We start from the raw sequence: 115,343 nt of genomic DNA, 5'->3' as shown, positions 1-115,343 counted from the left end.
TCGCGAGAAAATCTTACACCTTTACTTGGAGGGTGCTTGCGCAACAGCGGGATCGTCATCGCCGCCTCCTCTGCGATGCAGCATGAAATCGCCGGTAATTTCCGAAAAAAATGGCGGATTTCTGCGGCGCAGCAACGTATTTGGCTTGTCGGGAAGCGCCAGCGGACCTATGTCGGCGACAAGCGCATAGAGAACGCTTTACAGGACCAACGTTCCGGAAACGGGAGAGTCGATTAATTCCCGGACCGGTCCCACGGCTCCTGATGAAATTTTCAGCGTAAATAAAAATAACGTTATTACAAAACGATAAAGATTGTTTGCAGGAGTAATTGCTATGAAGAACTTGGTTGTCGCACTGTCGGCGGCTTGCCTTCTGGCGCTGCCCGTCGCCGTTTCGGCCGAAGGCCGTCAGCCGGTGTCGTTCAAGACGTCGGTCGAAGGTGTCAATCTGCTCGATCCCGTCGCGGTCGAACAGTTCCGGAACCGCATGACGCGGGAAATCGCCGCCATGTGCGAGCCCGAAGATCGCGTCGGCGGCGATGGTCAGCCCGATTGGCGCTGCCGTCGCGAGATGACTGCCAGCCTCGACGCGGCGCTCCGCTCGGCCGGAGAGAACAACTCGGTCCGCGTCGCAGCGAACTGAGATTGCCGTTCGAGAACGGACGGGCTCGAGCCTAAGGAAGGACCTCCGATACGCGCGTATCGGAGGTCCTTCTTCATATGGGGGTTCCCCTCCCGCAAGGCCAACGCTCGATCCGGCGCGCATCGGTGATCCTAGGCCGCCAGGGCCCGCTGGTGCAGTCGGGTGATGGCGTCGATCGAGGACAGCAGCGCTCCCTCCTGCCAGCAGCCATAATAGGAGGCATGTTCGCCAGCGAGGATGATGCGTCCGTCGAGCGACACCAGATTCTGATAATGCTCCTTGCGCGTCGCCTCGGTCCAGGTCGCGCAACAGCCAAGGATCCAGGGCTGGCGCGCCCAGGCGAAGGAAGCGCCATTCATAAATTCCTTGCGGAACTCCGGGTGGAACAGCGAGCCCTGCTCGAGCGCCGCCTCCATGCGCTGTTCGTGGGTCATGCCCGCGATCATGAAGCCGCCCGGGCCACCCGACAGCGACGTCAGCATGCCCGGCGCGTCACGGAAGAAGTCGAAATTGGGATAGGACAGCGTACCGATCGACGGATGGTCGGAGAAGCTGTGGCCGCCATATATGGAGTAATCCTCCTCCCAGAAGCGGCGGCGCATCTCGAGCCCCATCTTGGCCGAGCTCGAATAAGGCAGCGCCTTGATCGCCGCCTTCTTCGGATCGCTCACCTGGATGTCGATCTGGTTGAGGATGCTCGTCGGCAGCGTGCACACGCACCAGTCGGCCTTGGCCTCGCCTTTCTGCCCGGTCTTCGCATCTTCCCAGCCGACGCTGACGCCCTTCGGTCCCTGCGCGATCTTCACGACCTTGCTGTTGTAGCGGATCATCTCGCCCAGCTGCTTGGCGAAGGCCTTGCCGATCATGTCCATGCCGCCCTTCGGCTGGAACATCGTCGTCTGCATCACATAGTTGAAATAGAAGCCCATCTGCGACCAGACCTTCGAGGACAGCACGTCCCCCAGGCTGTTGATCTTCGACGGGGTCGGCGCACCACCGACGCCACCGCCCGGCGCGCGGTCATAGCCGCGCTGGGCCGATACCGCGATGCTGCTGTCATAGGCGAGGTCGGCATTGAGCACCCCCCATTCGCGCATCGCGACGAGGAGTTTTTCCTTGTCCTCCTTGCCCAATGTCGTGTCGAGAGCGCCCGCGTTGAGCGACTTCGACAACAGCTCGGACACATGGCCCTTGAAGTCGACCGCGAGTTCCCGATAGCGCTGCGGCTTGCCGCCGAACGCGTCCTTCCGGTGGACGAACACATTGTGGTTCATCTGGATGAACGGCTCGAGTTCCACCCCGAACGCCTTGCAATAATGGAGGATCGTCCGGTGATGGTGCGGGATGCGCCAAGGCCCCGGGTTCAGATAATTGCCGGGCGCGAAATTGACCGACTGGGTCGCGCCACCCACCTCGACGATCTTGTCACCCCCGCGCACCGTATAGTTCCGACCACCCGGACGGTCCTGATATTCGAGCAGCTGGACCTTGTAACCGGCCTTGGACAGCTCATAGGCCGCCACCAGTCCGGCGAGCCCCGCCCCCAGCACCAGCACGGACGCACCCGGCCGCGCGCCGCTCAGCTTGGGCGGCCCGGTGAACTGGGTTTCGGCCGCATGCCCCAGCGCCGTCATGGCCTGATACATCGCCATGCCGCCACCGACGCGGCCGATCATGGTCAGCCATTCGCGGCGCGTCTGCGGCGCCAGTTCGCTCAACATTGGCCGATCCCCCTCGATATTTCCACGGTCAATTGCAGGTCGTGCAGTCGGGAACCGCCCCAGCATTGCCCGCGCCGACGCGCTTGACGTCCTCGACCGTCACCGGGTCGGGGTAATTGTTGAAATGGCTGCGGACATAGGTCGCCACCGCCGCCATCTGCTCTGGTGTCAGCATGTCGGTGAACCAGGGCATGCCGCCCCGCCCCTTGAGCAGCAGGGTGATCGGATAGTCCTTGTCCTTGAGCTTGGGGTTGTTCGCGAGAGCCGGGATTGCCGCCCCCGCGCCGCCGCCGCCCTTGGCATCGGCCATGTGGCAGGCCTGACAGATCTGCTCATAGACCAGCTTGCCCTCGTTCGCGACCTGCACCGCGCTGACCCCGCCGGCAGAATCCTGCGCAGACGCGGATGCGGTCGCGATCAGTGCGACAACCGAGCTAGCCGCAATTGCGAGGAACGACCGTTCCAGACTCATGCAGCGAGGGCCTTCTGGTGGAGCCGCTCGATCGCATCGAGCGCGGAGAGCAGCGAGCCCTCCATCCAGCCGCCATAATAGGTCGCATGTTCGCCGGCGAGGACGATGCGTCCATCGAGCGCGACCAGATTCTGGTAGTGCGCTGCGCGACTTTCCTCGGTCCAGCGCGAGGTGCAGCCGAGGATCCAGGGCTGGCGGCTCCAGGCGAAGGAGACGCCGCTCGCATATTCCTTGCGATATTCTGCCGGGTGGAAGACCGAGCCCTGCGCCAGCGCCGCCTCGATCCGCTGTTCGGGCGTCATGCCGGTCAGCTGCAACGCCCCGGCATTGCTGGCGAAGGCACCGACCAGCACGGCCGGGCCATCCTGGAAGAAATTGTTGTTCGGATAGGACACCAGCCCGATCGCCTGATCGGTGAAGCTGTGCCCGCCATAGATCGAATAATCTTCTTCCCAGAAGCGCCGGCGCATCTCGAGGCCGATCTTGAGCTGGCCGTTATACGGCACGGCGCGGATCGCGGCCTTCATCTTGGGGCCGACCTGAACGTCGAGCTGGCTGAGGACCGGCAGCGGGATCGTGCAGACGCACCAGTCGGCCTTGGTCTCGCTCACCTGCCCGGTCTTCAGATCCTCCCAGCTGACGGTGACGCCCTTTGCGCCCTGCGCCACCTTGGTCACCTTGGCATTGTAGCGGATCATGGTGCCAAGCTGCTTGGCGAAGCCCTTGCCGATCATGTCCATGCCGCCCTTGGGCTGGAACATCGTCGTCTGCATCACATAGTTGAAGTAGAAGCCCATCTGCGTCCAGACATTGGACGCCAGCACGTCGCTGAGCCCGTTGACCTTGGACGGCGTGGGCGCGCCACCAACGCCACCGCCCGGCGGCTGGTCATAGCCGCGCTGGCCCGACACCTTCAGGCTGCTGGTATAAGCGAGCTTGTCGTCGAGCACGCCCCATTCGCGCATCGCCAGCAGGAGCTTTTCCTTGTCCTCCTTGCTGACCTTGTCGTCGAGCGCACCCGCGTTGAGCGACTTTGACAGCAGCTCCGAGACATGGCCCTTGAAGTCGACCGCAAGTTCCTTGTAGCGCTGCGGCTTGCCGCCGAAAGCGTCCTTACGATGGACAAACACATTGTGGTTCATCTGGACGAAGGGCTCGAGCTCGACCCCGAAGGCCTTGCAATAATGAAGCAGGGTGCGGTGATGGTGCGGGATGCGCCACGGGCCGGGGTTCAGATAATTGCCGGCCGAGAAGGTGCAGGTCTGCTCCGATCCGCCGACCTCGACCACCTTGTCCCCGCCGCGCACCGAATAATTCCGCCCGCCCGGGCGGTCCTGATATTCGAGGACCTGCACCTTGTAGCCGGCCTTTGCCAACTCATAGGCAGCAAGCATTCCGGCAAGCCCCGCGCCCAGCACGACCACCGAGGCCCCCGGCCGCGCGCCACTCAGCTTGGGCGGCCCCTTGAACTGGGTCTCTGCGGCATGGCCGAGCGCGGTCATCGCCTGGTAGAGCGCGACGCCACCGCCCATCCGACCGATCATGGTCAGGAGATCGCGGCGCGAAGGTCCGGAAGAAGTCTCTGTCATCGAACTACCTTTTCGGGCGGAACCGGGAAAGAAGGGATCAGGGTGCCTTGGCGGCAATGGCCTCGATCTCGACGAGGGTGGTCGGCCGGCCGAGCGCGGCGACCTGCACGGTCGAACGGGTCGGCTTGTTCGGCTGTTCGGGGGTGCCGAAGAAGGTCTTGAACACCTCGTTCATCGCCGGGGCGTCCATCCGCCCTTCGCGCTCGGGTACGCCGACGAGAAACACGGTCATCTTGACGATGTCGCCCATGCCGAGCCCGAGCTTTTCGAGCTGCGCTTTCATCTTGGTGAGGATCGACAGGGTCTGCGCCTTGGTGTCCCCGAACTCCTCGGGCTTGGCCGGATCAACGGGCGAGGCGGTGCTGCCCGACAGGAAAAAGAGCTTGGTCCCCGGCGGCACCATCGCGCTGCTTGCGATGACGGCGGTGGGGCTGGCCGACGTCCGTTCGACCTGAGCCTGAGCACCCGATGCCGCGAGGGCAAGAGCGAGGGCAGCGGTCGTGGCGAGCGTGCGGATCATGGCATGTCTCCTGAGGATGTCGTTGAAGGGCGGAGGGGACGCGGGGATTAGGCGCCCCCTCCTAAGCGATCAGAATTTCAGGGTGAGGCGGGCGTAATAGTAACCGCCGTTGGTGCCGTAGGGCCCATGGTTGTAGGGTGCGTTGATCGTCGTCGTGCCGTTGATGTAGGGCGACACGCCGTTGGTCGGCAGGGTCGCGAGCGGCACCAGGCCCGGCGTTTCCGGGATCTTGTTGAACAGATTCTGTGCGCCGATCGCGAAGTTCGCCCATTCGGTGACGTCATAGCCGAGTTCGGCGTCGACCAGCGCCGCCGCCTTCACCACCGCCGGGAACAGGTTGCCCGCAATTGGTGCGGAAGCGACCGTGACAGCCGGGTTCACGAGCACCGTGGTCTTGCCGAAGTAAGTACCACGCAGATTGGCGCTGAACGGACCGCTGGTGAAAAGCGCGTTGGCGACGACCTTATAGTCCGGGTTGGACGTTTCGATGATGGCCGCAGCCTGCGGGCCGAACAGCGTGCCCAGCCGGTTCTTGGTAACCTTGGTGTGGTTGTAATTGGCACCCAGGGTCAGGTCGAGCTTGCCGATCGGCACGTCCATCGAGTAGCGAGCAGAGAGTTCGACACCCTTGGTCTCGGTGTTGATACCGTTGGTGAAGGTCTGGATCGCCAGCTGGCCACCGAACAGCACGGTCGGATCGATTGCCTTGCCGCTGGCGGCGATGGCGCCGCTGACCAGATCGAACGGCGTAATGCCGTTGATCAGCGGGGTGAGCACGGGGACAGCTGCTGCGCCTGCGGTCGTCGACTGACGCTGACCGATGATCGTGCCCGACGACACGATGCGGTCGCGGATCTTGATCATATAGGCGTCGAGGCTGAATATCAGGCGCGGGGCGGGCCGAATGACCGTGCCGACCGAGAAGTTGGTCGACTTCTCCGGGCGCAACGCACCGAATCCGGCAGCCGCCGAACCCGGGGAGCTCGGCGCCAGCTGCACCGTCGCAGAGGTCGGGCCGACATTGGTCGCCGAATAGCCCGATTCCGCCAGCGACGGAGCACGGAATCCGGTGCTGACCGTACCGCGCAGCGCGAAGGCCGGGCTGAAATCATAGCGCGCGGTCAGCTTGCCGATGGTGGTGGTGCCGAAGTCGCTATAATCCTCGAAGCGGCCCGCAAGGTCGACGACGAGATCGGTGACGGGCTTCAGGATGAAGTTGCCGTAGATCGCCTTGACGTTGCGGCGGGTCTTGCCGGCATCGGTGATGCCGAAGCCCGGGAAGGACTGGCCGCCCTCGACATAGCGCGATCCTTCGTCGCCGTAGAAGATCGAGTAGCTTTCCCGCCGGTACTCCGCACCGAAGGCGAAGGTCATCGGCTCCGCCATGCCGACCTCGAACTGCTTGTTCACGTCGAGGGTGGCGATGAACTGGTTGAACTGGAAGCCGCCGTCATAGAAATCGCGCGGCGTAAAGCCACGATCCGTCGTGGAGGCCGACGCCAGCGCTGCGCGGGTCGTGTCGGCCCACAGGCTCGCATTGGCCGAGTTGGTCGTGTAAACGTCGGCCCGGTCCTCCGAATAGGAGCCGCCGAGATCCCAGGCCCAGCCCGAGAAGTCGCCCTTGATGCCGCTGGTGAACTGGAACTCGTTCTGCTTCACTTCGATCAGTGGCACCATGCCAGATGCGACCGTCGGCGCAAAGCAGTTGGCCGGGTCGGTCGGCGATGCCGCAGTGCCGGCAACGCAGATGCGGTTCGGCGGACGATAGCCCTGCAGCGCCTTTCCGTGGCGGTAGGAGACGTCGCCGAACGAGTAGATCTGGACATCGCCAAAGTCGTAACCGGCGTTGTAGAAGGCAACGCTAAGCTGCGAATTGGGCTGGCCGCCGTTGACCTCTGCCGTGCCGTTACGCGCGTTTAGCGCGTTATAGATTGGCTGGAAGCGGACATTGGCGCCGGTCAGCGTGACCGTCGAGCCGTCGATATTGCGAACCGTCGTCTGTCCGTCACCGATCGTGGTATAGTCGTTGCGACGATGGAAGAGAGTCAGGTTGAGGAAACCGGACTCACCGATCGGCATGCCGAAATTGCCGCTGGCGCTATAGGTACGGCCCTCGCCGTCATAAAATTCGCCGGCGGTGCTTTCAAACAGCAGGCCATCGGTGCTGTTCTTCGTGATGATGTTGATGACGCCTGCAATAGCGTCGGTACCATATTGCGCGGCGGCGCCGTCCTGCAGGATTTCGATCCGTGAGACTGACCCCGGCGGGATCAGGTCGATGCTCGGAGCCGCCGAACCGCCGAAAGCGCCATTGATCACCTGAACGATCGCATTGTTGTGGCGGCGCTTGCCATTGACCATGACGAGCGTGTGGTTCGGGCTCAGACCGCGCAGGCGGGCGCTGAGCGAGAAGCTCGCCATGTCGGTGCCCTGCGTCTGCGCCGTGAAGGACGGGACGAGCTGGGTCAGCGCCTGGTTGAGGTTGGGCTGACCGACCCTGGCGATCGCCTCCGAGTTGACCAGCTGGATCGGGGTAGCGCTCTCCGCCACCATGCGGCCGGCGGCGCGAGAGCCGGTGACGACGATCTCGCTGGAAGGCTCCTTGTCGGCCGCACCCTCGGCAGCGGCGAGTTGCGTCTCGACTTCCGCATGGGCGGGAGCGCTCATGATGACAGAAGAGAGAGCTGTCGTCGCAAGAATCGCGACAGAAATTTTCCTGGTAGAACGCATCTTTTCATTCCCCCCTGTGGCGGTGCGTCCCTCTCCGGTGCATGTCATTCACTTCGCCTTGTCCCGGCGATTGGTGCAGCGATTATCCGGCTCCGCCTTTCCCCCTTGGATCGGCGGAGCAGATCGAATCGAAGTTCGTAAGCTCTTGTTAAGGGGATAACAGGGCATCGCCCGGCCCATTGCCCATACGCCGTTTTGCGTACGGCCCCGCTGCCTGCCCCGCATATGATCGCCCCAGCAGCGGTGGAGGGGGCTCTTTCCGCAGCGTTCACGGCAATGGAGGACGAATCTTGACTCGCACATGGACGATTGCGGGCGCCTGCATGGCGGCCTGCCTCGCGACGACCTCTCAGGCGCAGATCACGCGGATAAAGAGCAACCCCAATGCCGTGATCCTCGACGCGGCAAAGGTTTCTGCGGGTGCGGAGACGCTCTACATCTCCGGGCAGCTTCCCTCCCCGATCGATCCCGCCAAGTCTATGGCTGAGATCAAGAGCATCGAGGATCTCGGCGACACCAAGACTCAGACGATCAGCGTGCTCACCAAGATCAAGGCGATCCTGGAGTCGCAGGGCTACAGCATGCAGGATCTGGTCAAGCTGAGCCTGTTCGTGGCCCCCGACCCCAAACTCGGCAAGCTCGACTTCATGGGCGCCAACGAAGGCTTCAAGATGTTCTTCGGCACCGCCGAGAATCCGACGACGGTCGCGCGCTCGACCTTCCAGGTCGGCGCGCTGGTCGGCCCCTATTTCCTGATCGAGATCGAGGCGATCGCCGCGAAGAAGGCGAAGTGACAGCAGGCGATCGCGGCGGACGCTCTACTGATCGAGCAGTCTCGTCGCGATCGCGGCAGCCGCCGAACGCATCTCCACGCCCAGCTTCTCGTAGATGCGCTCGAGATGTTTCTGGACGGTGCGCGGGCTGATGTTCAGCACGTCGCTGATGTCGATGCTGGCCTTGCCATAGCTTACCCACAGCAGCACCTCCGCCTCGCGGTGGGTGAGCTGCAGCTGGTCGCGCAGGCGCAGGACATGCTTCTCAGGGTCGAGCTGGTTGATCCGGATCAGCACCTCGTCGCCCCGGTAGCGGGCGATGATCACCAGCTCGAGATTGCCGGCGAACCCCGGCGGGCCGATCTTGACCGACGATCCCGGACTGCCGCGTTCGACCAGCGCCGCGACTTTCTGCCCTATGGCCGGCGGAAGTTCGGTCCCGCGTCGCCATCCGGGCACCAGCCCGCCTATCGCCTGTTCGGCGCCTGGCGTGCACCACAGCAGATTGCCGCGCGTGTCGGTGGCGATCATCAGCCGGCCGGTCGCATCGAGGCTGGCGACGCTGGCCTGCACCGCCCGGCCCTGCGCCATATGTACGCGGACGCGCGCGACCAGCTCGGACAGTTGCACCGGCTTTTTCACATAATCGACGCCGCCGACCTCGAACGCCTCGACGACATGTTCGCTTTCGGTCAGGCCGGTCATGAAGATGACCGGGACGTGATGGAGCTCGGGCCGTTTCTTGATCTGTGCGGTGACCTCGAACCCATCCATTTCGGGCATGACCGCATCCATCAGGATCAGGTCGGGTACGATGTGCTGCAACCGCTCCAGCGCCGCCTTGCCCGAAGTCGCCACCAGCACGGCGAGATCGGCGGCTTCGAGCGCACGGCTGATCGCACGCAGCGAGTCCGGTTCGTCATCGACGATGAGGACCGTATCGCTGTGACCCGGAATATTCACCCGTCATACTCCTCGACAAGTCGCGCCATGCCTTCGAGATCGAACCGGTCCAGCCGGTCGAACAGTTCCAAACTCAGCCGCTCGGCCTGCGGATGTTGATCGGCGAGTTGGCGGATCGCGTCCTCCAACCCACGAAAGTGACCGATCTTGAGCAATTCGCCGATGCGTTGCAGCCGCTCCTCGAGCTCCGCACTCAAGGGAGCTGCCGATCCCCGCGGATTATCCTTGCGCGGCACCGGTTCGACCGCCTCGAACCGCCAGCTGAGCTTGAGCTGGGCCCCGATCGTCTCGATCAGCGCGGTGAAGCTGACCGGCTTGGTCAGGAAATGATCGTGCACCGGGTTTGGAAAGTCGGGCCGGTGCAACTCGTGGGCGTTGGCCGACAGCATGACGATGCGCAGGGCCGACCCGCCGCGCAGGCGCAATTCCGAGGCCGTCGCCCAGCCGGAAATGCCCGGAAGACTGATGTCGAGCAGCACCAGATCGAACTGTTGGTCGAGCGAAAGCGCGACCCCGGACTCGCCGTCGGGCGCACACCAGACGTCGAACCCCAGTCCGCCGAGAAAACCATCGAGAAACTGGCGCTGGTCGGCGTCGTCGTCGACGATCAGGATCGAGCGGCGCGGCCCGTGATAGCCTTCGATCTGCGGCTTCTTGTCGGCGGTCACCTGCCGCGCGATCACCTCGCTCAGCAGCAGCGTGACGCGCAGGCTGGTGCCGGTCGGCCCGCTCTCGACCAGTTCCAGCTGCCCGCCCAATATCTCGACGATCGCGCGCGAGATGGAGAGCCCCAGCCCCGCCCCCGGCTTCGACAGGACATGCTCGGCTCCGCCCCGCGCGAACGGATCGAAGATGGTGGGCTGGTCCTCGGGGCTGATCCCGCGCCCGGTATCGCGTATCTCGAAGGTCGCCACCTGCGCCGCATAATGGAGGCTGAGCGTGACCGATCCCCTGTCGGTATAGGCGATGGCGTTCGACAGAAGGTTGAGGAAGACCTGACGCAAGCGGTTCGGATCCGTCCGCACATGCTCGGGCAGCCGGCCGCGCTTGACATAATGGAGCTGCAGCCCCTTGGCGGCGGCGGACGGCCGCACCATCGAGATCAGCTGGTCGATGAACTTGTCGAGGCGCACCACTTCCGACCGGACGCGCAGCACGCCATGTTCGATCTGCGCAACGTCGAGCAGCCCTTCGACCAGACTGGTCATATGCTCGGCGCAGCGACGGATCACGCGCACCGCCTCCTTGGCGCCGCTGCCGTCATTGCCCTCGATCAGCTGCGCATAGCCATAGATGGCGTTCAGCGGCGAGCGAATCTCATGGCTGACATTGCTGATATAGCGGCTCTTGGTGACATTGGCGGTTTCGGCCGCCTCCTTGGCTCGCCGCAGCAATTGCATCTGCTCGAACTGTTCGGCGATCCGGCGGGACTGGCGATGAAACATCCGGAAGCACGCCCAGGCGGCAGCGCCGATCAGCAACTGCACCAGCGCCAGCAGACTCCAGTAGAGCCAGTCCGCGCCATCGGTGCCGATTTCCAGGACAAGGATGATGCAGTCGAGAACGCAGGCGGCAAGGATCAGCGCCATGCCCTGCAGATAGCGGCGATCCCCGTTGTCCGCCGCCGGATCGCGCACCGCTTCGGAGGCAGCGGCGTCGAGAGCGGAACGGGGCGCCAGCGTAGTCACTGGACAGCTGTTCCCGATAGCCGAGCAAGCCGCCCCGACCGCACGCTCCTGGCTTTGACGCAATGCCCTTGTGTCACGACCAATTCCCGCCCCCTGGAATCGCCCAACCCTGTTCGATCATGCTGCGCAATCTTCTGTTGCAACGCAACAACAATCCTTTGCAGTCGAAGCAATCCAGTGCTTTTGTCTACGCAGAGCATGGCTCGATGAAGCTAGGGCGTTTCCGAACTCATCTTGCGTCGCACAATTCTCCGCCTTTTCAACGCGCTGCAGTGGTGATGGCGGGCGCTTCGAACGGGATGGAAGAAAGTCCCGCCTGATCCGCCGGGAGCGGCTTGGCGCCCGCAGGCAGCCCGTTGGCCTCCAGCAAGAATGCAATCAGCGCGGCGTTCTCCGCCGGCGAGAGCGAACCGGGTGCCGGCTGCGGCATCGCTCGGGATACATAGTCGAACAACGGCCAGATCGGCCGACCGGCCCAGTGCGCGACGAACTTGCCGGTCAGCGCGGGCACCTCATAGCTGCCTTCCAGGCGCGTGCCGTGGCAGACCGCGCAGCGTATCGCATAGGTGCGGGCCCCCGCCTTCGCCTGCTCTGCCGTGTAGGCGCCCTGCCGGACACTGGGTGCGGGCACGGACGATGGACCGGCGGCAATGGCGAGCGAGGTCCACACGACCGCCGCGAGCGCCAGCGCGATGGCGATGCGACCGTTCATGCCAGCCGCTCCGGCCGGGCGGCGGCAAGAACCGGCGCGATGATCGCCAGCCCCTCCTCGATCGCGCTTCGGTTCGGCAGTTCGTTCGAATCGCCGACGCCCAGCATGTCGCCCATTTCGGGATTGTTGTTCATCACCACGACCCCGTCCGCCTTTGAGAGGAGCGAGATATTCTTATAGCGCACGCCATAGTCGACAGCCGGCTGCGGCATGAGCCAGCCAGTCTGCCCGCGCACCGGAATGATCGTATTGTCGCGCCACAGATCGCGCGCGGCATAGCCGGTCGAATGAATGACGACCTTCTGCGGCAGCGTCGCGAACTCCGCCGGACTGGCGAAATCGCGCATGACGAACTGCCCGCCCCGCTCGAAAAATTCGGACAGCAGGCAGTGGGCATAGCTGGCGAAGTTGAAATACATGTTCGACGAGCGCTGGGCATAGGCCACCGGAAAGGGATTTTCCTCCGGAGTCAGATCGGTCCCCGGCGGCACGATGTCGCGGATGCGATCGATATAGTGGCCGAACTCCACATTCTGCCGGGGCAGCCCGCCCGGCTTCCAGCTTTCGGTAATCGCCGGATCGGCCGGCCAGACGCGCCGCTTGATGGGTTCGTCGGACAGCGCGAAACTGTCGCTGAACGCCACCGGATTGCCCGGCAGGCCGAGAAAGGTGCGGAAGGTCTTCCACGACAGGCGCGCCATCTGCTCCCATAGCGGGCCGAAGGCGGCGCCGGCCGGCTCGGCCAGCGCGACGCGCGCATCCGGCGTGAAGGAGCCGCTGGCGCGGAAGGAGCGCGTCTTCTGGATCAGCTCACGGGCATAGATGGTCACTTTCAGGCCGGCGCGCTGGGCGACGATCGCGGTGGTCAGCCCGACGATCCCGCAACCCACCACAGCGATGTCGCGGGGCAAGGCCGTCATCGCCTTGCCGACGGCGATGTCCGCCGATCCCCAGGACAGCGACCAGCCGCTGCCGCCATGACCGTAATTGTGTACGACCAGCGTGTCGCCGACCATCTCGGTGCCCAGATTGGGGCCCGCCGCGCGCAGCGGACGGAGGCAGCATTTGACGTCGACGATCTCGCGCGGGGTCGCCCGAAAGGGGACCAGCGTCCGGGTGCCGTCGAGCCGGGCCAGCTTCGCTGCGGTGGCCAGCCGCTTCGAGCCCACCGGCGCGCAAGCGCTCAAGCCCGCAACGATCCCCGCCGCCCCCGCCTGACGCAAAAGCGCCCTGCGCCCGACCTTGTCCCTGTTCGCTCCGGCCATTTGCTTCCCCCGCAATTCCGGAAAGTTGCGGGTGCCCCGCCGGGGGGCCAATGGCGCATTTTACGTATTGCGACTCTCCGCCAGCCGGTTGGGGGCATCCGGAGAGCGGATAGAACAGAGCCAAGGCGGCCGCTCGGCTTGGCGACGAACCGGGGAAGAAAGAATTAGGGAGGATCGCGCTGGTGGGCCCGGCAGGACTCGAACCCGCAACCTAGCCGTTATGAGCGGCCAGCTCTAACCGTTGAGCTACAGGCCCCGACCAGCGCCGCCCGGCGATAGCGAAGGGCGGCGGCGGCGGCAAGGGTCGTGCGTGCGTCGCACGCCTCGCAACAGAGGGTGGATCAGCGCGCGCCCTGTTCAGCGCGGCCGCCGCGATCGTCGAGCGGGAGGCTGAGATAGAAGCGCGTCGAATCGATCTCGAGCATGCCGCCGCTCGCGATGGCGAGGTTGCGCACGAGGCGGAGCGCGAAGCCGAGGCCGAGCACCGGTGCGTCGGGCCAGTTGCCGCCGGGATTGTAGCCGGGATCGAGCAGCATCTTCTCGTCTCGCCCGTCGAGCGCGCGCGGGCGCAGGACGGTCAGCAGCAAATGGCTCGCGCGGCGCGGGTCGCGCTGCAGATCGACGCTGATCCGTTCGCCCTCCCCCGCCATGGCGATGGTCGCGGCAAGCAGACGGGAGAGCATGCGCTCCACCGTCGCGGCGTCGACGGCGACCGGCGGCAGGGTCGGATCGATGCGGAAGGCGATCCCGCTCGCCCGCTCGGACGCCACCTCTTCGAAACTGCCGTGGAGGCGCGCGAGGATCGCCGACAGGTCGACGGCATCGGCCGCCAAGCCCTGCTCGACCGGCTTGGCCTGGGCGACGAGATCGAGATCTTCGACCGCGCTGAGCAGCTTCTTGCTCTGCTCCAATATCTCCTGTGCGCGGCTGCGATAGGGTGCAGCGGCCGGTCCCCGCACCTGCCCCTCGATCATCTCGGAAAAACCGATGATCGCGTTGAGCGGCGTGCGCAGCTCGTGGACCAGATGGCGCAGCGAATCCTGCACGGCGGGCTCTTCCGTCGCCGGCCGGGGCGTCGAGAGGCTGGCGGCATTCTCGTCGGCGCGGGGGCGGCGGGCGGTTCCCCGATAGCCGCTGAAACGGCCGTCCTTGGGATCGAAAAAGGGCACCGCCGAGATGCGCCACTCGCCCGAGGCCGGCCCATGCCCGGCTATTGTCAGGCGCGCGTCGCGGAAGGGCGTGCGGCTGCGATAGGCGCCGGCCGCATGGCCATCGACGCCATGGTCGGTCTGATGTGCCGCGACCGCGATCGTCTCGCCGATCACCGGGCCGCGCGGAACGCCTTGCACCCAGCAGATCACGCCATCGACGCCGGTCTCGAACCGGAAATTCTCGGCATGCGGCGGCACGTCGGCGGCGTCCTCCGACGCCTCGGCCGCCGCCTCCCCCGCCACATCCCCCGGACCCGGAGCGGGATAGCGGGTGCGGAAGGTTTCGATACGGGAGAGAAGCTCCCTGATCTGGCTGTCGCCCGGCGCCGAGGGAGGCTCTGGCAGATCGGGGATCGCTGCCGTGACAACGGGTTCCGCATCGCCCTCGACATCATAATGAGCAAGCGGTGGCGATGCCTGGGGAGCGAAGGATGCTGCGAAGGGCATGTCGGCCGGCGTCGATGCGGCGACAGCGGGCGCCACCATTTCGGCCGACGCCTTGAGCGCATCGATCGGCGCGGCAAGCGGCGCCAGGGCGGAGGGAGAGGCTTCGACGGGCCCCTGGATCAGGAAATCGGTGGAGCCGAAGCCTTCGAGCGCCTGCTCGACCGCACGCCCGAGGTCGCGGCGATTGCGCAGCAGGTTGCGCGCGCTGGGCGACAGGCGAGGCAGGAGGTCGAGCCATTGCTGCGACGACAGCAGAACATGGCCCAGCATCGGCGCCGCGATGTGCGGCAGATCCTCGGCGAACAGCAGGACGAGTTCGGGCGGAACGCGACGCCCGGCAAGCCCCCGTCCGGCGGCAAGGCGCAGATCGGCGGGAATTTCCGGCCGGGTGGCGCGCAGGAAATTATAGGCGTCGACCGCGCGCGGGGCATCGACAAGCGGATCGTCGACCCGATGGCCCCGCCCCTGCGCCAGCACGTCCACGACCTGCCGCCACAAAAATATGCGCGCGTCGACCGTGGGCGTCGGCTGTGCCAGCAAGGTGGCCAACATATCGTCAAACCGCAAAGGCCCGCCTCCGATCGGTGCCGAACGAATGAACCGAACCGGTCCCCCTTCGCTTCATAGTAGAACGCAACCGCCCGCCGCGCAAAGGGGCTTTGGTCGGCATCGCAGCCTTCTATTTTTATTGCAGGAGACCGTAACTTTATTCTAAGGAATGGGGTAATCGTTGAAAGGTTACTCCATGTCGGCACCCTCGCTTGATGCTATCGATCGAACCATCCTCCATGAGCTGCAGGAGGACGGCCGGATGACCAATGTCGATCTGGCGCGCAAGGCCGGTCTGACCGCACCGCCCTGCCTCCGCCGCGTCCGTGCGCTCGAGGAAGCGGGCGTCATCGAGAGCTATCATGCCCGGCTCAACGCAGCCGCGCTCGGCTATGGCATCACCGTGTTCGCGCTGGTTTCGCTGCGCAGCCAGGCAGAGGAGGATCTGCGCCAGTTCGAAAGCCATGTCGCCGCCCTGCCGGAGGTGCGCGAATGCCACATGCTGAACGGCGAGATCGACTTCATCCTGAAGATCGTCGCCCACGACCTTCAGGCCTTCCAGCAGTTCCTGACCTCGCAGCTGACGACCGCGCCCAATGTCGCGAGCGTGAAGACCTCACTCACCATCCGCACGTCGAAGGACGTGCCGGGGATTCCCGTCGACGGCGCCTGATACCGCCTTCGAGCGATGAAGCCATGAAAAAGCCCCGGCCGGATCGCTCCGACCGGGGCTTTTCTCATTGGTTTGTCGATCAGGACGCGGCGGGGTGGTCGACCCACACCTTCGCATATTGCGACAGAATGCCGTAATTGCCGGCAGTGCCAGCGGCGTCGAAGGCCGCCTTGGCGCCTTCCTTGTCGCCGGCCTGGGCCAGAGCAAGACCGAGACGGTAGTTCGCCTGCGCGGCGTCCGCGCCCGGCTTGGTCAGCGCGATCTTGTAGATGTCCGCCGCCTTGGCGAAATCCTTGTAGCCGTAGAGCAGATCGGCGGTGGTCATCGCCGACTTGAAGGTCGCCTTCGGGCCGTTCGCAGCAGTGACCGCCGCCGGGATCGAGGCCTTGTCCGGGCCGAGCTTCGGCTGCGACAGGGCGATGATCTCGCGGGTGTTCTGGCTCGTCGCCGGGTTCAGCTTACCTGCCTTGATGCCTTCGTTGAGGACGTCGACGGCTTCGTTCGGGAAGCGCAGATAGACGGCGAGCGCATAGTCGACATAGTTGGACTGCGCCGACAGCGGCAGGGCGTCGACCGCACGGGCCAGGCGCAGCAGGTCGAGATCATTCTCACCCGAGAGGCCCGCCATCTGGCGATAGATGAACAGCGAATCATGCCAGTTCTGCTTGACCGGATAGGCGGTCAGCCAGGAGGTCGTAATCTTCACGAACTCGCCCGGCAGCTTGGCGCGCGAAGCGATGTCGGCGCCACGGCCATACCAGTCGGTCGGGACGGGCTGGCCGGCGGCGGCCTTGGTCTGGATGATCTTCTGCAGCGTAGTGAGCGCCTCGGCGGGCTTGCCGTTGCGGTTCTGAACGTCGGCGAGGACCGCATAAGCGTCGGCCTCGGTCGAACCCGCCGCGATCGCCTTGGTCAGCGCTGCTTCGGCCTTCGCATAATTCTTGGCCTGATAAGCGAACTGGCCCTGGAACCAGTAGAATTTGGCGCGCTGGTCGTCGGGCAGCTTGCCGGCCGCCTCGCCCGTCGTGATCATTTCGTCGAGCGCAGCCGACAACTTGGCCTGATCCCCGCTCGCCTGGGCAGCATTGAGGCCATATTGCGCGACGACGAACTGCTCGTCGGGGGTCTTCGCGGCCTGCCTCGCCTGCGCAAGAGCGGCTTCGGCGGCGGGAATATTCTTCGCCTTGGTCGCGGCGTCGGCTTCCGCCAGCGGCTTGCGGACTGCGTCGCCGATCTTGAGCTGCGGGGTCGCAGCCTCTTCCTTCTTCTTGGCGAAGGCAGGGGCACCCGGCGCAACGGCGGTAAGCGCGAAGCCAAGCGCCGCAACAAGCGCATAGCGGGACGTGGATCTCATTCTTCAGGCCTCCTGATCGACGGCCGAAAGGGACGGCCGACGGTAAAACACGCCGGTTGACTAATCGCTCCCTCGCCCGCGCACAAGCGCGGCCGAAATGAACCGGCTTAACTCGTCGCTCTATGATAACCGTTCGCTGAATGCATATTGAACCGGCGAGGTTGATCCGCGCCCTCTGCACGGTTAGGGCTCGACCATGCTCCTGCTGCTTTCGCCCGCCAAATCCCTCGATTATTCCACCCCGCTGCCGGACGTCGCGCCGACCATGCCGCGCTTCGCGGACGAGGCGCTCGCCACCGCCGAGGCGGCGTCGCGGCTTGGTCCGAAGAAGCTCGCGAAGCTGATGAGCATTTCGGACAAGCTCGCGCAGCTCAACGCCGATCGCTATGCAGACTTCGCCGGACAGGAAGAGCGCCCTGCCCTCTTCGCCTTTTCGGGCGACGTCTATGTCGGGCTGGAAGCGCGAACCCTCGACGCGCCGGCGATCCGCTATGCGCAGGATCATGTGCGCATCCTGTCGGGGTTGTACGGGCTGCTGAAACCGCTCGACCAGATCCGTCCCTATCGGCTGGAAATGGGCACGCGCTGGGCGCCCGGACGGACGCGGAACCTCTATGCGATGTGGGGCAGCAAGGTGTCGGATGCGCTCGCCGCCGATCTGCTGGCCGAAGGGTCGGACACGATCATAAATTGCGCCAGCAAGGAATATTGGCACGTCGTCGAACAGGCCCCACCCAAGGGCGTCAGGATCGTGACGATCGACTTCCGCGAAAATGGTCCGAAGGGGCTCGTCTTCAACAGCTTCGGCGCCAAGCGCGCACGCGGGATGATGGCGCGCTGGATGTGCGAGCATCACATCGGCAAGCCGGAAGATCTGAAGGGTTTCGACAGCGACGGCTATGCCTTCGTCGCGGCGGACTCGGACGAGCATGTCTGGCGGTTCGTCAGACAGCGCTGAGCCTGCGGCCCGCCTCCCGGCAGGAACATCCCCTCTCTCCACCCGTTGATTGCGGGTAGCTAAGTGGAGAGATCATCATGAACACGCATGTGCGCCCCGACGGCAACGATCAGGAAGCCGTGCATCTCAGCACCGAGGAGGCGCGGGCCGGCGCGACCCCACATGTGACCCGCAATGTCCTCGGCTGGGGCCTCGGGCTGGTGATCATCGCCTTAGCGATGGTGCTGGCCGTCTATATGCTGGCGAGCTGATTCCGCCTTGTCATGCCGTCCGCCCGACCATGTAGCGGTGTGGTCCGGGCGCATTGCACTAGCCATGAGGCACATCGTCCGTTAGGAGCATCTGACGCCCCGTTCCGGGGTGTTTTGGCGCTTCAAACAGACGGACCGTAAGACTTGGCCAGCGTACCGCCGCCCATCGAAAACAGCGATATTTCTCCGATCTCGATCGTCGACGAGATGAAGTCGAGCTATCTCGACTATGCGATGTCGGTGATCGTGTCGCGCGCCCTTCCGGATGTGCGCGACGGCTTGAAGCCGGTCCACCGCCGCATCCTGTACGCGTGCCAGGAAGGCGGCTTCGTCGCGGGCCGTCCCTATCGCAAGTCAGCGAAGATCGTCGGCGACGTGATGGGCAATTATCACCCGCACGGCGACTCCTCGATCTATGACGCCCTCGCCCGCCTGGCCCAGGACTGGGCGATGCGCGTCCCGCTGATCGACGGCCAGGGCAATTTCGGCTCGATGGATCCCGATCCGCCCGCGTCGATGCGCTACACCGAGGCGCGGCTTGCCAAGGTGACGATGACCCTGCTCGAGGATCTCGAGAAGGACACGGTCAACTTCACCCCCAATTATGACGGCTCGCGTTCGGAGCCGCAGGTTCTGCCCGCGCGCTTCCCGAACCTGCTCGTCAACGGCGCCGGCGGCATCGCAGTCGGCATGGCGACCAACATCCCGCCCCATAATCTGGGCGAGGTGATCGCCGCCTGCAAAGCCTATGTCGAGAATCCGGCGATCAGCATCGACGAGCTGATGGCGATCGTGCCCGCGCCAGACTTCCCGACCGGTGCGATGATCCTCGGCCAGTCGGGCGCGCGCCAGGCCTATCATACGGGCCGCGGCTCGATCATCATGCGCTCGCGCCATGTCGTCGAGGAAGGCCGCAACGACCGCCGCTCGATCGTGCTGACCGAGATTCCCTATCAGGTCGGCAAGTCCGGTCTGGTCGAGAAGATCGCCGAAGCCGCCAAGGACAAGCGGATCGAGGGCGTCTCCGACATCCGCGACGAATCCAACCGCCACGGCGTCCGCATCGTGCTCGAACTGAAGCGCGATGCGACCCCCGACGTGGTGCTGAACCAGCTGTGGCGCCACACGCCGGCGCAGACCAGCTTCCCGGCCAACATGCTCGCCATCCGTGGCGGACGCCCCGAGACGCTCAACCTTCGCGACATCATCGAATCCTTCGTGAAGTTCCGCGAGGAGGTGATCACCCGACGGTCCAAGTTCGAACTGAACAAGGCCCGCGAGCGCGCCCATATCCTGCTCGGGCTGGTGATCGCTGTCACCAATCTTGACGAGGTCGTGCGGATCATCCGCGGTTCGGCCAGCCCGGCCGAGGCCCGCGCCTCGCTGCTCGCGCGCGAATGGCCGCGCAACGAGATCGAATCCTACATCAAGCTGGTCGAGGCGGTCGACACGATCGGCGACGCGCCCACCTATCAGCTTTCCGAGACGCAGGTCCGCGCGATCCTCGACCTGCGCCTGCACCGCCTGACCGCACTCGGTCGCGACGAGATCGGCGGCGAGCTGGCCGAGCTGGCGGCGTCGATCGCCGAATTGCTCGAAATCCTCGGCAACCGCGTCCGCCTCTATCAGGTGATGGTCGAGGAGTTCGACGCGGTTCTGGTCGAGTTCGCGACGCCGCGCCGTACCTTGATCGCGCCTGCCGGCGACGACATCGACGACGAGGACCTGATCGAGCGCGAGGACATGGTCGTCACCGTGACCCATGGCGGCTATATCAAGCGCACCCCGCTCGAAGCCTTCCGCGCGCAGCGTCGCGGCGGCAAGGGCCGCTCGGGCATGGCGACCAAGGAAGAGGATGCCGTCACCGAGCTGTTCGTGACCAGCACGCACACGCCGGTGCTGTTCTTCTCCAACCACGGCAAGGTCTATCGCAAGAAGGTGTGGCGCCTGCCCGAAGGCGCGCCGCAGGCGCGCGGGCGGCCGATGATCAACCTGCTGCCGCTGGCCGATGGCGAGAAGATCACCACCGTGCTGCCGCTGCCCGAGGATGAGGAAAGCTGGGGCTCGCTTCACGTCGTCTTCGCGACCGCGCATGGCAATGTCCGCCGCAACTCGATGGACGCCTTCGCCAATGTGCCGACCAACGGCAAGTTCGCGATGCGCTTCGACGAGGATGCGACCGATCGCCTGATCGGTGTCGCGCTGCTGACCCAGAGCGACGACGTCCTGCTGGCGACCCGCGCGGGCAAGGCGATCCGCTTCGCCTCCACCGACATCCGCGAGTTCCAGAGCCGCACCTCGACCGGCGTGCGCGGCATCCTGCTCAAGGATGGCGACGAGGTGATCTCGCTGTCGATCCTCAAGGGCTTCGAGGCGTCGACCGAGGAGCGCGAAGCCTATCTGCGCGCCGCCCCCTGGAAGGACAATGGGGCCGAGCCGACCCTGTCCCCCGAGCGCATGGCCGAGTTCGAGGCGGCCGAGGAGTTCATCCTCACCGTGTGCGCCAATGGCTATGGCAAGCGCAGCTCAGCCTATGAATATCGCCGGACCGGCCGTGGCGGCCAGGGCATCGGCAATATCGACAATCTGGAGCGCAACGGCCCGGTGGTCGCCAGCTTCCCGGCGCATAATGGCGAGCAGCTGATGCTCGTCACCGACCAGGCCAAGCTGATCCGCCTGTCGGTCGGCGACACCCGCGTGATCGGCCGCAATTCGGCCGGCGTCCGCCTGTTCAACGTGTCCGACAACGAGCATGTCGTCGGCGCCGCGCGGATCGAGGAAAGCGAAGAGGATGCCGAGGTCGATCTGGGCGACGGCGAGCAGACAATCGCCCCCGACGATGGCGCGGTGATCGGCGAAGATCTCGCCGACGGCGCCGGGGATGGCGACGGCGACGCGTGAGGTTCCGGGGGTGGCATCACGCCGCCCCCGCACCGTCAGCGGGCCAACAGACCCGCGCCATCGCGCTTTCCGTCAGTAGTTGCGGAAGATCTTGCGCACCAGCTGCCCGCGCCAGGGGCGGCCATGATAGTTGAAGAAAAACCAGCCATAGACGGTCGTGAAGAACAGCACGAGCGGCGCCAGCGGGTCGCGGTTCGCCCGCATGTGCCGATAGAGCGCCAGATCGGCCGCGCGCCGGTCGCGCTCGGTCCCCCCGCCATATATGCCATAGGCATTGTCGTGCGCCCGGCACCCCGCGTTGCGATTATGCTTGGTGCCGTCCATGAAAAGGCAATAGTGACGTTCCTGGTCGGCCATGAGGATCGAGTAAGCGGTGGCTATGCCGGGGTTCAAGCGTAAAATATTCTATCTCAGCGGTTTCGATCCCAGGGGTGCCCGCTTCTACCACCAGCTCTATGCCGAGCAGGCGGCTCTCTACGCGCGCACCAGCGGTCACGACATCGCGGTCGGCAAGCGCCGCCGGCTGCCGCCCCATTCGGTCGGCTGGACGGTCGAGGATCGCAGCGACGATGCTGTCACCGAACATGAGTTCCTCGGCTGGGACGATGTGATCCGCGCCCATTGGGTGAAGAACCCGATCGGGCTGCTGCGCCATTCGGTCCGCGCCTATTGGAATTTCACCCGCCTGCTCGACTGGCCGATCGTGCGCAAATTCCCCTGGGGCGTGCGCTTCGCCTTCTATTATCCGGGCGTCTCGACGATCCTCCTGCCCGTGCTGTTCGGGCTGCTGCTCGCACTGCCGGCGGCGATCCTCCTCGGGCCCCTCCGGGGTGGGCTCGCTGCCGCGCTGGTCGGCCTTGCCGTCGCGATGTTCGTGGTGCGCAAGATCCAGGGCTTCTGGCTGCTGCGCTTCATCATCTTCAACGACACGCTCGCGGGCGACCGCCTGCCGGGCGACGTCGACGATCGCATGGCCGCCTTCGCCGACCGCATCCGCGCGAGCCTGTCGGAGGACTGGGACGAGATATTGTTCGTCACCCACAGCAACGGCTCGATCATGGCGGTGCCGATCATGGCGCGCATCCTGGCGGCCGAGGGATGCGCCCTGCCCGACCGGTTCAGCCTCGTCACCCTCGGCTCCTGCATCGCGCTGATCGGCAACCGCAAGGACAGCCACCGCTTTCACGCGCAGCTGGAGGCGGTCGGCCAGGGCGACTTCCACTGGCTCGATATCGGATCGATCACCGACGGCGCCTGCATCGCGGGCATCGATCCCTGCATCAGTTGCCAGCAGCCCCGCCGCGCCCGGCTGTTCCAGACCAGCCCGCGCTGGTTCAAATATTGCGACCCGGCCACCTATAAGGCGCGCCGCCGCAACAAGTACGAGACGCATTTCGACTATCTGCGGACCTTCGACCGACTCTCCCCGCTCGACTATATCGGGATAAGCTCGGGCGCCCGCCCCCTCGCCGCGTCGATCGAGGCGTTCAAGGCCGACAATCATGGCTGATCCCCAGGCCGAGGACTGCGGCTTCATCCCGCCCTACCCCGTGCCGCACCGGGGCAAGGCATCGCTGGTCAAGCGCTTCTTGACCGGTTGGAACAGCTGGATCCACACGCTGTTCGAGCGCAGCTACACGATGCAGATGGGCGAGATCCGCCTGCCCCGCCTCGACTTCTACATCGCCAACGACCTGTCGGTGGTCGACCGGGTGATGGACGACAAGGAAAAGGCGTTCCCCAAGCACCGCTTCCTCAACGACCTGCTCGATCCGCTGATCGGCAACAGCGTCTTCTCCGCCAATGGGCAGGACTGGGAAGAGCAGCGGACGATGGTCAACCCCGCCTTCGCCCACACCAACCTGAAGCGCGTCTTCCCGGCGATGCAGGCGGCGGTCGACGATCTGCTCGCGACGATCGCGGCGATGGACCGCAGCCGCCCGATCGAGGTCGACCCGCTGATGACGCATGTCGCGGCGGACATCATCTATCGCACGATCTTCTCGGTGAAGCTCGACGCCGACAGCGCAGAGCATATCTACCACGCCTTCCACCGCTATCAGAAGAACGTCCAGCCGGCGGCGATGCTCAAGCTCTACGGCCTGCCGCTGCTCGGTTACCGCAAGCGCGCCGAAAAGGCCGCCCAGGCGATCCACGGCGTGTTCGGCCCGATCGTGCGGACCCGCTACGATGCTTGGCACGCGGGCACCGGCGAGGCGCAGGACGACATCCTCCAGTCGCTGCTCGAAGCGCGCCATCCGCGCACCGGCCAGCCCTTCACCTATGTCGAGCTGATGGAGCAGATCTCGACGATCTTCCTGGCGGGACACGAGACCGCCGCCTCGGCGATGAGCTGGGCGCTCTACCTCCTCGCCGAATGCCCCCATGCGCAGGACGCGCTGGTGGCGGAGATCGAGCGCGAGACGGCGGGCGCGCCGATCAGCTTCGAATCGCTGCGCGGCATGACGGCGGTGCGCAACCTGTTCAAGGAAACGCTGCGCCTCTACCCGCCGGTCAGCTTCTTCGTGCGCGAAGTGACCGCAGACCTGACGCTGCGCGACAAATGGCTGAAGAAGGGCGCGATGCTGGTCATCTCGCCCTGGCTGATCCAGCGCAACCGCAACAACTGGAAATGCCCCCACGCCTTCGCGCCCGAACGGTTCGACGACCCCGACCAGGCCGAAGCCAGCCGCCGCGCCTATATGCCCTTCGGCAAAGGCCCCCGCATCTGCATCGGCGCGGGCTTCGCCCAGCAGGAAGGCATGCTGATCATCGCCAGCATCGTCCGCGCGTTCCGGCTACGCTACCCCGAGCACATCGCGCGGCCCGAACCGGTGAGCCGGCTGACGCTGCGGCCGAAAGAAGCGGTGCAGTTGTTTTTTGGGGAGCGTGCGTCGAGGGCGTAAGCGCGGAGACGCGTTTACTGGGGCCTTTCAGAAGCAACCCAGAGGCCAACAATTGCGCGGAGCACTTGTACGTCGGCTTCGCGCCCTAACCCAGGCCATTCCCGCGCAAATTACAGCCTCCCGAAAGCTGCCGTTGATTCGGATGCACAGCAACTCCAGCCGATCCGGTTGCAATCGTCCTCAAACGGGAGATGATGATGGCCGGGGGTCGTGATGGATTTCGTTAGTAATATCGCCCGAGAAGACCGGGCAATTGGTGGTACGCAACAAGACCGTCTGGATCGCGGGCCGTTTGTCACGAGCCTCGCTCGGTCGCTGGTCCATGACATCAAAGATGGTGACGGAAATCTAACCGCACGGCGGGCGACAGGATTTGTGATCGGTCTTACGGGCGTATGGGGGCTCGGTAAGTCGAGCGTTCTGAAGTTGCTCCAGCTTGAACTGAGTTCGATGAGCAATGTTATCGTAACGACGTTCAACCCATGGCTTTTCAATGGACGCGACGAACTCGTTCGCGCCTATTTCAACTTACTTCGCGAAGCGATGGGGCGTAGCAAGGCCGAGAACCGGAAGGAACTGGTCCGATCGCTCGACAGATATTGGTCTGCGATCGACTGGACGGGCAAAGCGGTTGCAGCATATGCGGACGTCCATGGCGGTGCTGGAAAGGTCACAAAAGCTTGGGGGTTTGTGAGCAACGGCATAAGAGTTCTTCTACGCGCCCCGAAAGAGGCGTCGCCGGAAGAAGACCGAAAGGCGCTCGAAGCTAAAATTGCCGCGTCGAACTGTGCGATTGTCGTTCTTATCGACGAACTCGACCGCGTTGAGGATGAAGAGGTTCGGGCGGTTGCCCAACTCATTAAGGCTGTCGGCGAGATCCGCGGCATTTCCTATTTGGTAGCCTACGATCCGGGACGCGTCGCCGATGCGCTTGGCAAGGGGCGGAACCCCGACGAAATTAGAACCACAGGCGAGGCATATCTGGAAAAGATCATCCAGTATGCAATTCCTCTCCGGCCCCTGTTTCCGGGCGATATTGACGCCCTCTTGAATGCGGGCTTCATCGAATACAACCTTGTTTTGCCGGAACCGAACGAGGAGCAACAGCTCCTGCTCACTACGATGAAGCGCTTGATCAGGACGCCCCGTGATGTGAAACGCCTGATGGGCTCCTTCGCGACCCTTCATGCGATCCTGGGGAATGAAATAGCGTTCTACGACGTGCTGTCCTATTCATGGTTGATCGCGAAGGCCCCCACCCTGCGCGATGCGATCGCCAGCGAGCTCGAACAAATGGTCGATGACCCCGGCGATGAAGAAATGGCCTCACGTGTCGTGTCGCGCCTGCAAGCAGCAGGAGGGAGGAACGAACCACCCTCGGTAACAGCCGTTCTGGGTGAACAAGCGGCCCAGCATGAGCCGGTCATTAGAATGCTATTTCCTCGTTTCGCTGAAGAAACTCAGCGTCGTCAAACGCAGAGCGAGCCTGTCGCAGCCGATCGTCTCTCAAAGCGCCGGAACCTGATACGAGCCTTGTACCTCGGCAACCCTCCGGAGATGGTGACGCGCAGCGAGGTCCAAGCGGCATGGCTGGCCAACGATAGCGCCAGTCTCACTGCGTTTATGACCAGCGCTGATCTGGATAGGCAGCTCCGCGATCTGATATCGGGAGTTGAAGAACTTCTGCCGGAATTGCCCCCAAGTGGTGATGTGACGTTCTGGCCGCTCATCGCTGAAACCATCGTCAGGGCCCATGATTGGGTGTGGGGGCCCGAAGAATCTCGGTGGGTCGCTGACGACGCGACGGCGACGCTCCTGCGCTTTGGTGCCGCCAGCAAACCGACCCGCGAGCGTGTGCAACACGCGATCAACGCACTTATTGCTGCTGGCGATCTAATCATCGTGCCCGGCGTTATCCGAAAGAACTTGTTCGCCCTCGGGATGACAAAACACAGCCAAGCCCGAGGAGGAGACGCGACATATGAGGCGGAAGAGCTAGCCCGGCTGCTTGAATCAGAGATTCCGCGCTATCGTGCTGCGGTTCTCGAAGGGACGGCACTTCGCAGATTGCCTAATGTCGAGGCGATCTATGTGTTGGGAAATCTCAACTGCTGGGACGATGAATTGCGATCCTCGTTCACAAGCCAGCTTAATTCGGTAGAAGCCCTCACCACTTACGCTGCGCTCGTGGTGCCGCCCGGCTACAGCGCCGATCGAGATTCGCTGGAGCAGTTTTTCGATGGTGAGACGATTTCCGCTAGGCTAGACGCCATCTTTCGCGGGCCCCCACCTGTATTAGACGATTGGTTAATGGGGTGCCTACGTAGGCTTCGCGCAATATTGCTCGGTCGCGATCCTGACTTTGACCCGGATGTCGGGCAGGTTGAGGCCTAAATTAGCGACGACCTCGATGACGGTGCCAGTGCATTGATTTCCATGTCGGCCCGGCCGGGCCACCCACAATCCGGGGCGTCAGTAAGGACACCGCCGGGCGGCCGCCTATGTCGTCCGCTACAATTCCGAAGCCAGCACCACGATGAGTCCCCGCTTTTGTGCCCAGTCGGATAAGCAGGCTATGCGATCTGCGTCGATGCCCTTCCGAATAAGCACCGCACCGCTCTCCAAGGAGTATCTTGCGGAGGGCGCGTAGCCGCCGCGCTCCGGATAGGTTCGAAGATCGACCCGACAGGCTGCCGCAGCACCTCGGAATTCGTCGATCGTGGGTATCGACGCAGAGACTGTTGCGACGGCAAGCACAGTAGCGTGGGCCAACATAGCAGGACGCTCTCCCTCATCGTGAATGCGGTCAAGCGGCGGAGTGTCGCATAACCGTCTTGGTCGAAGGCGACGAAATGCGATGGCAGTGCGGCAACCGCCCGGTCTTGCGCAGCGGGCACTATGCCCTCCGCCGCATCAGCAACACCGAAAGCTGGTTAGCCGCACTGTCATCGCAGCCACGCTCAGGCCGCTTTTGCCTTGAGCGCTTCCATCACCAGTTCGGCAGTGCGGGTTGCCGAAACGGGGTTCTGGCCGGTGATGAGGTTGCCGTCGCGCAGGGCAAAGGGCTGGAAATCAGGGCCGCCCTCGTGATGCGCGCCGAGTTCCTTCATGCGGGTTTCGAGCAGGAACGGCACGGCCTGATCGAGGCCCACCGCGCGCTCCTCGCTGTCGGTGAAGGCGGCAACGCGCCTGCCTGCCACGAACGGCGTTCCATCGGTTTTCTTCGCCGATACGAGACCGGCAGGCCCATGGCAGACGGCGGCGACGATGCGCCCCTCGCGGTCGAACCGCTCGATCAGGCGGGCCAGCTCTTCGCTGCCCGGATAATCGAACATCGTGCCATGCCCGCCCGGCAGGAACACTGCGTCATAGCCGGTGGTATCGATGCTGGTGAAGGCGGGCGTGTTGGCGACCTCGGCCTGAAACGCGGCATCCTTGAGGTAGCGTTCGACCGAGGCATCGTTCTCGCCATCCGCATTCACGCTGCGCTGGTCGACGGGGATGGCCCCGCCCTTGATCGAGGCGAGCGTCACGTCGGCCCCGGCATTGCGGAAGGCATAATAAGGCGTGGTCAGTTCTTCGAGCCAGACGCCGGTCGGCTCTGTGCCGGGGGTCATGCGATCGGCGGAGGTGGCGATCATCAGGATACGGGCCATCGGAAGGGTTCCTTTGCGTGATGAGAGGACGGAGCGCGCCAAGGCCGCCGTTACCGGCGTCATGGCTGCCGCCGTGACTACGGCGGAGATGCCGGTCAGGATCCCGCGTCTATCGAACATTCCATCGCTCCCTGGTTGCGAAGGAGAGATAGGCACGAGCGGCGATCATGAAATCCAAGAGGAAAGGTACGCAGCCATAATTTTCGTTATGGAACTGTTATAACCGCGATCGGCTGGCCACCATGTCCCTGCTTGGGATGGCGCAGCTCGGAATGACGATGACGTGCAGTCATTGTCATGCGGTGCAGCGGCCAATTCGCGATCTGTCGCGTTGGCGAGGCGCAGCTTCATTTACAGTGCCACACTGAGATAACAGCGCGCGATTGCGGAATCTTCCGTGATGCATTTAGATCGGGCTATGGACGCACTTCCCGAGCCCCCGCCCTCGTACGAGGAGGTCATAACCCGGAAGCTCGTCGGATGCGGCCTTTCCGAGCACGGGCTTAGTGTGTCCTACCACGACGATCTCCAGTCCTATACGATTGTGGTCGGTCCTTCCGCGAAAGGCACAGCAGCAAAGTTTGCATGCATCCGTGATGCTGCAGCAGGCGCGATTGTGATTTTTGCGGACCCAGAGTTGGACAGTCAGTACGACGCTTTCGTTGAGGAATTGCACCGTCCCGAGACGATTGCCGAGGCAGAGGCCGCGTTATCCGCTTTGGGGCTGCTTGAAGGCCTTCCCCGTCGCACTGATTTCGCGAGCGACGCCCCGTTCGCCGAAGCCTTGGAAATGCACTGCGGTTTACAGAAGGGCGAAGCGATCCGACCGTTCGGCGATATGTTCGCCGTTGAACCACCCTCCGGCTCTCGGAAAGCGTCCCCAACGGCTATGGAGCGATATTTTTGCTTGCTTTCGGCAATGCGATTGGCCGGCGCGAGGGGCGAATTGAAATTCGGCTTTGTCGGAAAAGAAGCTGCCACAGTACCGGACTGAACGGTACCGTCAGCCTGCAATCAACCCTGTCAAAATGCCCCCACCAATCTCACGCCCCGAGCAGCAGCGAATCCTCCTTACCGAGCACAAGCACCGAACTCGGACACCAGCCCGCCACACGACGCGCTGGATGTTGTTGCGGATCAGCGTCGAACGCCTCGGTGAGATCATCGCGCTCGGGCAGGCGGGAGAGCATGCCGAGGGTATGCTGGACATCCAGCCCGCCGGAGCGCCGGACATGGTCGTGCTGGCCGAAACGCGAGGTCGGGTCGACGGGGTCGAGGTCCTCGGCGGAATGGCCCTGGCGGATGATCGGGATGCTTACTGCGCACCTCTATTCAAGGGGTTGCCGCGCGTGCCACCCACAACCCCGGATATGTCCACGCGACCCAGAGCCTACGGGAAATGGTGCAGCGGCAACCTAAGCTATCGACACCTGCCGTCCGATGTGTTGATCTCAGACATTGCGATCGCCACCAAGGCGGGGCGCGGAGAGAGTTTATGGGGCAGGCGATCAGTCCGTTGGCGAGACCGGCAATCGACGGTCAAGGCCTGAAGCGGCTCGAAACGCACTTTATCGCTCCGGAATATTATCGCCGCGAAGACGTGGCAGAGCGCCAGGCGAAGCTGGCGCGCATCGTGTCGAACGAGATAGTCCCGCGGCTGCTCAGGCTGCATAGCGAGGCTGTTCCGGCTGCCCCGCCCGTCAAGCTCGTCATCGAAACGCTGGCCCCGACCAGCGCCGATATCACGGGCCTTGCCGACATCGTGCTCGGCAGTGATCTGGAGGCTGCCGCCGCTTATGTGCTGGTTCTCCGCGACCGTGGGCTTTCGATGGACACGCTGTTCCTCGAATTGATCGAGCCTACCGCGCGCCTTCTCGGCGAGATGTGGGACCGCGACGAGTGTGATTTCATCGACGTCACCCTGGGCGTCGCCCGGCTGCAGAAGCTGCTGTCGATCTTCAACGACACCTATACCCTGCTGGCGCTGGACGAACGTCGCCATGTCCTGATGGCGATGACGCCGGGTAACCAGCATTCCTTCGGGATCAAGATCGTGGAACGGTTCCTGCTGGCTGCCGGTTGGAAGGTCCGGACGGAGCTTGAGGGAACGTCCGCTGACATCGCGGAGGTCGCCAAGAACAGCTGGTTTGCGGTCGTCGGGCTTACGGCGGGATCGGAGCGACAACTCGAGAGCATGAGCTCGACGATTGCGCAGATACGCCGGGAATCTCGCAATCAGGCGGTCGGCATCATGGTCGGCGGGCCGATGTTCACCGCCAATCCGTCGCTTGCTCAGGATGTCGGTGCAGACGCCACGGCCCCTAACGCGCCGTCCGCCGTCATTGTCGCGCAGAAACTGTTCGACCTTTCAGCGGCTGCATTCCACGGCGCTGCGCGGGCGTAGGGCGCCCTCCCCCCAATTCTCACGCCCCCCGCAGCAGCAAATCCTCCTTGCCCAGCACCAGCACCGAACTCGGGCACCACAGCCGCCACTCGATGCGCGGGATATTGTTGCGGATCAGGGTCGGCTCGTCGAACGCGTCCGTGAGATCATAATGCTCGGGCAGGCGGAAGATCATGCCGAGGGTCTGCTGGACATCCAGTCCGCCGAAGCGCCGGACATGGTCATCCTGTCCGAAGCGTGCGGTCGCATCGGCGGGTTCGAGCGGGCCCAGGTCCTCGGCCGAATGCGCGTCGGGGATGATCGGGATGCAGCAGAGCTGCTTGCCCTCGGGCTTCAGCGCGCGGTGGAGATGGTAGAGCACCGCCGTCACATTGCCGGGAATATGCTCCATCACATGCGAATGGATGATCAGGTCGTAGCTTTCGGACGGCAGCGCCGCCGCATCGCGGACTAGGTCCATCGCGCGGATGCCGGGGACATGGGGGAAGAGCGACGGATCGAAGTCGACCGGATCATAGCCCTCGCCCCACAGGTCGCGGAAACGCTCCGCGAAGCAGGCTTCCGGCGCGAAGTGGAGGACGCGCAGGCCAGGACGGAGCAGCCCTTCGCGCTCGAGCATCATCCACAGCAGCCGCGCCCGGACGTTCGAGCCGCAGCCGGCGCAGGTGATGTGCGGCCGGGAGCCGACCCCTTCGAAGCGCACCGAGCCGCAGATCGGACAGCGCATCCACTGCTCGTCCTGCCCCAGCCGTTCGAGCGTGGGAATGAGGTCATCAAAATGGTGGATCAGCGCGGTCGCGTCGAGCTGTCCGGGCGGGCGATCGGAGAAGCCGAAGCTGACCGCGACGGTGGGGATATTGGCGTTGCGGCCGGTGTCGGTGTCAGTGATCGAGTCGCCGACATAGGCCGCCCTGCCCCCGCCGCAGCGCGCGATCGCCTCGAACAGCGGCGACGGGTCGGGCTTGCGGACAGGCAGCGTGTCGCCGCCCACCACCGCGTCGAAGCGGTCGGCCCAGCCGAGTTCGTCGATACAGCGGCGGGCCAGATTCTCGGCCTTGTTGGTGCATACCGCCAGCTTCACCCCGCGCGCTGCCAGGGCGTCGAGCGCGTTGTTGAGCCCCGGAAAGATCGTCGTCCCGTCGGCGATATGGTCGAGATAATAGGCGATGAAGATCGGGAAGCCCTGCTCGACCAGCGCTTCGGTCATCTCACCGGTGGCCGCCAGCCCTTTCTGGAGCAGCGCGCGCGCGCCATGGCCGACCATGTGGCGAACGTCCTCGGGCGGCACCGGCGGGCGTCCCAGCGCACCCAGAGCGTGGTTCAGCGCGGCGGTCAGGTCCGGCGCGGTGTCGGCAAGGGTGCCGTCCAGATCGAAAGCGACGACGTCGAAGGGAAAATCAGCAGCCATGGCGCGCTCCATCGCCCGCCCCATATGGAAAAGGCAAGCGCTTCGTGGCAGAGCGTCGCGGATGACGCACCGTCCGTTCGCCGCCCTGATCCTTGCCGCCGGCAAGGGCACCCGCATGAAGTCCGATCTGCACAAGGTCCTGCACCCGGTCGCGGGGCGGCCGATGCTCGGCCATCTGATCGCGGCGGTCGACGAACTGGGGGCCGCGCGCAAGCTGGTCGTCACCGGCGCGGGGCGCGAACAGGTCGAAGCTTTCGTCGCACCGCTGGGCGTCGACGTGGCGACGCAGGAGCCGCAGCTGGGCACGGCGCATGCGGTGCAGCAGGGCGAAGCGGGCCTGTCGGGCTTCGCGGGCGATATCCTGATCCTCTATGGCGACGTGCCGCTCGTGCCCGCCGCGACGATGCGGCGCATGCTCGACCGCCTCGCCCAGGCCGATGCCCCGGTCGCGGTCGTGCTCGGTTTCCGTCCGGCCGATCCGCTCGCTTATGGCCGCATCCTCGCAGCGTCCGACGGCACGATAGAGGACATGGTCGAGTTTAAGGATGCCACCCCCGAACAGCGCGCGGTCGACCTGTGCAATTCGGGGCTGATGGCGGTGCGCGGCGAGCGGCTGTGGGCGCTGCTGGCGCAGGTCGGCAACGACAATGCGGCGGGCGAATATTATCTGCCCGACATCGTCCGCATCGCCCGCGCGCAGGACGAACGATCGGTCGTGATCGAGGCGGAGGCGTGGGAAGTCGCCGGCGTCAACAGCCGGGCCGAGCTGGCCGCGGTCGAACGCGAATGGCAACAGCGCCGCCGCCTGCAGGCGATGGCCGACGGCGCGACGCTGATCGCGCCCGAGACGGTCTGGTTCGCGCATGACACGAAGGTCGGGCGCGACGTGGTGATCGAGCCCAATGTCGTCTTCGGTCCCGGCGTCACGATCGAGGACCGGGTGACGATCCACGCCTTCAGCCATATCGAGGGCGCGCATGTCCGCGCGGAGGCCGAGATCGGCCCCTATGCCCGGCTGCGTCCCGGCGCCGACATCGGCGAACAGGCCAAGATCGGCAATTTCGTCGAGGTCAAGAAGGCGCGTTTCGGCAAGGGCGCCAAGGCCAATCACCTGTCCTATATCGGCGACGCCGAGATCGGCGCAAAGGCGAACATCGGCGCGGGCACGATTACCTGCAATTATGACGGCTTCCTCAAATATCGCACGGTGGTGGGTGAAGGCACCTTCATCGGATCGAACAGCGCGCTGGTGGCGCCGGTGACGATCGGCGACGGCGCGATGGTGGCAGCGGGATCTGTGATCACCCGCGACATCGAGGCCGGCGCGCTGGCGGTCGCGCGCGGTCAGCAGGAAGCCCGCGACGGCTGGGCCACGCGCTTCCGCGAAGCGATGAAGGCAAAGAAGGCGGCCAAGGGCTGATGCAACGTCGCCGGCTTTCGTAAGTCGGCATTCATCGTGGCTCGATCATAGCCACGCGCGGTTGAACTCTGGTGGGGCTTAAGGTCGATGTGCGGCATTATCGGCATTGTGGGCAAGGAAGACGTTTCGGAGCGGCTCGTCGCCGGGCTTCGGCGGCTCGAATATCGCGGCTATGACTCGGCCGGCATCTGCACCATCCATGACGGCCAGCTCGAGCGGCGCCGCGCCGAGGGCAAGCTCGACAATCTCGCCCGCAAGCTGGACGCAGAGCCGCTGCCCGGCCTGATCGGCATTGCCCACACCCGCTGGGCGACGCACGGCGCGCCCACCCAGGACAATGCCCATCCGCACGCCACCGGCGAAGTCGCCCTTGTCCACAACGGCATCATCGAGAATTTCAAGCCGCTGCGCGACGAACTCATCGCCAAGGGACGGACATTCGAAAGCCAGACCGACACCGAGGTCGTGGCCCATCTGATCTCGGCCGATGTCGAAGCCGGCATGGACCCGGTCGAGGCGGTCCGCACCAATCTCAAGCGCCTGCACGGCGCCTTCGCGCTCGCGATCCTGTTCCGCCAGAACCCGGACATGCTGATCGGCGCCCGCCTCGGCTCGCCGCTGGTCGTCGGCTATGGCGACAATGGCGAGACCTATCTGGGCTCGGACGCCCTGGCGCTGGCTCCGCTCACCCAGCGGATCAGCTATCTCGACGAGGGCGACTGGGTCGTCATCACCCGCGAGAAGACCCAGATCTACGACCGCGAAGACCAGCCGGTCGACCGGCCGATCGTCCTGTCGGGCGCGTCCAACCTGACGATCGACAAGGGCAACCACCGCCATTTCATGCTCAAGGAGATTTACGAGCAGCCGATCGTCGTCGCCCAGACGTTGAAATCCTATGTCCGCCGGCTGGAGGATCAAGTCTCCCTGCCCGTCCCCGAATTCGACCTCGGCTCGATCCGCCGCGTGACGATCGTCGCCTGCGGGACCAGCTTCTACGCGGGCATGGTCGCCAAATATTGGTTCGAGCAGTTCGCCCGCGTGCCCGTCGACCTCGATGTGGCCTCCGAGTTCCGCTACCGCGCGCCGGTGATGGAGGATGGCGGCCTCGCCCTGTTCATCAGCCAGTCGGGCGAAACCGCCGACACGCTCGCGGCGCTGCGCCACGCGCGGGCCGAGGGCCAGAAGATCGCGGTGGTGGTCAACGTCCCCACCTCGACCATGGCGCGCGAGGCCGACCTGCTTCTGCCGACTCATGCCGGTCCGGAGATCGGCGTCGCCTCGACCAAGGCCTTCACCTGCCAGCTGGCGGTGCTCGCAGCACTTGCCGCCAATCTCGCCCGCGCCAAGGGACGTCTGTCCGAGCGCGAGGAGAAGGACATCGTGCGGCATTTGTCGGAGGCTCCCGCCGCGATCAACGGCGCGCTCGCTTATGATGCGACGATCGAGGCAATGGCCAGCACGATCGCCACCGCCCGCGACGTGCTCTATCTCGGTCGCGGCACCGACTATCCGATCGCACTGGAAGGCGCGCTGAAGCTCAAGGAAATCAGCTATATCCATGCCGAGGGCTATGCCGCCGGCGAGATGAAGCATGGCCCGATCGCGCTGATCGACGACAAGGTTCCCGTGATCGTCATCGCGCCGTCGGGCCCGCTGTTCGAAAAGACCGTGTCGAACATGCAGGAGGTCCAGGCGCGCGGCGGCAAGGTCGTGCTGATCTCCGACTATGACGGCGTGGCGGCGGCGGGCGAAGGCTGCATGGCGACGATCACCATGCCCAAGGTCCACCCGCTGATCGCGCCAATCGTCTATGCGATCCCGGTGCAGTTGCTGGCCTATCATGTCGCGGTCGCCAAGGGCACCGACGTCGATCAGCCGCGCAACCTCGCCAAATCGGTGACCGTCGAGTAACGGGACGCTCCCGAGCTGAGTTGAAATTGTCACGGCTGCGCCCTTATGCAGCCGGACGACGCGCCTGTTTCCGTGCGCAACGACAAGGATATAACGATGCGATTGGCGATCATCGGCACCGGCTATGTCGGCCTCGTCTCCGGAGCCTGTTTCTCCGAGTTCGGCCATGACGTGACCTGCGTCGACATCAACGAGGCGACCATCGCCAAACTGAAGGCGGGGCAGATCCCGATCTACGAGCCGGGCCTGGAAGACCTCGTCCGCCGCAACAGCCGGTCGGGCCGCCTGAGCTTCACCAGCGACATCACCGAGGGCGTACGCGACGCCGATGCGGTCTTCATCGCGGTCGGCACTCCGTCACGCCGAGGCGACGGCCATGCGGACCTGTCCTATGTGTTCGCCGCAGCGGAACAGGCCGCAAAGGCGCTGACGAAGCCTTGCGTCATGGTGACCAAGTCGACCGTGCCGGTCGGTACCGCGAAGCAGGTGGCGGAAATCGTCGAGAAGGCCCGCCCCGACCTGCGGATCGAGGTGGCCTCCAACCCCGAATTTCTGCGCGAAGGCTCCGCGATCGAGGATTTCATGCGGCCCGACCGCGTCGTCTGCGGCGTGTCCGACGACAATGCCAAGGCCGTGCTGCGCGACATCTATCGTCCGCTGTCGCTGCGCGAGGTGCCGATCCTGTTCGTCGACTGCGCGACGTCCGAGCTGATCAAATATGCCGCCAACGCCTTCCTGGCGGTGAAGATCACCTTCATCAACGAGATCGCCGATCTGTGCGAGAAGGCCGGCGCCAATGTTCAGGCGGTCGCCCAGGGCATCGGCATGGACAAGCGTATCGGTAGCAAGTTCCTGCATGCAGGGCCCGGCTATGGCGGCTCCTGCTTCCCCAAGGACACGACCGCCCTGCTCAAGACTGCCGAGGACCATGAAATCCCGCTGCAGATCGTCAAGGCGACGGTCGACGTGAACAGCCAGCGCAAGCGCTCGATGGGACGGCGCGTGATCGCGGCGGCGGGCGGATCGGTCAAGGACAAGAAGATCGCGCTGCTCGGCCTGACCTTCAAGCCCAACACCGACGACATGCGCGACAGCCCCAGCATAGATATCGTCCGCGTGCTGCAGGACAACGGTGCACAGGTCAGCGCCTATGATCCCGAAGGCCGCCATCAGGCCGAAGCGATGCTCGACGGGGTCGAATTCGCCGACGATGCCTATCAGGCGATGGACGGCGCCGAGGTGCTGGTCCTCGTGACCGAATGGAACGAGTTCCGCGCGCTCGACCTCGACCGGGTCCGCCGCTTGCTGAAGTCGCCGACGATCGTCGATCTGCGCAACATCTACCCCCCCGAGCAGATGCGCGCAGCCGGCTTCGAGTACAGCTCGATCGGCCGGCCCTGATCGCGACGGCCGACCGACGCGAGCCGACCTGATCTTTCCGCCGATGGGCGACCGCCCCGGCTGGCGCTATGCCCGTCGGAAAGAAGCGGCGAGAGGGTTGCAATGGCGGAATCCCGCGCGGTCGAAGCGGCGATCGACTTCGGCAGCTATGATTATGTGATCGCGGGCGCCGGCACCGCCGGCAGCCTGCTCGCCAACCGCCTGTCCGCCGATCCGCGCAACCGGGTGCTGGTGCTCGAGGCGGGCGGGCAGGACGACTGGATCTGGTTCCATATTCCGGTCGGCTATCTGTTCGCGATCGGCCACCGCCGCGCCGACTGGCTGTTCGAGACCGAGGTCGAGGCTGGTCTGGGCGGGCGCAAGCTCGCTTATCCGCGCGGCAAGGTGATCGGCGGATGCTCGTCGATCAACGCAATGGTCTATATGCGCGGTCAGGCTGCCGATTATGACGGATGGCGGCAACTGGGTCTGACCGGCTGGGGCTGGGACGACGTCCTGCCGCATTTTCTGGCGCATGAGGATCATTGCGCCGCCGATGGGCGCTTTCATCGCGCCGGGGGCGAATGGCGCGTCGAACATCCCCGCATCAGCTGGGAGATACTGGACGCGATCCGCTTAGCCGCAGAGGCAGCCGGGATCGCGCCGATCGCCGACTTCAACCGCGGCGACAATGAAGGCTCGTCCTATTTCCAGGTCAACCAGCGCAATGGCCGGCGGGTCAGCGCGGCGGGCGCCTTCCTCAAGCCGGCGCTCTCGCGCCGCAATCTGCGGCTCGAAACCGGTGTCGAGATCGAGCGCGTCACGATCGAGCATGGCCGCGCCACCGGAATCCTTTTTCGCAAAAACGGGCAACTGCATCACGCCGGGGCAAGCCGCGAGACCATCTTGGCAGCGGGCGCGATCGGCAGTCCCAAGCTGCTGCAACTGTCGGGCATCGGCGACCCGGAGCGGCTGACCGACGCCGGAGTCGCCGTTCGCCATGCCCTGCCAGGCGTCGGCGCCAATCTGCAGGACCATCTGCAGATCCGCCCGATCTACAAGGTGTCGGGCGTCCGCACGCTCAACAGCGACTATGCCAATCTGTTCAAGCGCGCGAAGATGGGCTGGGACTATCTGCTGTTCCGCAAGGGGCCGCTCACCATGGCGCCCTCGCAGATGGGGGCTTTCGCGCGTTCCTCCCCCGATCGGGACCGCGCCAATCTCCAATATCATTTTCAGCCGCTGTCACTCGACAAATGGGGCGACGGCCTGCACCGCTTCGGCGCCTTCACCGCCAGCGTCTGCAATTTGCGGCCGACCAGCCGGGGGCGGGTCGACCTCGCCGGCCCCGACCCCGCTCTGCCCCCGCGCATCCGCCCCAATTATCTGTCGACCGACGAGGACCGGCGCGTTGCGGTCGAATCGCTGCGGCTCACGCGGCGGATCGTCTCGCAGCAACCCCTGGCAAAATACCGGCCGGAGGAATATCGCCCCGGTGCCGCGGCCGAAAGCGACGAGGCGCTACTGCAGGCAGCAGCCGATCTCGCAACCACCATCTTCCACCCTGTGGGAACGGTGGCGATGGGGATCGATGGCGATCCGATGGCGGTTCTCGACGAACGGCTGCGCGTGCGCGGCATCGGCGGCCTGCGCGTGATAGACGCCTCGGCGATGCCCCGTATCGTGTCGGGGAATACGAGTTCGCCGACGCTGATGATTGCCGAAAAGGGCGCCGCGATGGCGCTGGAGGACGCCCGGCGAGCCTCTTGAAGCCCCTCCTCCACAAAAGAAAAGGGCCGGCGCGCTATTGCGGGCCGGCCCTTCAACTTTGCTGGGCAATAGCCTCAGGCGGGCTTGGGTTCGCCCCAGTTGCCGCCACCGGAACCGCCCGGGCGGCGGCTCTTCGGGATCGACGATCCACCCGAGTTCATCGCGGCCGGGGTACGTGTGTTGCCCTGGTCGCGGCCGATATCCTCGCCCTTGATGACCCGCTTCGACTCTTCGCCCGACAGCGTCTCATATTCGAGCAGTGCTTCGGCGAGGCGATGCAGTTCATCGATATTGTCGGTCAGCACCTTGCGTGCAGTCTGCTCGGCTTCCTCGATCAGGCGGCGGACCTCCTGGTCGATCATCTGCGCGGTCGCCTCGCTGACGCTCTGGTTGCGCGCGACCGAGTGACCCAGAAAGACCTCGTCCTGATTGTCGCGGTAACGCAGCCAGCCGAGCTTCTCGGACATGCCATATTCCATCACCATCGACCGGGCCATGTCGGTCGCCTGCTGGATGTCGTTGGAGGCACCCGTGTTCAGCTCGTCATTACCATAGATGATCTGCTCGGCGATGCGGCCGCCGAAGCAGAGCGCGAGCCGCGCCTTCATCTGCTTCATCGACATCGAGTAACGGTCGCGCTCGGGCAGGTTCCATGTCACGCCGAGAGCACGACCGCGCGGGATGATCGTCACCTTGTGCAGCGGGTCGCAGCCGGGCACGTGGAGCGAGACGAGAGCGTGGCCAGCCTCATGATAGGCAGTGGACTTCTTCTCGTCCTCGGTCATGACCATCGACTTGCGCTCGGCGCCCATCATGACCTTGTCCTTGGCCTCCTCGAACTCCTTCATCGCGACGAGGCGCTTGCCCTTGCGCGCCCCCAGAAGTGCCGCCTCGTTGACCAGATTGGCGAGGTCGGCGCCGGAGAAGCCCGGAGTGCCGCGCGCGATGGTGCGCGCATTGACGTCGGGGGCCAGCGGCACCTTCTTCATGTGCACGGCCAGGATCTTCTCGCGGCCCTCGATATCGGGGCGCGGCACGACCACCTGACGGTCGAAGCGGCCCGGACGCAGCAGCGCAGGATCGAGCACGTCGGGACGGTTGGTCGCGGCGACGATGATGATGCCTTCATTGGCCTCGAAGCCGTCCATTTCGACCAGAAGCTGGTTCAGCGTCTGCTCGCGCTCGTCATTGCCATTGCCGAGGCCGGCGCCGCGATGGCGACCGACCGCGTCGATTTCGTCGATGAAGACGATGCAAGGCGCGTTCTTCTTCGCCTGCTCGAACATGTCGCGCACGCGGCTCGCGCCCACGCCGACGAACATCTCGACGAAGTCCGAACCCGAGATGGTGAAGAAGGGCACGTTCGCCTCACCCGCGATCGCGCGGGCGAGCAGCGTCTTGCCCGTCCCGGGCGAGCCGACCAGCAGGGCGCCCTTCGGAATCTTGCCGCCGAGACGGGCGAATTTGGTGGGATCCTTCAGGAAGTCGACGATCTCCTGCAGTTCCTCGCGCGCCTCGTCGATGCCGGCGACATCGTCGAAGGTCACCCGCCCATGCTTTTCCGTCAGCATGCGGGCCCGCGACTTGCCGAAACCCATGGCGCCCGAACCGGCATTCTTCTGCATCTGGCGCATCACGAAGAAGGCGATGCCCAGGATCAGCAGGAAGGGCAGCGACTGGTAGAGCATGATCATCCAGAAGCTGGTCTGCTCGGCCGGCTTGGCGCGGAAGGTAACGCCCTTCTCGGACAGGCGCTGGATCAGCATCGGATCGCTGGGCGCATTGGTCGTGAAGGCGGAGCCGTTCGAGAATTTGCCGCTGACGACGCCGTCCCCGATGTCGGCCTCACGCACCGCGCCGTCATCGACGCGGGCGAGGAACTCGGAATAGGCGATCTGCTCCCCAGGCCCCGTGCGCGCCGAACTCTCGAAGATCGAGACGAAGACGACGAGCAGAAGAAGGATACCCATCCATATGGCGAGGCTCTTCATCCACGGATTGGGCTGCTTCGGCTCTTTGTCTTCATTCATCGGTCAGGTCTGCCTTTCAGAGGGCAAGATAGGCATCGGCGGCTTAATAACAATGGAACAGATCGAACAGGCGCCCCTTTCAGCGCCGGGGCGGAGCTTTCTCGATCAGGATGCGGCGGCCGGGCGACAGTTTCAGGCGTCCCACCGTCGCGGTCGACCCTTGCTCCAGCCGCCTCATGGCGCTGTCCAGCGTAGGGCCATCCACGTGCGAATCGGCACCGCCGATCAGCCTGGCGAGTATCCGTCTTGTAATCTCGCGCGGCAACCCCTCCACGTCGGCAAGGATGCGTCCATTAGGACAGGAGGTGACGCGCGACCGCATCGCTTCCTCCACCGTCCAGGCGAGCGCCTCCTCCGCCTCGGCCAGATGGACAGCGGACATGGCCATGCGGTCGATGTCGACTTGCCCGTCCAGGGTCGCGAGCAACCGGCGCACACGGCTGCGGTCGTGGCGCGGATCGCTGTTGCTGGGATCGTCGACGGTCGGAGTATCGGCCACCACCGCGCGCAACGCCTCCCGCCTCCAGCCGAGCAGAGGGCGGATCACCATGACGCGGCCGAGCGGACGACATGCACGAATGCCGACCAATCCCGATAGCCCCGCACCCCGGTCCAGCCGCATCAGCAACGTCTCCGCCTGGTCATCGGCATGGTGGGCCGTGGCGATCGCCATGAGCCCGCCGGCCGCTGCCCAGTCTTCCAGAGCAGCATAGCGCGCCGCCCGTGCGGCGGCCTGGATGCTGGCCCCGCGCTCGACCTCGACCCTCAATATGCTGTGGGACACGCCAAGTCTGGCGCAGGCCTCCGCGACGAGCGCCGCCTCGACCGCGGCTTCGGCGCGAAGGCCATGATCGACCGTCGCGCAGTCTATACGGTCGGGCACAGCCTCGGCCGCCAGCAGCAGCATCGCCATGCTGTCCGGCCCACCGGAAACGGCAAGCCCGATCCGCGCTGACGGATCGGGCAAGAGACGGTCGAGATCGGCCCGAAACCGCTCCACCAGATCCCGCCGTTCACTCATGAGCACCGGGATTGGCGAAGGCAGCGGGCGATCAGCCGCCTATTTGCACTTGGCATCGGCCCGGCCTTTGGCGACCATCTGCGCCAGCGGGCCACTCGCCACCTGTTCGGGATATTTGGCCGACATCACCTCATAGGCCTGGCAGGCCTTGTCGAACAGCGGCGGCTTACGCTTCATCAGCGCCTCGGCCATGAACACATAGCTGTGCGGCGCGCGCTCACCCTCTTCGACCTTGGTATTTTCGAAGAACTCGCGGATCGCCTCATTATACTGGCCATTGTCCAGATAGGCCCGGCCCGCGAGATTGCGGGCATAGCTGGCATATTTGTCCTTGGGATATTTGGCGTACATCGCCTTGAGCGCAGCGATCGCCTCCGGATATTTCTTCGCCATCCAGAGATCATAGCCGACCATATAGGCGTCCTTGCCGGGATTGCCGCTCGGCGGGGTCGCGGCAGGCGCCGGCGTGGTGGCTGCCGGAGCGGTCACCGCAGGGGCGGTGGCAGCACCCGGCTTTGGCGCGGGGGGCACGACATAAGGGAGGCTGGCCCCCGGTGCTGCGGCGCCCGGTGCGGCCGGGGTTTTGCCCTCCAGCGTGTTCAGCCGAAATTCGGCATCGCCCTTCATCTTGGCGAACTGATCCTCGAGCTTGCGCAGATTATAGCTGTTCTGCTCGACCTGGCCCGTGAGCGCGGCCAGAGCCTTTTCCAGCGCGTCGACGCGGCGCGTGAGGTCGATCACCGGCGCGTCGGCAGGCGAGCCCGCCGGAGCCGGAGCCGCCGCCTGCGGCTTGATCTCCGGCTCGAAATAGGTTTGCGCCCCGCCCGGAAACACCTTCCGCTGGACGGCCTTCATTTCCTTCTCGAGCTTGTCGACCCGCTTTTCGACGGGCATCGACTGCTGCGCCGAGAGCGGAGCTGCGGCCGAGACGAGCAGGAGGGCGATCATCGCCTTTTTCATTCTGAACTTCATCCCATGGTCGTTTCGGTAGAACAATGCGGTTTGAGGACGGCCCGGATCAAGGCTGCTCGCGCTGACCCGTCGCAGCGGCGGGATCGGACGCCGGAGCGACCGGCTCGGTCGTCGGAGCGACGCTGCGGAAAGCCGGAGGCAGCGGCGCCGTCCGGCGGCGACGCTCGGGCGCCGCGTCGCCCGCAACCGGTCCGACGACGTCTTCCGGCATCGCAGCATTGGCGGCGGCATCGCCCTCAGCGGCCGCTTCGGGCTTGGCGGTGGCGATCGCCACCAGCGCGTCGCGCTTGAGGCTGTAGGCGCGGACGAGACGATCGGGCTCGCCGATCGGCGGCAGGGCGGTCGTACCAATTGCGACACGCACAGATTGCGGACGCCCCGTGCGAAGAACCGGGTCGATCGCATCTTCGGGCAGCGTGTAGTTCTGCCCTGCCGGCAGGACGTTCATGAAATAGGTCCGCCCAGCGCGCTCGGACACCTTGAGCCACACATCCTCGATCGCGGTGACGGTGATCGGGCCGGTGGGAATCGCCGGTTCGGCAGGCGGCGGTGCGACGACTGGCTTGGGCGGCAACGGCCGATTATCCTCGACCGTATCGGCGGCGAGCCGCGCGAGATCGACATTGTCTTCCTGGAAGCGCAGCAGCAGATAGCCCATACCGAGCAGCAGGGCGACGCCGAGCGCGACCATCGCGAGCAGCCGCGACGGCACGCGCGAGGGATCGACCGGTTCATAGGCTTCCGGTTCGAAATGGCCGCGCCGCTCTTCGCCGAGTTCGTCACGGAAGGCGCGCGACAGAGCCGGACCGTCGAGCCCCAGCATCGTCGCATAGGTCCGCACGAAACCGACCGAATAGGGCGTGGCGGGCAGCCCTTCATGGTTGCCGCTCTCAATCCCTTCGAGATGCCGCAGCGGGATGCGCGTGCGTGCCGCGACGTCGCTCAATTCCATGTTCTGGCGCGTGCGTTCGGCCGACAATTGCTCGCCGACGCTCCGCGGAGCCATCTTCTGCCCTTCACCAGCGCTTTCGCTCATCGCGTACTCCTTCGCGCTCCGTGGCGATCACGCAGGCAGGACGGTCTCAAAACAGGTCTGCCGGCGCCGCACGAAGCGTCGTTCCCCCTGGCCGCCTAGGTCTGCCCCGCAAATCAGGATACCGCAACCCCATTGCGTTCGGCCCAGGCGCCGAGTTCGTCACGGAGGCTGCGCACCGGACGGGACAGAAAGTCCTGCATTTCCGCGCGCAACTTGCCAAGGTCGAGGGTGCGGAGCATCGCCTTGACCGGGCCGACCGAGGCTGGCGTGATCGACAGACGCCCGATCCCCAGGCCCACCAGCGCCATGGCCTCCAGCGGTCGTCCGCCCATCTCGCCACACACGCCGATCGGCACACCCGCGTCCAGCGTCTGACGCGTCACGCGGTTCAGGAAGCGCAGGATCGAGGGGCTCAGCCAGTCATAGCGCTCGGCGAGCTTCGGGTTGGCGCGGTCGGCGGCAAACAGGAACTGGGTCAGATCGTTGGTGCCGATCGACAGGAAGTCCAGGCGGGGCAACAGCATGTCGAGCGTCTCGGCCAGGGCCGGCACTTCGAGCATCGTCCCATAGCGGATCGCGTTGGGCACGCCCCGCCCATGATCGTGGATCCACTTCCGCTGCGCCTCGAACAGCGCCACCGCCTCGTCATATTCCCAGGGCTCGGAGACCATCGGGAACATGACGTTCAGCGTTCGCCCAGCCGCGGCCTCGATCAGCGCGCGCGCCTGCACCTTCATCAGCGCATCGCGCTCCAGCCCGAGGCGGATGGCGCGCCAGCCAAGTGCGGGATTTTCCTCCGCCACCTCGTCATCCGTCTTCAGATAAGGCAGCGCCTTGTCGCCGCCGATATCGACCGTGCGGAAGATCACCGGACGATCTCCTGCCGCTTCCATCACCTCGCGATAGAGACGCTGCTGGCGCTCGCGCTGCGGCAGAGTCGCGGAGACGAGGAACTGGAACTCGGTCCGGAACAGGCCGATGCCGTCGGCGCCGGTCACGTCGAGCGCCGCAATATCGTCGCGCAGACCCGCATTGACCATCAACTCGACACGGACGCCATCGAGCGTTTCCGCCGGCAGGTCGCGCATCGCGGCAAATTCGGCACGCCGCTTCTGGCTGACGACCAGCTTCGCATCGAACGCCTCTTCCATCGACGCGTTCGGGCGGACCACCACCGATCCGGTCGAGCTGTCGAGGAGAAGATAGTCGCCATCGACGATCGTGCGGCGGACATCCTTGACGCGACCGAGCACGGGTATCCCCATCGCCCGGGCCACGATCGTGACGTGCGCAGTCAGCGAGCCTTCTTCGAGGACCACGCCCTTCAGCCGGCGCCGGTCATATTCGAGAAGCTCGGCCGGCCCCAGATTGCGGGCGATCAGGATCGAGTCCTGCCGCAGGCCGAGCTGCGCAGCCGTCCCCAACTGGCCAGAGACGATCCTGAGCAACCGGTTCGACAGGTCTTCCAGATCGTGCATGCGATCCGCGAGCAGCGGATCGCCGATCTCGCGCATCCGCATGCGGGTCCGCTGCTGGACGCGTTCGATCGCGGCCTCGGCGGTCAGGCCGCTCTCGATCGCTTCGTTAATCCGCCGGATCCAGCCTTCGTCATAGGCGAACATCTTGTACATCGCGAGAATGTCCTGATGCTCGCCTGCCGCGCCGAAATCGGCTTCGCGCGTCATCCTGTCGATCTGGTCGCGCATCCGCGCAAAGGCGGAGATCACCCGATGTCGTTCCACCTCGACATCTTCGGCGACGGTATGTTCGATCTCGATCCGGGGCTGGTGATAGACGGCGCGGCCGCCCGCCATCCCCTCGACGAGCTTCAAGCCGAGCAGGCGCACGGCACTCGAGTCGCGCACACCCTTCGAGCCGGCGGCCTTCTCGTCGACCAGGCCCGCGCCCGCGATCAGTTCGGCGAGCACCATCGCGACCGTCTGCAGCGCCTCGACCTCGACCTCGTCGAAGCGGCGCTGGTCGCGGTGCTGGACCGAAAGGACGCCCACCGCCTGCTCGCGCCGGACGATCGGCACACCCGCAAAACTGTGGAACAGCTCTTCGCCCGTCTCGGGCTTGTAGGCGAAGTCCGGGTGGCTGGTCGCTTCGTCGAGGTTCAGCGTCTCGACATTCTTGGCGATCGTCCCGACAAGACCTTCGCCCAGCGCCATCTTGGTGACGTGGACGGCTTCCTGCTTCAGGCCACGCGTCGCGAACAGCTCGAGCACGCCATCGCGCAGCAGGTAGATCGAGCAGACCTCGGTCCCCAACTCCTCGCCGATGATCTGGACGACCTGGTTGAGCTTGGTCTGCGCGGCCGACCGCGACGCCATCACATCATGCAAGCGCGTCAGGATGGTGCGCGCGGCGGAGGTGGCGATCGACGGTGACATCAGGAGCCCGCTAACAGAAAGCGGCACCGGATTCCAACCTCGACGTACCGTTTCCGCAATCTCCCGTACATCCGGGGAGCGCTGGCCGGTGGCCGCGCCGGGGGGATTGCGGTCAGGCGGTACGCAATTCGAGTGCCGCTGCTGCTTCCTCGATCAGCTTTGCGACGATATCGGCAAGCGGTTCTTCGCGAGTCACCATGCCGACCGACTGGCCAGCCATCACCGAACCATGTTCGATATCGCCGTCGACGACCGCCCGGCGCAGCGCACCGGCCCAATAATGCTCGATCTGCAGCTGCGCCTCAGCCATCTCGACCTTGCCGTCGTCGAGCAATTGCGCGACTTCGCGCTGCTTGGCGGTGAACAGCTCGGACGAGGCATTGCGCAGCGCCCGCACCGGGATGACCGGCAGGCGCGGATCGATCTGAACGCTGGCCACTGCATCGCGCGCCGAGGCGCGGATGAAGGCCTTCTTGAAATTGGGGTGAGCGATCGATTCGGTCGCGCAGACGAAACGCGTGCCCAGCTGGACGCCGGCCGCGCCCATTTCGAGATAGGACGCGATCGCCTCGCCGCGGCCGATCCCCCCTGCCACGAACACCGGCAGGTCCTTGCCGACGACCGGCAGTATCTCCTGGGCCAGAACCGAGGTCGAGACCGGGCCGATATGGCCGCCCGCCTCCATGCCCTCGATCACCAGCGCATCGACGCCCGAGCGGATCAGCTTCTTGGCCAACGCCAGCGCCGGCGCGAAGCAGATCAGCTTGGCACCCGAGGCCTTGATCTTCTCGATCGCCCCGCCCGGCGGCAGGCCGCCGGCCAGCACGACATGGCCGACGCCATGCCTGGCGCACACGTCGATCAGCGCTTCGAGCTGCGGGTGCATCGTGATCAGATTGACGCCGAAGGGCTTCGACGTCAGCGCCTTCGTGCCCGCGATCTCGGCATCGAGCAGTTCGGGCGTCATCGCACCGCAGGCGATCACGCCGAAGCAGCCGGCGTTGGACATCGCCGCGACGAGATTGCGCTCGGAGACCCAGCTCATCGCGCCGCCGAGGATCGCATAGTCGCTGCCCAGCAGCTCGACGCCGCGCGCCATCAGCGCCGTGAGGCGGGTCGCGCCGCTCATCAGGCAGCATCCTCCGCATCGAGGCCATAGGCCGTGTGCAGCACGCGCACCGCCAGTTCGGTATAATCCTCGTGGATCAGCACCGAGACCTTGATCTCCGAGGTGGTGATCGCGAGCACATTGATGCCGCGCTGGGCAAGCGCCTCGAACATCTTGGAGGCGACGCCCGCATGGCTGCGCATGCCGACGCCGACGACCGAGATCTTGGCAACATTGGTGTCGTGGACCAGCTTCTCATAGCCGATCTTGCCGCGCTCGCGCTCGAGCACGTCGAGCGAACGGGCGAGTTCGGCCGAGGGGACGGTGAAGGTGACGTCAGTCGATCCGGTGTCGTGCGCGACGTTCTGCACGATCATGTCGACGTTGATATTGGCCTCGGCGAGCGGCGCGAAGATCGATGCGACCGCGCCGGGGCGATCCGGCACCTGCGTCAGCGTGATCTTGGTCTCGTTCTTGTCATAGGCGATGCCGGTGATGAGTTGGCGTTCCATGGCGCTTCCTTCGAGTTCTTCCTCGCTGACGATCATCGTGCCAGGCGTCGGGTTGTCGGTGGGCTGATCGAAGGACGAGAGCACCTGCACCCGCACCTTCTCCTTCATGGCGAGGCCGACCGAGCGGGTCTGCAGAACCTTGGCGCCGACCGATGCCAGTTCCAGCATCTCCTCATAGGTGACCTTGGCAAGTTTGCGCGCCTTGGGCACGATGCGCGGATCGGTCGTATAGACGCCATCGACGTCGGTATAGATGTCGCAGCGATCGGCCTTCATCGCCGCTGCGACAGCGACCGCCGAAGTGTCCGAGCCGCCACGACCGAGCGTCGTGATACGCTGATCGCCGGTGAGCCCCTGGAAGCCGGGGATGACCGCGACCTCGCCCGAGCTCATCGCCTTGCCGATCGCGTCGGAATTGATCTCCTCGATCCGCGCCGAGGCATGGGCGTCGGAAGTCGTGATCGGCAGCTGCCAGCCGAGCCAGCTGCGCGCCTTCACGCCCATCGACTGGAGCACGATCGCCAGCAAGCCGCTCGTCACCTGCTCGCCCGAAGAGACGACGACGTCATATTCGCGCGGGTCGTAGAGCGGCGATGCCTCGCGGCAGAAATTCACCAGACGATCAGTCTCGCCCGACATGGCGGACACCACCACGGCGACCTCGTTGCCGAGTTCGACCTCATGCTTGACGCGGTTCGCCACGTTGCGAATTCGTTCGATCCCCGCCATCGAGGTGCCGCCGAATTTCATTACGATGCGCGCCATAGACCCACATAATCCCCAGAGGCGAAAGCGCCGGAAATGCCCTCTGGACCGAGAGCGCGGCCCTGATAGAGAGGGGGCGTGATGAACGCAAGCGCACAACAGCACGGCTCCATCCTCCCGGAGGAGGCCGCGCATTTCGGAAGCATGGCGGCGGAATGGTGGGATCCCAAGGGGTCGTCGGCCATGCTCCACAAGCTCAACCCCCCTCGCCTGCGCCATGCGCGCGAGACGATCGACCGGCACTGGGGTCTCGACCCGCAAAGCCTGCGCCCGCTCGCCGGGCGCCGTGTCGCCGACATCGGCTGCGGGGCGGGACTGCTCGCCGAACCGCTCGCGCGTCTCGGCGCGGAGATGATCGCGGTCGACGCCGCCGCCGAGAACATCGCCGTCGCCAAGGTCCATGCCCAGCGCCAGCAGCTGACCATCGACTATCGCCACGGCGGGTTCGAGGCCCTGGCCGGCGAAAAGTTCGACCTCGTCACCTCGATGGAGGTGATCGAGCATGTGGCCGAGCCCGCCGCCTTCGTCGCGGGTCTGGCCGATCTGCTGGCGCCCGATGGCATATTGATCCTGTCGACGCCCAATCGGAGCCCGCTGTCCCGGCTGGCGCTGATCGGCATCGCCGAAGGCTTCGGCATGATCCCGAAGGGCACGCACGACTGGAGCCGGTTCCTTACCCCCGACGAGCTGACCGCCCTTGTCGAGGCCGCCGGACTGCGGGTGATCGACCGCAAGGGGCTGTCCTTCTCGATCGCGTCGGGCTTTCAGCTGAGCGACGATATGACGCTCGACTATTTCCTGACGGCGGTCCGGTGAGCGGCTTCAAGGACCATTTCTCGTCCCACGCCTCGGCCTATTCGACCTACCGTCCGGGCTACCCGGACGCCCTCGCAACCTGGCTCGCCGCCGAAGCACCGACAAGATCGCTCGCCGTCGACGTCGGTTGCGGGTCGGGGCAGCTATCGACCCTGCTGGCGGAGCGTTTCGCCCAAGTTGTCGCGCTAGACCCGAGCGCCGAACAGATCGCCAACGCCCAGCCCCATCCGAATGTCGACTATCGCGTCGCGCGGGCCGAGCAGACCGGCATCGCTCCCCGAAGCGCCGATCTGCTCACCGCAGCCCAGGCCGCGCACTGGTTCGATCTGCCGGCCTTCTTTGCGGAAGCGCAGCGCGTCCTCAAGCCGGCCGGCCTGATCGCGCTGGTGACCTATGCCGGGATGACGCCCGGAAGCGACGTCGCGGCGATCGTCGAAACTTTCCGGACCGAGACCCTCGCGCCCTATTGGCCGTCCGAGCGGGCGATGGTCGACAATGATTATCGCGACATCCACCTGCCCTTCGCGCCGGTCGAAGCGCCACCGATGCTGCTGGAGGTGCAATGGTCGCTCGAAGCGCTGATAGGCTATGTCGACACCTGGTCCGCCGTACGCGCGATGGAGCGAGCGATCGGCCGCGCGCCGTTCGAACAGATGGTCGCGCGCCTGCGTGAGGCCTGGGGGCCGGCCGAAGCGACGAAGCTGCTGCAATGGCCGCTCACGGTGATTGCCGGTCGCGCGACATGAGCGATGACCTGCCCGAAGCCAGTTTTGCCGCGACGCTGATCCTGCTGCGCGAGCAGGCCGACGGCCCGCCCGAGATCCCGATGATCGCCCGCAGCGCGCAGATGCGCTTCGCCGCAAGCCGCATGGTCTTCCCCGGCGGGCGGCTCGATCACGGCGATTTCTCGCTGGCGGCGCGGCACGATCTGCTTGTCGACGGCGACACGTTCGATAGGATCGAGATCGCCCATCGCGTCGCCGCGATCCGCGAGACGATCGAGGAGATCGGGCTCGCGCCCTGCGTGGAGGGACTGGGCTCGCCCGACCAGATCGCCACATTGAGACATGCGCTGCACGATGGCACCGCCTTTGCGCAACTTCTGGAAGAGCACGGCCTGCGTCTGCTGCTGGGCGATCTGCACCCCTTTTCCCGCTGGCGTCCCGACCACGCGATGCCGCACCGGTTCGACACCCGCTTCTACATCGCCCGCGCGCCGGATATGGGCGAAGCGGTCGCCGACGGTGGCGAAAGCGTGCATTGCCGCTGGGGAACGGCGGCCGATCATCTCGCGCAGGGCGGGCTGATCTTTCCGACGCAGCGCAATCTCGAGCGGATCGCCATGGCTTCAAACTGGGCAGATGCGACGGATATTGCCGCGCGCTATCCTATGGAGGTGGTGACACCCTGGGTCGAGGAGCGGGACGGCGTGCCATGGCTGCACATCCCGGAACATCTCGGCTATCCGGTCACCGCGCAATTGCTGTCCGAAGTCGACCGCGCGATGGACCCGAGGAGGGTCCCGAGAACATCCGCGCCGGGATAGGCGGCATAGACCGTCGCATCCTGGGACAAGGCTATGACGCTACTGCCTTCGATCAAGATCGCGTCGCCAAGCCCGGTCGCCTGACCATCTATGTTCAGCGCACCAGCGACCGGCAAGAGCCACAGCGGCAGTTCGCCCGGATCGACGCGCTGCTCGCCACCCGCAGTCCAGCGCTCGAGCACGAACTTGCCACCCTCGGCCAATATATCGCGCCCTGCGTCGATCGACCGAGCCGGCGCCTGTCCTGCGAAGGGAACGAAGTCGGCCACGGCCATCGCATCGTCGAGGTGCAACTCGCGATCCGATCCATAGTCGTAGAAGCGATAGGTGAGATCGAGATTTTGCTGAACCTCGACCACGCGCAGGCCCTTGCCGATCGCGTGGACGGTCCCGGCGGGCGAATAGATAAACTGGCCGGCCCGCACCGGCTGCCAGTGCAACATATGCTCGATCGAGCCGTCGAGCGCCGCCGCTCGGACCGTCTCGGCGTCATAATTCTCGCGGAAGCCGAGGGCGATGGTCGAGTCCGGCTCGGCGGACAATATGATCCACGCCTCGTCCTTGCCCCGCGCAAAGCCACGCGCGCGCGCCGCCGCGTCGTCGGGATGGACCTGAACGGAAAGACGCTCGCTGGTAAAGAGATATTTGATCAGCAGATCGTGCGAGCAGCCGCGCGGATCGTCATACCAGATTTCGCCGATGGCGGGGGCGTCGGGGGCTGGATCGTCGAACAGCGGCGCGAGATCGCGGCGGCCCCAGGGTTTTTCGACCGCATGATGGGTCAGGAAAATCGCCGCCATGATACACCTATCGCCACACCCCATCTTCGCGGGCTCACGCCCGAAAACATGGATAGCCTACAGAAATCATCCTACCAAGCGGCGGATGGTCCCAAAGGTTCCGCAGCGAGCCGATCTATCCGCAACTCCGGCAGATCGGCAAGTGCAGGCAGCGAAGATCGGTCTGGCCGATCAGTTCGGAAGGCGAGCTTCGACCTTGTCGACCCACTCGGGGTAGAAAACGGGTTCGCGGTTCGACCAGCCTGCTGCCGTTGCGGCCGCTTCGCTGATCGACTGGAGCAGAACACGCCGCTTTTCCGGGTGGAGATGTGGCAGGGCTGCCGCCGAGCAGAAGGCCGCCGGCAGCCAGGGCCGCACATCGGCGCCGATCAGTCGCTCGTAGAGGAAGCGATAGGCGCCGAAGGTGGCGAGACGATCCTGTCCGAGGTCGAAAGCCGATACGGTGATCAGCGGGGCCATGAACGGCTCGACCGCGTCGAGCCCGCTGTCGTCGGGGACCAGTTCGCGGATATAATCGAGCCGCGAATAGATGCGCGACTGCGCCATGATGCTCGCGGACTCGATCACGTCGCGCGACCAACGCGCAAGCGCGTCCTCGCGACCGAGGCCGATATCGAGCGATCGACGAATATAGCGTTGGGTAGATGCCGGAAAACTGGCGAACTCTTTCATTTCCGCCAAGGTCAGCGCGCCGTCTGCAGGTCTCATATGCGTGCCCATACAATAGCCCCTAAGCTGGAAGCCCTGTCTGGGTTATGCGCCCATCTTGGTTTATGGACGCTTAAGCCCGCGTAAGGCCTCTGTTCATCAACGGACCATGTTTCTTGTTGCAACGCAACAAGCAAACGCTCCAGACCCCCGTGCCGCTCATAATGCTGTGGATAACTGGCGTTCGGATGGCGCGCCGGTCTTTTGACCTGGCGCGCCGAAACCGTCAGCGCCTGCTTTCGCGGCGCTTTTCTTCGTCCTCGTCATGGCCTGACGGTGGGGCGGGATCCTTGCCCTTGCCCGGCTGGGTGTTCGATGGCGCATCGGATGTCGGGAAGCTTTCGTCGAGCGCGACGTCGAGCTTGGCATCCTCGTCCGCCGGATTCTCCTGAAGCTTCGCATCGTCCTGCGCATCATGCGCGGTGCGCACATAGGTCGTGCAGGTCTTTTTCTCGTCCTCGGTCTGACCACTCATGCTAAAGGCTCCTCTTCCAGCACGAGATTCCAACGCCCGCATCGCACCGCTGTTCCGCTTGGCCGAACCGTGCCAGAAAGCTGAACTTTCGATGAACGGCATGGGTGGATCGACGAACATCCGCATAGGGGACGGGCATATTTACAGCGATGAAGATATAGGGGTGGGATGACGTTCAACGCTGAAACGCCGCGCGGTGCCACGGTCAGCCCGCGGGTGGCCCTGATTTCGATCATCTGCTTCTGGATGGTCTATTGCGTGATCGCGACGATCCGCTCCTTCATGATCGATCTGGGACACCAGACCGACATGCTGGCCGCCCGCGCCTTCGTGTCGATCGGGTCGATGGTGGCGACCTATATCGTCTATCTCGCGATGCGCCCTCTCGCGCGGAAGTCGCTGGCGGTGAACGTGACCGCCGTAGCGCTCCTCTCGATCCCGGCGGCCGTCGCCTACAGCTCGATGAACTGGATGGCGTTCCGCGAGATCGATCGTCGGATCGAGGCGGACAAGGCAAGCACAGTATCGAAGAGCGTCGTCGACACCGACAGCGCAGCGCAAGCCAGGGCGCAGGCCAAGGCGGCCGTCGAGGCGGCCCGCGCTGCAATCAAGGAGGCCGCTGAGCAGGCTCGGGAGGCCGCGCAGGAGAAGGCCGAAGCGCAGCGCGAGGCGGCCGAGCATCAGGCCGAAATCCAACGCGAACTGGCCGAGGCACAAAATGAACTGGCCCGCGCCAATGCCGAGCGGCGCAGGCAGGCGGACGAAGGCAAGCGCGAGGCTGAGGCAGCTCTGCGTGAGGCGGCACGTGCCCAACAGGAAGCCTATAAGGAAGCGGTTCGCGACTATCGCGAACAGATGAAGGGCGCGCGCCTTGCGGTGGAGGAGGCGCGACGCAACGGCATCAAGATAGACCTCGATTCCATTCTTTCCGCGGCGCCCCCGCCACCGCCCGCTCCCCCGGCCATGCCCGCCGAAGCGGCCCCGGCAACCGCGCCTGACCTATCCGACACGCAACCATCGTTTCCGAAGATCGAGATACCAAAGCCGGTCGAGATCCCCATGCCGGTCGTCAGCGAGCCTTCGCCCGGCACGGTGATGATCCAGGTCGGCCGTCCTGCCGACATCTACAAGGAGCATGACAAGTCGGTCCTCGCCCAGATCGCCGACCAGGCGCTCAACGGCTATTTCTTCTTTGCCGCCTGGGGGGCGCTGTTCCTTGCGCTCTCCTATGCGGCGGCGGTTCGCGATGCGGAGCGGCAGGCGGCGTCCTATCGTGCCGCCGCGCGCGACGCGGAGCTTCGCGCCTTGCGCTATCAGGTGAACCCGCATTTCCTGTTCAACACGCTCAATTCGCTGTCGACGCTGATTCTGAAGGACAGCCGCGACGAAGCCGAGAAGATGATCCTCAACCTATCCACCTTCTTCCGGACGAGCCTCACCGCCGACCCGACCGAAGATGTCGTGCTGGCCGAGGAAATCCGCCTCCAGCGTCTCTATCTCGACATCGAGGCGATCCGCTTCCCGGACCGGCTGCTGGTCGAAATCCACGTGCCGCCCGCGCTGGAGGATGTGCGCGTCCCCTGTCTGATCCTGCAGCCGCTCGTCGAGAATGCGATCAAATATGGCGTTTCGCGCTCGCGGCGTCCCGTCACGCTGCGCATCACCGCACGCGAGGATTCGCATGGGCTCGTCCTCTCGGTCGAAGATGATGGTGATCCGCTGGCCGAAGGCGAAGCCCCGGCGGGCACGGGCGTGGGCCTGCGCAACGTCTCCGACCGCTTGCGTGCGCGTTTCGGAGAGGAGGCCAGCTGTCGCTTCGGCCCGCTGCCCAATGGCGGTTTTGGCGTCACGCTTTTCATGCCATTGATCAGGAATGACAGCTGAATCACCGATAAGAACCCTGGTCGTCGACGACGAGCCGCTGGCGATCGAGCGGCTACAGATATTGTGTGCGCGGGAGCCGATGATCGACCTCGTCGGCACCGCTTCGGACGGTGAGGCGGCGCTGCGTCTGCTCGATGCACTGGAGCCCGAACTGCTGCTGCTCGACATCGCCATGCCGGGCCTCGACGGGATCGGTGTGGCCCGCGCCATCGAACAGCGCGCGACACGCCCGGCGGTCGTGTTCTGCACCGCCTTCGATCAATATGCGGTCACCGCCTTCGACCTGTCGGCCACCGATTATCTGCTGAAGCCGGTCGCGCAGGACCGCCTCGCCCGCGCAGTCCAGCGCGTGGTCGAGCGGCGCAAGGCCCCATCCGAGCAGGTGACCTCTTCAGAGTACGCCCAGGAATTCTGGGTCCCCCACCGCTCGGAGATGATCCGTATCGCGGCGCAGGACATCGACCGGATCGAGGCCGAGCGCGACTATATGCGGCTGCACGTCGGACAGCGCAGCTTCCTGCTGCACCAGACGATCACCGAGCTGGAGCGCCGGCTCGATCCGACCCGGTTCGTCCGGCTTCATCGCAGCACGATCGTGCGACGCGATCGGATCGCCCGCCTGAGCCATGACGGCATGGGCGTCTGGCACGCAGTCCTGACCGATGAGGAGAAGATCCGGATCGGCCGGACCTATCTCCCCGCCGCTCGCGCCCTCATGGGGCGCTGAGCGGCAGCTCGCTTCAGAGGGCAGCGAGGACGGCGTCGCCCATTTCGCTCGTCGTCATCGAACCGCCGAGATCGGCCGTGCGGGCACCATTTTCCAGCGCCCTGGCTACGGCGGCTTCGATCCGGTCGGCTTCGGCGGCCATGCCGAGCGAATAGCGCAGCATCATCGCCGCCGACAGGATCGTCGCCAGCGGATTGGCCTTGCCCTGCCCGGCGATATCGGGCGCCGAACCGTGGATCGGCTCGTACAGCCCCTTCTGATCGGAATCGAGCGCGGCCGAAGCGAGCATGCCGATCGAACCCGCGCACATCGACGCCTGATCCGAGAGGATGTCGCCAAACAGATTGCCGGTGACGATGACGTCGAACTGGCCCGGATTGCGAACGAGCTGCATCGCGGCATTGTCGACATACATGTGGCTGAGCTCGACGTCCGGATATTCGGCCGAAAGCTCGATAACGACATCGCGCCAAAGCTGCGACGTCTCCAGCACATTGGCCTTGTCGACCGAGCAGAGGCGACGGCCCCGCGCGCGCGCCGTCTCGAAGCCCACGCGAGCGATCCGCGCCACTTCGTCCTCGTCATAGGACATGACGTCATAACCTTGACGGCGGCCCTCGGCCGTCTTGCGCATGCCCTTTTCGCCGAAATAGACGTCGCCGTTGAGCTCGCGGACAATGACCATGTCGATCGCGCCAGCGACTTCCGGCCGCAGCGCCGAGGCATCCGCCAGTTCCTTGAAGAGCTTCGCAGGGCGAAGATTGGCGAACATGCCCAGCGCCTTGCGAAGGCCTAAAATCGCCTGCTCCGGGCGCAGATGGCGCTCGAGCGCGTCGCAGTCCGGGTCGCCGACCGCGCCGAACAGAATTGCGTCGGCTCGCTTCGCGAGGTCGAGCGTCTCCGGGGGAAGCGGATGTCCCACGGCCTTGTAGGCCGCGCCACCCACCAGACCCTTTTCGAAGGTCAGGCGATCGCCAGCCACGACTTCGAGAACGCGCACCGCTTCGGCAACGACTTCCGGACCGATGCCGTCTCCGGGCAACAAGGCAATCAGCATGACTTTCCCCTTATCGATTTCGCCGCCGCCCGATGCCCTGCCCTCGCCGCGCGCGCAATCGCTTTGTCGCCTGCCGACGCTAGAGCAGTCGCCTTATCCGCTCGATCAGCCGTTCGCGCGCGTCTAGCGCATCGCTCCGACGGTCGACCAATATGTCCCGCCGCAGGAAGTGCCCGGTAAGCTTCAGCCCATCGAGGATCTCGCCCCAGTCGGCCCCTTCGCCTCCGCGCGCCAGAAAGGCCGGCAGCGGCAGCAGGCGGTCGGCATAGGGCAGCCCGGCATCGCGTGAGACCGCGGCTCCGCTCTTCGGACTGACATAGGCCAGCTCTTCGACCGGCCCGCCAGCGGCACAGCCCGACAGGTCGAGCGCATAGCCCAGTTCGGCCATGACCAGCATCTCATAACGAACCGCCGATGCCGCCCAGCCCCGCGCGGACGGCGCAAACTCGATCGCAGACAGGGTCGCATCGAGCGCCTCGTAAAGCCGATCATGCGGCTGGCCTTCGGCGAGGCCGACCGCCGTCAATGTCGTCAGCCAGTCAATCGCCGACGCCGCCAGCGGCTCGGACAGCAGCCCGGCTCGGCTATGGCTCAGCTCCACCGTCAACCCCGGCAGCTGCTCGGCCGTGCGCGCCCTGAATTCCGCCTCGACCATGTTGCCGGGCACCAGCACGGGCCGCAGCCGTCGCGATCGCCCGCCCCGCACATAGCCGGCCATCAGCCCGTGGCCGGGGGTCAGCGCCCGCACGATCGCGCCATGTTCGCCATGGGCACGCATCGCGCAGATGATGGCGGGGGTCCGCAGTTGCATAGGATCGGGAGCGCGGCCGCGTCAGCCGCGCTCTTCCACCTTGTTCGACCAGATCTGTTCGAACAGCCGCCCCACCCGGCGAAGTCCGGCGCTCGGCAGAAGCACGGAGGGCTGATCGAGCGGAAGCTGGTCGAGATCGGTGAAATAGGCGGTGGGAAAGCGCCGGCGCTCGCTCGCCAGCCACTCGCACAGCGCCTCGAAGCGCTTGACGTGAATGCGGTTGGGGGCCGTCCCCGCGCGGTTTGCCAGTTCGAAACTGTGGGTGACGATGGTCACGACCGGTGCCTCCGAGATACCGGCATGTTCGATCGCAGCCTTGATCTCGCCCAGCGAGACAGCGCAGATCTGGAGATGGCGCGAGCTCTGCCCCTCGGCGATCAGGGTAACCGGTATCTCGATCATCCCCAGACGCTCGATCGGCGCGATCTGGTCACGGGGCAATCCGATCGCGCTGGGCCAAGGGTGCTGATGCCCGTTATGGCTGCTGTCGAAGCGGAAGCCGAGCATCGACAGCGCGCGGAGCGTGTCGTCATTGGCCGAATAATTGCCCGCGCGAAAGGCGGTTGGTTCGGGTGCGCCGGCTTCGACCAGCATGTCGCGCGCGCGCTGGATCAGGTCGATCTGCGAACCGATGTCATAGCGGGCGAGTTGACGCTCGCTCCGGGTTCGCCCTTCGCGCGCGCCGACCCACAAGGGGTGGAGATGGAGTTGCACCTCCTGTCCGGCCTCGAGGATCGGCTCGAGCATCCGCCGCACCGGATCGAGGCCATAGACGCAGGCCGGCATCGGATCGACGAAGAAACAGGCCTTGAGCGCGTGCTGGGCGAGAACCCGCAGCTGATAGCGGACGCCTACCCCCGCAGCCTCATAAGAACGGTCGAAGGCTTCGCGCCAGTCACCCCAGTTGCCGCCAGGCCGCCAGGTCAGTTCGGTATCGATCGTCAGCAGGACGCGCGGCGGTTCGCCGGGACCGTTTTCGGATCGGGGTGTCACCGGTTCCATCAGCCGGCCGCGTGAAAATGGTCGTGGATCGCCTGTGCCATGGCCCGCGAGACGCCCGGCGCCCGTTCAAGATCGGCAAGCGATGCGGAGCGCACCGCTCGGGCCGTACCGAAATGCATCAGCAGCGCCTTCTTGCGCGCGGGGCCGATGCCCGGAATGTCGTCGAGCGGACTCTTCGTCAGGCTCGCCGCGCGCTTCGCCCGGTGGGCGCCGATCGCGAAGCGGTGCGCCTCGTCGCGCAGGCGCTGCAGATGGAAGAGCAGCGGCGAGTTCATCGGCAGCATCGACTCGCGGCCATCGGGCAGGTGGAAATGCTCGCGGCCGGCATTGCGATCCGGCCCCTTGGAGATGCCCACGACGGGCACGTCCTGCACGCCCATTTCCTCCAGCACCGAGCAGACCGCGCTGACCTGTCCCTTGCCGCCGTCGATCAGCAGCAGGTCGGGCCATTCGCCGCTGCGCCGCTCGGGATCCTCGCGCTCGAGCCGGGCGAAGCGCCGCTCGAGCACCTCGCGCATCATCGCAAAATCGTCGCCCGGATTGGTTTCGGACCGTTTGATGTTGAACTTGCGATAGCTGCCCTTGCGAAAGCCCTCCGGGCCGGCGACGATCATCCCCCCGATCGCATTAGTGCCCATGATGTGGCTGTTGTCATAGACCTCGATCCGGTCGGGCGGCCCTTCCAGTTCGAACAGCTCCGCCATCTCCTGCAGGATGCGGCCCTGGGTCGTCGATTCAGCGAGGCGGCGATCCAGCGCCTCGCGCGCGTTGCGGCGCGCCTGCTCCATCAGCTTGCGCTGTTCACCCCGCTGCGGGACCTTGATCTGCACCTTGCGGCCGGCCCGCTCGGACAGGGCCTCGCACAGCAGCTCGGCTTCCGCCGGCGCATCGCCCACGAGGACCAGACGGGGCGGCGGAACCTCCTCGTAGAACTGCATCAGGAAGCTCGCCAGCACTTCAGGCTCGGGCACGTCCTGGACATGCGCCGGGAAGAAGGCGCGATGTCCCCAATTCTGGCCGCCGCGGATGAAGAAGGCCTGAATGCAGACCGTCCCCGCCTTCGTATCGAGCGCGAACACATCGGCATCCGCCACGCCCTCGGCGTTGATCGCCTGGCTGCCCTGGATGAAGGTCAGCGCGCGGAGGCGGTCCCGGTAGATGGCGGCAAGCTCGAAATCCATCGCTTCGGCGGCCGCGCTCATCGCCTCGCCGAGCTTCTTCTGCACCTGGGTCGACTTACCCGTCAGGAACGACTTGGCGTCGCCGACCAGTTCGGCATAGGCGTCCTCGTCGATCCGGCCGACGCAGGGCGCTGAACAGCGCTTGATCTGGTAGAGCAGGCAGGGCCGGTCGCGGTTGGCGAAGAAGCTGTCGGTGCAGGAGCGCAGGAGAAACAGCTTCTGCAGCGCGTTGAGCGTGCGCGTCACCGATCCGGCGCTGGCGAAGGGACCGAAATATTGCCCCTTGGCGCGCCGCGCGCCGCGATGCTTCTGGATACGTGGAAAGTCGTGATCCTCGCGCAGCAGGATGAACGGAAAGCTTTTGTCGTCGCGCAGCAGCACATTGTAGGGCGGTCGGTAGCGCTTGATCAGCTGCGCCTCCAGCAGCAGCGCCTCCGCCTCGCTGTTGGTGGTGACGATCGTCATCGAACGGGTCTGCGCCACCATCCGGCTCAGCCGCTTCGGCAGGCGGGCGATCTGCGTATAATTGGCGACGCGGTTTCTGAGCGCGCGCGCCTTGCCGACATAGAGGACATCGCCGCGTGCGTCCTGCATGCGGTAGACCCCAGGCCGCACCGGCAGCGTCTTGAGAACGTTGCGAATGGCAGCGACGCCTGCATCGATGTCGGGGGTATCCGAACCCCGCACCGTGAAGACGCTCTTCTCCTCGTTGAAGCGGTCGCTGGATGGAATGTCGGTCACGGCCCTGATTTAGGATGCCGACGCGCGCGCCGCAATCTCGGTCCGCCGCGAACCTTGCCCGAAGGGAATCAAGCCACCGCGATCATCATCAGCATGTCCGGATGCGACACGCCGGCCGACACGAGGAGGAGGATCGCAATGCCTGCCCGCACTAGGGGCGACGGCGCCGCCGCTGCGAACACCCCGTTCTTGCGGTTCCACAACAGCGGGAGGGCAACAATCCCGGACAACAGCATGGCGCAAATGATGTCGGACGGCAGCAAGGCGCTGTTCCACGCCCGCAGCCCCCCCATCAGCATCAGCCATGCCCATATCCAGCCGATCGCACCCATGATCGGTGCAATAGTCCGGGAGCGTGAGGATTTGGTAAATGATGCGGTGCCAACGGGCCGGGCGGCCGCCGGCTGTCGCCCATGAAAAAAGCCCGCCGGACATCCGACGGGCCTTTTTATCCGACGCAGCGACGGATCAGAAGCTGGCCGTACCGAGCGAGTCGATAGCGCCGTCGATCAACACCTTGTCGGTCTTCGCGTCGTTGCGCTGGGCGATGAGAACCGCAGCCGCACCGGCCGCGGCATTTGCCGCCTTGGCACGCACTTCCGCGATAGCACCGCGCTCGGCGGCCGCGATCTTGTCCTCGGCCATCTTGCCGCGACGCTCGATCAGCGCGCCGGCATCCACCTTCGCCTGCTCGACGATGGCCTGGGCCTCGCTGCGGGCATGGGCCAGCATCTCCTCGGCTTCGCGGGCAGCGGCCTGGGCCTTCGCCTCATATTCGGCCTTCAGCTTCTCGGCATCGGCGCGCAGCGCGGCGGCCTCGTCGAGATTGGCGCGGATCGACGCGATCTTCTTGTCGAGCGAAGAGCCGATGATCGCGGGCACCTTCTTCCACAAGAGAAGAAGGATGACGATCACCATCGCCAGCGACACCCACGCCGTGGCAGTCATGCCCAGCGCAGCCGGATCGACATGATGCTCGAGCGTGCCGGCGGCGGCGTGACCGGCGCTGACATTCTCAGGCATGCCTTCGAGCGAAGCCGCCTCGGAGAGATTTTCCGCCACGAGTGCGGAGCCGTTTACAGACATTCGACGTCTCCGTTCAGGCAGCGAGTGCGGACTTCACCGCACTCTCGGCTTCGGCCTTGTCGACCGAGATGCCCGACACCTTGGCGACGATCTCCTGCGCGGCTTCGGCAGCCACGCTCTCGATTTCCGCCAGCGCCCTGGCTTGCGCGGCCTTCAGCGCCGCATCGGCCTCGGCAGCCTTGGCCGCGAGCACGGCATCGGCGGCCTTGACCCGCTGTTCCGCATCGGCGGCGGCACCGGCCTTGGCATCCTGAACCGCCTTCTGGGCGGCCGCACGGGCCTCGTCGATCCGGGCGCGATAGGCCGCCTCGGTCTCGTCGGCCTTGGCACGAGCGGCCTCGGCGGCGGTGAGATCGGAAGCGATCTTCTGGTCGCGTGCCTCGACGGTGGCTTCGATCTTCGGCAGCATCCCCTGCCCGATCACGAAATAGATCAGGCCGAAGATGATCAGCAGCCAGAAGATCTGCGAAGCGTAGGTCGCGGCGATCTGGGCGATCTGAGGCATCGGTAATTCCCGTTAGGGGCCGGTGCGAACCGGCCCCGCAACCTGAATGTTAGGCGACGAAGAGCAGGATCATCGCGACGACGAACGCCAGCAGGCCGAGAAGCTCGGCGGCGGCGAAGCCGATGAAGAGGCGGCCCTGCTGGCCATCGGCAGCCGCCGGATTGCGGAGAGCCGACTCGAGGAACGAACCGAACACGTTGCCCACGCCGAGGGCGGCGAGACCAACGCCGATTGCGGCGAGACCGGCACCGATCAGCTTTGCGGCTTCTGCGTCCATGATAAACTCCTTGCTTAGAATTAGGTTGAAGGTCGTGCAGTGAAACTCAGTGCAGGTTGATCGCGTCGTTGAGGTACAGCGACGTCAGCAGCGCGAACACATAGGCCTGGATGGCGCACACCAGCAGTTCGAGCAGGGTGATGCCGATCATCAGGATGAAGCTGGGGATGGAGACGATCGCCACCGTCACTGCACCCGCATTGATGCCGTTGATCACGAAGCCGGCCAGAACCTTCATCAGGATGTGCCCCGCGGTCATCGCGACGAACAGTCGCAGGCCGAGCGAGAAGGGACGAATGAGGAAGGAGAACAGCTCGATCACGAAGATCAGCGGAACCATGTAGCCCGGCGTACCATGCGGCACGAAGAGCGAGAAGAAGTGGAAACCGTGGCGCCAGAAGCCGACGATCAGCACGATCGCGAAGCTGATGATCGCGAGGACGCCGGTCACCGTCAGGTGGCTCGTCACGGTGAAGGGATGCACCCCGACCACGCCGGTGGGCATCATGCCCATGATGTTGGCGATCAGGATGAACATGAACAGCGAGAAGACGTAGGGAACGAACTTCTTGCCCTCGGGGCCGACATTGGTGGCCATCATGCCCGAGATGAAGCCGGTGAAGCTTTCGACGGCGGCCTGCCAGCGGCCGGGAACGAGCTCGCGCTTCATTCCGCCGACCATGAAGACCAGCATCGCGACCAGTGTCACGACCATCCACATCGCCGAATTGGTGAAAGCGACGTTATGGCCCGCAATCGCCCAATCCTGACCGAACAACGGCTCGATCAGGAACTGGTGCATCGGATCGATCTTGCCCGATTCGGCTGCCACGCTTGCCTTACCCCTGCTTATGCCAAAAGCGTCCGGAAATCACTCCGGGCGCTCCTGAGAAATCCGAATGATATTCCTGAAGGCCACGCCGATCCCGAGGAACAGCATGGCCAATAGGAGCCAGGGCTTGGTCCCGAGCCAGTGATCGAAGCACCAGCCCAGCAGACCTCCGCCGACGATCCCCGCGATCAGCTCGGTCAGCACGCGATTGCCCTGGGAATATCCCTTCTCAGGCTTTTTATGCGTGCTCGCCGTTCTGACCTGTTCGGCATGCTGGATCGCCCGCAACCGCTCATCGAGCGATGTAAGACGCTGATCCCCCACACTTTCCGGGTCTTGTCCGGTCTCGTTCTCCGTCATGGCACACACCCTCCTGTTGCCGGGAAGGTGGCGTCATGGCGACGATCGATCCCGCCAAGGCGAGGCCCCTTTAGGAACGGGGGTTCCCCGAGTCAACCGCGCTGAACGGGGTTCCGGCGCGGCTTCCGGGAGGAATGGGGAAGCCGACGGCGTTCCGATGCGCGCTCTCCAGCGCAAACAGGCCGACGCGCGGGGATTTTCGCCGCAGGAAGGGGCCTTCGACAGGCTGCGTTCAGATTGGCCGCAATGGCTGCGCGCGGATGAGCCGGCGATAGGGCCGATCGTAGAGCGGGTGGTCACTTGCTGCAAGGAATGGCGGAAACGGCGTAAGGGACACCTCAACGGCGTCATTCCCGCGAAGGCGGGAATCCACGGTAACGAGGCGCTGTGGCGTCGAACGTTCCGCCATCCATGGATTCCCGCCTTCGCGGGAATGACGGGCGGGGAAAGGCGAGGGACAATATGTCGCCCTCGATAGCGCCTCAGCCGCGATCTTCCGCCAGCACATGGGCGACGATCGCATTGGCGTGACCATGCCCCAGCCCATGCTGCTCCTTGAGCATGGCGACGAGCGCCATGTGCGGCGCGGGAGAGGCCGCGCGAACCATAGCCTTCCACTCTTCGATCGGGCGGCCATATTTTTTCTCGATCGACGGGAAATAGGAAGCGGGGCCCGTGACTTTCTCGGTCATATGGTCTCTCCTTCTTGTCGACCGCCCTCTCCTCAGCGGCCCCGCCGGAAATCTCCGACCAGTTCGACATGCGTCGACCAGCGGAACTGGCCGACGGGTACGATCCTGTCGAGCACCCAGCCGCCTTCGACCAGAGTCCGGGCGTCGCGCGCGAAGGTCGAGGGGTTGCACGAGACATAGGCGATGCGCGACAGACGCTGCGTCTGGGCGAGCGCCCCCATCATCTCCTTGGCGCCCGCGCGCGGCGGATCGAGAACGACGGCATCGAAGCAATCAAGCTCGGCCGCATTCAGAGGACGGCGGAACAGATCGCGATGGTCGACCGCGATCTTGCGCTGCGTCCTGTCGCCCGCCGCCTTGAGCGCCAGTACGGCGTCGCGCGCGCCTTCGGCGGCATAGACCCGCCGGCTGTCCGACAGCGGCAGCGAGAAGGTGCCGAGCCCGGCGAACAGATCAGCGACAATCGGCGCGTCGCCGACGATCGCCTCGACCGCCGCGACCAGCGCCGCCTCGCCGTCCGCCGTCGCCTGCAGGAACGCTCCCGGCGGGAAAGGCACCGCGACCCCGCCGAGCGTTATCGTCGCGGCATCGGGCTCCCACTGAGCGCGGGCGCCATAGCCGTCGTCGATCGCGAGCCGGGCGAGCTTGTGAGTGCGGGCGAAGTCGTTGACCGCCTCGATCGCTACCAGCCCTTCGACCTCGACCTTTTCCAGCAGCACGTCGACACCCTGGTCGACGAGGGTCATCTGCACGCCTGCCGCGCGGCGGTCGCGCAGCAGCGGGTGCATCAGGCGGCGCAGCGGTGCGATCAGCGCGACCAGCGCGGGATGCATCACCGCGCACATCTTCAGGTCGACGATATGATGGCTCGCCTCCTCGTTGAAGCCGAGCAGCATCCGCTTGCCCTGCCGCTCGGCGCGCAGCGAAACGCGACGGCGGGTTTCGGGTGCCGACAACATCGTGGGCGCGACCGATCCGACCTCCACCTTCTGCTGGCCCAATGCGCCGACGATCCGCTGGACGATATAGTCGGCATAGCTCTCGTCATCGACATGCTGGAGCTGGCAACCGCCGCATTTCGGAAAATGCCGACAGGGCGGCTCGACATGATGCGGACCCCAGGTCAGCGACCCGTCGATGCCGAGCAGATCGCCGGGCGCCGATTGTGGCGAATGCCGTCCGTCTTCCGTGATGCCGTCGCCGCGCGCCGCGATGCGGACGATGGGTGCCTGATCGTTCAACAACATTCTCCAAGAGCGGCCGGCAGATGGGCCACGAGATCGTCGGCGATGAGCCCCGCTCCCGCCAGCTCCCCGGCGCGGCCATGCAGCCACACGCCGGCGCAGGCTGCGGCGAAGGGATCAAGACCGCGCGCCCGATTCGCCGCGATGACGCCCGCCAGTACATCGCCAGTGCCCGCGCTGGCGAGCCATCCCGTGGCGGGTGCCGCAATAGCCGCCCTGCCGTCGGGCGCCGCAACGACCGTGTCGGGCCCCTTGAGCACGACAACGGCGCCCGATCGTCGGGCAGCGGCCCGGGCCCGCTCGACACGGCTGCCGCCCAGATCGCCGAACAGCCGCCTGAACTCGCCTTCATGCGGCGTCAGTATGGCGCCCGCCGGCATGGCGCTTCGCCGCTCGGCGAGCAGGGTCAGCGCATCGGCATCGAGAACGCAGGGGCGCCCGGTGCCGATGGCTTCGTCCAGCCGTGCCGAAGCTTCCGCATCGCGCCCCAGCCCCGGTCCGACGACGACGCAGCCGACCCGGTCGTCGGCCAGGATCAGACCGATCGGATCGGCGCGGCATACCAGCGCGGCGGGCGCCGCCGCGGCAGAAGCCTCAGCCGCAAGCGTGACATAGCCCGCCCCGCCCCGCTGCGCCGCCATCGCCGACAACAGCGCCGCCCCCGGCATCGCTCCGCCGACCGCCACGACATGCCCGCGCGTATATTTATGGTCGGTCGGGCCGGGCGGCGACAGGCGCGGCCGGGCGATCTCCGCCAGATCGGACGTCCCCGCGATACCGATGTCGGCCAGGACCAGCCGCCCCATCAGAGCCGCCGCCGGTTGCAGCCGGTGCGCGGGCTTGAGCACCGCGAGAGCGACCGTCAGGTCATAAGCGATCGCGGGCCCGAGCAGCGCGCCATCGTCGGTCCCGACCCCGCTCGGCAGATCGACTGCGACCCGGAGCGACGCCGCTTTCGCGAGCCGCGCCAAGGGTGTCGCCACTTGGAGGACCAGCGGCCTGACGAGACCGGTACCGAACAGAGCATCGATTAGCAGTGGAGCCGGTTCAGCCTCGGCCAGTTCCTCCACCGGTCCGGCCCAACGCGCGCGGTTCAACTGGCTGGCAGGGGTGCGCGGTTCCGCGCTCGCCGCGACGCGCACGCGCACGCCCCGATCGCGCAGCCAGCGCGCGATCACATAGCCGTCGCCACCATTATTGCCCGGACCGCAGACAACCAATGTCTCACGAGGGCCAGCGAACCGCCAGGCGGCTTCCGCGACCGCGCTCCCTGCCCGCTCCATCGCGTCGTCGACCGAGAGCCCGGCAGCAAAGGCCGTTTCTTCTGCCGAACGCGTTTCGGCAGCCGTCAGGATGGAGCGCCCAGTCATGGCATTATCCGCGCCGGCAGGCGATATTGCATGCCCCCGATGGTTACCTCGATATGCGCAGCGCCGGCTGGCGCCACCGCGACCGGCTCGGCGCCATCAGCAGACACCACTCCACGCCCGTCGCGCACCACCAGCAATCGGCGAAAACCCCCGTCGGGCGAGCGAACGAGCAGTACCGTACCGTCATCACTCTTCATTCGCTCGAGCGTGCAGGCCGCCTCGAAGGGCGCGCCGCCGGCGGGCCTGCACTCCACCCGCGTCGCGCCCGGGGGCAGTTCATCACCGCCACCGTTGCAGCCCGTAATGCCCGGCGCGAGCAGCAGCGCCGCAAAGAGTGGGAAGATGGCCCTCGACATGGCGCCCTTATGCGCGGCTGCGCCTTGTTCGTCCATGTAAGCGAAGCGTTTGCAGAGCGTTCCAGCGGCGCAGGATGAAATTTTTGGGAACCTGCTTGAAACACGGGCGTTTGGGCCGAACGGCGAACTCTACCGGGGGGTGGTTCGCGCGTCCGTCTGCACCGATCCCCGCTGGAAGTTACAGGATGTTTTCTTTCACGAGCGGGAGCAGTCGTTCCTATCTCTATCTCCTCGGTCTTCCACTGATCCTGGCGCTGACCTGTGTCGCGGACATCTCCTTCCCGCTCGGAACCGCCATCTGGGTGATCTACCTTCTGCCGACGGTCATCGCCTTCGCCAGCCCCTATCGTTTGCTCCCGATTGCGGCCGCCGCACTCTCCGTGGTCTGTATGGCGATCGGATTCTACAACGCGCCGACCGGTGTCGATCCCGCGCTCGCGCTTCTCAACCGCTCGCTGGCGACGATCGTGAACATGCTCCTCGCCGGAATCGGCACGATGTTCATCAGCTACCGCCTCGACTCGCGGCGACAGCAGTGGATGCGGGAGGCCGAAGCCGAACTGACCCGCCGCACCGGCGGCGAGCAGACTCCCGAGGAAATCGGGCTCAACACCCTTGGCTTCATCGTCGAGCGCTTCGGCGCTGCCGCCGGGCTCGTCTATGTCCGCGATGGCGAGGAGTATCGCCGGGTCGCATCGACGGGCGTACCCGCATCGACACCCACACCCGACCGCATCGGCCGCAATGACGGCCTCCTCGGCGACGCCATCCGGCGCGGCGGGACGCTGGTCGTCGACGATGTACCCGACGGCTATCTCACCTTCGGCAGCGGCCTGGGTAGCGCCAAGCCTCGCAGCCTGATCGTCGGCACGGGCCGCGTCGACGGGATGGTGAACACGGTCGTCGAGATCGGCTTTCTCGACCAGCCGGGCGCCAAGCCGAAGGACCTGCCCGACTTCCTGGAACTGGTTTCCGGTCACCTCGGCACAGCTATCCGCTCGGCCAAATATCGCGCCCGCCTGCAGAATCTCCTGGCAGAGACGCAGCAGCAGGCCGAGGAACTGCAGGCGCAGAGCGAGGAACTGCGCGCCACCAACGACGAGCTGGAGGAGCAGAGCAAGCAGCTGCTCCGCTCGCAGGCGCAGCTCGAGGACCAGCAGCAGGAGCTCGAGCGCAACAACGCCCTGCTCGAGGAGCAGACCGGTTCGCTCGAGGCCCAGCGCGACGAGCTGACACGGGCGCAGGCCTCCCTCAAGGCCCAGACCGCCGAGCTCGAACAAGCAAGCCGTTATAAGTCGGAATTCCTGGCCAATATGAGCCACGAGCTGCGCACCCCGCTCAACTCGCTGCTCATCATGGCGCGCCTCCTCGCCGAGAACCGCCATGGCAATCTCAGCGACGAGCAGGTACGCTTCGCCGAGACGATCGAGACCTCGGGCAACGACCTGCTCATCCTGATCAACGACATTCTCGACATCTCGAAAATCGAAGCCGGCAAGCTCGAGCTGCAGCCGCGCCCGACCCGGCTCGACGACATGTTCGAGAAGCTGCGCAACAGCTTCCAGCCTGCGGCCGAGGCCAAGGGCCTGTCCTTCCATCTGCGCCAGGACGATGACGTGCCCGCCATGATCGAGACCGACGTCCAGCGTCTCGAACAGATCATGCGCAATTTCCTGTCGAACGCGATCAAGTTCACCGAGCGCGGCGAAGTCGCGTTAGAGGCTAGCCGCAGAGACGATGGGCTGATCAGCCTGTCGGTCCGCGACACCGGTCCCGGCATTCCCGCCGACAAGCATGACATGATCTTCGAAGCCTTCCGCCAGGCCGACGGCAGCATCAGCCGCAAATATGGTGGTACCGGGCTAGGCCTTTCGATCTCGCGCGAACTTGCCCGGCTGCTGGGTGGGGATATCTCGCTGCACAGCATCCTCGGCGAGGGCAGCGCGTTCAGCATCGCCTTGCCGGAAAAATTCCAGGGCGGAGCCAGGAGCACGCCCGCACCGCGCAGCTTCCAGCCGCGGTCGGAACCGGTCGCACCGCTATCGTCCCGGCCCGACCGGGTCGCCCAGCGGACCGAGGATGATCGCTCCATCCTGTCGGGCGACAGCCGCGTCATTCTGGTCGTCGAGGACGATCCCGCCTTCGCGCGCATCCTCTGCGATCTGGCGCACGAAGTCGGTTTCCAATGCCTGATCGCAGGCACCGCCGATGAGGGTGCTCTGCTCGCCCGCCAATATCTGCCGCATGCTGTCATCCTCGATCTCCATCTGCCCGACCATACCGGGCTGTCGGTGCTGGACCGCATCAAGCGCGATGCGCGCACGCGGCACATCCCGGTGCATATCGTGTCGGCCGATGAGGATACGCAGGCTGCGCTCGCCAGCGGTGCGGTCGGCTATCTGCTGAAGCCCGTCAGCCGCGACACGCTGGTCGACATGCTCGAAGGGCTCGAAGCGCGGATGGAGCAGCGGCTGCGGCGCGTGCTGGTCGTCGAGGACGACACCCAGCAGGCTGAAAGCATCCGCCATCTGCTGGCTTCGCGCGACGTCGAGACCGTCAACGCGCACAGTGCGGCCGAATGTCTTGAGAAGCTCGGCCGGGAAACCTTCGACTGCATGGTGCTCGATCTCAACCTGCCGGACATGCCGGGCCTCGACCTGCTCGAACGGCTCAGCAATGACGAGAGCGTCGGCTTCCCGCCGGTCATCGTCTACACCGGCCGCGACCTCGCCAATGACGAGGAAATGCGGCTGCGGCGCTATTCCAAGTCGATCATCGTCAAGGGCGCCAAATCGCCCGAACGCCTGCTCGACGAGGTCACCCTGTTCCTTCATCAGGTGGTGTCCGAACTGCCGAGCGAACAGCAGAAAATGCTCGCCCGCGCCCTTGGCCGCGACGGCACGCTTGAGAACCGCCGTATCCTCATCGTCGAAGACGACATCCGCAACGTCTATGCGCTGACCGGCGTGCTCGAACCCCATGGCGTGGACGTGCGGATCGCCCGCAACGGACGCGAGGCGCTCGAAATCGTTGACGCGACGGAACAAGTTGGCGGCACGCCCATTGATCTCGTGCTGATGGACATCATGATGCCCGAGATGGACGGCCTCACGGCCATGCGCGAGATCCGCAAGCGGCCGCAATTCGCGACCCTGCCGATCATCGCCCTGACCGCCAAGGCGATGGAGCGTGACCAGCAGGAATGCCTCGCCGCCGGCGCCAACGATTATCTCGCCAAGCCGCTCGACATCGATAAGCTGCTGTCGCTGATCCGCGTGTGGATGCCGCGATGAGCTTCACCGCCGAGGATGTCGCCGAGATCGAGACCGACCTGATCGTCGAAGCGGTCTGGCGGCGCTACGGCTATGATTTTCGCGACTATAGCCGCCCGTCGCTGCAGCGGCGCCTCGAACGGGCGCAGAGCCATTTCGACTGCGCGAGCCTGTCGGAGCTCCAGCACCGCCTGCTCCACGATGTCGGCACGCTGCCGGCGCTGCTCGGCTTCATGACGATCCAGGTCAGCGAGTTCTTCCGCGACCCCTATTATTATGCGCGACTGCGCACCGACGTGCTGCCGCACCTCGCGACTTGGCCGTCAATCAAGGTGTGGATCGCCGGCTGCGCCAATGGGGAGGAATTTTATTCGCTGGCGATCCTGTTCCGCGAAGAGGGGCTGGAAAACCGCACGATCTTCTATTGCACCGACATCAATCCGAGCGCGCTCGAAAAGGCCGAGACGGGGATTTACGATCTCGATCGCCTTGCCGGCTTCACCCGCAATTATCAGGCTGCGGGCGGGCGGGCGTCGCTCTCCGACTATTACACAGCCGCCTTCGGGGCCGCGCGGTTCGATCCGACCTTGCGCAAACGGGCGGTGTTCGCTGACCATAATCTTGCAAGCGATTCAGTGTTTTCCGAGGTGCAGTTCGTATCCAGTCGGAACGTGTTGATCTATTTCGAGCGCGCGCTGCAGGACCGCGCTCTCGACATCTTCGCCCGTTCGCTGCCGGTCGGCGGCTTCCTCGGCCTCGGCTCAAAGGAGACGCTCCATTTTTCGCGATGCGCTGGCCTCTTCACCGACTTTGCCACCCACGAAAAAATCTATCGGCGAAACGCCGTCCCGGCGGACGAGGCCCGTGATGTCCGATAGCGTCATCCGCATCCTCGCGGTCGACGACGTGCCCGCAAACCTCGTCGCACTCGAAGCGGCGCTCGATCAGCCCGGCGTCGAACTGGTTACCGCCAGCAGCGGCGAGCAGGCGCTGGAACTGATGCTGCGCAACGACTTCGCGCTGGCGCTGCTCGACGTGCAGATGCCCGGCATGGACGGCTTCGAACTGGCCGAACTGATGCGCGGGACCGAGCGCACGCGCGCCGTCCCGATCATCTTCCTGACCGCCATCGCCACCGACGAAACGCGCCGCTTCCGCGGCTTCGAAGCGGGCGCTGTCGACTATCTGCTCAAGCCCTACGACATCCATGTCCTCAATCAGAAGGTGTCGGTTTTCGTCGAACTGGCCCGCCAGCGGCGCGAACTTGCCCGACAACGCGACGAACTCGCTCTCGCCCTCGGCCGGCTGCGCGCGCATGGCGACAATTCGCCGATGGCGGTGATCGAGATCGATTCAGACCTGCGCATCGTCACCTGGGCGAAGGGTGCCGAGCGGCTGTTCGGCTATAGCGCCGACGATATGCTGGGCGTCTTGCTCCATCAGGCCCCATTCCTGCCCGATGACGATCGCAGCAGCTTCGTCTCGTCGATGCACCGCCTGCTGGAGGGCGAGAATAGCGAGATGCAGGAGCATCGTTTCCTGCGCGCGGACGGCAGCGTTCGGGCGGGCGAATGGTATTGCTCGACGGTCGCGGGCACGCGGAACCGCGCATCGAGCGGCATGCTTCAGGTGCTCGACGTCACCGAACGTCAGCGCGCGATGGAAACGCAGCGGCTGCTGGTCGGTGAACTCAATCACCGGGTGAAGAATTCGCTGGCGACGGTGCAAGCGATCGCCTCGCAGAGCTTCCGTCACGCCGACGATCTGGCCGAATTCCGCGAAGCCTTCACCGGACGGATCAAGTCGCTCGCCGCCGCGCATTCCCTGCTGAGCAGCGCGACCTGGGAACGCGCCAACCTCCGCCGCCTGATCGCCGATCAGTTCGAGATCGGGGCGGTAACCGCCGACCGCTTCCACATGGACGGGCCCCTGCTCGACCTGTCCCCCGAGCTGGCCCTGCGTTTCGCGCTGGTGCTGCACGAGCTTGCGACCAACGCGCATAAATATGGCGCCTTCTCGAACGACAGCGGGCATGTCTCGCTCGCCTGGCGGGTCGAGGACGACACCGTCCTGCTCGACTGGTCCGAGAGCGGCGGGCCGGTGGTGGCGCCCTTCGACAAGCGCGGCTTCGGTAGCACGCTGATCCAGTCGAGCCTCGTTTCCGAAGGCGGCAAGGCCGAGCTGATCTATCGCCCCGAAGGGATCGCCTGGCACCTGTGCCTGCCGCTGCGCAGCGTGGACAGCAACACTGGCCTTCAGGTCGCCGAACTGCCGCCGGGTAGCGCAACACCGTCCGCCGCCGCACCGGCCCCTCCCCCGCCGCAGAACGACCCGGCAAGGCCGCTGAAGATTCTCGTCGTCGAGGATGAGCCCCTGGTCGCGATGGACCTGATGATGGAACTGGAGGATGCGGGCCATCTCGCCTTGGGCCCGGCCACATCCTGCGAGCAGGCGCTGGAGGTTATCGCCAACGATGCACCCGACGCGGTGTTGCTCGATGGCAATCTCAACGGCGAACCGGTCGATCGCGTGGCGGATGAGTTGCTGGAGCGGGGCATCCCCTTCGCCTTCGTGAGCGGCTATGGGCGCGAGCATCTTCCTGCGCGTCATGCCGAACGGCCGATGATCTCCAAGCCCTTTCGCGCCGCCGAAGTCCTGGCGGCGGTTCAGGAACTGGCGTCCACCGCGTCAACGCCGCCTTCGGTAGCGGCCTGAAAGGAAATCTTTCTTCGTTTCGGACGCCGGGGCGATAGGCTGTCGGCGACGGCCCTTGCGAGGCCGGGATCGCTGGAAGGATGACCATGACCGAACGCACGCTGCACCCCGAAACGCTCGCGCTCCACGCCGGGTGGCGCGCCGATCCGGGCACGGGTTCGGTCGCGCCGCCGATCTTCCAGACGACCTCCTATCAGTTCCGCGACGCCGAGCATGCGGCCAATCTGTTCGCGCTCAAGGAATTGGGCAATATCTACACCCGCATCGGCAACCCCACGACCGACATATTGGAGCAGCGCATCGCTGCGATCGAGGGCGGGGCTGCCGCGCTCGCCGTCGCCTCGGGACAGGCGGCCTCCGCCTATGCGATCCAGAATCTCGCCCGTGCCGGCGACAATGTCGTCAGCAGCACCGACCTCTATGGCGGCACCTGGAATCTCTTCGCCAACACGCTGCGCGACCAGGGGATCGAGGTGCGCTTCGTCGATCCGTCCGACCCCCAGGCCTTCGTCCGCGCGACCGACGAGCGCACCCGCGCCTGGTATGCCGAGACGCTGCCCAACCCCAAGCTTGTCGTCTGCCCGATCGCCGAGATCGCAGCGCTCGGCCGGCCGCTCGGCATTCCGCTGATCGTCGACAACACCGCCGCCCCGCTGATCGCCCGGCCGCTCGACCATGGCGCCGCCATCGTCGTCTATTCGGCGACCAAATATATCGGCGGGCATGGTACCTCGATCGGCGGCGTGATCGTCGACGGGGGTAATTTCGACTGGGGCGCTGTGCCCGAGCGCCAGCCGACGCTCAACACCCCCGACCCGAGCTATCATGGCGCCATCTGGAACGAAGCCGCCAAGCCGCTCGGTCCGATCGCCTATATATTGCGCGCGCGGACGATCCTGCTGCGCGACCTCGGCGCAGCGCTGTCGCCGTTCAACGCCTTCCAGATCCTGCAGGGGCTGGAAACGCTGCCGCTGCGCATGCCACGGCATTGCGAGAATGCGACCAAGGTTGCCGCTTTCCTGCAGGGACGCGCTGACGTGACGCGGGTCATCCACCCCTCGCTCCAAACCGGACAGCAAGCGGAGCGCGCGGCACGCTACCTGACCGGCGGGACGGGCGGACTGCTCGGCTTCGAACTGGCCGGCGGACGCGAGGCGGGGCGGCGTTTCATCGACGCGCTCCAGCTCTTCTACCATGTCGCGAACATCGGCGATGCGCGCAGCCTGGCCATTCATCCCGCGACGACGACCCATTCGCAGCTGTCGGCGGAGGAGCAGGCCGCGACCGGCGTGTCCGAAGGCTATGTGCGGCTGTCGATCGGACTCGAGCATATCGACGACATCCTCGCCGACCTCGAACAGGCGCTCGACAAGGCGGGCTGAGCGAAGCCCCCTCGATCAGGCGCCGATATCAGGCGAAGGCGGCGCCGACGCGGGCGATGACGGGCGTGAGCCGGTCGCCCCAATGGGCGACGCCGGCCGGATCGCCGATCAGATCCTGCCGCACTTCGAGGCCGAGATAGGCTATGCCATTGGCCTCGGCGTGCAGGTTCATCGTCGCGTTGAGCAGCTTGCCCGAATAGGGCTCGTTGTCCCCGGCGATGATTCCGGCCTCGCGCAGCGCGTCGAGCCCGACGAGCGCCGCGCGGTCGTCCTCGTTGTAGAGCACACCGACCTGCCACGGCCGCGCTTCCTCGGGACGGCTGGCGAGACGCGGGGTGAAGCTGTGGAGCGAGACGATCAGGTCGGGCCGGTCGGCGGCGATACGGTCGGCGATGGCGCGATGATAAGGCCGCCAGAACCGCTCGACCCGAGCCGCCCGAGCATCGGCATCGAGCGCGGCATTGCCGGCTATCGCATGGCCGTCGCTCTCGACCGGGATCAGGCCCGGCGCATCTTCCTCGCGGTTGAGGTCGATCACGAGGCGCGACACCGGGCCGAAGATGCCGTCCATCGGCAGCCGCTCGCAGAGCAGGCGCCCGAGCGGCCCCACGCCGATGTCGATCGCGACATGCTGATCGAGCAGCGCCGGATCGATGCCCAGATCGACATCGGCCGGCACATGGTTCGACGCATGATCGGCGATCAGCAGCAGCTTGGGCATCAGCGGAAGACCGGCTTGCGACGCTCGCGGAAGGCCATCAGCCCCTCGCGGAAATCGACCCCGCCAAAGGCATCGTCGAACAGCCGGTCGGCCTCTCCATCACCCGCCAGGATGCGCTTGAGCCCGGCGACGCTGTTGCGCGAATTGGCGGCGACCAGCGCGGCCATGTCGGCGGCGGCGGCATCGGCGCTGTCGACGAGCTGCTCGACCAGCCCGATGCGGGCCGCCTCGGCCGCGTCGATCACCATGCCGGTCAGCATCATGCGCGCGGCCTGTCCCGGCCCGACCTGCGCCTTCAGCCGCGCGACGTCGCCCGCCGGATAGACGATGCCGACCTTGGCGGGCGTGATCGCGAACACGGCCTTGCTGCCCGCGATACGGATGTCGCAGGCGAGCGCGAGCGCAACCGCCGCGCCATAGCATCCGCCATCGACCGCCGCGATCGTCGCGATCGGGAGCGAGGCGAGCGTGTCGAAGGCGCGGGCCATCTCGACCCGGAACAGGGTGCGGCGCGCCGGATCGGCGGCGAGCCCGTCGAGATCGCCGAGGTCGGCGCCCGAGGAGAAGATCCCCGCCACGTCCGATCGCACGATCAGCGCCCGCGCGCCGCCCGCGACGATCTCTTCCAGATGGGCCGTCAGTTTCGGCCACTGGTCGATGCCGATCGCATTGCGCGCATCGGCGCGGTCGAGGCTGAGGCGGGCGATATCGCCGTTCGATTCGATCCTGAACATCGGCGGACTGTTGCCGCGCCCTCCCGAAAATGTCACCACCTGTCTGGAATGATGACCAGAACAACGGCTTCCGCCCTTTCGCGCCGCCGCTTCGGCCTCCTCCTCGGAGCCTCGGCCCTCGCCTCTGCCCTGCCGGCCCGCCTGGCTGCCGCCGATCCGGTTCCGGTCCCCCCCAAGCGCCCCGGCCCCTGCCCGATCACGACGCCGCTCGACGCGATCACGCTGAAGCTGCTCCGCCATACGCCCGAGACCGCCGTCTATGGCGGCCTGCCCGGCGCGGCCGAGGGCGGGGTCTTCTCGCACGCGATGGACGATTTCTCTCCGTCAGGCGAAGCGGCATGGCGATCGGCGATCGGCGATGCCGCGCGGGCGATCGACGGGCTGTCCTGCACCGGCGATGCCCTCGGTGCGCTGCGGCTGCGCATAGCGGCGGCGGTGATGGCCAACGGCCTGCGCACCCCCGGCATCGCTTATGGCCGGCCCAACCCCTTCTGGTTCACCGCGCATGAGCCCTATGTGCTCAACCAGATTTCCGGGCCGATCGTGAACACGCCCAATTTCATGATGTCGCAGCAGGCGCTGTCGTCACCGGTCGAGGTCGACGCCTGGATCGGCAAGCTCGATGGCTTCGCCAAAGGCTATGACGGGGTGATCGAGAAGAGCCGCGCAGACGAGGCCGCCGGCTGCATCCCGCCCCGCGCGCTGCTCGACAAGACGTTGCCGGTGGTCGAGAATTTCCTGCGCGGCCCGGCCGACCAGCACCCCCTGATCGTCGCCCTGCGCGAACGCATGGCCAAGGCCGGGCTCGACCCGCGCTTCCGCGCAGCGGCGGAAGAACGCGCGATCACCGCGCTGGAGAAGCGCGCACGCCCCGCCTTCGGCCGCCTGCGCGAACGGGTGCGCGAGATGATGCCGAGCGGCCGCGCCGAAAGCGGCGTCTGGGCGCAACCCGATGGCGAGGCGCTCTACGCCGCGAACATCCGCTCGATCGGCGACAGCCCGCTGAGCGGCGAGGAGATCCACCGCATCGGCCTGGAGCAGGTCGCACTGGTGAAGGGCCAGCTCACCGCACGCCTGCGCCAGCTGGGCTTCACCAAAGGCAGGCTGCGCGACCAGCTCGACGCGCTCGCCGCCGATCCGAAACAGCGCTTCCCCGACAGCGCCGAGGGACGCCGCGAACTGCTCGCCTATGTCCGCTCGCTCGTCACCGCGATGGAGGCGCGGCAGGCCAGTTTCCTGCCCCGCACCATGATCCCGACGCAGAAGCTGGAGATCCGCGCCGTCCCGGAGGCGACGCAGGATTCGGCGCCCGGCGGCTTCTATGACGGCCCCTCGCTCGACGGATCGCGCCCCGGCATCTACTGGATCAACCTGCGCGATATGGCGGGCGTCCAGCGCTACACGCTGCCGACGCTCAGCTATCATGAGGGCGTGCCGGGCCACCACACCCAGGGCGCGACGCTGCTGTCCCTGCCCCAGGCCCCGCTGATCCTGCGCATCGCCAGCTTCAACGCCTATTCCGAAGGCTGGGGCCTTTATGCCGAGCGGCTGGCCGCCGAACTGGGCGTCTATGCCGACGATCCGGCGGGCGATATCGGGCGGCTGGGCGACGACCTGTTCCGCTGCGTGCGGCTGGTGGTCGACACCGGCATGCACCAGCTGCGCTGGAGCCGCGAGAAGGCGATCGCCTATATGACCGAGAATAGCGGGTCGCCCGAGAGCGAGATCGTCGCGGAGATCGAGCGTTACATGGCCTGGCCGGGTCAGGCGCTCGGCTACAAGCTCGGCCAGCTCCGCATCCTGTCGATGCGCGACCGGCTCAAGGCGCGGCTGCGCAAGGATTTCGACCGCCGCCGGTTCCACGCCAAGGTCCTGGGCAATGGCGCGATGCCGATGGACCTGCTCGAAGCGATCGTGCTGCCGCAGCGCCGCGCCTGACCCGCGCCGCGGCGCCCGAAAGGCTCAGTCGAACTCGTAGGCGCGCTCGCCATGGCTCGACAGGTCGAGGCCGTCATGCTCGGCCTCGGCATCGACGCGCATCGGCACGATCAGCGCGACCAGCTTCGCGAGGATCACGGTCGCAACCGCCGACCAGATCGCCGTCACCCCGACACCCAGCGCCTGCGCGCCAAGCTGGTCGACGACCGTCCGGCCCTCCGCGAGGCCGACGCCGCCCAGCGCGGTGGTGGCGAGCGGGGCGAGCAGCAGGGATCCGGTCATGCCGCCCACGCCGTGGACCGCGAAGACGTCGAGCGAGTCGTCCACCTTCCAGCGCTGCTTGACCGCCAGCACCGCGTAGAAGCAGATCGCCGCCCCGACGATGCCGCAGACGACCCCGCCGATCGGCGAGATATAGCCGGCCGCCGGCGTGACCGTCGCCAGCCCGGCGACCGCGCCGGTGACGAGGCCGACCGAGGTCGACTTGCCGATCTTGACCCGCTCGAGCAGCGCCCAGGCAAGCGCGGCGGCCGAGGCCGCCAGATGCGTCGACAGCAAAGCGTTGCCGGCCGCAGCGCCCGCCGCCAGCGCCGATCCGCCGTTGAAGCCGAACCAGCCGACCCACAGCATCCCTGCGCCGATCATCGTCATCGCCGGGCTGTGCGGCGGGATCATCGTCTGCGGAAAGCCGCGCCGCCGCCCGATCATCAGCGCGATGACGAGCGCGGAAATGCCCGCCGTCGTGTGGACGACGATGCCGCCCGCGAAATCGAGCACGCCCAGCCCCGCCATCCAGCCGCCGCCCCAGACCCAATGCGCCGAAGGGATATAGACGAGCAGCAGCCACGCCGCCGAGAAGAGCATGACCCAGCCGAAGCGCACCCGCTCCGGAAAGGCGCCGATGACGAGCGCGGGCGTGATGATCGCGAACATCATCTGGTAGAGCGCGAAGACATTTTCCGGGATGGTCAGCCCGCTCCGCACCCCGTCCATGCCCGCCAGGCCGATGCCCGACAGATCGCCGATCCAAGGCGTGCCCTGCGCGAAGGCGAGGCTGTAGCCGCCGAAAAGCCACAGCAGCGAGACCAGCGCCGCGATCGCGAAGCACTGCATCAGCACCGACAGGAAATTCTTCGACCGGACGAGGCCGCCATAGAAGAGGGCGAGCCCCGGCAGCGTCATGAACAGCACCAGCGCGGAGGCGACGATGATGAAGGCCGTGTCGCCGCTGTCGGGGCGAATGACCGGCTCGATGAACAGCTCGGCCGCCTGCGCGCTCGCCGCCCAGCCCATCGCAACCGCAGCACCAAGGCCGCGCAGCCTGCGTCCCATAACCATCGGCATCCCCCCGCCTGTTCTGATCTGCGCGGCGCTTTGCCGCCTGTGCCGGGGCCGCGCAACCCGATTCCGCAACGCATCGTTTCCAACCCTGCGATGGTGCTGTGCGGCAAAAACGGCTAGCCCTCGCAACGACCGCAGATTTCCGGGAGAAAGCACATGACCGGCCGTAGCACCGAAGCCAAAGTCCATGATCAGTTCGTCAACCGCTGGTCGCCGCGCGCCTTCGACGGCTCGTCGATCGACGCCGCCGATCGCGACGCCCTGTTCGAAGCCGCGCGCTGGGCGCCGTCGGCGTTCAACGCCCAGCCCTGGCGCCTGCTCTATGCCGAGCGCGGCGACGCCAATTGGGATCGCTTCCTGAAGCTGCTGATCCCGTTCAACCAGAGCTGGGCCGAGAAGTCGGGGCTGCTCGTCTTCTTCCTGTCCGCCACCACCTCGCACGGCAAGCCGTCGCACAGCCACAGCTTCGACACCGGCGCCGCGTGGATGTCGCTCGCCCTGCAGGCCGAGCATCTGGGCCTGCGCGCGCATGGCATGACGGGGATCGACTTCGACGCGATCAAGACCGAGCTGGGCGTGCCCGACGATTACCGGATCGAGGCCGCCGCCGCCATCGGCCGGCAGGGCGATCCGGAGGTGCTGCCCGAGCAGCTGCGCGAGCGCGAGGCCCCCAGCGACCGCCTGCCGCTGTCGCAGATCGCCATCGCCGGCAATTTCCCGGCCTGAACTAGCATTTTCAAGTTGACCGTGCGCGGTCAACGGCTCGGAAAATGCGGCACTAAAGGCCCTTTCTGCCCCTCCCGCTCGCGTTTCGGCGTGGCGGGAGGGGCCTCCCCCCGCTATCACCGGCTCCGCGCGACGGAGGGACGGATGAAGGCCGCGGCAGCATCGGATTATCGGCGGATCGCCCAGCGGCGCCTGCCCCATTTCCTGTTCGAATATATCGACGGCGGCGCCTATGCCGAAGTGACGCTGCGCCGCAATATCACCGATCTCGAAGCGATCGCGCTGCGCCAGCGCGTGCTGCGCGACGTGTCCCGGCTCGACCTGTCCACTGAGCTGTTCGGGCAGAAGCTCGCCCTCCCCGTCGCCCTCGCACCGATCGGCCTCGCGGGCCTGACCGCCCGGCGCGGCGAGGTCCAGGCGGCGCGCGCCGCCCAAGCCGCCGGCATTCCCTTCACCCTGTCCACCGTCTCCGCCTGCGCGATCGACGAGGTCGCGCGCGGCACCACCCGGCCCTTCTGGTTCCAGCTCTACATGATCCGCGACCGCGCCTTCATGCGCGACCTGATCGAGAAGGCCCGCGAGGCGCGCTGCTCGGCGCTGGTTTTCACCGTCGACATGCCGGTGCCGGGCACCCGTTACCGCGACTATCGCAGCGGCCTCGCCGGGGCGGCAGGGCCGCTCGGCAAGCTGCGCCGCCTGCTGCAGGGCATGGCGCGGCCCGGCTGGGCCTGGGACGTCGGCCTCCATGGCCGGCCCCACCATCTCGGCAATGTCGCGCCGGTGCTGGCGGGCAAGAGCGGGATCGAGGATTTCCTCGCCTGGGTCGGCGCCAATTTCGATCCCGGCATCAGCTGGGCCGATCTCGACTTCGTCCGCTCACTGTGGAGCGGCCCGATCATCCTCAAGGGCATATTGGACCCGGAGGACGCGCGCGAGGCCGCCCGCAACGGCGTCGACGGCATCATCGTCTCGAACCATGGCGGCCGACAGCTGGACGGCGTCCTCTCCACCGCCCGCGCCCTGCCCCCGATCGCCGACGCGGTGGGCAACGACCTGGTCCTCCTCGCCGACGGCGGCATCCGCTCCGGCCTCGACGTGGTCCGCCTGCTCGCGCTGGGCGCGAAGACGGTGCTGCTGGGGCGAGCGTGGGTCTATGCCCTGGCGGGCGGTGGAGAAGCCGGCGTGACGCATGTGCTGCGCCTGATCGAGGCCGAGATGCGCGTGGCGATGTCGCTGACGGGGGTCACGTCGGTTGCGGGGATCGATGGGTCGATATTGGCGAAAGGGACGGCCGCTCGCAGCGTCGAGACTGAAAGGTGAAATACGGTGTAGTTTGAAATGTCTGCTCGTGATGGATCGCAGGAGCGGACAGTAGGACAAACTGGCGGGTCGACTTCGTACCCCAATCACGATCGTTCGAATAGTCGAAAGCATTTCGAAAAAGCTGCCGGTTGTTGACCTATCGACGATCGAACGGTCAGGCAGTAGGCAGACCGTATACTTTCTATGCCCCGCTCGCACCGGACCACTTGGAAACGCGAGTTGAGGTATTTGACCGGAAGGCACGGCAGGAACAATTCGTGCGGTGCGATGAGGTTGAGGATAGCTTTCTGATAACGCCTCGCGGCGAAAAGATGCGAGTGATAGAGGGCAGTCAAGGTCCCGAAGGGCCGTCAGCAAGCTGCGAACCATCCGGCGGCGCATCCACTCCCCCTTTCGCGCCGGAGGCAAGCCTCTGTGTATTGCCGTTGGCCGCCTTCCGCATTGCGCGGGCACTCAGCCAGAAATCTCCGCCTGGTCGCACGTTCATTGCGAAGCTCGTATATGCCCGGCGCAGGGAGGGAGATGGCGGCACATCGGCCTGTGACGCGAAGATCCGATAATATGGTGCGAAGTGACGCTTGTCCTGTGCCCAATCCCACCTCCAAGTCCAAGGAACCTCCGGTACGGTCGCGCCCCCGTGGCGGACTGTCCGTTCCAAGACCGTAGCGAACAGGAAGTTGTTGAACGTTTTGACGAATGTTCGAAGGGTATCGGCGATGTCCTGCAAGTCGTCTACTGATGGGCGGAACGGGCGTTCCAAAAGCTGTCCGTGTGCGTCCAGTCCTAATTTTATGGCGTTACGGCTCCCCAGGCGCCCGCCTCGATGTACACAACAGTGACGCAGCTCACATATCCGCGAGAAGTCGCCCATGACGGCCTGCACCTCCGAACCTTTAAGCTGAATTCCGAGCACCTCGTCGAGCGCGTCGGCGATATTTTTGGCACTTGAAAACGAGTAACCCTCAAGCAGTGCTTCCGGCAGGCGGTCCTTTGCATGATGATATGCAGCGCCGTAGGGCAGCGTCTGCATCGCCACTCTGCTGCTTGCAATCGGGTCGACTAGGATGGTTCTCCGAATTACCGCCCTCACATATGACTCTACTGCCGAAGCGTAACCCAGCAGCACCAAGCTTCCGAGCGGTGTAGGAAGTTCCTGCGTGATATACTGGAGATATAGTCGATTGATGTCGTCCGTGCTCGCGATGAATAGATCGATTGGGCTGGCTTCCCGACGAAGGGGGGTGCGATCGAACATCGATTCCGTGTGTATGCTCGGTAGCGCCTGCAACGTCGTGACGGCGCGGTAATCGGCGCCGGACGTCAAGAGAGGAACTCGTCGACGAATTCGTTGATCCGCTCCAGTACACGGCTGGAACGGTATGGGCCAACCCCGCGCGCCTTCCGTAGCTCCGAGCCCGGATCTTGCATTGTTACGATGCTGCCTATCGTTTCAATCTTGAGTTCGCGAAGAGAGTCGCGGGTAAATCTCGAGAGATTGGGGATTTCGCTAATCGGTAGTCCCATGCACCGCGTAAACGTAGATCCGTCTAAAAGCTTCTTGCCGCACGCATGGCAGAATCGCTGTGTGTCGTTGAGCCGCGGCGTCTGACAGTGCTGGCATGGCGGAAGGTCGTAGTGCAGAGAATTGAGGCGAGCCGGGTCGATGAGTCGCGAGAGCGCCCGCCGCACAGGATGCTTCGATTTCTTTCCTCCGAGGGTCTCGACGATCGGTCGCGCTCCGCCGCCGCGCCCTCGAAAAATGGCGCGTTCCGCGATGAGAGCACCCACATGTGGCGATACCCGTCGCAACCGCCGGTCAGGTCCGTGGGACACCTCAGCGTCCTCCCGGACCAGACCAGCTTCGATCAGGAGATTTAGCATGCGGTTAGTCATCGGGTCGAAGCCGTCAGCATTGATTCCGACCTGCAGTTGAACGCCATCGGTTGAGCTGTCTGCGTTGGCTTCCTTCAGAGCTTCGACCAGCGAAGCGAAGAATGCAGCGCCGGTTTCTACCATGGTGCCCAGCTTAGGCAATTTCAGCGCCATTGATTTAAACTCGGACAATCGGGCGTCGCGATGACCCCGGATTAGTTGATTCAGAATAGCTTGGTCGGAGTTTTTGTCCGCTCGATCCATCCACGCGCGCATCATGGTCAAGTAGGCCCGCGGCACGCCAAAAGCTGCATACATCAGAGACTGCGACACGATTTCTGAGACGGCTTCGGAGCCGACGAGCCGACGCTGTGCAATGTCGCGCATAACATCGAGGTAGCGTGGTTCCGTGATTGAAAGCCACACTGGCACTGACTGACCCTCGTGATCAGCGTGGAATCGCGGCCCATACTCGGTCGTTCCTGGATAGACAGAAGCCTTGGGCGAGATGTCGTTGGCCTTCAATACCCGAACGATGTCGAAGAACTCGACGAGATACTCTGGGGTGAGAGTCAGCGCAGCATCGTCCAGCAAGACGATCGACCTCGTCCTGTCAGCCAGTTCCGCGGCGTCGCGGATCATGTCCTTCACCGTCTGGATACTGAGGGCAGCAATAACCGTCTGGTCCAGACTGGAGGCGGGAGTGCCACGCTCGACCCGCTCGACGAACTTACCGACCTCATCCTTGCTGACTGGAAAAGTGATCCAAAGCTTATTCGCGAACTTCCCGCTTAACGCCGAGAGAGCATCCGAACAGCCCAGCGCGATCAGCGCTAGAACCCATGCGTGGAAGAGCGGAATGGCATCAGAGCGGGAGCTGAGCAACGGCTCAAGACGAAGATAGCGATTGAAACTGACATAGATGGCGAATGGTGCCGAGCTCTTCTGCCGACAGCTGACCGCAGCGAACCGCATCATGTGTGTTTTCCCGCAACCGCGCGGCCCAACGATCAGCGTCAGCCCCTTGCGTAGTAGCGCACGATTGACCTCGTCGAAATGGTCTTGGACGATCGTATCGGTCCTGATCTGTTCGTCGGTAAGCTGGTCGGCGCGCTCTTCAAAGCCGTCGTCATCCTGCGTCGCTGTTGTCACCCCTGCCTCCCATTCCGGCCTAAACTAGAGCGCTGGCCCGACTAAACAACCCCGATCAGCCTATCCGCAAGTTGAGCAGTTCGTCCTTGGGAAGATGCCTCGCGGACACTCCTCGGACAGCGGCGGCGATGCCCGTACGGCCATCAGGAGACCGGAGCCAACGCCAGACGCGCTCCGTTACGGGCTGTGGGCAGCGAAGCCGGTAGACGCAGTCTGAGATGGGAAGAGTCCCACTGGTGACGAGCGCCACCTTGTTCTCGATGTTCCGATCAACTCGCGCGATCAGAATGTCGCCAGGGCCGGCCTCGACTGCATCAGGATAGGGGTTGCGCCCGCGAAGCTCAATCAAACCATGATCTGCCGCACTGACGAACCCATCGGTGTGAAAAAGCGCGCGACGCTCCGCCCGCGCCGTCGTGGCGCTCGTCACCCCGCGGACGACCTGCACGCCGAGGTCTGTAAGCTTCTCTCCTGCGCTGGAATCTTCCGGCGCCATACGAACGCGCCAGTCTGAGGAAGGCAGATCCGCTAGGTGAAGCCCAGCCTCATTGCCGTCCAAGATAGGCAGACGATACTTTCGTAGGACTACGAGATACGCTTTGGCGTCGGTACGGCGGAAGGTACTCGGCGGAAGTGATTCAACCGCAACCAGTTCGGCTAATTGCTCAAGTCGTTGCCTAAACCATCTTGCGCGAGTGCCCGCGACTAGGGTGTCTGGCATGATGGAAGCGACGATTCCGCCCGACTTCAAGAACCACAATGCCTGACCCAAAGCGGCCATCTCGGCCGTCACCGATCGGTCTCCCCTACCGGTAATCGATCTGTCTACGGACTGGGAGAGGTACTCGCAGCTAGGACGATGACCGAATGGAGGATTGGTAAGCACAAGGTCGAAGGTGCCGCCAGGTCCAAGGCTGCCATCATGCAAACGCAGGGCGTCGGCCACGACGTGCCGATGCACCTTTTCAGCCATGTCATCGAACTCAGGTCGAACCTCGGGGTCGTTGTCGATTGTCACCACATTGGCGGGCCGCCATCGATCGAGCGCGGCGGACGACAAGGCACCCGGCCCGGAGCAGAGGTCCAAAATACTCTCGGGCGGAGTCGGGACAAGCGCGATCAGTCGCTTGGCAACTTTTGCAGGCGTGTAGAACTTGCCGACAAGGCGCGTTGCATTTTTACTCAATGGGGCCTCCCTGAACGCACACCGTAAAGCGTCGGACGGCCGGGTACCAGTGGCATTATGGGGTTCAAGAGCTGGTTCGGCTGACGAGTGGCCGCAGTTGCGGGAGGGAATTGCCACACTTGGCTGGAAGCCTGTCTCAGTGCCAATAGCATCGCCAATGGAGCGTCCGCTCGTCGTCCCAAGCCCCTAAAGCTGTCATTCTTGAGCTGGCATAATGGCTCTTACTCTGCAGTCTCATTATGGTAGAGTCCGCATGACCGCTGCTTGCGACTCCTGCCGTTTGCAAAGTCGCAAGGAAAAAGCGGCTTCCTCTCGACCTCGGACGGTCAGGCCCAACTTATTCAATTATTTTTTAAGGTGTAGCACTTGGCGAAGCGTGGACAGCATTAGAGCCAGTGACCGCTAGGCTCTTTTGGTTTATGGCTAGGATTGGGTGCTCACGTTCAACCCGGCCCCTCCCCCCGCACCCGCCTCCTCGCGCAACCGCGGCACCTCTACCGGCAGGTCTCGCGCCAGAAACCCGATCGCACCATGCCGTTCGGCGGCGCGGCGGCCGGCTTCGCCGTGGAGCCACACGCCCCAGGCGGCGGCTTCGAAGGGGTCGGTGCCCTGCGCGGCCAATCCCGCGATGATGCCGGCCAGCACGTCGCCCGATCCGCCCGTCGCGAGGCCTACGCCGCCGCCGCGATAGAGGAGCGGGGTCCGGTCGGGGGCCACGATCAGCGTCTCCGCCGCCTTGAGCACCACGATCGAGGCGTAGCGCTGCGCGATCTCCTGCGCGCTGCCAAGCGGATTGCTGGCGATGTCCTCGATGTCGAAGCCACTGAGACTGGCCATCTCGCCATGGTGCGGGGTCATGATCACCCGGCCGGCCCGTCGCCCCACCAGCGCGTGCATGTTGCTCGCGCAAGAGATGGCGGCGGCGTCGAGGACGACCGACTGCTCGGGCTCCAACAGGTCGAGCAGACCTTCGATCAAAGCGGCAGCGCTGGGCTTGCTCACCATGCCGGGGCCGATCAGCAGCGTATCGGCATGGCGCGCCGGATTCTCCAGCCGCGCGACCGCCGCCGGGTCGATCTCGCCCTCCTCGTCGGTCGGCAGCGCGATCATCGCCGCTTCGGGAATGCGGACGCCCAGCGCCATCGCGGCGGCATCGACGGTCGCGACCTGGGGCTTGCCCGCGCCACTGCGCAGCACCGCCTCGCCGGTCAGCGCCAGCGCGCCCGGCACGAACAGGCTGCCGCCGATCAGCAGCACCCGGCCGCGCGCATTCTTGTCGGTGCCCGCATGGTGATCGGGCAGCGAGTGCGCCGCCAGCCAGTCCCTGTCTAGGGCCTCGGATGCCGTCATCAGCCCCTCACCCTCGCGCGCCCATGATCGGGTCGGGCTCGCGCGTCACCGGCGCCGCCTCGCGTTCGATCGGCGCGGTGACATTGTAGCGCGCCAGCACGAGCGCGCCGTTGCGGCCGGCGTCGGGGTCGAAGCGATATTCGGTGATCGAGCAATTGGCGACGTCGGCCTCGCGGTCGATCGCCAATATCTCTTCCTCGCTGAGATTCTCGATGATGTAGCGCAGGCAGAGGACGACGACCTGGTGCGCGAAGATCATCACCCGGCGCCCGGCATAGTGGAGCGAGATGGTGTCGAGCACCGAGCGCAGCCGCAGGATGACGTCGCACCAGCTCTCCCCGCCGGGCGGGCGATGGTAGAATTTGCCGAGCAGCCTGCGAAACCCGGCCTGCTCGGGGTGGACGCTGCCGATGCCGCGCGTCGTCAGCCCGTCGAGGATGCCGAACTCCTTTTCGCGCAGCCGCTCGTCCATGCAGATCGCCTCGTCGGGCTCGGCCCCGCCGGCTGCGCGAAAGCGCCGGGCGGTCTGCCGCGCGCGCAGATAGGGCGAGGCGAGCAGCACGTCGGGGCGTTCGTCCGGATGGGCCATGCGGAACCAGTGGCCGAGCGCATCGGCCTGCCGTTCGCCGAGCGGGCTGAGGGGCACGTCGACGTCGCGCCCATGGATCGCAATCCGGTCGAGCTCGGCCTCATGCGCGGCATCGCGCGCGACATTGCCGGCGCTCTGGCCGTGACGGACGAGCCACAGCCGGTCGGGCCAGCGCTGCATCAGCGCAGCGCCCCTTCGAAGGTATCGCAGCGCGCGGGATCGCCGCTGCTCAGGCCGCGCCGGAGCCAGGCCTGACGCTCGGCGGCGCTGCCATGGGTGAAAGCCTCGGGCACGACCTCGCCCTGCGACGCCTTTTGCAGCGTGTCGTCGCCGACCGCCGCCGCCGCGCGCAGCCCGGCCTCGGCATCGCCGGGCTCGAGCAGGTTGCGGTCCTGCGCCGCCCAGACGCCGGCATAGCAATCGGCCTGCAGTTCGACCTTGACCTGCAGCGCATTGGCCTCGCGCTCGCTCAGCTGCCGCTGCGCACGCTGGACCTGGCCGAGCGTGCCCTCCAGCGCCTGAATATGATGGCCGACTTCATGGGCGATGACATAGGCCTGCGCGAAATCGCCCGGTGCGCCGAAGCGGTTGGCGAGTTCGTCGAAAAAGGCGGTGTCGAGATAGATGCGGCTGTCGGCCGGGCAATAGAAAGGCCCCGCCGACGCGTTGGCGAAGCCGCAGCCCGCCTGGGTGCCGCCCGAATAGAAGACCAAGGTCGTCGGGCGATAGGTCGCGCCCTGCGCCTCGAACAGGCGGCCCCAGACGCGCTCGGTCGAGCCGAGGATCTTGAGCGACTGGCTCATCACCGGCGTCTTTTCAGCCGGCGCCGAGCCCGGCACGCTGCGCTCCGTGGTCGGCGCGACCTCGCCCGATCCGCCCAGCAGCGAAAACGGGTTCACGCCCAGCACCATCGAGATGATCAGGATGACGACCAGCGAGCCGCAGCCGAGCCCGCCGCGCCCTAATGGGATGCCGATGGGAAGCCCGAAGCCCCCGCCGCTGCCCGAGCGTATCTCGAAATTGCTGCTTTCGCTTTCGTCGTCGAGCCGCATGCCTGCCTCCGTCGCAGAACAATGCGCCGGAGCCGATATGGTTGCGCGCGGCAATGTCCGGTCCGACGCCTCAGGCGAGGAAGCCCGCCTCCAGAGCATAGCGGTCGCCCGGATAGGTGAGGCGGACCCAGGTGATCCGCGCATCGTTGCGCCAGGTCCAGCGCTCGACCGAAAGACAGGGCGAGCCGAGCGGGACGCCGAGCCGTTCGGCCACCGGCAGCCTGGCGGCGATGGCGGCGATGCGGTGGCGCGCGTCGGTCCAGGGGACATGGCCCAGCAGCCAGCGGCCGGGGCTCTCCGCTGCGAAGTCGACCGCGCGCGCCGCCGGCACCGCGTCGAGGCTGATCAGCCGCTCCTCCAGCGCAAAGGGGCGATCCTCGGCGCGGTGCAGGCAGCGCAGCCACAGCACCGCCCCGCCCGCGACGCCCAGCCGCTCGCGGTCGAGCGCGTCGGCCTCGCGCTCGACCCGCTCGATCAGGCCCAGCCGGTGCACCTGCCCCCGCGCAGCGATCTCGACCGAGACGTCGGGGATCTCCAGCGCGGCGCGGTGCGCGGTGGGGGCTGCGACGAAGCTGCCGGCGCGCTTGCGGCGTTCGATCAGGCCCCGGTCGACCAGGCCGTCGATCGCCTTGTGCACGGTCATCCGCGAGCAGCCATAGGCGGTCATCAGCTCATGTTCGGGCGGCAGCTTGTGGCCCGCCTCCCATGTGCCCGACATGATGCGCTCCTCGATCTCCTGCCGGATGCGATCGTGGATCGAGATACGCGTCATGCGAGCAGGTCCTCCAGCGTGCGGCGGTAGCGGGCGGCAATGCGGTCGCGCGCAACATGGCGACCGCCCCTAACGACCTGCCGCCCGCGCCGCCAGAGCCCGTCGATCGCGCGCGATCCGGCGGCGAAGATCAGCCCGTCGAGGATCGCATCGCCGCGCCGGCCCGCCAGCGAGACATGGTCCATGTCGAGCGTGACGAAATCGGCCGGGCCCTCGGCGATCGCGCTGGCAGCGCCCAGCGCCTGCCCTCCCCCGGCCAGCGCCGCGCGATAGAGCGCGCCGCCGGTCGATCCGCCTGGCGCGGCGAACAGGTTCCGCCGCCGCCGCGCCAGCCGCTGGCCATATTCGAGCAGCCGCAATTCCTCGGTCGCGTCGATCAGGACGTTCGAGTCCGAACCGATGCCGATGGCGCCGCCGAAATGCTCGGCCGGAAATATACCGTCGCCCAGATTGGCCTCGGTGATCGGACACAGCCCCGCGACCACGTCCGCCTCGCACATCCGCCGCGCCTCGTCCGGCGTGACGTGCGTCGCATGGACCAGGCACCAGTCGGGGCCGACGGGCGCATGGTCGAGCAGCCAGTCGACCGGGCGCGCGCCGCTCCAGGCGAGGCAGTCAGCGACCTCCTTCTCCTGTTCGGCGATGTGGATATGGACCGGGCCGGGGCTCAGCGCCGCGACCGCGCGCAGCTGCTCGCCCGTCGTCGCGCGCAGGCTGTGCGGCGCCACGCCCAGCACGGCATCGGGCAGCGCCGCCACGACCGGCCCCAGCGCCTCGACCAGCCGGGCGAAACCGTCGACATCGTGGAGAAAGCGCCGCTGCGCCTCGCCGGGCGGCTGGCCGCCGAACCCGCCTTGGGCATAGAAGACCGGAAGATGGGACAGCGCGATGCCGCTTTCGCGCGCCGCCTCGACGATCGCGCGGCTCATCGTCGCCGGGTCGGCATAGGCGGCGCCATCCCGGTCATGGTGAAGATAGTGGAACTCGCCGGCGCGGGTGAAGCCTGTCTCCAGCATCTCGACATAGGCCATGGCGGCGATCGCGAGCAGCTGGTCGGGCGTCATCCGCCCGACGAAGCGGTACATCAGCTCGCGCCAGGTCCAGAAGCTGTCGGGGCCATGCCCTGCCACCTCGGCGAGCCCCGCCATGCCGCGCTGGAAGGCGTGGCTGTGGAGATTGGGCAGTCCCGGCAGCGCCACCGCCGCCCGCTCGTCGCCGGCCTCGGCGCGCTGGCCCGGCCGGACCTGCTCGATCCAGCCGGTGTCGTTGACGGCGATGCGCACGTCGTCGGCCCAACCACCCGGCAGCAGCGCCTGGCCGAAATGAAAGTGCCTGTCCGCCATCTCCGGCCTCCTTCGATAATGTCTATACATTATTGGAAGGCGGTGCAATGATGATGGCGGAGACTCGAAACATGCGGTGCGACCGTCTTTGGAAACAGGCGCGGCTGGCGACGATGGCCGGCGCAGGGCCGACCGGTGCAGGATTGGGCGTCGTCGAGGACGGCGTCGTCGCCGCACGCGACGGCGAGATTCTCTATGCCGGTCCCGCAAGCGACGCGCCCCGCTTCGACCCGGTCGAGACGACCGACTGCGGCGGCCGCTGGATCACGCCTGGGCTGATCGACTGCCACACCCACATCGTCCACGCCGGTAACCGCGCCCACGAGTTCGAGCTGCGGCTGGAGGGTGCCTCCTACGAAGAAATCGCGCGGGCCGGCGGCGGCATCGTCTCGACCATGGCAGCGACGCGGGCCGCCGATGAAGACCAACTGGTCGAAGGCGCCCTGCCCCGCGTCGACCGGCTGATCGCCGAGGGCGTGACGACGATCGAGATCAAGTCGGGCTATGGCCTGAACCTCGACACCGAGTTGCGCATGCTCCGCGCTGCGCGCCGGATCGGCAGCGCGCGGGCGATCGGCGTGCGGACCACGCTGCTCGGCGCCCATGCGCTTCCCCCGGAATATCGCGACGATCCCGACGGCTATGTCGATCTGGTCTGCACGCAGATGATCCCGGCCGCCGCCCAAGCCGGGCTGGCCGATGCAGTCGATGCCTTTTGCGAGGGGATCGGCTTCACGCCAGACCAGACGCAGCGCGTGTTCGACGCGGCGCGCAAGACGGGCCTGCCGGTCAAGCTCCACGCCGAGCAGCTGTCGAACCTCCACGGCGCGCGGCTGGCGGCCGAGGCCGGCGCGCTGTCGGCCGACCATCTCGAATATCTGGACGACGACGGCGTAGAGGCGATGGCCCGTGCCGGCACCGTCGCCACGCTGCTGCCCGGCGCCTTCTATTTCACCCGCGAGGAGCGCAAGCCGCCGGTCGCGGCGCTGCGCGCGGCGGGCGTGCCGATCGCGCTGGCGACCGACTGCAATCCCGGCACCGCGCCGCTGACCTCGATCCTGCTCGCGATGAACATGGGGGCGACGCTGTTCCGGCTGACGGTCGAGGAATGCCTGCTCGCGGTGACGCGCAATGCCTCCCGCGCGCTCGGCCTGCAGGACCGCGCCGGCACGCTCGAGGCCGGCAAGCAATGCGACCTCGCCATCTGGGATGTCGAGCATCTGGCCGAACTGGTCTATCGGATGGGGGACACCCCCCTCCACGGCCGTGTGTGGAAGGGCTTATGAACACGATCTTCTTGAAGCCCGGCGCGGTGACGCTGGCCGACTGGCGCGCCATCTATCGCGGCGCGGTGCCGACGCTCGATCCGGCATCGATGGGGCCGATCGAGGCGAGCGCCGCTGCCGTGGAGCGGATCATCGCGCGGCATGAACCCGTCTATGGGTTGAACACGGGCTTCGGCAAGCTCGCCAGCGTCAGGATCGGTGACGAGGATCTGGCCACGCTTCAGCGCAATATCGTGCTGAGCCATGCCGCCGGTACGGGCGCCCCCTCCCCGGTGCCCGTCGTTCGGCTCATGATGGCGCTCAAGCTCGCCAGCCTCGCGCAGGGCGCATCGGGCGTCCGGCCCGAGACGATCCGGCTGCTCGAAGCGATGCTGTTCGCAGGGCTCACCCCCGTCATCCCCGCCCAGGGCTCGGTCGGCGCCAGCGGCGACCTCGCTCCGCTCGCGCATATGGCGGCGGCGATGATCGGGGTCGGCCATATCCAGATCGCGGGCAAGACGCTGACCGCCGGCGGCGCGCTGGCGAAGGCCGGGCTCAACCCGCTGACGCTCGGGCCCAAAGAAGGGCTGGCGCTGCTCAACGGCACCCAATTCTCCACCGCCAATGCGCTGGCCGGGCTGTTCGAGACCGAGACCCTGTTCCAGTCGGCGCTCGTCACCGGCGCGCTGGCGACCGAGGCGGCGAAGGGCTCCGACACGCCGTTCGACGACCGCATCCACCAGCTGCGCCGCCAGCCGGGCCAGATCGAGGTCGCCGCGACGCTGCGCGACCTGATGGCCGGATCGGCGATCCGCGCGAGCCATCTCGAAGGCGACGCCCGGGTGCAGGACCCCTATTGCCTGCGCTGCCAGCCGCAGGTGATGGGCGCGGTGCTCGACATGCTGCGCCACGCCGCCGGCACGCTTGAGATCGAGGCCAATGGCGTCACCGACAATCCGCTGATCTTCTCCGACACCGACGAGGCGTTGTCGGGCGGCAATTTCCATGCCGAACCCGTCGCCTTCGCCGCCGATATGATCGCGCTCGCCATCTGCGAGATCGGATCGATCACCGAACGCCGCATCGCGATGCTCGTCGATCCCGCGCTGTCGGGCCTGCCCGCTTTCCTGACGCCCAAGCCGGGGCTCAATTCGGGCTTCATGATCCCGCAGGTGACGGCGGCGGCGCTCGTGTCCGAGAACAAGCAGCGTGCGACACCGGCGAGCGTGGACTCGCTGCCGACCTCGGCCAATCAGGAAGACCATGTCTCGATGGCCGCCCATGGCGCGCGGCGGCTGCTCGACATGGCGGCCAATGCGGGCGCGGTCGTCGGGATCGAGCTGCTCGCCGCCGTGCAGGGCTGCGACTTCCACCAGCCGCTGGCGTCGAGTGACGTGCTGGAGGCGGTGCGGCGCCTGTTGCGGGCGCAGGTGCCGATGCTGCAGGAAGACCGCCACTTTCACCCCGACATGGAGGCCGCCAACGCCCTTATCCGCTCGGGCGCGGTCGTGCGCGCGGCGGCCTGCGACCTGCCGGGGATTGCATGACCGACTGGCTGGAGATCAAGCAGCGAGAGGCGCCGCTTATCGTCGCCTTCCCCCATAGCGGCACCGACATTCCCGCCGACTATGAAGACCGCTTCGCGTCGCTCTGGCTCGCCCGCAAGGATGCCGACTGGTGGATCGACCGGGTCTATGGCTTCGCCGCCGATCTCGGCGCGACCACCGTCCGCACCCGCATCTCGCGCAGCGTGATCGACGTGAACCGCGATCCCTCGGGCGCCTCGCTCTATCCGGGCATGACCACGACCGAACTCTGTCCGACGACGACCTTCGCTGGCGAACCGCTCTACCGCGACCGGACGCCCGACGAGCAGGAGATCGCCGATCGCCGCACCCGCTATTTCGAGCCCTATCATCAGGCGTTGACGGCGGAGATCGAGCGGCTGCGTGCCCGCCACGGCCAGGTCGTACTCTACGACGCCCATTCGATCCTCAGCCACATGCCCCGCCTGTTCGACGGCCAGCTGCCGCTGTTCAACATCGGCACCAACGGCGGCTCGACCTGCGCCCCCGCGCTGCGTGAGGCGGTCGAAGCGGTGGTGGCCGGCAGCGGCGAGAGCCATGTCGTCGACGGGCGTTTCCGGGGCGGCTGGACGACGCGCCACTACGGACAGCCGCAGGACGGGGTTCATGCGATCCAGATGGAGCTGGCGATGCGCGGCTATCTCGACGAGCCCGCGACACCGACGCCAGACAGCTGGCCCGCCCCTTTCGCGCCGCGGCCCGAAACCATCGCCACGCTGCGCCAGGTGCTCGACGCCTGCCTCGCCTTCGCCTGCACCCGCTGAACGGACAAGCCATGACCCGCCTCGACAACAGCCGCACCATCCGCCCTGCCACCGGCACCACGCTATCGGCCAAGAGCTGGCTGACCGAGGCGCCACTGCGGATGCTGATGAACAACCTTCACCCTGACGTCGCCGAGCGGCCCGAGGAGCTGGTCGTCTATGGCGGGATCGGCCGCGCCGCGCGCGACTGGGAAAGCTATGACCGGATCGTCGAGACGCTGCGCCGGCTGGAGGACGACCAGACGCTGCTGATCCAGTCGGGCAAGCCGGTCGGCGTGTTCCGCACCCACGCCGACGCGCCGCGCGTGCTGATCGCCAATTCCAACCTCGTGCCCAAATGGGCCAACTGGGAGCATTTCGCCGAGCTCGATCGCAAGGGTCTGGCGATGTACGGCCAGATGACCGCCGGCAGCTGGATCTATATCGGCACGCAGGGCATCGTTCAGGGCACCTACGAGACCTTCGTCGAAATGGGACGCCAGCATCATGGCGGCGACCTGTCTGGCCGCTGGCTGCTGACCGCAGGCCTGGGCGGCATGGGCGGCGCGCAGCCACTGGCGGCAGTCATGGCCGGCGCCTCCTGCCTCGCGATCGAATGCCAGCCCAGCCGGATCGAGATGCGCCTGCGCACCGGCTATCTCGACCGCGCCGCCGAGACGATCGACGACGCGATGGCGATCATCGAGGAGAGTTGCGCCGCGCGCACGCCGCTGTCGGTCGGCCTGCTCGGCAATGCTGCCGAAATCCTGCCCGAACTCTACCGGCGCGGCATCCGCCCCGACCTGCTCACCGACCAGACCTCGGCGCATGATCCGGTCAACGGCTATCTGCCCGCCGGCTGGACGGTTGCCGAGTGGATCGAGCGGCGCGAGCGCGAGCCCGAAGTCGTTGCAAAGGCCGCCAGGGCGTCGATGGCCGCGCATGTCCGCGCAATGCTCGACTTCCGGGCGGCCGGTGTGCCGACCACCGATTATGGCAACAACATCAGGCAGATGGCGAAGGACGAGGGCGTCGAAAATGCGTTCGATTTTCCCGGCTTCGTCCCTGCCTATATCCGTCCGCTTTTCTGCCGCGGGGTCGGCCCGTTCCGCTGGGTCGCGCTGTCGGGCGACCCCGAGGATATCTGGAAGACCGACGCCAAGGTGAAGGAGCTTCTGCCCGACGACACCCATCTGCATCGCTGGCTCGACATGGCGCGCGAGCGCATCCAGTTCCAGGGCCTTCCCGCCCGCATCTGCTGGGTGGGCCTCGGCGACCGTCACCGGCTTGGGCTCGCTTTCAATGCCATGGTCGCGAGCGGCGAGTTGAAGGCGCCCGTCGTGATCGGCCGCGACCATCTCGACAGCGGCTCGGTCGCCAGCCCCAACCGCGAGACCGAAGCAATGCGCGACGGCAGCGACGCGGTCTCCGACTGGCCCCTGCTCAATGCCCTTCTCAACACCGCCTCAGGCGCGACCTGGGTGTCGCTGCATCATGGCGGCGGCGTGGGCATGGGCTATTCGCAGCATTCGGGGATGGTCATCGTCGCCGACGGCAGCGAGGCGGCGGCGCGGCGGCTGGAGCGGGTATTGTGGAACGACCCCGCGACCGGCGTCATGCGCCACGCCGATGCCGGCTATGACATCGCGCTCGACTGCGCACGAGCGCAGGGGCTCGATTTGCCGGCCATCATCGGCGAACCATTACGCTAGGGTAACGGCGCCTTATTTGCGGTAGGCGGCCGTGCTGCTTACCTTTCATTAACCAGAAGGGGTTCATTGCCGCGTCCAAGAGGAGAAGGCCATGGACATGGCGGCCGTTGCACGTCCCGCGAAGGACGCACGATCGAAGGCGCTGACCGACGAGGATTTCCTCCGACGGATCCAGACCTATGATGCCGGGGGCCGGCTGCGGGAGCGGCTCGCCGCACTGTGGGATCGCGCATCGGACATCATCCTCGACGCAGCGCGCGATCACTGGGAACCGGTGCTGCGGTCGCTGCGCAAGCGACCCGGCAACGAAAATCTATCCTTCGACGTCGCCCATCTGATCGATCGACGGCGCTTTCTCTATACCCGGCCGATCGATCTCGACTGGATGCGGATCCTCAACCAGACGGCAAAGTTCATCCACCGGCTCGAGGTGCCCGCCCCCACTTTCCTGATGGAGATGTATGGCGAAACGCATCTGGCGGTCGATCGGATCGCCGAGCGGTTCTCGGACGATCCCGCCTTTATCCTGTTCGCTCAACGCAGCATCAACATGCTCGGCGGGGTCGAACTCGAACTGACCCTGTCCTATGACAATGCGATCCGCCAGACGCGCGCGTCGATGGCTCGCGAGGCCGCCAGCGAAGCCTTCCGTACCGATATCGGGGATATGGTGGCGACCACGCGGGTTCGCTCGCGGTCGCTGAGCGCGCAGACCGGAACAACGGCAGCTACGACGCGCGGGATGCTCGGCAAGGCATCCGAGGTGGCCGCAGCATCCGAACAATCCGCCAGCGCGATGCGCGAAGCCGCGATCACCGCCGCCGGGCTCATCCGGGCGATTGCGGATGCGCGCCACGAGGTCGAGCAGGCCGCCAGCGTCGCGACCCGGGCCGCCGATCAGTCAACCGATGCCGTCGCCGTCTCGGAAGCGCTGTCGACCCACGCCCGTGCAATCGAGTCGATCCTCGGCTTGATTCGCGACATTGCCGGGCAGACCAATCTGCTGGCCCTGAACGCAACGATCGAGGCCGCCCGCGCCGGCGACGCCGGGCGTGGCTTTGCCGTCGTCGCGCAGGAGGTGAAGAACCTCGCCAGCCAGACTGCGCGCGCCACCGACGACATTGCCCAGAAGATCATGGCGATCCAGTCGGCCACACGGCAGGCCCTCGACGCCAATGGATCGATCCGGGCCACTGTCGGCGAGGTCAAGCAGCGTGCCGAGCGAATTCGGCAGGCGATGGACGAACAGGCCACCACCGTAACCAGCATCACCGGCGCGGTCGACGAGACCGCGCTCGCGGCGGATACGATGTCGCTGACCATCTCCGCCATCCGGGCGGAGACCGAAGCGGTGGCCAGCGAGATCGACGCGCTCGCCAGCGGCTTCCGTCATGTCGACGACGAACTGGGCCGGCTCGAGACGACCGCACACGAGTTCGCGACGCGCTTCGTCGTCTGAGCTTCGGGCCCGCGCCGATGCGTCAGTCCCAGATCAGCGGCAGCGCGGTACAGGCGCCGACATTACCACCCTTCATCATGACCGGTTTGTCGGGATCGAGCCGGATATCGGGCATGTTGGCAAGCCATTCGCGCAGGAAGACGATCACCTCCATGCGCGCGAGACCCGCGCCGACGCAGCGATGCGCGCCTGCACCCAGCGTCGTGTGGCGCGTGGGATTGAGGGCGCGGTCATAGCGCACCTCCTCCGGCACCTCGAAGGCCGATGGGTCGAGATTATGGAGGACACTGGGAAGATAGACGATGTCTCCGGCCCGGACCTGCACACCGTCGATCTCCATGTCGACCACCGCATTGCGGCTGACCGAGACGGTCGGATAGCGGCGCATCAGTTCGTCGGCCGCCTGCGGCAGAAGTTCGGGGTGGGCCCGCAAATAGGTCTGGTCCTGCGGATGCCGTGCGAGATGCAGCGTAATCATCCCGATCATCGCCACGACGGTATCGAGACCGCCGAACAGCAGGTTGCGGCACATGCGCCGCGCCTCGTCCATAGTCCAGGGACGGCCGTCGACGCCCGCGACGAAGATCCGGCTGAACAGATCCTCGCCCGGATTGGCCATGCGCGCTTCGATGAAAGGGCGCAGATAATCGTCCGCCGCATCGCGCAACTGCTCGACCGTCATCGAGCCATCGGGCCGCGTGAGCTGCGCACCCAGCGCGCGCAGGCGGGGGCGATCGGTCAGGGGCACGTCGATCAGCGTCAGGAAGATGTGCAGCGGGAGGATCTCCGCGAACTCCTCGACGAACTCGCACGCCCCCGCCGGCTTGATCGTGGCGATCAGCTCGCGCGTGACCTCCGCGACCTTGGGCTCCAGCGCCACGACATAGCGCGAAGCCAGCCCCTTCATCACCGACAGGCGGAAGGGTCCGTGCTCGGGCGGATCCTGCTGCAGCGGGATGAACTTCATCATCTCGCCCAGACCGGGCGTCACCGCGAGTACCTCGCTCGACAGACGCTCACTATCGGCCCACAGACTGCGCACAATGTCGCCACGCGTGGCGATCCAGTGGCCGCCATTGGCCGTGGTCCAGACCATGCCCGGACCCTCGGGCCGCGCAAGCCTCTGCCAGGCGGCGAAATAGTCGCTCTCGACCCCCGGCGGGTTGAAGATGTCAAAATCGACGACCCTGTCGCTTGCGACGCCTGACGGCACACCCATTCGGCTTTCCTCTCTCCCGTGCGCCTCATGTGGGACACCCCCGGACAATCGGGCAGGCCGGGCGGCGATGCAGCTATGACTATGGACAGCTTGGTCTTCCGGCCCCGGGCCATGCGCCTCTAACGGAACAATTCGAGGTCATGTCCAGGGTGGCGGTGAAGCTTCACGGGGTGATCGGACGCACCGAGAAGGCTGTCGACGATGTCGAAGCCGGGCGCCCGACGCGACGCACAGGTTCCGCACGCCCTTCGCCCGGGCGCACCGGCCTCGTCGCGATCTGCGGATGCCTCCATCTACTCGCAAGCCTGCTGGGCCGCACCCAGCTCTGCCGCCTGAACTGGAACGTGCCGGGCGTGGCGCTCTATGCGATCTTCGGCGGCCGCCGGCGCGCGGCGGAGGCCGTCATCGAAAAAATCAGGTTGCGAGGATTTAGGGACGGAAAACCCCTCCACCATCCTGCGGATGGTCCCCCTTTCCGTCCCGGGGAGGACTGCAGCACGTTCCTCCCCGGCACGGGGAGGGGGACCGGCGCAGCCGGTGGAGGGGAGTCCGCCTATTTCGCCCGCACCGCATTCCAATTGAACAGGAAGCGGCGCTGCTCGGCCCAGGTCTGGCCCTCCACCTGATCCCCGCGCAGACAGGCGGCGCTGTGATAGGGGCCCACGCCGTCGGTCGTGCGGAAGCTGACGCAGGTGCGGCCGCGGTCGGTCTTCCAGCGACCCGCCTCGATCTCGCTATCGTAGAAGCTTCCGCTGACTGTCCCGTCGGCCGCGAGCTTGAGGACCATGTCCTTGGTGTAGACCTGCCCAGGCTCGGCCGAGAGATCGACCGTCCAGCGTCCTTCGAGCGAAACGGGGGCCTGTTGAGCGGCGGCCGGCACGGCCAACCCAAACGCAAAAGCCATTGGCAGATAGCGGATCATCACGGTCTCTCCCGATGTGCCGGATATCCCCCGTTGTTCACGCGACCGGCCTGCGCGCGAAAAGTCCGTAGCAGCCGATCGCCGCATAGCAGGCGACCGGGATCGACAAGGCGATCGAGAGGCTGCCGCTCCAGTCGGCCAGCCCACCCACCAGCAGCGGGACGATCGCTCCACCGCAGATTGCGACGTTGATCACGCCCGAGCCGTCGGCGGTCTTCGCACCCAATCCCGCGCAGGCGAGGCTGAAGATCGTCGGAAACATGATCGCATTGGCCAGCCCGACCGCCAGCAGCGCATAGGCACCGACCGGACCAGCCATGCCCGCCGCGACCAGCACCAGTACGATCGCCGACAGCGCCACACCGGCCAGCGCCACGCCCGGATTGATGAAGCGCAACGTCGCCGAACCGATGAACCGCCCCACGAGCGCGCCGCCCCAATAGAAGGGGATGAGCTTGCCCGCCTGCTGCTCGGTCAGGCCTAGCGCGTGGGGTTGCTCGAGATAGCTGACCAGCAGCGATCCGATGGCGACCTCGGCGCCGACATAGAGGAAGATCGACAGCGCGCCGAAACCGAAGCGCTGCCGCCGGAGGAGCGAGAGCCCCGACAGCAAGCTGGCGCTTTCATGCTTTTCGCCCTTCAGCCGATCGCGCAGCAGCCACACCACGCCCGCGATGACCGCCAGCGCGATCGCGAGCCCGACATAGCCATGGACGATCGCCCGGCTTTCTGCCGTCCGATAAGCATCGAGCGCGGCGCCTGTAAGCCCCTTGGAGTCGGTTCCGGCCAGACTGCCGAGGATCAGGATCGCGCCTACATAGGGAAAGAGGGTGGTGCCGAGCGAATTGAAGGCCTGGGCGAAGGTCAGCCGGCTCGACGCGGTGCTCGCGGGACCGAGCAGGCTGATCAGCGGATTGGCGACGACCTGCACGATGACGACGCCGCTGGCGAGGACGAACAAGGCGAACAGGAACAGCGGATAGGTCGCATAGGCGCTCGCCGGGATGAACAGCAGGCAGCCGAGCATCATCGCCAGCAGACCGACGACCGCGCCCCGCATATAGCCGACCCGCTTGACCAGCTGCGCGCCGGGAATGCCGACGATCGCATAGGCGGCGAAGAAGCAGAACTGCACCAGCATCGCCTGCGTATAGTTGAGCGTGAACAGGTCCTTCAGCTTCGGGATGATGATGTCATTCAGCGAGGTGATCCCGCCGAAGATGAAGAACAGCCCGAAGACGAAGAACCGCAGCGAGGGTGCATCGATCGCGGGGGCCGGATCGGTGTCGAAGCGAGCCGTCTGGGCGGTATTGGGAGCAAGGGCCATAGTGGCGGCATAGCCGAGCCCGCACCGCTCGACGAGAGGCCAAGCGTTGCACAGATTCTTTTCACCGCACTGCGGCTACCCGATCGATGATCGCCCATGCTATCGCCCGCCGCAGACGGCAAAATGCCGCGAACCGAGGAGAGACTGCCATGCCCGTCCGCGAGCACCGCGCGCCGATCGACCAGATCGGCTTCGTCACCGACGATCTGGACCATTCGGTGCGCTTCTGGAGCGACACTCTGGGCGTCGGGCCGTGGCAGATCTATCGCAACGTCGCGCTTGAGGGCCGCTATCGCGACCAGGCCACCCGCGTGGTGATCGACGTCGCGCTCGGCTATCGCGGGACCGAGCAGATCGAGTTCATCCAGGTGCGCAGCAATTCCCCCTCCCCCTATCAGGACGAGGCGGGACGCCCGATCGCCGGGCTGCACCATCTCGCCTGGATCGTCGACGATCTCGACGCGGAAGCGGCGCTGTTCGATGCAAGCGGCATGCAGCGGGTCTTCTCTGCCGAGAATGTTGCGGTGCGGGTGATCTATTTCGCCGATTCGAAGCAGCCGGGCCTGCTGTTCGAGCTTATCTGCGGCGCAGGATCGCGCGAGGGCCATGACGCCGGGATTGCCCTGGCGCGCGACTGGGACGGCCGATCGACGCTGCCCGAGATCGACCTGGGAGTGGCGGCATGAGCGGGCGGCTGGCGGGCCGGCGCGCGATCGTCATCGGCGCGGCGCCGGGCAATCTGGTCGCCGTCATCGCCCGCCTCTATCGCGCCGAAGGCGCCGAAGTGTCGGTCGCAGGCCGCCCCGGTGTCGTCGCCGAGGTGGCCGATGTGCCGCTGTGGCTGGCGAGCAATGAAGCGCGCTTCGTAACCGGCCAGACGATCCATGTGAGCGGCGGGCAGACGCTGCGCCGCAACCCGCGCTTCGCCGAGGCCTCCGCGCTCTTCGCCGAGACGAACTGACCCCGTCCGAGCGCTCGTCAGTCGGCGTCGACGATCAGCAGCTTGCGCTCGTCGAGGGTCTCCAACAGCGTAAGCACGTCCTTGCGGATCAGCTCGATCGGCGCGTCATAATCGGCGGCAAGTTGGTCGCACAGCGCCTCGACGCGGGTGGGTTCCGCGAGCGCATGCCAGATGCGGCTGCCGATCGGGTCCAGATTATAATAATGGCCGCTCTCGGCATCCATCATCACCGTCTCGCCGTCGACATCGGCGGTGAGCATATCGGGCACAGCCCGGACGGTAGAGGACAGCGTGAGCATCGGATATTCCATGGCTGGGTGGACGAGCATTGTCTCTAGGGTTTAGGTCAGCGCCTGTCCACGGGCAGACGATCAACCCATCCGCGCGGTTGACCCGTTCAAAAAAGGCGCGAAAACCGGGCGGCGCCACTCTGGCTATGAGGTCTTCATGCTGATCGACGGGATCGTCCATTCCACCCAGAAGATGATCCTGGCACAGACTGCGGCCGGCCCGGACTATGAGGCGATGCTGGCTGCAACCGCCCCGGTCCATCGCGCCTTCTGCGACGCCAACGACATCGACTTTCGTCCCTTTGTGGGCGTGCGGCGCGGCTATCACCCATGGCAGGCATCGCTGAACCGGATCGAGATTCTGAAGGACCTGCTCGACGCGGGCTGGCGCGGCTGGTTCCTCTATCTCGATGCCGATGCGCTGATCCTCCAGCCCGATTTCGATATCCGGCGCTTTCTGGGTAGACGGGAAGCTTATGCGCTGGTCGCGGCGCCCGGCGCACCGGATGCCGAACGCTGGGCGATCAACAACGGCGTCTTCTTCCTCAACCTCGGCCATGAGCTGGGTCGCGAGATCGCCATGCGCTGGTGGGAGATCACCCGGCAGACGCTGTCCGAAGACATGTTGCGCGCGGCGGCGGAGCCTTGGCAGGCGCTGCCCGATGGGCGGCCTTTTCCCGATGACCAGCATCTGTTGCAGATGGTCCTGATGCGCAACCCGCACCTGCTCGAGGCACTGTATCTGATCACCGACGGCGTCGTCCGGCTCGGCACGGGCCGGTTCATCCGCCAATATCTGCGCGTGCTCGGGTCGCCCGCCGAGCGTCTGGAGCGTATTTGCGAAGCTGCGACTGCGGTGACGACTGTCCGCACAGACAGGACTTAGGCATCCGCCAAGCCCCTTCCGTCCCGATTACCGGCGCCCCTTCGCGCCGCGTCCCGGATCAGTTGGGAACCGCCACCATCCGGTCGGCAGCAGCCTTGCGCCGCTGGGCCCAGCCGAGCGCCCCGAAGCCGAGGAGCATCATCGCCCAGGTCGACGGCTCGGGCGCGGTGCTCACGACTTCGGTCAGATAAACCCGGTCGAGCACGACGTCCTTGGACGGAAAACTGTTGGTGAAGAAGTTGAAATTCAGCGATCCGGACATGTCCGCTACGAAAGTGAAGTCGCTGGAGTAGGTCTGCCACTGCTGCTGGCCCAGGCTCGAAACGGTCACATCCAGAACATTGGTACCGAAGATCGAGGCCTGAAAGCGCGCATCGCCCGGATTGCCAGCGCCATTGGCGGGAATATAGAGATCGAAGCCGAGCTGGTAGGTCTTGCCGCCGATCAGGGACAAGCTTTGCGACAGAGTCTGCGGTGCGGCGAAATCCGACACGAAATAGACCGCGCTGCTGCCGGCAGGGTCCAGCCCCGGATTGCCGACCGCAGTATCGACCGGGACAATCTCGCCATAGGCGCCGTTGCTCGACGAACCATAGGTCAGGATTCTCACCGGTTCGGAGCCGGTTCCGGTGCTGCTCTGGACATTGGTAATCGTCCAGCCGGTGAAACCGCTTTCGAAACTGCCATTGGTGATCAGATTGGCCGCATAGGCCCCCTGCGCGCTGACAATCGCCAGCCCGAGGATGAACGCAGCGAAACGCATGACCAAAGCAACCCAGTAACCGAACATCCGCAGCACCCGATCCATATCTCGTCGTCGTCCGGCCTGTTTAGCAAAATTCACGCCAAGCCCTTAAATGGCAACATTAGCGGGCGCTGGCGGCTGCCCATTTACGGATCTTTGGCGGGGCTGTAAAATAATCCGACAGTTTATAGTCCGTCATGGGCGATCTGACACGTCGCGTGCTCCGCGCGCGGCCGCACGGAGTCGCGAGGACATTTTACTAGTCTTACAGCACCGACGGTCACAATGTTGCTCGCTCACAGGCCGCCAAAGGCATGGCAAGCCCCACACTCTTCCACCAATGTCAGAGAAATGGTGCGCACGCGACGGAAGCCGGTGGATCGAAGAGATATTCAGCCAAACTGGAGCAAGTCCTTGCCGCGGGCTGATGCCGTTCGTGCTACCAATCGCCGGAGCAGATAGGCGGACGGTGCGAAACTTACTCAAATTGCTCGATCGACCCAGGATCAGGATGGCGGATGCGCTGCGCGATCAGGGGCGCTGGGCAGAGGCGGCGGATGCCTACCGAGAGATTGTCAGCCGCCGCCCGGAACGTGCCGGCGTCTGGCTCCAACTTGGCCATTGCCTGCGCGAGCTTGGTCTGCCCGACGAAGCGCTTACCGCCTATCGCCAGGCGGATCGTTACCGGCCAGATCATGCCGACACCCTGTTTCAGCTCGCAGCGGCACTGGACGAAACGGGCAAGAAAAACGAGGCAGAAGAACTCTATGCGAGAGTTATTGTCCGCTTCGATACAGATCCGCCGGTGGGAGCTTCCGGTTGGCGACAACTTGCCAGGAGTTTCCACAGATCGGGTCGCCTCGAGGAGGCGTTGGCCGCCTATCTGGAGGCGGACGCGCGGCAACAGGACAATCCTCACATATTGTTCCAGCTGGCCAGCATATACCTGGATCTAGGCCGACGCGCTGATGCTCAGCGATATTTCGGCCGGATCGTCGAACTCGAACATGTGCCGGTCGAGCTTCTGAACGTCGCGAGGCTTGGCTGCCGGCAAGATGCGATCCTGCCAGCTTGGCTCGATCACATCATCCTCGGTACGACCGGCACATGTAACGCCTCTTGTGTCCATTGCCCGACCGGCAAAAGCGTAACTGCGCATTCACCCCGCCAGCCCATGCCGATGTCCCTGTTTCGCAAGATCATCGACGAGGTCGTCGCGAACGATCTGCCGGTTGCGGGTGGAATTGCTTTCGGGCTGTTTGGCGATGGCCTGGTCGATCCTTTCGTCATGGACCGCGCTCGCTATCTTCGGGAACGCATGCCCAACGTCCCGCTGAGCGTGAACACCAATGGCGCTGCCTATGACCCGGTGCGACATGCCGAATTGAATGATTATGTTTCGACGATCGCGCTGCACTGCGAGTCCCTTATCCCCGAAACCTATGATTATTTGATGCAGCCGCTGCGCGCAGAGCGGGTTCACACCAAATATCCGATGATCCTTCGCGAGTTTCCGGGAAAAGTGACGGTCTCGGTACCGATCAGCCGGATGAACATTGCCGAACGGCCGACTATTCTCGATTATTTCTATGAGCGAGGTGCCGCCAACGTCGTTTTCAGCTCGATGAGCAATCGCCTCGGCTTTGACGATGCGGTCTTCGAAAAGCTTGCTTTCGACCCAGGCCCGGTCGAATGTCGACCAGAGATTTTTCGCAGCCTGATCGTGGACTGTGATGGTACCGTGCTTGCCTGCTGCCAGGATTTTAGCCGCGTCGACCCGGTCGGCAACCTTGCCTCGGAGTCTCTTGCCGAGACTCTCGTGAGCCAGCGAAGACAAAGCTTTCACGATCAGCTTGGTCGCGGCTGCCACAAGGAAATGCCCACCTGCCGTACCTGTCGCGCCGACTTCGTCGTTCCGCCGATGGAGCACAGTGAATGATAGCCGGTTACGGGCACTTGGTCAGGCTACAGATCCCTTGGGTGCATTGCACTCGTCTGGGCCAGAATCCGAATGATATTCCCGCTATGCTGCACCTTGAGGCCGAGGCTTGCGGCGGCGGCGTCGGCAAAGCCAGCGGGGTCCGTCGCGGTAAACAGGCCCGTGACGCGCTGCTCGGCGACCTGCGTCTCGGGAATGACGATACGGATGTCGCTGTAGCGTGCGAATTCGGCTGATGCTTCGCCCAGCGTGGTGTCACTGAACCCGATCTTGCCTTCCCGCCAGAACAGGCGGCGCGCCACCGCCCCCTGATCAATCGTGCTCGTCTCGATCGGGACGACCGCCTCGGGATCGGCTTGCGCCATCATATTTTCGGTCAGACGAACGGCCGGGACATCGATTCCGCGCTGGGTGACTTCGACCTCACCCTCGCTGACCACGACAGCGACGCGCTTGTCCGCTTCGCGCCGTACCGTAAAGGATGTGCCAACTGCCCGCACGCCGGTCTCGCCCGCCATGACCACAAATGGCCTCGCCCTGTCGCGCGCGACTTCGAACAGGGCCTCGCCCGCGCGCAGGAAGACAGTACGCTGCTGCCCGTCGAAGCGAACCTCCAACGTGCTTTCGGTGTTGAGGTTGACGATGCTGCCGTCCTCCAGTGAAACGCGCAGCATGCCGCCCGTCGTCGTCGAATAGCGCCGGCCTCCGAGCAGGTTCATGCCGACGAGGCCGGCGCCCGCGACGGCGAGAACGCTGGCGGACATACCCAGGAGCCGTCGACGGCTCAGCCATCCTGCGCCATTGTCATTCTGGGCGGCACCGGCGATGAACTGCTCGGGATCATAGTCCGCCCCCAGCGCGCGCGCAGCGTCGACCCGAACGAGTGCCGCACGCGCCATGGCATAAGCGCCGACGCGCCGGCTATCGCCGGCGAGCCAGATTTCCAAATTGCGCTGCTCCTCGGAGGACAGCGGCGATCGATCGACCCTGGCGGCCCATTGTGCCGCATGGTCGTCAATCTCCGAACTCGTTTCTCGACTGATCATATATTCCGGCTTCGGGTATTTGGTCCTTAGACGCGGGGCGGTCGCTTTTTCCGCCACGGCCAAAGAAAATTTTCAAATGTCTTATTCCACGCCCCACATGCTTTTCTACCGTATTCTCCGAGACGCCCAGGTGCCTGGCGATTTCCCGCTGTGACAGCCCATGGACCTTGCGCAGAATGAAAACCTCGCGGCACTTCTCTGGTAACTGCGCGACCGCCTCGGCAACGAGCCGGAGTTCCTGGCGCATCTCGGCCATCGAATCGATCCGTTCGTCGGGCGCCTCGATCCCAAGCCGTTCCATCTCGCTGAGCGAATCCAGCGAAACGACAGGTGCCTTGCGGATTTCGGTTGCGATCACATTGAGAGCCACACGGAAAAAATAAGCCCGAGGATTTTCAATATGCTCGACGGAAGTAACTGTTGCCAGCTTGGCATAGGTTTCCTGGACAATGTCATCTATCTGATGGCCGTCGCGGACCCGGCCCAAGAGCCAGCGCCGCAGCGCTGGTTCGTGCGGGCAGATATGGCGAGCGAGCCACAGGGCCCGATTGTCCGAGATGGCGGTCACGCCGTAAAGAACAGCATGTTACATAGCCAAAGCAAACGTAAATATCGCACTGCAGCAATAAATTTATGTTACGCTTATGGCGGAAAGTCTGCGGCATTTAGTCTTGCTCTTGGGGCCATCGTAGCAGAGCCAAAGGATTGAGCGCGAAGGACCTGTCCGCGTGGCAGCAGAGTATTGTGGGTGCGCTGCAGCGCGGATGAGAAACGGATAATCGCGGAGGGTGCCGGAACTCGTTTGCGAGAACCGGAATCGAACGGTCTGCCGGAACACCGGGAACGCATCGAGAACTCGAAAGGCCAGATAGACCAGCGCCGGCGGCGCGATGGTCGTAGCTGCCATGCTGCGGGGGCATGTGACGCTGCGGGCTTGAGGGGACAGCATCGAATGCGGGTGAGGGAGTTCGCCGCTGTAGTAGTGACGTCGGGCGCTTGCATGGTTGCGGGCGGCCCGGTGTACGGCCAGCAGATACGGTTCGATCTCCCGGCTGGCAAAGCGACCGAAACCCTGCCGCTATTCGCATTGCAGAGCGGGTTGCAGATCGTCGCGTCCTCGCGTTCGCTGGCCTCGATGCAAACACCCGAACTGCGCGGTGTTCATGATGCCCGCGAGGCGCTCGCCCGCATGATCAGCGGGAGTACGCTGACGATCGCCTCGGACAGAAACAACGTCATCACGTTGCGCGAGCGGGCCATGAATCCGAAACCGGGCGGGGCGACGGCACGCGCTGCGAAGGCTGCCCGGTCATCGTCCGCGAAGCTTGCTGGCCGCAGGGACCGCTTCATCAAATCGCTGCCAACCGAGACGTCAAGAAGCGAGATCATCGTGACGGGTACCCGGATCATCGGCACCCAGGTCGCCGAGAGCGCGACACCGATTCAATCGCTGGCGGCCGATGTCCTCGGCAGGACCGGCCAACCCAATCTCAATCTCTCACTGGCGCAAGCCATCCCCTCCTTCACCGCCCAGAGCAAAGGCGGCGACATGGCGAATTTCTCGCTCAGCGGGCGCCTGCGCGGGCTCAATCCCAATCATGTGCTGGTGATGGTCAACGGCAAGCGCCGCCACAATTCGGCGCTGCTGCAGACCTCGATCGGGCCATTCCAGGGATCGGCCGCACCGAATATCGACCTCATACCGCCGGATGCCGTCAGTCGCGTAGAAATGCTGCTCGACGGTGCCGCTGCGCAATATGGGTCCGATGCCATTGCGGGCGTGATCAACATCATCCTGAAGGACGATCCCGCCGGAGGGGAAGCGCGGACGAGCTATGGCCAATATTTTGACGGCGAGGGCACCACCCTGAGCACCAGCGTCAACTACGGCTTCCCGATCAATGATGCGGGATTCGCAAATCTGACGCTGTTTCATCGCCGCATCGGCCAGACCTATCAGGGCGAAGGGCAGACCGCCGTAACCGATGTCAGAACGGGCGCCATCTACCCGACCTTGCGCGGCGACGCCGAGAAATGGGCCAGATTGAACCTCGCCAACATCAACCGCGGCGCACCGAAATCGTCGCTGGCGATCGGCATGGTCAATATGGGATATGATCTGGGCGGCGTCACCCTTTACGTCTTCGGCGACGTCGCGCGGCGGGTGGGCAGCGCGAACCAGAATTACCGTCACCCGGCACGCATCTGCACGATCTCGACGATTGGCTCAAACGGGGGCTCCGGCAGCTATGATGCATCGTCCTGCCTGGCGGAAACGGGCCTGACCGGAATTGTCCCGGTCGAGAAGGTCGTGGAAAAAGAGTGGTCGCTGACAGGCGGCCTCAAAGGCCTGACCGGCGGGTTTCAATGGGATATCTCGACCACCTATAGCGGTGCCAGGAACGACATCTGGACGCTCGAGTCTGCGAATCGCCAACTCTACCTTGATACCGGCGCATCGCCTCGCGATTTCTATGCCGGCGCCTTCAAATTCATTCAGTGGACCAGCACATTTGACGCGACGCGGGAGCTTGATATTGGTTCCGCGCGCCCCGTGACCTTGGCGATCGGCGGCGAATATCGCGCGGAACGATATGCGATCTTCGCTGGCGAGCCCGATTCCTATTATGGTGACGGTGCCCAGGGCTTTGCCGGCTACAAGCCCTCGGATGCAGACAGCTACGGTCGTCAAAGCGTGTCGGCATATTTCAATGCGATCCTCCAGCCGGCTCGGGCATGGACGGTCGATCTCGCTGTCCGATATGAGCATTACAGCAATTTCGGCGATACGCTGATCGGCAAGGTGGCGACGCGCTACGACTTCGGCGATGGGATCGCTGTTCGCGGCACGGTCAGCACCGGCTTCCGCGCGCCGACGATGCAGGAATCCTATTATTCCGCTGCTAACGCAAATCCTACCGGCGTGATCGCCCAGCTCCCGCCCAATTCGGCTGGAGCAGCAGCTCTTGGTTTCTCGCCGCTCAGGCCAGAGAAGTCGCGCAATTTCTCGACCGGCCTTGTGCTGCGGCCCATATCCCGCATGCTCGTGACACTTGATGGCTATTTTATCAGGATCGCAAACCGCATCGTCAGCACCGGCCAGATCCGCGGCCTCGTTGGCGGCGTTCAGCAGATGGGCACGGTCAATGGCACCACCGCCTATAATGCAGTGCTGAACGCCATCAAGGCTCAGGATATCGGCACCAATTCCACGATGACGCTTCTCGCCGCGCAGACCTTCACCAATGGCATTGATTCTAGGACCTGGGGGCTGGACCTATCGGCTCGCTATCCCCTTGCCATGCCGTTAGGCTCAGTCGAGTTCGGCCTGTCAGTCAATTACGGCAAAACCCGGGTGACCGCCAACCGGACACCGTACAATCTTTTCGACCGGGTGGCGGAAAGCTATCTTGAGACAGCGGAATCCCGGTATAAGGTCATTTTCAGTGCCTTGCTCACGTCTGGCCGCTTCTCGCTCAACCTGCTGCAATCCTTCCGGGCGAAGTCCTCGATCCTGGTGATGCCGGCGGTAAGCGGGCTCGGCGCTTATGAAGCGACGATAAAGGCAACGCCGCTTACCGATGTCGAACTGAGATATGCGATCAACGACAAGATCAGCCTCTCGCTCGGCTCCAACAATATATTTAACAAAAAGCCGGAGAAAACCGATCTGTTGCCAGCGGAAATTCTCGCCAGGCTGCCAAATGGTACCTCCCCTTATATCGACGGGACCGTCACGATCGGCGATCGTCCCATATTCGGCTCCTACGATCTCAACGGCGGACTTTACTACGCCCGCCTATCATTGGCCCTGTGATCGCCGCCGATGGGTCTCCGGTCGAAAGCCACATCTGCCGCCCGTAGGAAAATGCCGGCGGCCTTTTCGCCGCCGGCATCGATCAGTATTTGAACCTGACGCCCGCCCGGTAAGATCGACCCAGCACGTCATAGTAAAGCGACGAAACACCGATCTGCGCGCTGCCAATACCAAGAGTCGGGTTTGAGGCCGGTGCCGGATCCCGGTTGATGATGTTGTCGATCGCCACGAAGGCCTCGATCTCGGGAGTCACTTTGTACTGGGCATTGGCGTCGAAATAGACCGCACCATGGATGTAATTGTTGTTGATCGTCCGGTTGCTCGCAGTCGATGTCGGACAACCGCTCGTACACTGGATGTAATTCGCATCCAGAACACCGGAACTGACGCCACGCGCGGTAAATGTGGTCGAGAATTTTTCGGTCGAATAGGTCAGGTCGACGGTATAGCGGAATTTCGGAACACCGTTGATATTCTCTCCGAGCGAGGGATCGATGATGGTGATGGTATTGTCGGTATAGGCGTCGAGATACCGGGTTGCCAACGCCCGCCATGAGAGAGAGCCATCCCAGCTGGACACGATGCTGTCCAGCGGCAGCGAGTAGCTGACTTCGAAGTCGATGCCGCGTGCCACCTGGGCGGCGATGTTCACCGGGATGCGAATGACCTGGGTGAGCGTGCCTGCGTCATTGCGAATAAGACCTGCGCATGCCTGTGTGTTGCCGGTGAAGCATTGATCGATCTGCTGCTGATTGGTCAGCGTCGAGATCGCATCCTTCACCTTGATGTCGAAATAATCGACCGAAGCCTGCAAACCGGGCAGGAAGCGCGGCTTCAGAACCACGCCGATGTTCATCGTATCGGCCTTTTCAGGACGCAGGTTCGGGTTGCCGGTCGCGTTGCCGACGACCGACACATTCGCATTGTTGCGGAACGGATCGGTCACCGAAGCCGTGCCCGCAACGCCGAGACTGAACAGATCGTTCAGGTTGCCGGCGCGAATATCGCGGGACCGCGTCACGCGAACCCGGATGTCCTCGATCGGCGTCCAGCTGAGGCCGGCCTTCCAGGTCCAGGTCGTGCCGGACGTGCTGTACCGGGTCCCGCGAACAGCACCGTTGAAGTCCAGCGCTTCGGTAAAGGGCGCATCGTGGATCAGCGGGATCACGGTTTCGAAGAAGGCTTCCTTCACCGTATAGTCACCGTTGACCGGTTTGTAATTGCCCTGAAACTGGCCGCCGGCCAGCGCGACCGGATCGGGCACGCCGCCATAGCCATGCTCCTTCCGATGTTCGGCGCCGAAGGCGAGCGAGACCGGACCGGCCCAGGTAGAGAAGGGAGTGCCGCTCATCGAGCCGTTGAACACCGTCTGGCTGTAGCGCTGCCTGATGGTGAGATGCTTCATCAAATAGTTGTAGGGGGCCTCCGTGTTCACGCCTGTGCCCATGACATTGTAAGGGACGCAGCCGCTATTGGGATTGGTCAGCGTAACACGGCAGACGATGGCGCCGGTTGCCGGGTTGCGCACGGCGTCTATCGAATTGTAATATTCGCTGAACAGCGGGTTGACCAGGTCGTTGAAGATCTTGCTGGTGTTGCGATAGAAGCCCACGTCCCACTGCCAGTTGGACCCTAAGGCGTCGAAATTGCCCTCGGCACCCGTCGCGATGCGAAAGAGATCTTTGGTCGTGCTGAAAGGGCCGGCTCCGAGATAGTCGTTGCTCGTGCCCAACCTGAATTCGCGGATACCCAGTTCGTCCATTCTCGCGGCGACGCTGGCCGGCAGGAAGGCATTGTCCCGCTGGATCCGCATGCCCCTGTTCCCGGCGGTCCCATTCTCGCTGCCAAAGAAGAACATGTAGGAGGTGAGTGTCTTGACCTTCGCACGGGAATAGGAGGACTGGGCATAGACGTTGATATTGTCCGTGACGTCATAGCTGATCCGCCCGAAAATATTCTGGCGCGACATTTTCGGCGCGAGGCTTTGATCCTTCGCGCTCCAGTCGGTGAATTGATAGTCGCCGCCCAGCATATAGGGATCGCTGACGAGCGACCCGTAGTTCAGCTGTGCGGTCTGCCCACCCGGCCCGAAATAGGTGCCGCGCAGGGCGGTGTCGACGATGATGCCGCCGGGCGCCTGGGTGGAATAACCGACCCCGTTCGCCACCAGATATTGCGGCTGGCCGTTGGTAGCGGTGTAGCCGGGATTGGCAAAGGTTTTCCGAGCCTGGTACCAGGGCCGCGGAACGCCGACGATGCCGCCTTCATAGGCATGTTCTCCGCTGAGCGTGATATGGCCCCGTCCCTCGGCGAAGGCTGTGCCGGCCGACAGCGAGAGCCTGTAGGACTTATTGTCACCATAATCGGTGACGCCACCCTGTATATCGCCCTTGAGGCCGGTGAACTCCTTGTCGAGTATGAAGTTGACGACGCCTGCGACCGCGTCAGACCCATAAGCCGCCGAAGCGCCGCCGGTCACAATGTCGACCCGCTTGATCAGCGCGTTAGGAATGGTGTTGATGTCCACAACGCCCGAGATCGTCGCGGCCGGCAGGCGCTGTCCGTCCAGCATCACGAGCGTACGAAGTTGACCCAGGCCCCGCAGGTTGAGAGCGCTCAAGCCTGCATTGCCGGCGCTCACCGATCCCTGATTGTTGCGCCCGTTCGCGCTTCCGGCCAGCGCGGGAAGCCGGGTGACCTGCTCGGCGATATTGACGAGTGCAGAGCGCTTCAGTTCTTCGGAGCCCAAAACGGTAAGCGGGGTCGGCGCCTCATAGCCGTCGCGAATGACGCGGGTGCCCGTTACGATGATGTCGCTCGAATCTGCCTCGGCCTCGGCCTCGGCCTCGGCTGGCAGCGTCAGCGACGCCGACTGGGCGTTCGCGACGCCCGACAAAGCAGTCGCGAGGAGTAGCCCGAGGACGCTGAAGCTGGAATTGGCGAGGAGCGGAATAGACCGTCTGCCGGACGCGAATTTTTGCATTGCAATACCCCCTGTTTCGTTGCCCTCCTCCCCAAGCCACGGCGGGGCAGCCGCACTCCCTGAGCGCGGTCGCCGACGACGGGCTTCCCAATGTTTCTGGTTATGCTTTGAAGACGCGATTGTTCGGACGTTCCGCCATCGCCCCCGAAATTTTCTGTTCAGCGCGGCAGCGGGTGGGTCGATTTTCGATGTCCGGTCGATCGCGGCATCATCGCGCGACGCAGGCACAAGCCTCGTCTTCATAATTATATCTTTTATATTTTAATATGTTAATTGGATTTCGACCATGCAAGCTGCGCGTAGTTGAGGACTCTCGCTGCAAGCGCCCCGTGCGACTGACGCCACGCCACGCCTTCTGGCGCGTCCTGTTGTCGCAGCCTGTCACGCTTGGCTCACCTCTATGTCATGCGAAGAAAGCCAGCTGTTGTTGCCAATCTGCGCAGGCACTTCGGCTGCGTCGAACGGCAGATCCGAGGCCGGACACTGGTGGAGCGAACGGCGCTTTCTTGCCATTTCGCTGATTTCGCATTTCGCACTGGCGGAAAAAACCGGGGAGACGCGTCTTTGGTCTGAACCCCACGTTTTGCGTGGGCTGTATCACTCGATCAGACAAGGGGCGGCACATGCAGGGTGGCGGGTCGTTCGGGCGACGAGACCTTCTGAAGGGTACGCTTGCCATAGGTGGGCTGGCCGGCCTGGGAGGCTATGCAGGCCGACCCGCATGGGCGGGCGCCGCAGGCCTCGAGCGGCCAGCGCTGGTGCCGATGCGGCTCGACATGGCCAATGTGATCGACATCAAATGCTGTCTGCGTCCTTTCCGTGTCGCGGGCCCCAATCTTGGGACGGAGCAGATCGGCAGAACGCTGGTCGTCCACAATTATGGTCATGGTGGCAGCGGCTGGTCGTTAAGCTGGGGTTCGGCCGAGATCGCGGTGGGCAAGGCGCTGTCGGTCCTGCCGGGCGAGATAGCGGTGATCGGTTGCGGCGTGATCGGGCTGACTGCGGCCGTACATGCGCAACGTGCCGGGCTGAAGGTGACGATCTACGCCCGCGAGGTTTTCCAGCGCACCCGGTCGGTGCGGGCCGGTGGGCTGTGGTCGCCCGACAGCCGCATTGCCCTGCGCGAGCCCGCCGGCCCCGCATTCGGGCCACTGTGGGAGCAGATGGCGCGTACATCGTGGAAATCCTTCCGCTCCTACATCGGCCTGCCGGGCGCGCCGGTCGAGTTCAGCGACCAATATATGCTTTCGGACACCCCCTTTCGGCCGCGTGAGGACATGCTCGATCCCGCAGGCGCCCTGTTCGCGACAACCGGAGTGCCGCAGCAGAGTGCGGAGTTCGGCCATTATGCGGACCGGATCCGCCACATTGTGCCGCAGGCCATGGATCTCGCTCCGAGCGACAATCCTTTTGGCACCGCTTATGGGCGGGTTGCACCGACGATGATCTTCAATTTCGGTGCTTATGGCCACCTGCTGATGCAGCAGTTTCTGGAGGCCGGAGGCAGGTTCGAACAGCGCGATTTCCATTCGCCCGCCGATATCGCGCAACTCCGAGAAAAGGTGGTGATCAACAGTACCGGTTTCGCGGCAAAGGCGCTCTGGAACGACAGGCTGATGTTCCCTGTCCGGGGGCAGATCGGCTGGCTGGCCCCGCAAGCCGACGTCAAATATGGGGTCCGCTACCGGAATGGCCTCGCGACGGCGAAGAGCGACGGCGTGCTGGTGATGAACAACCCGCAGCCGTCCATGGGCGAGATGTATGGCGTCAACGACGGCAATGAGGTGCCGGATCGCGCCGATCTCGAAGCCGGTATCGCCGCACTCGCACCGTTGTTCGCCAAGCGGCCGACATCCACGGGCGTGGCCGCATGACCGGGGATCGTGGGTTCGGACGCAGGGACTTGTTGCGTGGGTCGCTGGCGGCCGGCGGGCTGGCGGCGCTCTCCGCGTGCAGCAGCGTATCGCGCTCCCCTTTGCTGGCGAGCGCTCCGCCTGCGCCGCCCCGCTCGCCCTTGCTTCGCCGCCCGCCGCTGGCCCCGATGAGGGTCGGCGTCGAGGAGATCGTGGACTATCATTGCTGCCTGCGCCCGTTCCGCGTGGCAGGCCCCAATCTCGACGCCGAACAGCTTGGCGATACGCTGGTGGTGCATAATTACGGCCATGGCGGCAGCGGCTGGTCGTTGAGCTGGGGATCGGCCGAAATCGCGGTGGGCAAGGTCCTGTCGGTCATGCCCCGGGAGGTGGCGGTGATCGGCTGCGGCGTGATCGGGCTGACCGCTGCCGTCCATGCCCAGCGCGCCGGACTGAAGGTCACGATCTATGCGCGCGAGGTGTTCCAGCGAACCCGTTCGGTGCGTGCCGGCGGCTCCTGGTCGCCCGATAGCCGGA

The 115,343-nt window shown here is 65.2% G+C and carries 98 protein-coding genes and 1 tRNA gene (1 of these 99 running past the window's edge); 41 read left to right on the top strand and 58 right to left on the bottom strand.

Going from position 1 to position 115,343, the window contains the following annotated elements; translation table 11 throughout:
- The first annotated feature begins 36 nt into the window (after nt 1–36).
- Together ACNI3R_RS08615 and ACNI3R_RS08610 are read left to right on the top strand one after the other, a co-directional pair.
- Nucleotides 37–237 carry a hypothetical protein gene (locus ACNI3R_RS08615; protein WP_426182024.1) on the top strand — a complete coding sequence of 67 codons (201 nt, stop codon included), beginning with the start codon at nt 37–39 and terminating at the stop codon, nt 235–237.
- A 97-nt stretch (nt 238–334) separates the two neighbouring features.
- Nucleotides 335–643 carry a UrcA family protein gene (locus ACNI3R_RS08610; RefSeq protein ID WP_426182022.1) on the top strand — a complete coding sequence of 103 codons (309 nt, stop codon included), beginning with the start codon at nt 335–337 and terminating at the stop codon, nt 641–643.
- 131 nt (nt 644–774) lie between these two features.
- Here ACNI3R_RS08610 and ACNI3R_RS08605 read toward each other — a convergent pair whose 3' ends face one another.
- The 5 genes from ACNI3R_RS08605 to ACNI3R_RS08585 form a co-directional block, all read right to left on the bottom strand.
- Nucleotides 775–2,364 (bottom strand): flavin monoamine oxidase family protein, encoded by a 1,590-nt coding sequence (locus ACNI3R_RS08605; protein ID WP_426182020.1) that lies wholly within the window; start codon nt 2,362–2,364, stop codon nt 775–777.
- 28 nt (nt 2,365–2,392) lie between these two features.
- Complete coding sequence (locus tag ACNI3R_RS08600) at nt 2,393–2,836, bottom strand: c-type cytochrome (protein WP_426182017.1); 444 nt, start codon at nt 2,834–2,836, stop codon at nt 2,393–2,395.
- Nucleotides 2,833–4,425 carry a flavin monoamine oxidase family protein gene (locus ACNI3R_RS08595; protein WP_426182015.1) on the bottom strand — a complete coding sequence of 531 codons (1,593 nt, stop codon included), beginning with the start codon at nt 4,423–4,425 and terminating at the stop codon, nt 2,833–2,835. Before ACNI3R_RS08595 ends, ACNI3R_RS08600 begins: the two co-directional genes overlap by 4 nt.
- 37 nt (nt 4,426–4,462) lie before the next feature.
- A complete protein-coding gene (locus ACNI3R_RS08590) occupies nt 4,463–4,945 on the bottom strand; it encodes a Rid family hydrolase (protein ID WP_426182012.1) in 483 nt (160 codons plus the stop codon).
- A 69-nt stretch (nt 4,946–5,014) separates the two neighbouring features.
- Nucleotides 5,015–7,612 (bottom strand): TonB-dependent receptor plug domain-containing protein, encoded by a 2,598-nt coding sequence (locus ACNI3R_RS08585; protein WP_426182009.1) that lies wholly within the window; start codon nt 7,610–7,612, stop codon nt 5,015–5,017.
- A gap of 353 nt (nt 7,613–7,965) precedes the next feature.
- On the opposite strand from ACNI3R_RS08585, the gene ACNI3R_RS08580 reads away from it, so the two are divergent.
- Nucleotides 7,966–8,469, top strand: a complete 504-nt coding sequence (locus ACNI3R_RS08580) for a Rid family hydrolase (protein WP_426182007.1) — start codon at nt 7,966–7,968, stop codon at nt 8,467–8,469.
- 24 nt (nt 8,470–8,493) lie between these two features.
- Here ACNI3R_RS08580 and ACNI3R_RS08575 read toward each other — a convergent pair whose 3' ends face one another.
- From ACNI3R_RS08575 to ACNI3R_RS08550, 6 genes are all read right to left on the bottom strand, one after another.
- Complete coding sequence (locus ACNI3R_RS08575; RefSeq protein WP_426182004.1) at nt 8,494–9,411, bottom strand: response regulator; 918 nt, start codon at nt 9,409–9,411, stop codon at nt 8,494–8,496.
- Entirely contained in the window at nt 9,408–11,099 is a 1,692-nt protein-coding gene (locus ACNI3R_RS08570; protein ID WP_426182002.1) for an ATP-binding response regulator, read from the bottom strand. Before ACNI3R_RS08570 ends, ACNI3R_RS08575 begins: the two co-directional genes overlap by 4 nt.
- Before the next feature lie 259 nt (nt 11,100–11,358).
- On the bottom strand, nt 11,359–11,811 hold the full coding sequence (locus tag ACNI3R_RS08565) for a c-type cytochrome (RefSeq protein WP_426181999.1): 453 nt from the start codon (nt 11,809–11,811) through the stop codon (nt 11,359–11,361).
- Nucleotides 11,808–13,076 (bottom strand): FAD-dependent oxidoreductase, encoded by a 1,269-nt coding sequence (locus ACNI3R_RS08560; protein WP_426181996.1) that lies wholly within the window; start codon nt 13,074–13,076, stop codon nt 11,808–11,810. Before ACNI3R_RS08560 ends, ACNI3R_RS08565 begins: the two co-directional genes overlap by 4 nt.
- A gap of 180 nt (nt 13,077–13,256) precedes the next feature.
- A tRNA-Ile gene (locus ACNI3R_RS08555) sits at nt 13,257–13,332 on the bottom strand.
- Nucleotides 13,333–13,417: 85 nt separating this feature from the next.
- Nucleotides 13,418–15,286 (bottom strand): sensor histidine kinase, encoded by a 1,869-nt coding sequence (locus ACNI3R_RS08550; protein ID WP_426181993.1) that lies wholly within the window; start codon nt 15,284–15,286, stop codon nt 13,418–13,420.
- Nucleotides 15,287–15,479: 193 nt separating this feature from the next.
- Here ACNI3R_RS08550 and ACNI3R_RS08545 point away from each other — a divergent pair, with 193 nt between their 5' ends.
- Nucleotides 15,480–15,956, top strand: a complete 477-nt coding sequence (locus tag ACNI3R_RS08545; RefSeq protein WP_426181991.1) for an Lrp/AsnC family transcriptional regulator — start codon at nt 15,480–15,482, stop codon at nt 15,954–15,956.
- Nucleotides 15,957–16,035: 79 nt separating this feature from the next.
- On the opposite strand, the gene ACNI3R_RS08540 is transcribed toward ACNI3R_RS08545, so the two are convergent.
- A complete protein-coding gene (locus tag ACNI3R_RS08540) occupies nt 16,036–17,310 on the bottom strand; it encodes a tetratricopeptide repeat protein (protein WP_426181988.1) in 1,275 nt (424 codons plus the stop codon).
- Between the two features lie 196 nt (nt 17,311–17,506).
- Between ACNI3R_RS08540 and yaaA the strand changes: the two genes are divergently transcribed.
- From yaaA to gyrA, 3 genes are all read left to right on the top strand, one after another.
- Nucleotides 17,507–18,268 carry a peroxide stress protein YaaA gene (gene yaaA, locus ACNI3R_RS08535; protein WP_426181986.1) on the top strand — a complete coding sequence of 254 codons (762 nt, stop codon included), beginning with the start codon at nt 17,507–17,509 and terminating at the stop codon, nt 18,266–18,268.
- A gap of 77 nt (nt 18,269–18,345) precedes the next feature.
- Nucleotides 18,346–18,519, top strand: a complete 174-nt coding sequence (locus ACNI3R_RS08530) for a hypothetical protein (RefSeq protein ID WP_426181984.1) — start codon at nt 18,346–18,348, stop codon at nt 18,517–18,519.
- Nucleotides 18,520–18,663: 144 nt separating this feature from the next.
- Nucleotides 18,664–21,420 carry a DNA gyrase subunit A gene (gene gyrA / locus ACNI3R_RS08525; RefSeq protein WP_426181982.1) on the top strand — a complete coding sequence of 919 codons (2,757 nt, stop codon included), beginning with the start codon at nt 18,664–18,666 and terminating at the stop codon, nt 21,418–21,420.
- A 72-nt stretch (nt 21,421–21,492) separates the two neighbouring features.
- Here gyrA and ACNI3R_RS08520 read toward each other — a convergent pair whose 3' ends face one another.
- Nucleotides 21,493–21,813 carry a hypothetical protein gene (locus tag ACNI3R_RS08520; RefSeq protein WP_426181979.1) on the bottom strand — a complete coding sequence of 107 codons (321 nt, stop codon included), beginning with the start codon at nt 21,811–21,813 and terminating at the stop codon, nt 21,493–21,495.
- Between ACNI3R_RS08520 and ACNI3R_RS08515 the strand changes: the two genes are divergently transcribed.
- The 3 genes from ACNI3R_RS08515 to ACNI3R_RS08505 all read left to right on the top strand — a co-directional run bounded on the left by ACNI3R_RS08515 (nt 21,800) and on the right by ACNI3R_RS08505 (nt 26,720).
- Nucleotides 21,800–22,930, top strand: coding sequence for a hypothetical protein (locus ACNI3R_RS08515; RefSeq protein ID WP_426181977.1), 1,131 nt, complete (start codon nt 21,800–21,802; stop codon nt 22,928–22,930). The genes ACNI3R_RS08520 and ACNI3R_RS08515 overlap by 14 nt on opposite strands.
- A complete protein-coding gene (locus ACNI3R_RS08510; RefSeq protein WP_426181974.1) occupies nt 22,923–24,326 on the top strand; it encodes a cytochrome P450 in 1,404 nt (467 codons plus the stop codon). Before ACNI3R_RS08515 ends, ACNI3R_RS08510 begins: the two co-directional genes overlap by 8 nt.
- 213 nt (nt 24,327–24,539) lie before the next feature.
- Nucleotides 24,540–26,720, top strand: a complete 2,181-nt coding sequence (locus ACNI3R_RS08505) for a KAP family NTPase (RefSeq protein ID WP_426181971.1) — start codon at nt 24,540–24,542, stop codon at nt 26,718–26,720.
- 566 nt (nt 26,721–27,286) lie between these two features.
- Here ACNI3R_RS08505 and ACNI3R_RS08500 read toward each other — a convergent pair.
- Entirely contained in the window at nt 27,287–28,102 is an 816-nt protein-coding gene (locus tag ACNI3R_RS08500; protein ID WP_426181968.1) for a type 1 glutamine amidotransferase domain-containing protein, read from the bottom strand.
- A gap of 298 nt (nt 28,103–28,400) precedes the next feature.
- Between ACNI3R_RS08500 and ACNI3R_RS08495 the strand changes: the two genes are divergently transcribed.
- The 3 genes from ACNI3R_RS08495 to ACNI3R_RS08485 all read left to right on the top strand — a co-directional run bounded on the left by ACNI3R_RS08495 (nt 28,401) and on the right by ACNI3R_RS08485 (nt 30,386).
- Nucleotides 28,401–28,976: a hypothetical protein gene (locus ACNI3R_RS08495; RefSeq protein ID WP_426181965.1), complete on the top strand. Its 576-nt coding sequence runs from the start codon at nt 28,401–28,403 to the stop codon at nt 28,974–28,976.
- Between the two features lie 130 nt (nt 28,977–29,106).
- Nucleotides 29,107–29,532: a hypothetical protein gene (locus tag ACNI3R_RS08490; protein ID WP_426181963.1), complete on the top strand. Its 426-nt coding sequence runs from the start codon at nt 29,107–29,109 to the stop codon at nt 29,530–29,532.
- Nucleotides 29,499–30,386: a cobalamin B12-binding domain-containing protein gene (locus tag ACNI3R_RS08485; RefSeq protein WP_426181960.1), complete on the top strand. Its 888-nt coding sequence runs from the start codon at nt 29,499–29,501 to the stop codon at nt 30,384–30,386. Before ACNI3R_RS08490 ends, ACNI3R_RS08485 begins: the two co-directional genes overlap by 34 nt.
- A gap of 19 nt (nt 30,387–30,405) precedes the next feature.
- Here ACNI3R_RS08485 and ACNI3R_RS08480 read toward each other — a convergent pair whose 3' ends face one another.
- Nucleotides 30,406–31,794, bottom strand: coding sequence for an HAD-IA family hydrolase (locus ACNI3R_RS08480; RefSeq protein WP_426181958.1), 1,389 nt, complete (start codon nt 31,792–31,794; stop codon nt 30,406–30,408).
- 61 nt (nt 31,795–31,855) lie between these two features.
- Here ACNI3R_RS08480 and glmU point away from each other — a divergent pair, with 61 nt between their 5' ends.
- The 4 genes from glmU (at nt 31,856) to ACNI3R_RS08460 (ending at nt 38,278) form a co-directional block, all read left to right on the top strand.
- Nucleotides 31,856–33,214 (top strand): bifunctional UDP-N-acetylglucosamine diphosphorylase/glucosamine-1-phosphate N-acetyltransferase GlmU, encoded by a 1,359-nt coding sequence (gene glmU / locus ACNI3R_RS08475; protein ID WP_426181956.1) that lies wholly within the window; start codon nt 31,856–31,858, stop codon nt 33,212–33,214.
- 87 nt (nt 33,215–33,301) lie between these two features.
- Complete coding sequence (gene glmS / locus ACNI3R_RS08470; RefSeq protein WP_426181954.1) at nt 33,302–35,128, top strand: glutamine--fructose-6-phosphate transaminase (isomerizing); 1,827 nt, start codon at nt 33,302–33,304, stop codon at nt 35,126–35,128.
- Nucleotides 35,129–35,224: 96 nt separating this feature from the next.
- Nucleotides 35,225–36,529 (top strand): UDP-glucose dehydrogenase family protein, encoded by a 1,305-nt coding sequence (locus ACNI3R_RS08465; RefSeq protein WP_426181951.1) that lies wholly within the window; start codon nt 35,225–35,227, stop codon nt 36,527–36,529.
- A gap of 102 nt (nt 36,530–36,631) precedes the next feature.
- Entirely contained in the window at nt 36,632–38,278 is a 1,647-nt protein-coding gene (locus ACNI3R_RS08460) for a GMC family oxidoreductase (protein WP_426181949.1), read from the top strand.
- A 74-nt stretch (nt 38,279–38,352) separates the two neighbouring features.
- Here the strand turns inward: ACNI3R_RS08460 and ftsH are convergent, their stop codons facing one another.
- The 7 genes from ftsH to ACNI3R_RS08425 all read right to left on the bottom strand — a co-directional run bounded on the left by ftsH (nt 38,353) and on the right by ACNI3R_RS08425 (nt 48,115).
- Nucleotides 38,353–40,308 (bottom strand): ATP-dependent zinc metalloprotease FtsH, encoded by a 1,956-nt coding sequence (gene ftsH / locus ACNI3R_RS08455; protein ID WP_426181947.1) that lies wholly within the window; start codon nt 40,306–40,308, stop codon nt 38,353–38,355.
- A 79-nt stretch (nt 40,309–40,387) separates the two neighbouring features.
- Nucleotides 40,388–41,308, bottom strand: a complete 921-nt coding sequence (tilS, locus tag ACNI3R_RS08450; RefSeq protein ID WP_426181944.1) for a tRNA lysidine(34) synthetase TilS — start codon at nt 41,306–41,308, stop codon at nt 40,388–40,390.
- Nucleotides 41,309–41,368: 60 nt separating this feature from the next.
- Nucleotides 41,369–42,277 (bottom strand): tetratricopeptide repeat protein, encoded by a 909-nt coding sequence (locus ACNI3R_RS08445; protein ID WP_426181941.1) that lies wholly within the window; start codon nt 42,275–42,277, stop codon nt 41,369–41,371.
- Between the two features lie 70 nt (nt 42,278–42,347).
- Nucleotides 42,348–43,337 carry a helix-turn-helix domain-containing protein gene (locus ACNI3R_RS08440; protein WP_426181938.1) on the bottom strand — a complete coding sequence of 330 codons (990 nt, stop codon included), beginning with the start codon at nt 43,335–43,337 and terminating at the stop codon, nt 42,348–42,350.
- Between the two features lie 113 nt (nt 43,338–43,450).
- A complete protein-coding gene (ptsP, locus tag ACNI3R_RS08435) occupies nt 43,451–45,730 on the bottom strand; it encodes a phosphoenolpyruvate--protein phosphotransferase (RefSeq protein WP_426181935.1) in 2,280 nt (759 codons plus the stop codon).
- A 112-nt stretch (nt 45,731–45,842) separates the two neighbouring features.
- A complete protein-coding gene (locus ACNI3R_RS08430; RefSeq protein ID WP_426181932.1) occupies nt 45,843–46,859 on the bottom strand; it encodes an NAD(P)H-dependent flavin oxidoreductase in 1,017 nt (338 codons plus the stop codon).
- Nucleotides 46,859–48,115 (bottom strand): aspartate kinase, encoded by a 1,257-nt coding sequence (locus ACNI3R_RS08425; protein ID WP_426181929.1) that lies wholly within the window; start codon nt 48,113–48,115, stop codon nt 46,859–46,861. Before ACNI3R_RS08425 ends, ACNI3R_RS08430 begins: the two co-directional genes overlap by 1 nt.
- Nucleotides 48,116–48,196: 81 nt before the next feature.
- Here ACNI3R_RS08425 and ubiG point away from each other — a divergent pair, with 81 nt between their 5' ends.
- The 3 genes from ubiG to ACNI3R_RS08410 are packed head-to-tail and all read left to right on the top strand — an operon-like array spanning nt 48,197 to nt 50,477.
- Nucleotides 48,197–48,931 (top strand): bifunctional 2-polyprenyl-6-hydroxyphenol methylase/3-demethylubiquinol 3-O-methyltransferase UbiG, encoded by a 735-nt coding sequence (ubiG, locus tag ACNI3R_RS08420; protein WP_426181926.1) that lies wholly within the window; start codon nt 48,197–48,199, stop codon nt 48,929–48,931.
- Nucleotides 48,928–49,677, top strand: coding sequence for a class I SAM-dependent methyltransferase (locus tag ACNI3R_RS08415; RefSeq protein ID WP_426181923.1), 750 nt, complete (start codon nt 48,928–48,930; stop codon nt 49,675–49,677). Before ubiG ends, ACNI3R_RS08415 begins: the two co-directional genes overlap by 4 nt.
- Nucleotides 49,674–50,477: an NUDIX hydrolase gene (locus ACNI3R_RS08410; protein ID WP_426181920.1), complete on the top strand. Its 804-nt coding sequence runs from the start codon at nt 49,674–49,676 to the stop codon at nt 50,475–50,477. Before ACNI3R_RS08415 ends, ACNI3R_RS08410 begins: the two co-directional genes overlap by 4 nt.
- On the opposite strand, the gene ACNI3R_RS08405 is transcribed toward ACNI3R_RS08410, so the two are convergent.
- The 3 genes from ACNI3R_RS08405 to ACNI3R_RS08395 all read right to left on the bottom strand — a co-directional run bounded on the left by ACNI3R_RS08405 (nt 50,393) and on the right by ACNI3R_RS08395 (nt 52,460).
- Complete coding sequence (locus tag ACNI3R_RS08405) at nt 50,393–51,277, bottom strand: class I mannose-6-phosphate isomerase (RefSeq protein ID WP_426181917.1); 885 nt, start codon at nt 51,275–51,277, stop codon at nt 50,393–50,395. The two genes, ACNI3R_RS08410 and ACNI3R_RS08405, sit on opposite strands and share 85 nt — an antisense overlap.
- Nucleotides 51,278–51,448: 171 nt before the next feature.
- Entirely contained in the window at nt 51,449–51,997 is a 549-nt protein-coding gene (locus ACNI3R_RS08400; RefSeq protein WP_426181915.1) for a hypothetical protein, read from the bottom strand.
- A 214-nt stretch (nt 51,998–52,211) separates the two neighbouring features.
- Nucleotides 52,212–52,460 (bottom strand): hypothetical protein, encoded by a 249-nt coding sequence (locus ACNI3R_RS08395; protein ID WP_426181913.1) that lies wholly within the window; start codon nt 52,458–52,460, stop codon nt 52,212–52,214.
- Nucleotides 52,461–52,628: 168 nt separating this feature from the next.
- Here ACNI3R_RS08395 and ACNI3R_RS08390 point away from each other — a divergent pair, with 168 nt between their 5' ends.
- Entirely contained in the window at nt 52,629–54,344 is a 1,716-nt protein-coding gene (locus tag ACNI3R_RS08390; protein WP_426181911.1) for a sensor histidine kinase, read from the top strand.
- Nucleotides 54,334–55,071, top strand: coding sequence for a LytR/AlgR family response regulator transcription factor (locus ACNI3R_RS08385; RefSeq protein ID WP_426181908.1), 738 nt, complete (start codon nt 54,334–54,336; stop codon nt 55,069–55,071). Before ACNI3R_RS08390 ends, ACNI3R_RS08385 begins: the two co-directional genes overlap by 11 nt.
- A gap of 13 nt (nt 55,072–55,084) precedes the next feature.
- Here the strand turns inward: ACNI3R_RS08385 and leuB are convergent, their stop codons facing one another.
- From leuB to ACNI3R_RS08315, 14 genes are all read right to left on the bottom strand, one after another.
- Complete coding sequence (leuB, locus tag ACNI3R_RS08380) at nt 55,085–56,128, bottom strand: 3-isopropylmalate dehydrogenase (protein WP_426181905.1); 1,044 nt, start codon at nt 56,126–56,128, stop codon at nt 55,085–55,087.
- 79 nt (nt 56,129–56,207) lie between these two features.
- Nucleotides 56,208–56,939, bottom strand: a complete 732-nt coding sequence (recO, locus tag ACNI3R_RS08375) for a DNA repair protein RecO (protein WP_426181903.1) — start codon at nt 56,937–56,939, stop codon at nt 56,208–56,210.
- A 21-nt stretch (nt 56,940–56,960) separates the two neighbouring features.
- Nucleotides 56,961–57,941 (bottom strand): polysaccharide deacetylase family protein, encoded by a 981-nt coding sequence (locus ACNI3R_RS08370; protein WP_426181901.1) that lies wholly within the window; start codon nt 57,939–57,941, stop codon nt 56,961–56,963.
- Nucleotides 57,941–59,863, bottom strand: a complete 1,923-nt coding sequence (uvrC, locus tag ACNI3R_RS08365) for an excinuclease ABC subunit UvrC (RefSeq protein WP_426181899.1) — start codon at nt 59,861–59,863, stop codon at nt 57,941–57,943. The genes ACNI3R_RS08370 and uvrC overlap by 1 nt, the downstream gene beginning before the upstream one ends.
- Before the next feature lie 68 nt (nt 59,864–59,931).
- Entirely contained in the window at nt 59,932–60,195 is a 264-nt protein-coding gene (locus ACNI3R_RS08360) for a hypothetical protein (protein ID WP_426181897.1), read from the bottom strand.
- Between the two features lie 136 nt (nt 60,196–60,331).
- On the bottom strand, nt 60,332–60,949 hold the full coding sequence (locus tag ACNI3R_RS08355) for a F0F1 ATP synthase subunit B family protein (RefSeq protein WP_426181894.1): 618 nt from the start codon (nt 60,947–60,949) through the stop codon (nt 60,332–60,334).
- 13 nt (nt 60,950–60,962) lie between these two features.
- Complete coding sequence (locus tag ACNI3R_RS08350; RefSeq protein ID WP_426181892.1) at nt 60,963–61,454, bottom strand: F0F1 ATP synthase subunit B family protein; 492 nt, start codon at nt 61,452–61,454, stop codon at nt 60,963–60,965.
- Between the two features lie 49 nt (nt 61,455–61,503).
- The gene (locus ACNI3R_RS08345; protein ID WP_010127014.1) at nt 61,504–61,731 is read right to left on the bottom strand and encodes a F0F1 ATP synthase subunit C; all 228 of its coding nucleotides are present in this window, start codon (nt 61,729–61,731) and stop codon (nt 61,504–61,506) included.
- A 46-nt stretch (nt 61,732–61,777) separates the two neighbouring features.
- The gene (locus ACNI3R_RS08340) at nt 61,778–62,563 is read right to left on the bottom strand and encodes a F0F1 ATP synthase subunit A (RefSeq protein WP_426181890.1); all 786 of its coding nucleotides are present in this window, start codon (nt 62,561–62,563) and stop codon (nt 61,778–61,780) included.
- Nucleotides 62,564–62,602: 39 nt separating this feature from the next.
- Nucleotides 62,603–62,923, bottom strand: a complete 321-nt coding sequence (locus ACNI3R_RS08335) for an AtpZ/AtpI family protein (protein WP_426181887.1) — start codon at nt 62,921–62,923, stop codon at nt 62,603–62,605.
- Between the two features lie 482 nt (nt 62,924–63,405).
- Nucleotides 63,406–63,615: a DUF4287 domain-containing protein gene (locus ACNI3R_RS08330; RefSeq protein ID WP_426181884.1), complete on the bottom strand. Its 210-nt coding sequence runs from the start codon at nt 63,613–63,615 to the stop codon at nt 63,406–63,408.
- A gap of 32 nt (nt 63,616–63,647) precedes the next feature.
- Nucleotides 63,648–64,862 carry a class I SAM-dependent RNA methyltransferase gene (locus ACNI3R_RS08325; protein ID WP_426181881.1) on the bottom strand — a complete coding sequence of 405 codons (1,215 nt, stop codon included), beginning with the start codon at nt 64,860–64,862 and terminating at the stop codon, nt 63,648–63,650.
- Nucleotides 64,853–66,229: an NAD(P)H-hydrate dehydratase gene (locus ACNI3R_RS08320; protein ID WP_426181878.1), complete on the bottom strand. Its 1,377-nt coding sequence runs from the start codon at nt 66,227–66,229 to the stop codon at nt 64,853–64,855. The genes ACNI3R_RS08325 and ACNI3R_RS08320 overlap by 10 nt, the downstream gene beginning before the upstream one ends.
- On the bottom strand, nt 66,226–66,621 hold the full coding sequence (locus tag ACNI3R_RS08315) for a hypothetical protein (RefSeq protein WP_426181875.1): 396 nt from the start codon (nt 66,619–66,621) through the stop codon (nt 66,226–66,228). Before ACNI3R_RS08315 ends, ACNI3R_RS08320 begins: the two co-directional genes overlap by 4 nt.
- A 149-nt stretch (nt 66,622–66,770) precedes the next feature.
- Here ACNI3R_RS08315 and ACNI3R_RS08310 point away from each other — a divergent pair, with 149 nt between their 5' ends.
- From ACNI3R_RS08310 to ACNI3R_RS08295, 4 genes are all read left to right on the top strand, one after another.
- On the top strand, nt 66,771–69,878 hold the full coding sequence (locus tag ACNI3R_RS08310) for a response regulator (RefSeq protein ID WP_426181872.1): 3,108 nt from the start codon (nt 66,771–66,773) through the stop codon (nt 69,876–69,878).
- Nucleotides 69,875–70,735, top strand: a complete 861-nt coding sequence (locus ACNI3R_RS08305) for a CheR family methyltransferase (protein ID WP_426181870.1) — start codon at nt 69,875–69,877, stop codon at nt 70,733–70,735. The genes ACNI3R_RS08310 and ACNI3R_RS08305 overlap by 4 nt, the downstream gene beginning before the upstream one ends.
- Nucleotides 70,725–72,572 carry a response regulator gene (locus ACNI3R_RS08300; RefSeq protein ID WP_426181868.1) on the top strand — a complete coding sequence of 616 codons (1,848 nt, stop codon included), beginning with the start codon at nt 70,725–70,727 and terminating at the stop codon, nt 72,570–72,572. Before ACNI3R_RS08305 ends, ACNI3R_RS08300 begins: the two co-directional genes overlap by 11 nt.
- A gap of 86 nt (nt 72,573–72,658) precedes the next feature.
- The gene (locus ACNI3R_RS08295; RefSeq protein ID WP_426181865.1) at nt 72,659–73,954 is read left to right on the top strand and encodes an O-acetylhomoserine aminocarboxypropyltransferase/cysteine synthase family protein; all 1,296 of its coding nucleotides are present in this window, start codon (nt 72,659–72,661) and stop codon (nt 73,952–73,954) included.
- Between the two features lie 28 nt (nt 73,955–73,982).
- Here the strand turns inward: ACNI3R_RS08295 and ACNI3R_RS08290 are convergent, their stop codons facing one another.
- Nucleotides 73,983–74,675, bottom strand: a complete 693-nt coding sequence (locus tag ACNI3R_RS08290) for an N-formylglutamate amidohydrolase (protein ID WP_426181862.1) — start codon at nt 74,673–74,675, stop codon at nt 73,983–73,985.
- Entirely contained in the window at nt 74,675–75,409 is a 735-nt protein-coding gene (locus ACNI3R_RS08285; protein WP_426181859.1) for an enoyl-CoA hydratase/isomerase family protein, read from the bottom strand. Before ACNI3R_RS08285 ends, ACNI3R_RS08290 begins: the two co-directional genes overlap by 1 nt.
- A 51-nt stretch (nt 75,410–75,460) precedes the next feature.
- Between ACNI3R_RS08285 and ACNI3R_RS08280 the strand changes: the two genes are divergently transcribed.
- Entirely contained in the window at nt 75,461–77,347 is a 1,887-nt protein-coding gene (locus ACNI3R_RS08280) for a DUF885 domain-containing protein (RefSeq protein WP_426181856.1), read from the top strand.
- Between the two features lie 24 nt (nt 77,348–77,371).
- Here the strand turns inward: ACNI3R_RS08280 and ACNI3R_RS08275 are convergent, their stop codons facing one another.
- On the bottom strand, nt 77,372–78,691 hold the full coding sequence (locus tag ACNI3R_RS08275; RefSeq protein ID WP_426181853.1) for an ammonium transporter: 1,320 nt from the start codon (nt 78,689–78,691) through the stop codon (nt 77,372–77,374).
- 153 nt (nt 78,692–78,844) lie between these two features.
- Between ACNI3R_RS08275 and ACNI3R_RS08270 the strand changes: the two genes are divergently transcribed.
- On the top strand, nt 78,845–79,414 hold the full coding sequence (locus ACNI3R_RS08270; protein WP_426181850.1) for a nitroreductase family protein: 570 nt from the start codon (nt 78,845–78,847) through the stop codon (nt 79,412–79,414).
- Nucleotides 79,415–79,558: 144 nt separating this feature from the next.
- A complete protein-coding gene (lldD, locus tag ACNI3R_RS08265) occupies nt 79,559–80,734 on the top strand; it encodes an FMN-dependent L-lactate dehydrogenase LldD (protein ID WP_426181847.1) in 1,176 nt (391 codons plus the stop codon).
- 334 nt (nt 80,735–81,068) lie between these two features.
- Here lldD and ACNI3R_RS08260 read toward each other — a convergent pair whose 3' ends face one another.
- The 8 genes from ACNI3R_RS08260 to ACNI3R_RS08225 all read right to left on the bottom strand — a co-directional run bounded on the left by ACNI3R_RS08260 (nt 81,069) and on the right by ACNI3R_RS08225 (nt 90,053).
- Nucleotides 81,069–81,767, bottom strand: a complete 699-nt coding sequence (locus ACNI3R_RS08260) for a hypothetical protein (protein WP_426181845.1) — start codon at nt 81,765–81,767, stop codon at nt 81,069–81,071.
- 290 nt (nt 81,768–82,057) lie between these two features.
- Nucleotides 82,058–83,761: an ORC-CDC6 family AAA ATPase gene (locus tag ACNI3R_RS08255; RefSeq protein ID WP_426181842.1), complete on the bottom strand. Its 1,704-nt coding sequence runs from the start codon at nt 83,759–83,761 to the stop codon at nt 82,058–82,060.
- 55 nt (nt 83,762–83,816) lie between these two features.
- The gene (locus tag ACNI3R_RS08250) at nt 83,817–84,947 is read right to left on the bottom strand and encodes an N-6 DNA methylase (protein ID WP_426181840.1); all 1,131 of its coding nucleotides are present in this window, start codon (nt 84,945–84,947) and stop codon (nt 83,817–83,819) included.
- Between the two features lie 423 nt (nt 84,948–85,370).
- The gene (locus ACNI3R_RS08245) at nt 85,371–86,297 is read right to left on the bottom strand and encodes an NAD(P)H-hydrate dehydratase (protein WP_426181837.1); all 927 of its coding nucleotides are present in this window, start codon (nt 86,295–86,297) and stop codon (nt 85,371–85,373) included.
- Nucleotides 86,298–86,304: 7 nt separating this feature from the next.
- Nucleotides 86,305–87,066: a histidine phosphatase family protein gene (locus tag ACNI3R_RS08240; RefSeq protein ID WP_426181834.1), complete on the bottom strand. Its 762-nt coding sequence runs from the start codon at nt 87,064–87,066 to the stop codon at nt 86,305–86,307.
- Nucleotides 87,066–87,938: a KPN_02809 family neutral zinc metallopeptidase gene (gene ypfJ / locus ACNI3R_RS08235; protein WP_426181832.1), complete on the bottom strand. Its 873-nt coding sequence runs from the start codon at nt 87,936–87,938 to the stop codon at nt 87,066–87,068. Before ypfJ ends, ACNI3R_RS08240 begins: the two co-directional genes overlap by 1 nt.
- 70 nt (nt 87,939–88,008) lie before the next feature.
- Nucleotides 88,009–88,710, bottom strand: coding sequence for a histidine utilization repressor (hutC, locus tag ACNI3R_RS08230; RefSeq protein WP_426181829.1), 702 nt, complete (start codon nt 88,708–88,710; stop codon nt 88,009–88,011).
- Nucleotides 88,707–90,053 (bottom strand): formimidoylglutamate deiminase, encoded by a 1,347-nt coding sequence (locus ACNI3R_RS08225; RefSeq protein ID WP_426181826.1) that lies wholly within the window; start codon nt 90,051–90,053, stop codon nt 88,707–88,709. The genes hutC and ACNI3R_RS08225 overlap by 4 nt, the downstream gene beginning before the upstream one ends.
- A 71-nt stretch (nt 90,054–90,124) precedes the next feature.
- Here ACNI3R_RS08225 and hutI point away from each other — a divergent pair, with 71 nt between their 5' ends.
- From hutI to ACNI3R_RS08200, 5 genes are all read left to right on the top strand, one after another.
- Nucleotides 90,125–91,339: an imidazolonepropionase gene (hutI, locus tag ACNI3R_RS08220; protein ID WP_426181824.1), complete on the top strand. Its 1,215-nt coding sequence runs from the start codon at nt 90,125–90,127 to the stop codon at nt 91,337–91,339.
- A complete protein-coding gene (hutH, locus tag ACNI3R_RS08215; protein ID WP_426181821.1) occupies nt 91,336–92,865 on the top strand; it encodes a histidine ammonia-lyase in 1,530 nt (509 codons plus the stop codon). The genes hutI and hutH overlap by 4 nt, the downstream gene beginning before the upstream one ends.
- A complete protein-coding gene (gene hutG / locus ACNI3R_RS08210) occupies nt 92,862–93,668 on the top strand; it encodes an N-formylglutamate deformylase (RefSeq protein WP_426181818.1) in 807 nt (268 codons plus the stop codon). Before hutH ends, hutG begins: the two co-directional genes overlap by 4 nt.
- Nucleotides 93,669–93,679: 11 nt before the next feature.
- Nucleotides 93,680–95,359, top strand: coding sequence for a urocanate hydratase (gene hutU, locus ACNI3R_RS08205; RefSeq protein ID WP_426181815.1), 1,680 nt, complete (start codon nt 93,680–93,682; stop codon nt 95,357–95,359).
- Between the two features lie 91 nt (nt 95,360–95,450).
- Complete coding sequence (locus ACNI3R_RS08200) at nt 95,451–96,818, top strand: methyl-accepting chemotaxis protein (protein WP_426181813.1); 1,368 nt, start codon at nt 95,451–95,453, stop codon at nt 96,816–96,818.
- A gap of 22 nt (nt 96,819–96,840) precedes the next feature.
- Here the strand turns inward: ACNI3R_RS08200 and ACNI3R_RS08195 are convergent, their stop codons facing one another.
- From ACNI3R_RS08195 to ACNI3R_RS08185, 3 genes are all read right to left on the bottom strand, one after another.
- A complete protein-coding gene (locus ACNI3R_RS08195; protein ID WP_426181811.1) occupies nt 96,841–98,037 on the bottom strand; it encodes a cytochrome P450 in 1,197 nt (398 codons plus the stop codon).
- Nucleotides 98,038–98,590: 553 nt separating this feature from the next.
- Entirely contained in the window at nt 98,591–98,959 is a 369-nt protein-coding gene (locus ACNI3R_RS08190; RefSeq protein WP_426181809.1) for a hypothetical protein, read from the bottom strand.
- Between the two features lie 37 nt (nt 98,960–98,996).
- The gene (locus ACNI3R_RS08185; protein ID WP_426181806.1) at nt 98,997–100,286 is read right to left on the bottom strand and encodes a sugar MFS transporter; all 1,290 of its coding nucleotides are present in this window, start codon (nt 100,284–100,286) and stop codon (nt 98,997–98,999) included.
- A gap of 149 nt (nt 100,287–100,435) precedes the next feature.
- Here ACNI3R_RS08185 and ACNI3R_RS08180 point away from each other — a divergent pair, with 149 nt between their 5' ends.
- Together ACNI3R_RS08180 and ACNI3R_RS08175 are read left to right on the top strand one after the other, a co-directional pair.
- Nucleotides 100,436–100,972 (top strand): VOC family protein, encoded by a 537-nt coding sequence (locus tag ACNI3R_RS08180; protein ID WP_426181803.1) that lies wholly within the window; start codon nt 100,436–100,438, stop codon nt 100,970–100,972.
- Nucleotides 100,969–101,247 (top strand): SDR family oxidoreductase, encoded by a 279-nt coding sequence (locus tag ACNI3R_RS08175; protein ID WP_426181800.1) that lies wholly within the window; start codon nt 100,969–100,971, stop codon nt 101,245–101,247. Before ACNI3R_RS08180 ends, ACNI3R_RS08175 begins: the two co-directional genes overlap by 4 nt.
- 17 nt (nt 101,248–101,264) lie before the next feature.
- Here ACNI3R_RS08175 and ACNI3R_RS08170 read toward each other — a convergent pair whose 3' ends face one another.
- Nucleotides 101,265–101,546 (bottom strand): PqqD family peptide modification chaperone, encoded by a 282-nt coding sequence (locus ACNI3R_RS08170; protein ID WP_426181798.1) that lies wholly within the window; start codon nt 101,544–101,546, stop codon nt 101,265–101,267.
- Nucleotides 101,547–101,694: 148 nt separating this feature from the next.
- Between ACNI3R_RS08170 and ACNI3R_RS08165 the strand changes: the two genes are divergently transcribed.
- Nucleotides 101,695–102,423, top strand: coding sequence for a hypothetical protein (locus ACNI3R_RS08165; protein ID WP_426181795.1), 729 nt, complete (start codon nt 101,695–101,697; stop codon nt 102,421–102,423).
- A gap of 58 nt (nt 102,424–102,481) precedes the next feature.
- On the opposite strand, the gene ACNI3R_RS08160 is transcribed toward ACNI3R_RS08165, so the two are convergent.
- Nucleotides 102,482–103,186 carry a PEPxxWA-CTERM sorting domain-containing protein gene (locus tag ACNI3R_RS08160; protein WP_426181792.1) on the bottom strand — a complete coding sequence of 235 codons (705 nt, stop codon included), beginning with the start codon at nt 103,184–103,186 and terminating at the stop codon, nt 102,482–102,484.
- Between the two features lie 493 nt (nt 103,187–103,679).
- On the opposite strand from ACNI3R_RS08160, the gene ACNI3R_RS08155 reads away from it, so the two are divergent.
- Nucleotides 103,680–105,107 (top strand): tetratricopeptide repeat protein, encoded by a 1,428-nt coding sequence (locus ACNI3R_RS08155; protein ID WP_426181790.1) that lies wholly within the window; start codon nt 103,680–103,682, stop codon nt 105,105–105,107.
- A 26-nt stretch (nt 105,108–105,133) separates the two neighbouring features.
- Here ACNI3R_RS08155 and ACNI3R_RS08150 read toward each other — a convergent pair whose 3' ends face one another.
- Both ACNI3R_RS08150 and ACNI3R_RS08145 read right to left on the bottom strand, forming a co-directional pair.
- Nucleotides 105,134–106,153, bottom strand: coding sequence for a FecR family protein (locus ACNI3R_RS08150; protein WP_426181787.1), 1,020 nt, complete (start codon nt 106,151–106,153; stop codon nt 105,134–105,136).
- The gene (locus ACNI3R_RS08145) at nt 106,122–106,721 is read right to left on the bottom strand and encodes an RNA polymerase sigma factor (protein WP_426181784.1); all 600 of its coding nucleotides are present in this window, start codon (nt 106,719–106,721) and stop codon (nt 106,122–106,124) included. The genes ACNI3R_RS08150 and ACNI3R_RS08145 overlap by 32 nt, the downstream gene beginning before the upstream one ends.
- 432 nt (nt 106,722–107,153) lie before the next feature.
- On the opposite strand from ACNI3R_RS08145, the gene ACNI3R_RS08140 reads away from it, so the two are divergent.
- Nucleotides 107,154–109,970, top strand: a complete 2,817-nt coding sequence (locus ACNI3R_RS08140) for a TonB-dependent receptor domain-containing protein (protein WP_426181782.1) — start codon at nt 107,154–107,156, stop codon at nt 109,968–109,970.
- Between the two features lie 82 nt (nt 109,971–110,052).
- Here ACNI3R_RS08140 and ACNI3R_RS08135 read toward each other — a convergent pair whose 3' ends face one another.
- Nucleotides 110,053–112,953: a TonB-dependent receptor plug domain-containing protein gene (locus tag ACNI3R_RS08135; RefSeq protein ID WP_426181779.1), complete on the bottom strand. Its 2,901-nt coding sequence runs from the start codon at nt 112,951–112,953 to the stop codon at nt 110,053–110,055.
- A gap of 623 nt (nt 112,954–113,576) precedes the next feature.
- Between ACNI3R_RS08135 and ACNI3R_RS08130 the strand changes: the two genes are divergently transcribed.
- Both ACNI3R_RS08130 and ACNI3R_RS08125 read left to right on the top strand, forming a co-directional pair.
- Nucleotides 113,577–114,827: an FAD-dependent oxidoreductase gene (locus tag ACNI3R_RS08130; RefSeq protein WP_426181776.1), complete on the top strand. Its 1,251-nt coding sequence runs from the start codon at nt 113,577–113,579 to the stop codon at nt 114,825–114,827.
- Nucleotides 114,824–115,343: the beginning of an FAD-dependent oxidoreductase gene (locus ACNI3R_RS08125; protein ID WP_426181773.1), read on the top strand. The gene runs 740 nt beyond the window's last position; only the first 520 of its 1,260 coding nucleotides appear in the window; the start codon lies at nt 114,824–114,826; its stop codon lies beyond the right edge, outside the window. Before ACNI3R_RS08130 ends, ACNI3R_RS08125 begins: the two co-directional genes overlap by 4 nt.

It is taken from the genome of Rhizorhabdus antheiae (assembly GCF_049889055.1).
Classification (GTDB): domain Bacteria; phylum Pseudomonadota; class Alphaproteobacteria; order Sphingomonadales; family Sphingomonadaceae; genus Rhizorhabdus.
This window is presented reverse-complemented; position numbering and strand designations above follow the sequence as displayed.

Bases quoted from the DNA above. Each gene is read 5' to 3' on its own strand.
- yaaA (WP_426181986.1), top strand. From the start codon at position 17,507: ATGCTCCTGCTGCTTTCGCCCGCCAAATCCCTCGATTATTCCACCCCG.
- ACNI3R_RS08200 (WP_426181813.1), top strand. From the start codon at position 95,451: ATGGACATGGCGGCCGTTGCACGTCCCGCGAAGGACGCACGATCGAAG.
- ACNI3R_RS08180 (WP_426181803.1), top strand. From the start codon at position 100,436: ATGCCCGTCCGCGAGCACCGCGCGCCGATCGACCAGATCGGCTTCGTC.
- ACNI3R_RS08305 (WP_426181870.1), top strand. From the start codon at position 69,875: ATGAGCTTCACCGCCGAGGATGTCGCCGAGATCGAGACCGACCTGATC.
- ACNI3R_RS08610 (WP_426182022.1), top strand. From the start codon at position 335: ATGAAGAACTTGGTTGTCGCACTGTCGGCGGCTTGCCTTCTGGCGCTG.
- ACNI3R_RS08440 (WP_426181938.1), bottom strand. From the start codon at position 43,337: ATGAGCGAAAGCGCTGGTGAAGGGCAGAAGATGGCTCCGCGGAGCGTC.
- ACNI3R_RS08185 (WP_426181806.1), bottom strand. From the start codon at position 100,286: ATGGCCCTTGCTCCCAATACCGCCCAGACGGCTCGCTTCGACACCGAT.
- ACNI3R_RS08385 (WP_426181908.1), top strand. From the start codon at position 54,334: ATGACAGCTGAATCACCGATAAGAACCCTGGTCGTCGACGACGAGCCG.
- ACNI3R_RS08290 (WP_426181862.1), bottom strand. From the start codon at position 74,675: ATGCCCAAGCTGCTGCTGATCGCCGATCATGCGTCGAACCATGTGCCG.
- ACNI3R_RS08245 (WP_426181837.1), bottom strand. From the start codon at position 86,297: ATGACGGCATCCGAGGCCCTAGACAGGGACTGGCTGGCGGCGCACTCG.
- ACNI3R_RS08550 (WP_426181993.1), bottom strand. From the start codon at position 15,286: ATGTTGGCCACCTTGCTGGCACAGCCGACGCCCACGGTCGACGCGCGC.
- ACNI3R_RS08605 (WP_426182020.1), bottom strand. From the start codon at position 2,364: ATGTTGAGCGAACTGGCGCCGCAGACGCGCCGCGAATGGCTGACCATG.
- ACNI3R_RS08165 (WP_426181795.1), top strand. From the start codon at position 101,695: ATGCTGATCGACGGGATCGTCCATTCCACCCAGAAGATGATCCTGGCA.
- ACNI3R_RS08360 (WP_426181897.1), bottom strand. From the start codon at position 60,195: ATGGGTGCGATCGGCTGGATATGGGCATGGCTGATGCTGATGGGGGGG.
- ACNI3R_RS08170 (WP_426181798.1), bottom strand. From the start codon at position 101,546: ATGCTCACGCTGTCCTCTACCGTCCGGGCTGTGCCCGATATGCTCACC.
- ACNI3R_RS08480 (WP_426181958.1), bottom strand. From the start codon at position 31,794: ATGGCTGCTGATTTTCCCTTCGACGTCGTCGCTTTCGATCTGGACGGC.
- ftsH (WP_426181947.1), bottom strand. From the start codon at position 40,308: ATGAATGAAGACAAAGAGCCGAAGCAGCCCAATCCGTGGATGAAGAGC.
- ACNI3R_RS08460 (WP_426181949.1), top strand. From the start codon at position 36,632: ATGGCGGAATCCCGCGCGGTCGAAGCGGCGATCGACTTCGGCAGCTAT.
- ACNI3R_RS08465 (WP_426181951.1), top strand. From the start codon at position 35,225: ATGCGATTGGCGATCATCGGCACCGGCTATGTCGGCCTCGTCTCCGGA.
- ACNI3R_RS08505 (WP_426181971.1), top strand. From the start codon at position 24,540: ATGGATTTCGTTAGTAATATCGCCCGAGAAGACCGGGCAATTGGTGGT.
- ubiG (WP_426181926.1), top strand. From the start codon at position 48,197: ATGAACGCAAGCGCACAACAGCACGGCTCCATCCTCCCGGAGGAGGCC.
- ypfJ (WP_426181832.1), bottom strand. From the start codon at position 87,938: ATGCGGCTCGACGACGAAAGCGAAAGCAGCAATTTCGAGATACGCTCG.
- ACNI3R_RS08590 (WP_426182012.1), bottom strand. From the start codon at position 4,945: ATGATCCGCACGCTCGCCACGACCGCTGCCCTCGCTCTTGCCCTCGCG.
- ACNI3R_RS08560 (WP_426181996.1), bottom strand. From the start codon at position 13,076: ATGGCCGGAGCGAACAGGGACAAGGTCGGGCGCAGGGCGCTTTTGCGT.
- ACNI3R_RS08410 (WP_426181920.1), top strand. From the start codon at position 49,674: ATGAGCGATGACCTGCCCGAAGCCAGTTTTGCCGCGACGCTGATCCTG.
- ACNI3R_RS08530 (WP_426181984.1), top strand. From the start codon at position 18,346: ATGAACACGCATGTGCGCCCCGACGGCAACGATCAGGAAGCCGTGCAT.
- ACNI3R_RS08160 (WP_426181792.1), bottom strand. From the start codon at position 103,186: ATGCGTTTCGCTGCGTTCATCCTCGGGCTGGCGATTGTCAGCGCGCAG.
- hutG (WP_426181818.1), top strand. From the start codon at position 92,862: ATGACCGACTGGCTGGAGATCAAGCAGCGAGAGGCGCCGCTTATCGTC.
- hutI (WP_426181824.1), top strand. From the start codon at position 90,125: ATGCGGTGCGACCGTCTTTGGAAACAGGCGCGGCTGGCGACGATGGCC.
- ACNI3R_RS08330 (WP_426181884.1), bottom strand. From the start codon at position 63,615: ATGACCGAGAAAGTCACGGGCCCCGCTTCCTATTTCCCGTCGATCGAG.
- ACNI3R_RS08225 (WP_426181826.1), bottom strand. From the start codon at position 90,053: ATGGCGGACAGGCACTTTCATTTCGGCCAGGCGCTGCTGCCGGGTGGT.
- ACNI3R_RS08395 (WP_426181913.1), bottom strand. From the start codon at position 52,460: ATGAGTGGTCAGACCGAGGACGAGAAAAAGACCTGCACGACCTATGTG.
- ACNI3R_RS08150 (WP_426181787.1), bottom strand. From the start codon at position 106,153: ATGATCAGTCGAGAAACGAGTTCGGAGATTGACGACCATGCGGCACAA.
- ACNI3R_RS08270 (WP_426181850.1), top strand. From the start codon at position 78,845: ATGACCGGCCGTAGCACCGAAGCCAAAGTCCATGATCAGTTCGTCAAC.
- ACNI3R_RS08445 (WP_426181941.1), bottom strand. From the start codon at position 42,277: ATGATCGCCCTCCTGCTCGTCTCGGCCGCAGCTCCGCTCTCGGCGCAG.
- ACNI3R_RS08585 (WP_426182009.1), bottom strand. From the start codon at position 7,612: ATGAGCGCTCCCGCCCATGCGGAAGTCGAGACGCAACTCGCCGCTGCC.
- ACNI3R_RS08260 (WP_426181845.1), bottom strand. From the start codon at position 81,767: ATGCAGACGCTGCCCTACGGCGCTGCATATCATCATGCAAAGGACCGC.
- ACNI3R_RS08600 (WP_426182017.1), bottom strand. From the start codon at position 2,836: ATGAGTCTGGAACGGTCGTTCCTCGCAATTGCGGCTAGCTCGGTTGTC.
- ACNI3R_RS08425 (WP_426181929.1), bottom strand. From the start codon at position 48,115: ATGGCGCGCATCGTAATGAAATTCGGCGGCACCTCGATGGCGGGGATC.
- lldD (WP_426181847.1), top strand. From the start codon at position 79,559: ATGAAGGCCGCGGCAGCATCGGATTATCGGCGGATCGCCCAGCGGCGC.
- hutC (WP_426181829.1), bottom strand. From the start codon at position 88,710: ATGACGCGTATCTCGATCCACGATCGCATCCGGCAGGAGATCGAGGAG.
- ACNI3R_RS08390 (WP_426181911.1), top strand. From the start codon at position 52,629: ATGACGTTCAACGCTGAAACGCCGCGCGGTGCCACGGTCAGCCCGCGG.
- ACNI3R_RS08285 (WP_426181859.1), bottom strand. From the start codon at position 75,409: ATGTTCAGGATCGAATCGAACGGCGATATCGCCCGCCTCAGCCTCGAC.
- ACNI3R_RS08490 (WP_426181963.1), top strand. From the start codon at position 29,107: ATGTTGTTGCGGATCAGCGTCGAACGCCTCGGTGAGATCATCGCGCTC.
- ACNI3R_RS08275 (WP_426181853.1), bottom strand. From the start codon at position 78,691: ATGCCGATGGTTATGGGACGCAGGCTGCGCGGCCTTGGTGCTGCGGTT.
- hutH (WP_426181821.1), top strand. From the start codon at position 91,336: ATGAACACGATCTTCTTGAAGCCCGGCGCGGTGACGCTGGCCGACTGG.
- ACNI3R_RS08565 (WP_426181999.1), bottom strand. From the start codon at position 11,811: ATGAACGGTCGCATCGCCATCGCGCTGGCGCTCGCGGCGGTCGTGTGG.
- ACNI3R_RS08405 (WP_426181917.1), bottom strand. From the start codon at position 51,277: ATGGCGGCGATTTTCCTGACCCATCATGCGGTCGAAAAACCCTGGGGC.
- ACNI3R_RS08140 (WP_426181782.1), top strand. From the start codon at position 107,154: ATGGTTGCGGGCGGCCCGGTGTACGGCCAGCAGATACGGTTCGATCTC.
- ptsP (WP_426181935.1), bottom strand. From the start codon at position 45,730: ATGTCACCGTCGATCGCCACCTCCGCCGCGCGCACCATCCTGACGCGC.
- ACNI3R_RS08400 (WP_426181915.1), bottom strand. From the start codon at position 51,997: ATGGGCACGCATATGAGACCTGCAGACGGCGCGCTGACCTTGGCGGAA.
- ACNI3R_RS08190 (WP_426181809.1), bottom strand. From the start codon at position 98,959: ATGATCCGCTATCTGCCAATGGCTTTTGCGTTTGGGTTGGCCGTGCCG.
- ACNI3R_RS08345 (WP_010127014.1), bottom strand. From the start codon at position 61,731: ATGGACGCAGAAGCCGCAAAGCTGATCGGTGCCGGTCTCGCCGCAATC.
- ACNI3R_RS08500 (WP_426181968.1), bottom strand. From the start codon at position 28,102: ATGTTCGATAGACGCGGGATCCTGACCGGCATCTCCGCCGTAGTCACG.
- ACNI3R_RS08300 (WP_426181868.1), top strand. From the start codon at position 70,725: ATGTCCGATAGCGTCATCCGCATCCTCGCGGTCGACGACGTGCCCGCA.
- leuB (WP_426181905.1), bottom strand. From the start codon at position 56,128: ATGCTGATTGCCTTGTTGCCCGGAGACGGCATCGGTCCGGAAGTCGTT.
- glmU (WP_426181956.1), top strand. From the start codon at position 31,856: ATGACGCACCGTCCGTTCGCCGCCCTGATCCTTGCCGCCGGCAAGGGC.
- ACNI3R_RS08315 (WP_426181875.1), bottom strand. From the start codon at position 66,621: ATGGACGAACAAGGCGCAGCCGCGCATAAGGGCGCCATGTCGAGGGCC.
- ACNI3R_RS08280 (WP_426181856.1), top strand. From the start codon at position 75,461: ATGACCAGAACAACGGCTTCCGCCCTTTCGCGCCGCCGCTTCGGCCTC.
- ACNI3R_RS08545 (WP_426181991.1), top strand. From the start codon at position 15,480: ATGTCGGCACCCTCGCTTGATGCTATCGATCGAACCATCCTCCATGAG.
- ACNI3R_RS08325 (WP_426181881.1), bottom strand. From the start codon at position 64,862: ATGTTGTTGAACGATCAGGCACCCATCGTCCGCATCGCGGCGCGCGGC.
- ACNI3R_RS08130 (WP_426181776.1), top strand. From the start codon at position 113,577: ATGCAGGGTGGCGGGTCGTTCGGGCGACGAGACCTTCTGAAGGGTACG.
- ACNI3R_RS08175 (WP_426181800.1), top strand. From the start codon at position 100,969: ATGAGCGGGCGGCTGGCGGGCCGGCGCGCGATCGTCATCGGCGCGGCG.
- recO (WP_426181903.1), bottom strand. From the start codon at position 56,939: ATGCAACTGCGGACCCCCGCCATCATCTGCGCGATGCGTGCCCATGGC.
- hutU (WP_426181815.1), top strand. From the start codon at position 93,680: ATGACCCGCCTCGACAACAGCCGCACCATCCGCCCTGCCACCGGCACC.
- glmS (WP_426181954.1), top strand. From the start codon at position 33,302: ATGTGCGGCATTATCGGCATTGTGGGCAAGGAAGACGTTTCGGAGCGG.
- ACNI3R_RS08495 (WP_426181965.1), top strand. From the start codon at position 28,401: ATGGACGCACTTCCCGAGCCCCCGCCCTCGTACGAGGAGGTCATAACC.
- ACNI3R_RS08240 (WP_426181834.1), bottom strand. From the start codon at position 87,066: ATGCAGCGCTGGCCCGACCGGCTGTGGCTCGTCCGTCACGGCCAGAGC.
- ACNI3R_RS08540 (WP_426181988.1), bottom strand. From the start codon at position 17,310: ATGAGATCCACGTCCCGCTATGCGCTTGTTGCGGCGCTTGGCTTCGCG.
- ACNI3R_RS08350 (WP_426181892.1), bottom strand. From the start codon at position 61,454: ATGCCTCAGATCGCCCAGATCGCCGCGACCTACGCTTCGCAGATCTTC.
- ACNI3R_RS08310 (WP_426181872.1), top strand. From the start codon at position 66,771: ATGTTTTCTTTCACGAGCGGGAGCAGTCGTTCCTATCTCTATCTCCTC.
- ACNI3R_RS08515 (WP_426181977.1), top strand. From the start codon at position 21,800: ATGCCGGGGTTCAAGCGTAAAATATTCTATCTCAGCGGTTTCGATCCC.
- ACNI3R_RS08320 (WP_426181878.1), bottom strand. From the start codon at position 66,229: ATGACTGGGCGCTCCATCCTGACGGCTGCCGAAACGCGTTCGGCAGAA.
- ACNI3R_RS08510 (WP_426181974.1), top strand. From the start codon at position 22,923: ATGGCTGATCCCCAGGCCGAGGACTGCGGCTTCATCCCGCCCTACCCC.
- ACNI3R_RS08355 (WP_426181894.1), bottom strand. From the start codon at position 60,949: ATGTCTGTAAACGGCTCCGCACTCGTGGCGGAAAATCTCTCCGAGGCG.
- ACNI3R_RS08155 (WP_426181790.1), top strand. From the start codon at position 103,680: ATGGCGGATGCGCTGCGCGATCAGGGGCGCTGGGCAGAGGCGGCGGAT.
- ACNI3R_RS08595 (WP_426182015.1), bottom strand. From the start codon at position 4,425: ATGACAGAGACTTCTTCCGGACCTTCGCGCCGCGATCTCCTGACCATG.
- ACNI3R_RS08195 (WP_426181811.1), bottom strand. From the start codon at position 98,037: ATGGGTGTGCCGTCAGGCGTCGCAAGCGACAGGGTCGTCGATTTTGAC.
- ACNI3R_RS08295 (WP_426181865.1), top strand. From the start codon at position 72,659: ATGACCGAACGCACGCTGCACCCCGAAACGCTCGCGCTCCACGCCGGG.
- ACNI3R_RS08135 (WP_426181779.1), bottom strand. From the start codon at position 112,953: ATGCAAAAATTCGCGTCCGGCAGACGGTCTATTCCGCTCCTCGCCAAT.
- ACNI3R_RS08430 (WP_426181932.1), bottom strand. From the start codon at position 46,859: ATGAGCGGCGCGACCCGCCTCACGGCGCTGATGGCGCGCGGCGTCGAG.
- ACNI3R_RS08335 (WP_426181887.1), bottom strand. From the start codon at position 62,923: ATGACGGAGAACGAGACCGGACAAGACCCGGAAAGTGTGGGGGATCAG.
- ACNI3R_RS08370 (WP_426181901.1), bottom strand. From the start codon at position 57,941: ATGGAACCGGTGACACCCCGATCCGAAAACGGTCCCGGCGAACCGCCG.